This window comes from Thalassospira sp. CH_XMU1458, from assembly GCF_037027205.1.
GTDB lineage: Bacteria > Pseudomonadota > Alphaproteobacteria > Rhodospirillales > Thalassospiraceae > Thalassospira > Thalassospira tepidiphila.
Genome location: NZ_JAYMDW010000003.1, coordinates 1 through 115,343 on the forward strand (window position 1 = coordinate 1; position 115,343 = coordinate 115,343).

Annotated in this window: 103 protein-coding genes (1 of these 103 running past the window's edge); 42 read left to right on the forward strand and 61 right to left on the reverse strand. The window is 55.3% G+C overall.

Annotated features, from left to right (window positions below; genetic code table 11):
* Nucleotides 1-453 precede the first annotated feature (453 nt).
* A complete protein-coding gene (locus WBY09_RS14065; protein WP_197146529.1) occupies nucleotides 454-1,431 on the forward strand; it encodes an MBL fold metallo-hydrolase in 978 nt (325 codons plus the stop codon).
* Nucleotides 1,432-1,506: 75 nt separating this feature from the next.
* Here WBY09_RS14065 and WBY09_RS14070 read toward each other — a convergent pair whose 3' ends face one another.
* The 4 genes from WBY09_RS14070 to WBY09_RS14085 all read right to left on the reverse strand — a co-directional run bounded on the left by WBY09_RS14070 (nucleotide 1,507) and on the right by WBY09_RS14085 (nucleotide 6,761).
* Nucleotides 1,507-4,068 carry a GcvT family protein gene (locus tag WBY09_RS14070; protein ID WP_197146530.1) on the reverse strand — a complete coding sequence of 854 codons (2,562 nt, stop codon included), beginning with the start codon at nucleotides 4,066-4,068 and terminating at the stop codon, nucleotides 1,507-1,509.
* A 94-nt stretch (nucleotides 4,069-4,162) separates the two neighbouring features.
* Nucleotides 4,163-5,020 carry a formyltetrahydrofolate deformylase gene (purU, locus tag WBY09_RS14075; protein WP_008889668.1) on the reverse strand — a complete coding sequence of 286 codons (858 nt, stop codon included), beginning with the start codon at nucleotides 5,018-5,020 and terminating at the stop codon, nucleotides 4,163-4,165.
* A 35-nt stretch (nucleotides 5,021-5,055) separates the two neighbouring features.
* Nucleotides 5,056-5,991, reverse strand: a complete 936-nt coding sequence (locus WBY09_RS14080; protein WP_197146531.1) for an electron transfer flavoprotein subunit alpha/FixB family protein — start codon at nucleotides 5,989-5,991, stop codon at nucleotides 5,056-5,058.
* Nucleotides 5,992-6,011: 20 nt separating this feature from the next.
* The gene (locus tag WBY09_RS14085) at nucleotides 6,012-6,761 is read right to left on the reverse strand and encodes an electron transfer flavoprotein subunit beta/FixA family protein (protein WP_197147624.1); all 750 of its coding nucleotides are present in this window, start codon (nucleotides 6,759-6,761) and stop codon (nucleotides 6,012-6,014) included.
* A 417-nt stretch (nucleotides 6,762-7,178) separates the two neighbouring features.
* Here WBY09_RS14085 and WBY09_RS14090 point away from each other — a divergent pair, with 417 nt between their 5' ends.
* Nucleotides 7,179-8,228 carry a GlxA family transcriptional regulator gene (locus WBY09_RS14090; RefSeq protein ID WP_063089291.1) on the forward strand — a complete coding sequence of 350 codons (1,050 nt, stop codon included), beginning with the start codon at nucleotides 7,179-7,181 and terminating at the stop codon, nucleotides 8,226-8,228.
* 73 nt (nucleotides 8,229-8,301) lie between these two features.
* Here WBY09_RS14090 and WBY09_RS14095 read toward each other — a convergent pair whose 3' ends face one another.
* Together WBY09_RS14095 and WBY09_RS14100 are read right to left on the reverse strand one after the other, a co-directional pair.
* Entirely contained in the window at nucleotides 8,302-9,435 is a 1,134-nt protein-coding gene (locus WBY09_RS14095) for a hybrid-cluster NAD(P)-dependent oxidoreductase (RefSeq protein WP_197146532.1), read from the reverse strand.
* Nucleotides 9,432-10,703: an aromatic ring-hydroxylating oxygenase subunit alpha gene (locus WBY09_RS14100; protein ID WP_197146533.1), complete on the reverse strand. Its 1,272-nt coding sequence runs from the start codon at nucleotides 10,701-10,703 to the stop codon at nucleotides 9,432-9,434. Before WBY09_RS14100 ends, WBY09_RS14095 begins: the two co-directional genes overlap by 4 nt.
* 658 nt (nucleotides 10,704-11,361) lie before the next feature.
* On the opposite strand from WBY09_RS14100, the gene WBY09_RS14105 reads away from it, so the two are divergent.
* Nucleotides 11,362-12,294 carry an L-lactate dehydrogenase gene (locus WBY09_RS14105; RefSeq protein WP_197146534.1) on the forward strand — a complete coding sequence of 311 codons (933 nt, stop codon included), beginning with the start codon at nucleotides 11,362-11,364 and terminating at the stop codon, nucleotides 12,292-12,294.
* Nucleotides 12,295-12,303: 9 nt separating this feature from the next.
* On the opposite strand, the gene WBY09_RS14110 is transcribed toward WBY09_RS14105, so the two are convergent.
* Nucleotides 12,304-13,341: a GlxA family transcriptional regulator gene (locus tag WBY09_RS14110; RefSeq protein WP_197146535.1), complete on the reverse strand. Its 1,038-nt coding sequence runs from the start codon at nucleotides 13,339-13,341 to the stop codon at nucleotides 12,304-12,306.
* 13 nt (nucleotides 13,342-13,354) lie between these two features.
* Between WBY09_RS14110 and WBY09_RS14115 the strand changes: the two genes are divergently transcribed.
* The 4 genes from WBY09_RS14115 (at nucleotide 13,355) to WBY09_RS14130 (ending at nucleotide 18,863) form a co-directional block, all read left to right on the forward strand.
* Nucleotides 13,355-14,302 carry a 3-keto-5-aminohexanoate cleavage protein gene (locus WBY09_RS14115; protein ID WP_252724030.1) on the forward strand — a complete coding sequence of 316 codons (948 nt, stop codon included), beginning with the start codon at nucleotides 13,355-13,357 and terminating at the stop codon, nucleotides 14,300-14,302.
* Nucleotides 14,302-15,753, forward strand: a complete 1,452-nt coding sequence (locus WBY09_RS14120; RefSeq protein ID WP_197146536.1) for a carnitine 3-dehydrogenase — start codon at nucleotides 14,302-14,304, stop codon at nucleotides 15,751-15,753. Before WBY09_RS14115 ends, WBY09_RS14120 begins: the two co-directional genes overlap by 1 nt.
* Before the next feature lie 127 nt (nucleotides 15,754-15,880).
* Nucleotides 15,881-16,825 (forward strand): alpha/beta hydrolase, encoded by a 945-nt coding sequence (locus WBY09_RS14125; protein ID WP_336233064.1) that lies wholly within the window; start codon nucleotides 15,881-15,883, stop codon nucleotides 16,823-16,825.
* A 214-nt stretch (nucleotides 16,826-17,039) separates the two neighbouring features.
* Nucleotides 17,040-18,863: an autotransporter outer membrane beta-barrel domain-containing protein gene (locus WBY09_RS14130; protein ID WP_197146537.1), complete on the forward strand. Its 1,824-nt coding sequence runs from the start codon at nucleotides 17,040-17,042 to the stop codon at nucleotides 18,861-18,863.
* An 81-nt stretch (nucleotides 18,864-18,944) separates the two neighbouring features.
* Here the strand turns inward: WBY09_RS14130 and WBY09_RS14135 are convergent, their stop codons facing one another.
* The 5 genes from WBY09_RS14135 to WBY09_RS14155 form a co-directional block, all read right to left on the reverse strand.
* Nucleotides 18,945-20,951, reverse strand: a complete 2,007-nt coding sequence (locus WBY09_RS14135; RefSeq protein ID WP_336233065.1) for a CocE/NonD family hydrolase — start codon at nucleotides 20,949-20,951, stop codon at nucleotides 18,945-18,947.
* A 92-nt stretch (nucleotides 20,952-21,043) separates the two neighbouring features.
* Nucleotides 21,044-22,675, reverse strand: a complete 1,632-nt coding sequence (locus tag WBY09_RS14140) for an ABC transporter ATP-binding protein (protein WP_008889681.1) — start codon at nucleotides 22,673-22,675, stop codon at nucleotides 21,044-21,046.
* Complete coding sequence (locus tag WBY09_RS14145; RefSeq protein WP_008889682.1) at nucleotides 22,668-23,495, reverse strand: ABC transporter permease; 828 nt, start codon at nucleotides 23,493-23,495, stop codon at nucleotides 22,668-22,670. Before WBY09_RS14145 ends, WBY09_RS14140 begins: the two co-directional genes overlap by 8 nt.
* Nucleotides 23,492-24,499 (reverse strand): ABC transporter permease, encoded by a 1,008-nt coding sequence (locus tag WBY09_RS14150; RefSeq protein WP_008889683.1) that lies wholly within the window; start codon nucleotides 24,497-24,499, stop codon nucleotides 23,492-23,494. The genes WBY09_RS14145 and WBY09_RS14150 overlap by 4 nt, the downstream gene beginning before the upstream one ends.
* A 196-nt stretch (nucleotides 24,500-24,695) precedes the next feature.
* On the reverse strand, nucleotides 24,696-26,285 hold the full coding sequence (locus WBY09_RS14155) for an ABC transporter substrate-binding protein (protein WP_008889684.1): 1,590 nt from the start codon (nucleotides 26,283-26,285) through the stop codon (nucleotides 24,696-24,698).
* A gap of 860 nt (nucleotides 26,286-27,145) precedes the next feature.
* Here WBY09_RS14155 and WBY09_RS14160 point away from each other — a divergent pair.
* Nucleotides 27,146-27,559 (forward strand): universal stress protein, encoded by a 414-nt coding sequence (locus WBY09_RS14160; protein WP_063089282.1) that lies wholly within the window; start codon nucleotides 27,146-27,148, stop codon nucleotides 27,557-27,559.
* Between the two features lie 64 nt (nucleotides 27,560-27,623).
* Nucleotides 27,624-29,294 (forward strand): BCCT family transporter, encoded by a 1,671-nt coding sequence (locus tag WBY09_RS14165; RefSeq protein ID WP_008889687.1) that lies wholly within the window; start codon nucleotides 27,624-27,626, stop codon nucleotides 29,292-29,294.
* Between the two features lie 134 nt (nucleotides 29,295-29,428).
* Here the strand turns inward: WBY09_RS14165 and WBY09_RS14170 are convergent, their stop codons facing one another.
* Nucleotides 29,429-29,887: an META domain-containing protein gene (locus tag WBY09_RS14170; protein WP_336233066.1), complete on the reverse strand. Its 459-nt coding sequence runs from the start codon at nucleotides 29,885-29,887 to the stop codon at nucleotides 29,429-29,431.
* Nucleotides 29,888-30,120: 233 nt separating this feature from the next.
* Between WBY09_RS14170 and WBY09_RS14175 the strand changes: the two genes are divergently transcribed.
* The 6 genes from WBY09_RS14175 (at nucleotide 30,121) to WBY09_RS14200 (ending at nucleotide 35,681) form a co-directional block, all read left to right on the forward strand.
* A complete protein-coding gene (locus WBY09_RS14175; protein WP_336233067.1) occupies nucleotides 30,121-31,116 on the forward strand; it encodes an Ldh family oxidoreductase in 996 nt (331 codons plus the stop codon).
* Between the two features lie 304 nt (nucleotides 31,117-31,420).
* A complete protein-coding gene (phnC, locus tag WBY09_RS14180; protein ID WP_008889690.1) occupies nucleotides 31,421-32,266 on the forward strand; it encodes a phosphonate ABC transporter ATP-binding protein in 846 nt (281 codons plus the stop codon).
* A gap of 70 nt (nucleotides 32,267-32,336) precedes the next feature.
* Nucleotides 32,337-33,353, forward strand: coding sequence for a phosphonate ABC transporter substrate-binding protein (phnD, locus tag WBY09_RS14185; RefSeq protein WP_008889691.1), 1,017 nt, complete (start codon nucleotides 32,337-32,339; stop codon nucleotides 33,351-33,353).
* Nucleotides 33,354-33,421: 68 nt separating this feature from the next.
* Entirely contained in the window at nucleotides 33,422-34,234 is an 813-nt protein-coding gene (gene phnE, locus WBY09_RS14190) for a phosphonate ABC transporter, permease protein PhnE (RefSeq protein WP_008889692.1), read from the forward strand.
* A gap of 2 nt (nucleotides 34,235-34,236) precedes the next feature.
* Nucleotides 34,237-34,884, forward strand: a complete 648-nt coding sequence (locus tag WBY09_RS14195) for a chloramphenicol acetyltransferase (protein ID WP_286792370.1) — start codon at nucleotides 34,237-34,239, stop codon at nucleotides 34,882-34,884.
* 95 nt (nucleotides 34,885-34,979) lie between these two features.
* On the forward strand, nucleotides 34,980-35,681 hold the full coding sequence (locus tag WBY09_RS14200) for a DUF1045 domain-containing protein (protein ID WP_336233068.1): 702 nt from the start codon (nucleotides 34,980-34,982) through the stop codon (nucleotides 35,679-35,681).
* 48 nt (nucleotides 35,682-35,729) lie between these two features.
* Here WBY09_RS14200 and phnN read toward each other — a convergent pair whose 3' ends face one another.
* Genes phnN through phnG form a run of 8 tightly spaced genes read right to left on the reverse strand, consistent with a single transcriptional unit; the run spans nucleotide 35,730 to nucleotide 42,155 of the window.
* The gene (gene phnN, locus WBY09_RS14205; RefSeq protein ID WP_336233069.1) at nucleotides 35,730-36,335 is read right to left on the reverse strand and encodes a phosphonate metabolism protein/1,5-bisphosphokinase (PRPP-forming) PhnN; all 606 of its coding nucleotides are present in this window, start codon (nucleotides 36,333-36,335) and stop codon (nucleotides 35,730-35,732) included.
* Entirely contained in the window at nucleotides 36,332-37,474 is a 1,143-nt protein-coding gene (locus WBY09_RS14210; protein WP_336233070.1) for an alpha-D-ribose 1-methylphosphonate 5-triphosphate diphosphatase, read from the reverse strand. Before WBY09_RS14210 ends, phnN begins: the two co-directional genes overlap by 4 nt.
* Complete coding sequence (phnL, locus tag WBY09_RS14215) at nucleotides 37,467-38,171, reverse strand: phosphonate C-P lyase system protein PhnL (protein WP_336233071.1); 705 nt, start codon at nucleotides 38,169-38,171, stop codon at nucleotides 37,467-37,469. The genes WBY09_RS14210 and phnL overlap by 8 nt, the downstream gene beginning before the upstream one ends.
* A 14-nt stretch (nucleotides 38,172-38,185) precedes the next feature.
* Nucleotides 38,186-38,968 (reverse strand): phosphonate C-P lyase system protein PhnK, encoded by a 783-nt coding sequence (gene phnK, locus WBY09_RS14220; RefSeq protein ID WP_443082663.1) that lies wholly within the window; start codon nucleotides 38,966-38,968, stop codon nucleotides 38,186-38,188.
* The gene (locus WBY09_RS14225; protein WP_064781257.1) at nucleotides 38,968-39,894 is read right to left on the reverse strand and encodes an alpha-D-ribose 1-methylphosphonate 5-phosphate C-P-lyase PhnJ; all 927 of its coding nucleotides are present in this window, start codon (nucleotides 39,892-39,894) and stop codon (nucleotides 38,968-38,970) included. Before WBY09_RS14225 ends, phnK begins: the two co-directional genes overlap by 1 nt.
* Nucleotides 39,895-39,898: 4 nt before the next feature.
* On the reverse strand, nucleotides 39,899-41,032 hold the full coding sequence (locus WBY09_RS14230) for a carbon-phosphorus lyase complex subunit PhnI (RefSeq protein ID WP_336233072.1): 1,134 nt from the start codon (nucleotides 41,030-41,032) through the stop codon (nucleotides 39,899-39,901).
* 2 nt (nucleotides 41,033-41,034) lie between these two features.
* On the reverse strand, nucleotides 41,035-41,658 hold the full coding sequence (gene phnH / locus WBY09_RS14235; RefSeq protein WP_336233073.1) for a phosphonate C-P lyase system protein PhnH: 624 nt from the start codon (nucleotides 41,656-41,658) through the stop codon (nucleotides 41,035-41,037).
* Nucleotides 41,655-42,155, reverse strand: a complete 501-nt coding sequence (gene phnG, locus WBY09_RS14240; protein WP_336233075.1) for a phosphonate C-P lyase system protein PhnG — start codon at nucleotides 42,153-42,155, stop codon at nucleotides 41,655-41,657. Before phnG ends, phnH begins: the two co-directional genes overlap by 4 nt.
* 133 nt (nucleotides 42,156-42,288) lie before the next feature.
* Between phnG and phnF the strand changes: the two genes are divergently transcribed.
* Nucleotides 42,289-43,002, forward strand: coding sequence for a phosphonate metabolism transcriptional regulator PhnF (gene phnF / locus WBY09_RS14245; RefSeq protein WP_287444231.1), 714 nt, complete (start codon nucleotides 42,289-42,291; stop codon nucleotides 43,000-43,002).
* Nucleotides 43,003-43,026: 24 nt separating this feature from the next.
* Here the strand turns inward: phnF and WBY09_RS14250 are convergent, their stop codons facing one another.
* Complete coding sequence (locus WBY09_RS14250) at nucleotides 43,027-43,662, reverse strand: trimeric intracellular cation channel family protein (protein ID WP_336233076.1); 636 nt, start codon at nucleotides 43,660-43,662, stop codon at nucleotides 43,027-43,029.
* Entirely contained in the window at nucleotides 43,659-44,639 is a 981-nt protein-coding gene (locus tag WBY09_RS14255; RefSeq protein ID WP_336233077.1) for a LysR family transcriptional regulator, read from the reverse strand. Before WBY09_RS14255 ends, WBY09_RS14250 begins: the two co-directional genes overlap by 4 nt.
* Before the next feature lie 104 nt (nucleotides 44,640-44,743).
* Between WBY09_RS14255 and pcaH the strand changes: the two genes are divergently transcribed.
* The 4 genes from pcaH to map all read left to right on the forward strand — a co-directional run bounded on the left by pcaH (nucleotide 44,744) and on the right by map (nucleotide 48,753).
* Nucleotides 44,744-45,457, forward strand: coding sequence for a protocatechuate 3,4-dioxygenase subunit beta (pcaH, locus tag WBY09_RS14260; RefSeq protein ID WP_336233078.1), 714 nt, complete (start codon nucleotides 44,744-44,746; stop codon nucleotides 45,455-45,457).
* 3 nt (nucleotides 45,458-45,460) lie between these two features.
* Nucleotides 45,461-46,090: a protocatechuate 3,4-dioxygenase subunit alpha gene (pcaG, locus tag WBY09_RS14265; protein ID WP_336233079.1), complete on the forward strand. Its 630-nt coding sequence runs from the start codon at nucleotides 45,461-45,463 to the stop codon at nucleotides 46,088-46,090.
* Nucleotides 46,091-46,284: 194 nt separating this feature from the next.
* On the forward strand, nucleotides 46,285-47,955 hold the full coding sequence (locus tag WBY09_RS14270; RefSeq protein WP_336233080.1) for a GGDEF domain-containing protein: 1,671 nt from the start codon (nucleotides 46,285-46,287) through the stop codon (nucleotides 47,953-47,955).
* Nucleotides 47,956-48,003: 48 nt separating this feature from the next.
* Complete coding sequence (gene map / locus WBY09_RS14275) at nucleotides 48,004-48,753, forward strand: type I methionyl aminopeptidase (RefSeq protein ID WP_064781250.1); 750 nt, start codon at nucleotides 48,004-48,006, stop codon at nucleotides 48,751-48,753.
* 111 nt (nucleotides 48,754-48,864) lie between these two features.
* Here the strand turns inward: map and WBY09_RS14280 are convergent, their stop codons facing one another.
* Nucleotides 48,865-51,057 carry a malate synthase G gene (locus WBY09_RS14280; protein WP_210520737.1) on the reverse strand — a complete coding sequence of 731 codons (2,193 nt, stop codon included), beginning with the start codon at nucleotides 51,055-51,057 and terminating at the stop codon, nucleotides 48,865-48,867.
* Between the two features lie 204 nt (nucleotides 51,058-51,261).
* Complete coding sequence (locus tag WBY09_RS14285) at nucleotides 51,262-52,677, reverse strand: MFS transporter (RefSeq protein WP_197146552.1); 1,416 nt, start codon at nucleotides 52,675-52,677, stop codon at nucleotides 51,262-51,264.
* Nucleotides 52,678-53,111: 434 nt separating this feature from the next.
* Here WBY09_RS14285 and WBY09_RS14290 point away from each other — a divergent pair, with 434 nt between their 5' ends.
* Nucleotides 53,112-54,074 carry a TAXI family TRAP transporter solute-binding subunit gene (locus WBY09_RS14290; RefSeq protein WP_008889712.1) on the forward strand — a complete coding sequence of 321 codons (963 nt, stop codon included), beginning with the start codon at nucleotides 53,112-53,114 and terminating at the stop codon, nucleotides 54,072-54,074.
* Nucleotides 54,075-54,148: 74 nt separating this feature from the next.
* Entirely contained in the window at nucleotides 54,149-55,915 is a 1,767-nt protein-coding gene (locus tag WBY09_RS14295; protein ID WP_336233082.1) for a TRAP transporter permease, read from the forward strand.
* Nucleotides 55,916-55,983: 68 nt separating this feature from the next.
* Here the strand turns inward: WBY09_RS14295 and WBY09_RS14300 are convergent, their stop codons facing one another.
* The 4 genes from WBY09_RS14300 to WBY09_RS14315 form a co-directional block, all read right to left on the reverse strand.
* Entirely contained in the window at nucleotides 55,984-56,175 is a 192-nt protein-coding gene (locus WBY09_RS14300; RefSeq protein WP_008889714.1) for a PLDc N-terminal domain-containing protein, read from the reverse strand.
* A 120-nt stretch (nucleotides 56,176-56,295) separates the two neighbouring features.
* Complete coding sequence (locus WBY09_RS14305; RefSeq protein WP_286792385.1) at nucleotides 56,296-57,480, reverse strand: NAD(P)/FAD-dependent oxidoreductase; 1,185 nt, start codon at nucleotides 57,478-57,480, stop codon at nucleotides 56,296-56,298.
* A gap of 82 nt (nucleotides 57,481-57,562) precedes the next feature.
* On the reverse strand, nucleotides 57,563-58,669 hold the full coding sequence (locus WBY09_RS14310; protein WP_336233085.1) for a GGDEF domain-containing protein: 1,107 nt from the start codon (nucleotides 58,667-58,669) through the stop codon (nucleotides 57,563-57,565).
* A 153-nt stretch (nucleotides 58,670-58,822) separates the two neighbouring features.
* Nucleotides 58,823-59,839: a GGDEF domain-containing protein gene (locus tag WBY09_RS14315; RefSeq protein WP_336233086.1), complete on the reverse strand. Its 1,017-nt coding sequence runs from the start codon at nucleotides 59,837-59,839 to the stop codon at nucleotides 58,823-58,825.
* Between the two features lie 208 nt (nucleotides 59,840-60,047).
* Here WBY09_RS14315 and WBY09_RS14320 point away from each other — a divergent pair, with 208 nt between their 5' ends.
* On the forward strand, nucleotides 60,048-61,007 hold the full coding sequence (locus tag WBY09_RS14320) for a TPR end-of-group domain-containing protein (RefSeq protein ID WP_008889718.1): 960 nt from the start codon (nucleotides 60,048-60,050) through the stop codon (nucleotides 61,005-61,007).
* Nucleotides 61,008-61,089: 82 nt separating this feature from the next.
* On the opposite strand, the gene WBY09_RS14325 is transcribed toward WBY09_RS14320, so the two are convergent.
* Nucleotides 61,090-61,767 carry a D-lyxose/D-mannose family sugar isomerase gene (locus tag WBY09_RS14325; protein ID WP_336233088.1) on the reverse strand — a complete coding sequence of 226 codons (678 nt, stop codon included), beginning with the start codon at nucleotides 61,765-61,767 and terminating at the stop codon, nucleotides 61,090-61,092.
* A 236-nt stretch (nucleotides 61,768-62,003) separates the two neighbouring features.
* Here WBY09_RS14325 and WBY09_RS14330 point away from each other — a divergent pair, with 236 nt between their 5' ends.
* From WBY09_RS14330 to WBY09_RS14340, 3 genes are read left to right on the forward strand one after another with little or no spacing between them, the layout of a single operon-like run.
* Nucleotides 62,004-62,738, forward strand: a complete 735-nt coding sequence (locus tag WBY09_RS14330) for an SIMPL domain-containing protein (protein WP_336233089.1) — start codon at nucleotides 62,004-62,006, stop codon at nucleotides 62,736-62,738.
* A gap of 48 nt (nucleotides 62,739-62,786) precedes the next feature.
* Nucleotides 62,787-63,530 (forward strand): rRNA large subunit pseudouridine synthase E, encoded by a 744-nt coding sequence (locus WBY09_RS14335; RefSeq protein ID WP_336233090.1) that lies wholly within the window; start codon nucleotides 62,787-62,789, stop codon nucleotides 63,528-63,530.
* A gap of 5 nt (nucleotides 63,531-63,535) precedes the next feature.
* A complete protein-coding gene (locus tag WBY09_RS14340; RefSeq protein ID WP_336233091.1) occupies nucleotides 63,536-64,423 on the forward strand; it encodes a 23S rRNA (adenine(2030)-N(6))-methyltransferase RlmJ in 888 nt (295 codons plus the stop codon).
* A 79-nt stretch (nucleotides 64,424-64,502) separates the two neighbouring features.
* Here WBY09_RS14340 and WBY09_RS14345 read toward each other — a convergent pair whose 3' ends face one another.
* Both WBY09_RS14345 and WBY09_RS14350 read right to left on the reverse strand, forming a co-directional pair.
* Complete coding sequence (locus WBY09_RS14345; protein ID WP_063089256.1) at nucleotides 64,503-65,207, reverse strand: ChrR family anti-sigma-E factor; 705 nt, start codon at nucleotides 65,205-65,207, stop codon at nucleotides 64,503-64,505.
* Entirely contained in the window at nucleotides 65,204-65,794 is a 591-nt protein-coding gene (locus WBY09_RS14350) for a sigma-70 family RNA polymerase sigma factor (RefSeq protein ID WP_063089255.1), read from the reverse strand. The genes WBY09_RS14345 and WBY09_RS14350 overlap by 4 nt, the downstream gene beginning before the upstream one ends.
* Before the next feature lie 224 nt (nucleotides 65,795-66,018).
* Between WBY09_RS14350 and WBY09_RS14355 the strand changes: the two genes are divergently transcribed.
* The 5 genes from WBY09_RS14355 (at nucleotide 66,019) to WBY09_RS14375 (ending at nucleotide 71,381) form a co-directional block, all read left to right on the forward strand.
* Complete coding sequence (locus WBY09_RS14355) at nucleotides 66,019-67,362, forward strand: NAD(P)/FAD-dependent oxidoreductase (RefSeq protein ID WP_197146561.1); 1,344 nt, start codon at nucleotides 66,019-66,021, stop codon at nucleotides 67,360-67,362.
* The gene (locus WBY09_RS14360; RefSeq protein ID WP_197146562.1) at nucleotides 67,359-68,192 is read left to right on the forward strand and encodes a DUF1365 domain-containing protein; all 834 of its coding nucleotides are present in this window, start codon (nucleotides 67,359-67,361) and stop codon (nucleotides 68,190-68,192) included. Before WBY09_RS14355 ends, WBY09_RS14360 begins: the two co-directional genes overlap by 4 nt.
* A gap of 5 nt (nucleotides 68,193-68,197) precedes the next feature.
* Nucleotides 68,198-69,475 carry an SAM-dependent methyltransferase gene (locus WBY09_RS14365; protein WP_197146563.1) on the forward strand — a complete coding sequence of 426 codons (1,278 nt, stop codon included), beginning with the start codon at nucleotides 68,198-68,200 and terminating at the stop codon, nucleotides 69,473-69,475.
* Nucleotides 69,462-70,802 (forward strand): MFS transporter, encoded by a 1,341-nt coding sequence (locus WBY09_RS14370; RefSeq protein WP_197146564.1) that lies wholly within the window; start codon nucleotides 69,462-69,464, stop codon nucleotides 70,800-70,802. Before WBY09_RS14365 ends, WBY09_RS14370 begins: the two co-directional genes overlap by 14 nt.
* A gap of 87 nt (nucleotides 70,803-70,889) precedes the next feature.
* Complete coding sequence (locus WBY09_RS14375) at nucleotides 70,890-71,381, forward strand: DUF3833 domain-containing protein (RefSeq protein ID WP_008889729.1); 492 nt, start codon at nucleotides 70,890-70,892, stop codon at nucleotides 71,379-71,381.
* Here the strand turns inward: WBY09_RS14375 and WBY09_RS14380 are convergent.
* Genes WBY09_RS14380 through WBY09_RS14390 form a run of 3 tightly spaced genes read right to left on the reverse strand, consistent with a single transcriptional unit; the run spans nucleotide 71,344 to nucleotide 73,345 of the window.
* Complete coding sequence (locus tag WBY09_RS14380) at nucleotides 71,344-71,790, reverse strand: nuclear transport factor 2 family protein (protein WP_197146565.1); 447 nt, start codon at nucleotides 71,788-71,790, stop codon at nucleotides 71,344-71,346. The two genes, WBY09_RS14375 and WBY09_RS14380, sit on opposite strands and share 38 nt — an antisense overlap.
* Nucleotides 71,791-71,792: 2 nt before the next feature.
* A complete protein-coding gene (locus WBY09_RS14385; protein WP_063089249.1) occupies nucleotides 71,793-72,554 on the reverse strand; it encodes an SDR family NAD(P)-dependent oxidoreductase in 762 nt (253 codons plus the stop codon).
* Nucleotides 72,551-73,345: a DUF6134 family protein gene (locus WBY09_RS14390; protein ID WP_197147630.1), complete on the reverse strand. Its 795-nt coding sequence runs from the start codon at nucleotides 73,343-73,345 to the stop codon at nucleotides 72,551-72,553. The genes WBY09_RS14385 and WBY09_RS14390 overlap by 4 nt, the downstream gene beginning before the upstream one ends.
* A gap of 149 nt (nucleotides 73,346-73,494) precedes the next feature.
* Here WBY09_RS14390 and WBY09_RS14395 point away from each other — a divergent pair, with 149 nt between their 5' ends.
* Nucleotides 73,495-74,298 carry an RluA family pseudouridine synthase gene (locus WBY09_RS14395; protein ID WP_197146566.1) on the forward strand — a complete coding sequence of 268 codons (804 nt, stop codon included), beginning with the start codon at nucleotides 73,495-73,497 and terminating at the stop codon, nucleotides 74,296-74,298.
* Here WBY09_RS14395 and WBY09_RS14400 read toward each other — a convergent pair.
* From WBY09_RS14400 to WBY09_RS14445, 10 genes are all read right to left on the reverse strand, one after another.
* A complete protein-coding gene (locus WBY09_RS14400; protein ID WP_064781233.1) occupies nucleotides 74,245-75,171 on the reverse strand; it encodes an AEC family transporter in 927 nt (308 codons plus the stop codon). The two genes, WBY09_RS14395 and WBY09_RS14400, sit on opposite strands and share 54 nt — an antisense overlap.
* A 56-nt stretch (nucleotides 75,172-75,227) precedes the next feature.
* Nucleotides 75,228-75,674, reverse strand: coding sequence for a methylglyoxal synthase (locus WBY09_RS14405; protein ID WP_197146567.1), 447 nt, complete (start codon nucleotides 75,672-75,674; stop codon nucleotides 75,228-75,230).
* A gap of 189 nt (nucleotides 75,675-75,863) precedes the next feature.
* Nucleotides 75,864-77,270 carry a dihydrolipoyl dehydrogenase gene (gene lpdA / locus WBY09_RS14410; protein WP_296990034.1) on the reverse strand — a complete coding sequence of 469 codons (1,407 nt, stop codon included), beginning with the start codon at nucleotides 77,268-77,270 and terminating at the stop codon, nucleotides 75,864-75,866.
* Nucleotides 77,271-77,294: 24 nt separating this feature from the next.
* On the reverse strand, nucleotides 77,295-78,569 hold the full coding sequence (odhB, locus tag WBY09_RS14415) for a 2-oxoglutarate dehydrogenase complex dihydrolipoyllysine-residue succinyltransferase (protein ID WP_336233093.1): 1,275 nt from the start codon (nucleotides 78,567-78,569) through the stop codon (nucleotides 77,295-77,297).
* A 105-nt stretch (nucleotides 78,570-78,674) separates the two neighbouring features.
* Nucleotides 78,675-81,587 carry a 2-oxoglutarate dehydrogenase E1 component gene (locus WBY09_RS14420; protein ID WP_336233094.1) on the reverse strand — a complete coding sequence of 971 codons (2,913 nt, stop codon included), beginning with the start codon at nucleotides 81,585-81,587 and terminating at the stop codon, nucleotides 78,675-78,677.
* A gap of 70 nt (nucleotides 81,588-81,657) precedes the next feature.
* Complete coding sequence (gene sucD / locus WBY09_RS14425; RefSeq protein WP_008889739.1) at nucleotides 81,658-82,533, reverse strand: succinate--CoA ligase subunit alpha; 876 nt, start codon at nucleotides 82,531-82,533, stop codon at nucleotides 81,658-81,660.
* 2 nt (nucleotides 82,534-82,535) lie between these two features.
* Nucleotides 82,536-83,765: an ADP-forming succinate--CoA ligase subunit beta gene (sucC, locus tag WBY09_RS14430; protein ID WP_255356213.1), complete on the reverse strand. Its 1,230-nt coding sequence runs from the start codon at nucleotides 83,763-83,765 to the stop codon at nucleotides 82,536-82,538.
* A gap of 140 nt (nucleotides 83,766-83,905) precedes the next feature.
* Nucleotides 83,906-84,856 carry a malate dehydrogenase gene (gene mdh / locus WBY09_RS14435; protein ID WP_008889741.1) on the reverse strand — a complete coding sequence of 317 codons (951 nt, stop codon included), beginning with the start codon at nucleotides 84,854-84,856 and terminating at the stop codon, nucleotides 83,906-83,908.
* Nucleotides 84,857-85,487: 631 nt separating this feature from the next.
* Complete coding sequence (gene zapE, locus WBY09_RS14440; protein WP_336233095.1) at nucleotides 85,488-86,615, reverse strand: cell division protein ZapE; 1,128 nt, start codon at nucleotides 86,613-86,615, stop codon at nucleotides 85,488-85,490.
* Between the two features lie 97 nt (nucleotides 86,616-86,712).
* The gene (locus WBY09_RS14445) at nucleotides 86,713-87,702 is read right to left on the reverse strand and encodes a CorA family divalent cation transporter (RefSeq protein ID WP_336233096.1); all 990 of its coding nucleotides are present in this window, start codon (nucleotides 87,700-87,702) and stop codon (nucleotides 86,713-86,715) included.
* Nucleotides 87,703-87,921: 219 nt separating this feature from the next.
* Here WBY09_RS14445 and WBY09_RS14450 point away from each other — a divergent pair, with 219 nt between their 5' ends.
* Nucleotides 87,922-90,540, forward strand: a complete 2,619-nt coding sequence (locus tag WBY09_RS14450) for a DUF3772 domain-containing protein (RefSeq protein WP_336233097.1) — start codon at nucleotides 87,922-87,924, stop codon at nucleotides 90,538-90,540.
* Between the two features lie 37 nt (nucleotides 90,541-90,577).
* On the opposite strand, the gene WBY09_RS14455 is transcribed toward WBY09_RS14450, so the two are convergent.
* The 4 genes from WBY09_RS14455 to nadA all read right to left on the reverse strand — a co-directional run bounded on the left by WBY09_RS14455 (nucleotide 90,578) and on the right by nadA (nucleotide 93,911).
* Nucleotides 90,578-91,411: an isocitrate lyase/PEP mutase family protein gene (locus WBY09_RS14455; protein WP_336233098.1), complete on the reverse strand. Its 834-nt coding sequence runs from the start codon at nucleotides 91,409-91,411 to the stop codon at nucleotides 90,578-90,580.
* A 127-nt stretch (nucleotides 91,412-91,538) separates the two neighbouring features.
* Nucleotides 91,539-91,964 (reverse strand): NUDIX hydrolase, encoded by a 426-nt coding sequence (locus tag WBY09_RS14460; protein WP_051007597.1) that lies wholly within the window; start codon nucleotides 91,962-91,964, stop codon nucleotides 91,539-91,541.
* Nucleotides 91,965-91,970: 6 nt separating this feature from the next.
* Complete coding sequence (nadC, locus tag WBY09_RS14465; protein ID WP_286792407.1) at nucleotides 91,971-92,810, reverse strand: carboxylating nicotinate-nucleotide diphosphorylase; 840 nt, start codon at nucleotides 92,808-92,810, stop codon at nucleotides 91,971-91,973.
* A gap of 78 nt (nucleotides 92,811-92,888) precedes the next feature.
* Complete coding sequence (nadA, locus tag WBY09_RS14470) at nucleotides 92,889-93,911, reverse strand: quinolinate synthase NadA (RefSeq protein WP_008889748.1); 1,023 nt, start codon at nucleotides 93,909-93,911, stop codon at nucleotides 92,889-92,891.
* A 474-nt stretch (nucleotides 93,912-94,385) separates the two neighbouring features.
* Here nadA and WBY09_RS14475 point away from each other — a divergent pair, with 474 nt between their 5' ends.
* Both WBY09_RS14475 and WBY09_RS14480 read left to right on the forward strand, forming a co-directional pair.
* Entirely contained in the window at nucleotides 94,386-94,712 is a 327-nt protein-coding gene (locus tag WBY09_RS14475; RefSeq protein WP_008889749.1) for a hypothetical protein, read from the forward strand.
* Between the two features lie 200 nt (nucleotides 94,713-94,912).
* Nucleotides 94,913-95,137: a hypothetical protein gene (locus tag WBY09_RS14480; protein WP_210519146.1), complete on the forward strand. Its 225-nt coding sequence runs from the start codon at nucleotides 94,913-94,915 to the stop codon at nucleotides 95,135-95,137.
* Nucleotides 95,138-95,168: 31 nt separating this feature from the next.
* Here WBY09_RS14480 and WBY09_RS14485 read toward each other — a convergent pair whose 3' ends face one another.
* The 7 genes from WBY09_RS14485 to fsa all read right to left on the reverse strand — a co-directional run bounded on the left by WBY09_RS14485 (nucleotide 95,169) and on the right by fsa (nucleotide 100,702).
* Complete coding sequence (locus tag WBY09_RS14485) at nucleotides 95,169-96,557, reverse strand: glutamine synthetase family protein (RefSeq protein WP_336233099.1); 1,389 nt, start codon at nucleotides 96,555-96,557, stop codon at nucleotides 95,169-95,171.
* 69 nt (nucleotides 96,558-96,626) lie between these two features.
* Nucleotides 96,627-97,118 (reverse strand): class I SAM-dependent methyltransferase, encoded by a 492-nt coding sequence (locus WBY09_RS14490; RefSeq protein ID WP_063089237.1) that lies wholly within the window; start codon nucleotides 97,116-97,118, stop codon nucleotides 96,627-96,629.
* A gap of 96 nt (nucleotides 97,119-97,214) precedes the next feature.
* Nucleotides 97,215-97,820 (reverse strand): glutathione S-transferase family protein, encoded by a 606-nt coding sequence (locus tag WBY09_RS14495; RefSeq protein ID WP_336233100.1) that lies wholly within the window; start codon nucleotides 97,818-97,820, stop codon nucleotides 97,215-97,217.
* 86 nt (nucleotides 97,821-97,906) lie between these two features.
* Nucleotides 97,907-98,212: a YrhK family protein gene (locus WBY09_RS14500; RefSeq protein WP_336233101.1), complete on the reverse strand. Its 306-nt coding sequence runs from the start codon at nucleotides 98,210-98,212 to the stop codon at nucleotides 97,907-97,909.
* A gap of 86 nt (nucleotides 98,213-98,298) precedes the next feature.
* Nucleotides 98,299-99,249 carry a tyrosine recombinase XerC gene (locus WBY09_RS14505; protein WP_197146575.1) on the reverse strand — a complete coding sequence of 317 codons (951 nt, stop codon included), beginning with the start codon at nucleotides 99,247-99,249 and terminating at the stop codon, nucleotides 98,299-98,301.
* Nucleotides 99,228-99,917 carry a DUF484 family protein gene (locus WBY09_RS14510; protein WP_336233103.1) on the reverse strand — a complete coding sequence of 230 codons (690 nt, stop codon included), beginning with the start codon at nucleotides 99,915-99,917 and terminating at the stop codon, nucleotides 99,228-99,230. The genes WBY09_RS14505 and WBY09_RS14510 overlap by 22 nt, the downstream gene beginning before the upstream one ends.
* A gap of 128 nt (nucleotides 99,918-100,045) precedes the next feature.
* On the reverse strand, nucleotides 100,046-100,702 hold the full coding sequence (fsa, locus tag WBY09_RS14515; RefSeq protein ID WP_008889757.1) for a fructose-6-phosphate aldolase: 657 nt from the start codon (nucleotides 100,700-100,702) through the stop codon (nucleotides 100,046-100,048).
* A gap of 171 nt (nucleotides 100,703-100,873) precedes the next feature.
* On the opposite strand from fsa, the gene WBY09_RS14520 reads away from it, so the two are divergent.
* Entirely contained in the window at nucleotides 100,874-103,105 is a 2,232-nt protein-coding gene (locus WBY09_RS14520) for a primosomal protein N' (protein ID WP_336233105.1), read from the forward strand.
* Nucleotides 103,106-103,130: 25 nt separating this feature from the next.
* Here the strand turns inward: WBY09_RS14520 and WBY09_RS14525 are convergent, their stop codons facing one another.
* Nucleotides 103,131-103,958 (reverse strand): substrate-binding periplasmic protein, encoded by an 828-nt coding sequence (locus tag WBY09_RS14525; protein WP_336233106.1) that lies wholly within the window; start codon nucleotides 103,956-103,958, stop codon nucleotides 103,131-103,133.
* A 73-nt stretch (nucleotides 103,959-104,031) separates the two neighbouring features.
* On the opposite strand from WBY09_RS14525, the gene WBY09_RS14530 reads away from it, so the two are divergent.
* From WBY09_RS14530 to atpC, 6 genes are all read left to right on the forward strand, one after another.
* Entirely contained in the window at nucleotides 104,032-104,349 is a 318-nt protein-coding gene (locus WBY09_RS14530; protein WP_336233108.1) for a MazG-like family protein, read from the forward strand.
* Nucleotides 104,350-104,807: 458 nt separating this feature from the next.
* On the forward strand, nucleotides 104,808-105,365 hold the full coding sequence (locus WBY09_RS14535; protein WP_040823053.1) for a F0F1 ATP synthase subunit delta: 558 nt from the start codon (nucleotides 104,808-104,810) through the stop codon (nucleotides 105,363-105,365).
* A complete protein-coding gene (gene atpA, locus WBY09_RS14540; RefSeq protein ID WP_008889762.1) occupies nucleotides 105,365-106,897 on the forward strand; it encodes a F0F1 ATP synthase subunit alpha in 1,533 nt (510 codons plus the stop codon). Before WBY09_RS14535 ends, atpA begins: the two co-directional genes overlap by 1 nt.
* Before the next feature lie 30 nt (nucleotides 106,898-106,927).
* Nucleotides 106,928-107,818 (forward strand): F0F1 ATP synthase subunit gamma, encoded by an 891-nt coding sequence (locus tag WBY09_RS14545; protein WP_008889763.1) that lies wholly within the window; start codon nucleotides 106,928-106,930, stop codon nucleotides 107,816-107,818.
* A 52-nt stretch (nucleotides 107,819-107,870) separates the two neighbouring features.
* Nucleotides 107,871-109,289, forward strand: a complete 1,419-nt coding sequence (atpD, locus tag WBY09_RS14550; protein ID WP_008889764.1) for a F0F1 ATP synthase subunit beta — start codon at nucleotides 107,871-107,873, stop codon at nucleotides 109,287-109,289.
* Nucleotides 109,290-109,330: 41 nt separating this feature from the next.
* A complete protein-coding gene (gene atpC, locus WBY09_RS14555; protein WP_008889765.1) occupies nucleotides 109,331-109,735 on the forward strand; it encodes an ATP synthase F1 subunit epsilon in 405 nt (134 codons plus the stop codon).
* Nucleotides 109,736-109,837: 102 nt separating this feature from the next.
* Here atpC and WBY09_RS14560 read toward each other — a convergent pair whose 3' ends face one another.
* The 4 genes from WBY09_RS14560 to WBY09_RS14575 form a co-directional block, all read right to left on the reverse strand.
* Nucleotides 109,838-112,420, reverse strand: a complete 2,583-nt coding sequence (locus WBY09_RS14560; protein WP_336233110.1) for an ABC transporter permease — start codon at nucleotides 112,418-112,420, stop codon at nucleotides 109,838-109,840.
* A 21-nt stretch (nucleotides 112,421-112,441) separates the two neighbouring features.
* The gene (locus tag WBY09_RS14565) at nucleotides 112,442-112,888 is read right to left on the reverse strand and encodes a response regulator (protein WP_008889767.1); all 447 of its coding nucleotides are present in this window, start codon (nucleotides 112,886-112,888) and stop codon (nucleotides 112,442-112,444) included.
* Nucleotides 112,889-113,210: 322 nt separating this feature from the next.
* On the reverse strand, nucleotides 113,211-114,473 hold the full coding sequence (gene ccmI / locus WBY09_RS14570; RefSeq protein WP_336233111.1) for a c-type cytochrome biogenesis protein CcmI: 1,263 nt from the start codon (nucleotides 114,471-114,473) through the stop codon (nucleotides 113,211-113,213).
* 23 nt (nucleotides 114,474-114,496) lie between these two features.
* A protein-coding gene (locus WBY09_RS14575; RefSeq protein WP_197146581.1) for a heme lyase CcmF/NrfE family subunit crosses the window boundary here: on the reverse strand, nucleotides 114,497-115,343 show its final stretch. Its footprint extends 1,136 nt past the window's final position; 847 of the gene's 1,983 nt are visible here — the last part of the coding sequence; its start codon lies off the right edge, out of view — the gene reads right to left on this strand; its stop codon occupies nucleotides 114,497-114,499.

A 115,343-nucleotide genomic window follows, 5' to 3' on the forward strand; every position in this document is an offset into this window, starting at 1 on the left:
TGGAGCAGCCCGGTAGCTCGTCAGGCTCATAACCTGAAGGTCGCAGGTTCAAATCCTGCCCCCGCAACCAACATTAATAAAGCTCGCCCTTGTGGCGGGCTTTTTTAATGTTCGATTATCGGGTGCATATGGATTGGAACATCGCAAACAGGCCTATGCCTGTTTGCAGGTTCTTTGCGTAGGCCATAGGCCGGAGCTGAGCGAGCAAAGCGAGCGCTAATCCTGCCCCCGCAACCAATAAAAAAACCCTGCCCCCTTCGGCGGCAGGGTTTTTTATTGCCCGGAGAGTCAGTCTTGGGCCGCCACCGTCTTCCGCTGAACAATGCCAGGTTGCAAGGCGAATTATGTTAGGATCGTGTCGGTCGGGTGCAGGGCGCAAATCCGATGCCCTATTTGCACGTATTAAAGTCAGCGGATCAAAACTCAATGTGATGAAACAGTGGAGGACAGATCATGAAGACGCGTGGAAAATGGGGTGGATTTGCTGCGGGGTTGATTACCGCAGCATTGGTCATCGGTGCATCGGCGAAGGCCCAGACTGTTAAAGTGACCCCGCTTGGCGCGGTTGATGGCGAGTTCTGCCCGCTTGACCGGGCGATGATTTTCGAAGATCCGGATGGTACCCGTATTCTTTACGACACCGGTCGAACGGTGGCCGGGCCATACGACGCGCGATTGGGCGAGATTGATGCGGTATTGCTTAGCCATATGCATGGGGACCACCTTGGTGACCGTCATATCGAGGCGGTGAATGCAACGGAATGCGGCAAGCCATCCTTCCCGGTTGATGTCCGGTCCGTGTCGAACACGGTTCAGATTGCACATGCCAAGGATGCGCTGATCGTAACCGGTAGCGAAATGCCCGGTATTCTGGGACGTAAACTTGAAAGTATCGGGGGTGATCCGGACAAGTCCGTTCTGGTGCGTTTCGGGGCTTCGCGTATGGTCGGTGGTGTGAGCATCACCACGGTTCCGGCGGTGCACAGCAACGGTGTGTCTGGAGACTTCCTGGGTGGGCCGTTGGGCGAGATGCTTAAATCTTCCGGGGTGACGGCGTATGCGGGGCCGCCGACCGGTTATGTCCTGACGTTCTCGAACGGGTTGTCCGTCTATCTGTCAGGTGATACCGGCATCACGGCCGAACAGGATGCTGTGGTGCGCGGTCATTACGGTGCGAAGCTGGTGGTGATGAATATCGGTGATACCTACACCACCGGCCCGACAGAAGCCGCCTATGTGATCAATAACCTGATCATGCCGGCATCGGTTATTCCATCGCACGCCAATGAATGGGCAACGGATGGCGGTAATGTGCGTTCCGGCACCCGGACAGAGGCCTTTATCAACGCAGTGAGTGTTCCAGCCCATGTTCCGTTGAGTGGCAAGACCATGGAATTCGACAGCGCCGGGGTCTGTTCAGCCGGTTGTTAAGCCTTGATCGGTTCGAATATGAAAAAAGGGCGGGAATTTCCCCGCCCTTTTCTGTTCGTATGGCGCGTACGCGATTTAGCTGCGCGGCTTAAGGTTTTCCGGATCGTAGATCGGTTTGTAGCCGATGCCGTAAACTTCGACCGGATAGATCTCGTCCATATAAGACACGTTGAGTCTGCGACCTTCTTGGCAATAGTCCCATGGCAGGTAGGCAAGGGCGATGTTTTTGCCGATGCTTGGACCAAAGGCGATCGAGGTGGTGAAGGAACGACGGCCCAATTCATCAATCAGGGTTTTGCCAGTTTCCGGATCCATTACCGGCAGACGCCCGACCGGATAACGGGCAACACCACTGGCATCAACGTTATCGGTCATGATCAGCGTGCAGAGCATGGCCGGTTGATGATCGCGTTCGCGATATTCGACATGCTTTGCCTTGCCGCGGAAGTCGGCTTCCTTGACCTTGGGGCGGGCAAGGTCGGCTTCAAGCAGGTTGTACTGGGTGTGCAGGTCTGCGTTCTGCAGGCGCAGTGACTTTTCCAGACGGCGTGAGTTGGCATAGGTTTCAACACCGACGGCCAGAACGCCAATGCCGCGCAACGCATCCCAGACAGCCAGGCCGTCTTCATAACGCATGTGAAGTTCCCAGCCCTGTTCGCCGACGTAGGAAATGCGGAAGGCCGAGACGGTCTTGCCGGCAATCTTGATCTGACGGATGGCGGCAAACGGGAAGTTTTCCACATTGAGCGCCTCGGGGTCTTCGACAACCTTTTTAAGGTTTTCACGCGCGTTCGGACCCCAGATGCCGATGGTGGTGAAATCTTCGGTCACATCGGTGATCGTGACATCCCAACCCTTATCCTGGGCGGTGCGGCGCATATAGGTCAGGTCACGCGGGCCAGCATCGGCACCATTGACGAGACGGCAGCGGTCTTCCATGCGGAAAACGGTGAAGTCGGCACGCACCATGCCTTCGTCATCAAGCATGTGGGTATAGATACCCTTGCCGATATTGGCATCCCCACCGATCTTCGCAGCACAAAGCCATTCCATCAGTTCGACGTGATCGGGGCCGGAAATGTCGGTCATGTGGAAATGCGACAGGTTGATGATGCCGCAATCGTCGCTCATGGCCAGTTGTTCTGCGTTCGATACGCGCCAGAAGTGGCGGTTGTCCCATTCATGTTCACGGACCGGCACGCGATCGGCGTATTTTTCAAGCAGGTGCTCGTTGGCGGCATAGCCATGTGCACGTTCCCAGCCGCCCAGTTCCATGAAGTAACCGCCAAGTTCGACTTCGCGCTCGTAGAACGGCGAACGACGAATACCACGGGCATTGGCGAACGGCTCGCGCGGGTGGACCGGCGGGTTGTAGATCTTTTTTGCCGTTTCATAGCAACGGTCGTGGATATACTGTTCATTCAGCTGGAACTTGTTAAAGCGCGAGAAATCGACCGAGGCGTGGTCGATGTGCGTGCGGCCATGGGTCATCCAGTCGGCAATCAGTTTGCCCATGCCCGGTCCGTCTTTAATCCAGATGCCAACCGCATACCAAAGGCCACGCAGGTTCTGGCTTTCACCCATCGATGGGCCGCCGTCGGCCGAGGACTGCAACAGGCCGTTGAACGAGTGGCTTTCGTTAAAGCCAAGCTCGGTCAGGATCGGGGTCAGTTCCATGGCGCGTTCAAGCGGTTCCATGACGTCTTCAAGCTCAAGGTCGCGCTGCGACGGGGACAGACGTGCCTGATCCTTTTCAAGGATGTCGCGCGGATGGACCAGACGCGGGTTTTCCTCATAGTAGTAACCCCATTCGATCTGGCCACCCTCAGTGCTTTTGGGGTCGCCGGTGTCGCGCATATAGGCCGAGTTGCCCTGGTCACGCAGCAACGGATAACCGATTTCAACACCGGTGCCTTCGAACTGGTTGTACGGCCCGAAGAAGGTCAGCGGATGATCAACCGGCATGACGGGAAGGTCTTCGCCGGCCATTTCCGCGATCAGACGGCCCCAGAGACCCGCACAGACAACAACATAATCGGCATGGATCGTGCCGCGTTCGGTGACGACACCCTTGATGCGGCCATCTTCGGTGATCAGTTCAAGCGCCGAGGTGTTGGAGAAGATCTTGAGCTTGCCAGATGCAACGCCCTGATCGATCAGTTTGCCAGCAACGGTTTGGGAGCGCGGAATAACAAGACCGGCATCCGGGTCCCACATCGCACCCATGATCTGGTCTTCTTCGAGAAGCGGGAATTTTTCCTTGGCCTCAGCGGCCGAAATGATTTTGACGTTGGTGCCAAATGCCTTGCCGGAGTCAACGCGGCGTTTGAGTTCGCCCATGCGTTCGTGATCACCAACACGTGCGACTTCCAGACCACCGATGCGCGCGTAATGGCCCATCTTTTCATAGAAATCCATGGAATACATGGTGGTCCAGGTGGTCAGCTGATCATGGCTGGTGGCATAGCAGAAGTCGGATGCGTGTGCCGTCGAGCCGATATCTGTCGGAATGCCCGATTTGTCGATGCCGACAATATCATCCCAGCCATTTTCGATCAGGTGATGCGCCACCGAGGAACCAACAATACCCCCGAGACCGACGATGACGACTTTGGCCTTGCTTGGAAATGCGCTCATTTCTCTCAATCCTTCTTTCCGAGATGTTTGTCAGTGCTCGGCATGGCGAAAACGCGTCAGGGACCGGTCAAAGCCGGCCCCTTTGCGAAGTTTACTACAAAGTGAAGACAACCGTTCGGTGATCGTTAAGCATCACCCTGCCTTCAAGATGGTATTTGACGGCGCGGGCGAGAACCCGGGATTCGATATCGCGGCCAGCCGCGACGAAATCGTCTGCGGACATGGCGTGGTTCACACGTTCGGTTTCCTGTTCAATGATCGGGCCTTCATCAAGATCCGGCGTGACATAGTGTGCGGTCGCCCCGATCAGTTTCACCCCGCGCTCGTAAGCCTGATGATAGGGCTTTGCCCCCTTGAAGCTTGGCAGGAACGAGTGGTGAATGTTGATGATCATGCCATAGAACTGGCTGGAAAGCTCGTTGGTCAGGACCTGCATGTAGCGCGCAAGGACCACCAGTTCAGACTTGGTTTCCTTGATCAGGTCAGCAAGCTTGGCTTCCTGTTCAGCCTTGTTTTCCTTGTTCACCGGCCAGTGGTAGAAGGGAATGCCTTCCTGATCGGCGACCTTGCGGGCATCTTCGTGGTTCGAAACGATAGCCGCAACTTCGGCGTCGAGCCAGCCGACCTTGATTTGGTAAAGAAGGTGCAGCATCGCATGGTCAAATTTCGAAACCATGATGATGATTCTCGGACGGCGTGCAACTTCATCAATCTTGAGCTTCAGGTTAAAACGATCCACCGCCGGGTTCAGCGACAGGGCAACAGATTCCTTGTCGATATCTGCCGGTGTGATGATCGCAACACGCAGGAAGAACTTGTTGGTGTGGCGGTCCCAGAACTGGTTGGACTCGGCGATATTGGCACCGCGCGTGGCCAGAGCAGAGGTAACGGTCGCAACGATGCCCGGCTGATCATCACAGGCAACACGAAGGATATAAGAGGTATCATTCACTGGTTTGGTTCCGTCTTGATGTCTCGTGTTGAATGTTAAAGCTGGTTTTCCAGCTGCGGCAGGATTTCAAACAGATCACCGACAATGCCGTAATCTGCGACCTGGAAGATCGGCGCTTCTTCATCGGTATTAATGGCAACGATGATCTTGGAATCTTTCATACCCGCCAAATGCTGGATCGCACCGGAAATACCACATGCGATATATAGGTCGGGTGCAACGACTTTACCCGTCTGACCAACCTGAAGGTCATTAGGGGCATAGCCCGCATCGACAGCCGCACGCGATGCACCAACAGCAGCACCAAGTTTGTCGGCCAGTGGCGTGATGACGGATTTGAACTTGTCTTCCGAACCAAGGGCACGGCCACCGGAAACAATAATCTTGGCAGAACCCAGTTCCGGCCGATCATTTTCCGACAGAATGTTTTCAAGGAAGGAAGATTTGCCGCTATTTGCACTTCCGGCATCAACCGGCTTGATTTCGGCGGTGCTTTCGCCGGCCTCGGCCGCGCCAAAGCTTGAGGTGCGGATGGTGAGCACTTTCTTGGCGCCTGTGCTTTGCACCACTTCGATGGCGTTGCCGGCATATATCGGGCGTTTGAAAGTATCGGCGTCGACAACTTCCATGACCTCGGACACCTGCATGACATCAAGCAGGGCAGCAACGCGCGGCAGGATGTTTTTGCCGTTCGCCGTAGCCGCGGCAACGATGGTGTCATAGTCACCCGCAAGCGAGACGATCAGGTCAGCAGCATTTTCGGCAAGATGGTTTGCCAGTGCGTCGCTATCGGCAACCAGAACACTGCGAATACCAGAAAGCTTGGATGCCTGTTCGGCAACGGCACCAACGCTAGCACCCGCGACGAGAATATCAATGTCGCCGCCGATCTGGGTTGCAGCACTCAGGGCCTTTGCGGTCTGTTCGGACAAGGTGGCGTTATCGTGTTCGGCAAAAAGAAGAATAGCCATGATTTCAATCTCCGCCTGGGTCAGATGACGCCAGCTTCATTCTTGAGTTTGTCGGTGAGTTCGGCAACATCGGCAACCTTGATGCCCGCCTTGCGCGTTGCCGGTTCTTCAACCCGGATCAGGCGCAGACGCGGGGCAACGGTAACGCCAAAGTCAGCGGCGGTTTTGCTATCAAGCGGCTTTTTCTTTGCCTTCATGATATTGGGAAGCGACGCATAGCGCGGCTCGTTGAGGCGAAGGTCGGCGGTGACAATTGCCGGCAGGCTGACGCTGATGGCCTGAAGACCGCCATCCACCTCGCGGGTTACCTTGGCGTGATCAGCTGAGAGTTCCAGCTTGGAGGCGAAAGTTGCCTGTGACCAGCCAAGCAGGGCCGAAAGCATCTGCCCGGTCTGGTTGGCATCGTCGTCAATCGCCTGTTTGCCCAGAATGACAAGGCCGGGTTCCTCGGCGTTCACAACACCTTTGAGGATTTTTGCGACGTCAAGCGGCTCAACCGGACCATCAACCGTGACCAGGATCGCGCGATCAGCACCCATGGCAAGGGCGGTGCGCAGGGTTTCCTGTGCCTGTGCCGGACCAATCGAAACGGCGACGATTTCGTCAGCCTGACCGGATTCCTTAAGGCGAATGGCTTCTTCAACCGCGATCTCGTCGAAGGGGTTCATCGACATTTTGACATTGGCAAGGTCGACACCGGAACCGTCCGCCTTGACGCGGATTTTCACGTTGTAGTCGACGACCCGTTTGACCGGTACGAGAACCTTCATCATTTCCCTCTCTGACGAAATCCGGATCAAACAAGTTTTTGGTCCGGGGTGGGTGCCTATTGCAGCAACCCGATTTAAGTTTCAAAGACTGGAAGCGTTACGCGATGCGACACTACCGGAGGCGATATTGAGCGTGGTGCAATTCTGGATGCCGAGTTTCCGGGGTCGGGGCAATTTTGACAGGTTTCTGGCGATCGTTTCGGGGCGCGAATGTACTGTTTGCCGATTTTGGCATCCTGATCGCAATCCGATTGTTGATTCTGCCGTGACCCTGTGTTTCTCTTGCTTAGCCGACATACCCTTCGGTATCATGAAAAGTAATCTGGCGACTTTTTGCGCCAAAAAATAGAATGTTTGCGTCAAAGTGAGATTACCGCTACGACAAAGCCGGTAACCTTGTCTGTATCGGAGGAACCGATGCTCAAGAAGCCTGAAGCACGTGCCCAGACTGCACCGCGTTTAACCGTCGGTTTTATCCTCGCAAAACGCTTTACGTTGTGCGCCTTTGCCAACTTTGTCGATGTTTTGCGCCTTGCAGCAGACGAAGGTGATCGCAGTCGTCCGATCCTGTGTAAATGGACGGTTTTGTCGGACACGATGGACCCGATCACATCAAGTAGCGGGATCGCGGTGCAGCCCAAGGAACGCTTGGGCGATCCACGGCGGTTCAATTATATCGTGGTTGTTGGCGGGCTGATGGATGACGCCGAAAAGCTGAGCCCCGCCTATCAGAAATTCCTGCATGAGGCGGCCGAAGCCGGGGTGCCGCTTGTCGGTGTTTGCACCGGGGTCTTTATGCTGCATGAGGCCGGGCTTCTTGACGGGTATCGTTGCTGTGTAAGTTGGTTCCATCATTCCGAAGTGGTCGAGCAGTTCGAAGGGCTTGATCCGGTTACCGAGCAGATTTTTGTGGTCGACCGTGACCGGTTGACTTGTTCTGGCGGGGTTAGCTCAGCACATCTGGCGGCCTATCTGGTCGATAAGCATGTCGGGCGAGCACAGGCGAACAAAAGCCTGCATATCATGATCATTGATGATGCGCTTCAGGCGGAAAAGCCACAGCCGGGCATTCCACTGGATTTGAAAACGCAGGATCAGATCGTGCAGCGCGCACTTTTGATCATGCAGCAAAATATCGATATGCCGATTTCCGTGCAGGAAATTGCGCGTCGCATGGGCAACAGCAAACGCCAGATCGAACGGCATTTCAGGATGGCTTTGGATACATCGCCCCAGGTGGCGTTCCTTAATATCCGGCTTGATCTGGCCCAGCACCTGATCGAAAAAAGCGACAAGTCTGTCGCCCAGATAGCAGTTGATTGCGGCTTTTGTGATTCTTCGCACCTTAGCCGGATGTTCCGCCGTCGTTATGGTTGTACACCACAGGCCCTGCGTCGCCCGATCCCGGATTCACTGGCCACAAGTGCGATGGTCGAAGACGCACCGCAGCTTGAGGCCGGCGCATAAGAAACGAAAACGCCCTGCTTACTGTGATGGCAAGCAGGGCGTTTGAATTGGTGCGATTAAGATCGCAGAGATATCACATCTCGACCTCGACATCGGAAAGCGGGGTCGAGCAGCAAATCAGGATCTTGCCCTGATCAATTTCGCGCTGACGGATACCGCCACCATGGTTCATGTCGACTTCACCGGAAACCAGTTTGGATTTGCAGGTGCCGCAAATGCCACGCTGACAGGATGACATCGGCATCAGGCCGGCTTCCTTGGCGGCCGACAGAATGGTCATACCCGGGCTGCATTCAACCACGTGGCCGGTCTTGCTGAAGCTGACGCGGAAGGTTTGCTCGCTGATTTCTGGTGCGACGGAGGCGTGTTCTTCGAACGTGCCCGCAGTTTCGGCGCCGAAATCAAAGCTTTCCTCGTAGTACTTGCCCATGTCGAAGCCAGCTTCTTCGAGCATGTGACGCACACCCTCCATGAAGCGGGCAGGGCCGCAGCAAAATACCTTGCGATCCTTGAAGTCGGGCGACATCAGCGACAGCATGGGCAGGCTCAGGCGGCCGGTATACCCGGTCCACTGATGGCTGGCAGACGCGCTGTCGCACGTCAGTGCCACCTTCAGGGTCGGGTTCTGTGCAGCCAGCAGGGCAAGCTCGTCACGGAAAATCAGATCAGACGGCGTACGTGCCGCATGAACGAAATGAAGGTCGGTCGGTTCGGACAGGTCACAGGCGGTACGTGTCATCGACATCATCGGTGTGATGCCGCTGCCAGCCGAAATGAACAACAGCTTTTCTTCGCCCGTGGCATCAGTAGTGAATTCGCCGCCCGGACCGGAAACGTTGATTTCCTTGCCCGGAAGCATGTTGTCATGCAGCCAGTTCGACCCCGGGCCACCCGGAACCCGTTTGACCGTAATTTCAAGACGGTATGGACGCGCTGCCGAAGCCGAGATCGTGTAACAACGGGTAATCATGCCATCGACCGGCAGTTCGAACGTCATGAACTGGCCGGGGTAGAAACGAAACGCGCGCGGTTCACGTGCGGAAAAGACAAAGGTCTTTACGTCGTGCGTTTCCTGACGCACCTGACGGCAAACAAGGACGTCGTCATTTTCCGGGTCCCAAAGCGGGACCCGGGTAACTTCGGTCAGAATTTCTTCGACCGGGGCCTGATCGCCCTTGTTGCTGTCGGTGGTATTCTTGTCGGTCATTCTGCGGCAATCCCGGCTTTGGTCGTTGCGAAGTGATCTTCCAGACGCTTGATATACCAGTCACAGAATGCTTCGACATGCGGTTCGGTAAACTTGGAATAGGGGCCCGGTTCGTATGCAGGTTGTTCGCTGCCAATCTGGGCAAGACGCACAAGGTCTGCATCCTGCTGGTTGGTCATGTTCCACACATGGGTGAGGTTATCAAGCGTGTAATCCTCGTTCTCATGCGCGTCCTTGTGAACCAGCCAGGTGGTCCGGACCAGCGTTTTGTTCGGTGCCAGCGGCAGGACAGAGAAGGTCACGACATGATCAGCCATGAAGTGGTGCCATGAGTTCGGATGTGTCCAGAAGCTGAGCCCGCCAAGTTTGGCATCGGTGAAATTGCCAAGCAGTTTCTTGGAGGCCGATTTTGTATCAAGGGTGTGTGATTCCCCTTCACGCATCAGCGGCAGGCGCATGGTGCGGAAACCAGTCACGCTCGACAATTGATCCTGTTCGGCAGACGGCAGACCGCATGCTTCCCAGCGGGCATGATCATTGGCGATGGTCTGGGTATATTTCGCAACGTCTTCGGAGCGGCGCTGATCAAGTTCATCAGGTGAGAAACCGAAACCGAATTCTGACAGCGGCACGGTCAACTGCGGATGGTTGCCTTCGCAGTGATAGCACTCGCGGTTGTTTTCCATGGTCAGCTTCCAGTTTCCTTCCTCGATCAGTTCGGAAACGTGGGCCACCTTGCAATTGGCAATGTCATGCGGTGCAAGATAGGGTTCCATGACCTTGGCCATTTCCTCGATATCGGCAGGCGCATCCTTGGCAAGACAGATAAAGATCAGGCCTGCAATGGAACGCACATGAACCGATTTGAGACCATGACAGGATTTGTCAAAGCCCGATCCCATGTGCTCAGCAAGGATAAGGTCGCCATCCTCGTTGTAGGTCCAGCCATGATAACGGCAGACGATATTGCCAATTGTGGTTTGGCGTTCGTCGATCAGTTTCGCACCGCGGTGACGGCAAACGTTATGGAAGGCACGAATGCCCATATCATCGCCACGCAGGATCAGGATCGAGGCCCCGCCGATCTCAACCGTGATGCAATCGCCCGGCTCGGGCAGTTCCGGCTCTACGCCAACAAAGATCCAGTGCTGGCCAAAGATCGCTTCCATATCCAGATCCAGAATGTCCTGATCGCTGTAGAACGGCGCTTCAAGGCTTTTGAATGTCTGGCGGCGGGCGACGAGTTTTTGAATGTCAGAAGAATGCATGGTCGGATACCTCGGCTTCTCTCAATGGTATCTGGATGGAATCCTGTGCATGGCTAGCCGTTTGCATCAGGGCGTAAGCATATCACCGATCACATTCGTCGGTGTACAGACAATTGAAACCGGTTGTTTCCGGCCTCGGGCTTATTTCCTGGACGTCTTCAGTGGCTATCTGCGCGCGAGAAAGTTGGTATAGCCGAGGTAACTGACAGTTTTGCATCCGCACAAAATGTGATGGTGCTGAACGCAGGAAACCGTTTGCCGCAAAACCATGGTGGTTGGCACGATTGGTATTCGCACCCAAAAGCGAATACGAACATGGTTTCACGTACAATGTACGTGCCGGTTTGCGGGCCGTCAGTTGCACCCAAAGTCTCCCTCTACTCCGCCGGCAGGTAACCTGCTCTTTGGCACGCCCACGGTAAAGAGTGAGCGATCAGAAAATCTATTTCTAAATGAGGTCGCTAAGGGAGAAAGCATAAGTCAATTGGGCAGTAGTTTTGCGACGCAGTTATCTTTGTCGGGCACACGATACCGGCTAGGTGGCCTTTGTCTGGAGAAATTTCAATGTGCAACAGCAGTTTTCCTCGCTTTTTTTGACGTCAATCGACCGCAATGGCATCATCATGACAACAGACCGTGAAAATTGGGGATTCGGGTGATGAAAGTCGGCATTGTCGGGGCCGGAATGGTCGGAAGTTCGGCGGGCTATGCGCTTGCCGTCATGGGACTCGCAAGTTCGGTGGTTCTGGTTGATCAGAACCACGATCTGGCCGTCGCCCAAGCCGAAGACATTGCGCACGCAGTGCCCTTTCTATCCTCAACAATTGTCGAGGCGGCTGATTATGTCGGTCTTGCCGGGGCATCGGTGATCATCCTTGCCGCCGGGGTCAGTCAGAAACCCGGTGAAAGCAGGCTGGCTTTGCTGGAACGAAACGCCGCCGTTTTCAAGGACGTGGTCGGCAATGTTCTTGCTGTGGCGCCTGACGCAATTCTCCTGATTGCGTCGAACCCGGTTGATATCATGACCCAAATTACGCAACGGATTTCCGGGCTGCCTGCCAACCGCGTGATCGGTTCGGGGACGATCCTTGATACTGCCCGTTTCCGCAGTCTTTTGGGGCGGCATCTGGGCATTTCGCCGCAATCGGTTCATGCCTATGTCCTTGGCGAACATGGCGACAGCGAAGTTCTGGCCTGGTCGAACGCCAAGGTGGGATCGCTTTCACTGGCCGATATTGCTGCCCAAGTTGGTTCTCCGATTACAGAGCATGTGCGTGCCACCATTGATGATGGCGTGCGCAACGCGGCCTATAAAATCATCAAGGGCAAAGGGGCGACCTATTACGGGATCGGGGCCGGATTGGCGCGGATCATCAAGGCGATTGCACAGGATCAGCATGACGTTCTGACCGTATCGTGTGTGACACACGAAATTGTCGGGGTCAAGGATGTTGCCCTGTCCATTCCCCGCGTGGTCGGGGCGCAAGGGATTGAGACCGATCTGATGCCTGAGCTTGTCAGTGCAGAGCGTGACGGCCTTGAAAAAAGTGCACAGCTTTTGAAGGACAGTGTTGAGTCAATCCGGCTGTAACATGGTCTGTTATGTGCCTACGGCGGCAGCAGGTCGACGTTTGCTGCGCATCGCGCGTAATGTCGTGCCAAAGGCCTGCGCATAGGCCCGGCTGAGTGCCGCGTGGCTTTTGAACCCGGTTTGAAGCGCGATGTCGGCAAGCTTCATGTCGGTGGATCGTGCCAGATCACGGGCCCGGCCAAGACGCAGCATTTGATAATACTTCCCCGGTGCCATCTGCAAATTGTCCTGAAAGGCGCGATCCAGACTGCGCAGGGAACACCCGGCGTGGGTCGCAATGGATTTAAGCGCAACCGGCGTTTCGATATGGGCGATCATTTCGGCAACCGCACGCCGGACATGATCCGCGCCCGGACCGTGCAATCGGTCTGCGCCGCGTGCTGATATATTGGGGTCGCCGTGCCTCTGATGGCGGGCGTCATAGACAAACAGATTGCTGACATCAAAGGCAACCGCTGGCCCATATTGCCGCGCAAGGATGTGCAGCATCATTTCCATGACGGTTGAAGCACCCCCGGATGTGATCATCTTGCCGTCTTCGACAAAGCGATCAGTCAATACGGTGACATCGGGGAACTGTTCACGGAACTGATCAAGTTCCTGCCAATGGATGGTTGCCGATTTTCCCGCCAACATGTTGCACGATGCCAGCAACCAGGCGGCGGTATCGACACCAATCACCGTGCGCGCATGTTGCGCAGCATTTTGCAGGCGGGCACGGGTGCGCGACGACAAATGATGCCGCATGTCATAACCCGAAATCACCACAAGATAATCGATATGTGTCGGGTCAGGGATGGCATTGAGGGCTGCCTTCGGCGTGATGACAAGATCACTGGAACTGGTCGCCGGTGATCCATCGATCGTGCAGATATCCCAGCTGATTTGTAGCCCGTTTGGAAGACCTGCGGCCGCGCGTAACGGTTCCAGCGCACTGGCCAGAACCAGATTGGAAAAACCGTCAAACAGGACAAAGACAAATCGGTGATGCGGGTGTGGCATGATCAGAAAAGTAAATGACGGAATATGTAAAATCAATATCGGCAATCGAGATATCCTGATGGCAGAGAATGATTGCAAAAACAGTGAGGCCATCATGCCGCTTTCGATGAACAAGGAAGTCTTCATTACCGCCGCCGTGACCGGTTCAGGCGGCACGCAGGACAAATCCCCGCATGTGCCAAGATCCCCCGAACAGATCGCCAATAGCGCAATTGACGCGGCCAAGGCCGGGGCGGCCGTGGTGCATTGCCATGTGCGTGATCCCGAAACCGGGGCATCGTCACGTGATTTGAAATATTACCGCGAACTGACCGAACGGGTGCGGGCAGCCGATGTCGATGTTGTTCTGAACCTGACCGCTGGCATGGGTGGCGATATCGTCTTTGGCTCGACCGAGGCACCGCTTCCGGTCAATGAAGGCGCGACCGATATGATCGGCGCGTCCGAGCGGATGGCGCATATTGCTGATTGCCTGCCCGAGATTTGCACCCTTGATTGCGGCACCATGAACTTTGCCGAGGCCGATTATGTCATGACCAACACGCCGGGCATGCTGCGCGCCATGGGACAGATGATGACCGACCTTGGCGTCAAGCCCGAGATCGAGGCGTTTGATACCGGCCATCTGTGGTTTGCCAAACAACTGGTGTCCGAAGGCATTCTTGAAAGCCCGGCGCTGGTGCAGCTTTGCATGGGCATTCCGTGGGGTGCGCCAAATGACCTTAATACCTTTATGGCGATGGTGAATAATGTACCGTCCGACTGGAATTGGTCGGCCTTTTCCATCGGGCGCGATCAGATGCCCTATGTTGCGGCATCGGTTCTGGCCGGGGGCAATGTTCGGGTAGGTCTGGAAGACAATATCTACCTGTCGAAAGGGGTGCTTGCCACCAATGCCCAGCTGGTTGAACGCGCGGTTGGTATTGTTGAGGGCATGGGTGCCACCGTGATTGGCCCGGATGCGGTCCGCAAGAAGCTTGGCCTGACCAAGCGGGAGCCACGCTAATGTCCACGAGCTCAAACAAAAAGGCCGCCATCATTGGCGGTGGTGTCATTGGTGGCGGCTGGGTCGCGCGGTTTTTGCTAAATGGCTGGGATGTGGCGGTTTTCGATCCGGATCCGCAGGCCGAACGCAAGATCAACGAAGTTCTGGCAAACGCACGCCGAAGCTTGCCCGCACTTTATGATCGCTCCTTGCCAGACGAGGGCAAACTGACCTTCCATGACGATATGGCAAAGGCCGTGTCTGGGGCGGAATGGATTCAGGAAAGCGTGCCGGAGCAACTTGCGCTTAAGCACAAGATCCTTGCACAAATTCAGGCCCATGCCCCGTCGGATTGCCTGATCGGGTCATCGACGTCGGGCTTTAAGCCAAGCGAGTTGCAGCAAGGATCAATCAAACCCGAACAGATCGTTGTCGCGCATCCATTCAACCCGGTTTATTTGCTGCCCTTGATCGAAGTCGTGCCGTCTGCCGCGACCGACGCTGCGACGCTTGAAGCCGGCTGTGACGTGTTGCGCTCTGTCGGGCTGAAGCCACTTGTCGTGCGCAAGGAAATTGATGCGCATATTGCCGACCGTTTGCTTGAGGCTGTCTGGCGCGAAGGGCTGTGGCTTGTTCATGACGAGGTCGCGACGACCGAGGAAATTGATGACGCCATCCGGTATGGCTTTGGCCTTCGCTGGGCCCAGATGGGCTTGTTTGAAACCTATCGCATTGCGGGGGGCGAGGCCGGGATGGAACATTTCATCGGGCAGTTTGGACCGGCCCTTAAATGGCCGTGGACGAAACTGATGGATGTGCCGGAACTGACCCCGGAATTGACCGCGCGTATTGCGCAGCAATCAGATGATCAGTCCGGTCATATGAGCATCCGTGACCTTGAACGCCTGCGCGATGACAACCTTGTTGGCATGATGCGTGCGCTTAAGAAATCGGGCAGTGGTGCCGGCGGCACGATCAATGATCACGAAGCGTCGCTTCCCGAACCGATGCCGATCAACGATCTTCCGGTAACCGGTGATCGCCAGATCCCGCAAAGCTGGACGGATTATAACGGGCATATGAACGAAGCCCATTATGTTGAGGTCAGTTCACAGGCAAGCGACCGCTTCATGGAATTGGTCGGGGCGGATGCAAATTATATTGCCAGTGGGGGCAGCTATTTCACGGTTGAAACCCATGTCTGCTACCTGCACGAAATCAGTGCAGGCGACCATATCCGTGTGACCACCCAACTGATCAAGGGCGAAGGCAAGAAACTTCATCTTTTCCATCGCCTGCTCAATGATGAGGGTGCGGTTGCGGCAACGATTGAGACCATGTTGTTGCATGTGGACCTTAAAACCCGTCGCACATCCGAGCCTGGTGGCGTGGTGGCAACCAATTTGGCAGAAATGGCAAAACGTCATGCAAGCCTGCCCAAGCCAGATCAGCTTGGTCGTGCAATCGGTTAGTCTAAACGTACGATCCGTTTTGCGTGGAACCAGTTCACAATAACGCTGTGTGATGCCCCTGCAGTCTTTAACTGCGGGGGCATCCGCGTTAGGTTGATCTATCACGTCTTTGACCAAGGATCCGTTGATGGCCAATTCCGATCAGGTTTCCCCCGAAGTGACCTATGACCCGATGCCAGAGGAAGAAGGCATTCGTGCCTTTATCGCCAAATGCGACGGGTTCTATCCGCCCGACGCGGTGGCGGCATCAATCGAACAGCAACGCAGCTGGTACGATGCGCTCTGTGCTGAATTTGCCTTTCCGCATCCCGAAGGCATGCAGGTCGAAGATGACGTGATTGCCGATATACCGGTGCGCCATTACCGCCCGGCCGATTGCACATCAAACCACAAGATCGTCTATATGCATGGCGGTGGCTTTGTAGTTGGTTCGCGCGACAGCCACGATGCGATTTGTGCGGAAATATCCGAGGCGGCAAAAGCCGAACTGATCGCAATTGATTACCGTCTTGCGCCGGAACATATCTGGCCCGCCCAGCACGAAGATTGCCATCGGGTGACCCAAAGCATCCTGGCATCGGGCAAGAAGATTGTGCTGGTGGGCGACAGTGCGGGTGGCATGCTGGCCGCCGGGATCGCGGTTCGGGCCCGTGAAGAAGGCTTTGGTAACCGCGTCTTGGGGCAGGCATTGATCTATCCGGCCCTTGGCGGTGACTTGAACTGGCCAAGCTATGGCCAGATGGCCAATGCGCCGGGCTTAAGCACCGATGACGTGATTTACTATCGTGATGTGCTGAAGGCACCGATGGATGATCCGTTTGCCCATGCGCTTTCTGTTGATGATCTGCGTGGGCTTCCACCAACCTTTATCACGGCGGCCTATTTTGATCCGCTGCGCGATGATGGGCGCGAATATACCGCCCGCCTTGCCCGTGCGGGCATTTCCGTTCAATACCGTGAAGAGCCGCAAATGATCCATGGCTGGCTGCGGGCCAGGCATATGAGCCCGGGGGCGAAAGCAGCATTCGGGCATCTGTGCAAAGCCATTTCGGACATGCTGGAAACCCCCTAACAGGCCGATTACACCATCTTGGGCCGAAGATGCATACCCGATCAAAAAGAAGCGATACAGGGCGGACAGTTTGCGCGTGCGGGAACCGCGCGTCGTTCGTTATGACCGATAAGATGTTGATCCCAATAAAACTTTGAGTTTATAAGATTCTTATGCAACTCAGTTTTGTCTGCGATTAAGCAGTTTGGGTGCGTAATGGTTCGGGGGGACCTGCATGATCAAATTTGCGAAACTGCAATCATCGCTGCTTTTGGCGATGACCGTCTTTTGCAGCGTTATGATCGGTGATTGGCGTGACGGATTTGCGGCAACGACGACAATCACCTGTTCGGTGGCGGGGTTTAATCCCTCTCAGCCGAACACTCTGCAATACGATCACAGTGCGGGCACCTGCACCCTGACAGCAAATACGATTTCACCCAGCAGCGCCCAATTCGATATCGTCTTCTTCAATCAGATCGGCGGTCCAGAACAGTTCCGAATCGGTACAGGTGCAGCGCATAGTGATACGGCGCATAAAGGCTGTTCCATGGGGAGCTTTACCGCCGCAGCAGGTGCCAACTGCTCTAGCAACCGGTCAGCAGACGGCACCGAAACGGCGACGGTTTTAATTGACGGTGAAAACGGGTCGACGATCCGAATGACCCTCTCCTATACCCTCGCCGGCGGCTTTGGAAACAATTTCACCTACAATAGCGGATCGGTCACAATCACGACTACTGACGCGGCGTCCTCGGAGAGCTCGGCCGCGGCCCGGCGCGCGGTTCAGGGTTCAGTGACGCGGTCTCAATCCGTGATCATCGGACAGAATTTTGGGTCGCGCGTGGCAAATGTGGCAGCTGGCCCATCCGTTGGAACGGTGCCAGCCAATGCCCCGTCGACACAGCAATTCGGCTTTGCTTCTTCGAGCTTGTTCGATGATCCGATGGAAAAGAAAACGCGCACTAACGGAACAACCGTACGCGGACTGGCGATGCTTGCATCCTTTGATACGTCGCGCGTTCTGTCTGCAGCAGAAACATCGGATACACCGACGGATGGAATTGGACAACGCACTTTCATATCAGGCGAAAGTCCGATTACGCTTTGGGGTCACGGGTCCTTTACCGATGTCGAGAACACACGCAACAAAACAAACGAAGACAATCGGTTCGATGGCAGCGTCTGGGGATATAATCTTGGTGCAGACTACCGGTTGTCGCCCGCACTCGTAGCTGGTCTGTCTGTTGGCTATGCCCAGACAGATATTACGACGACCTTTGAAACCGGCACGTATGACGAGGATACCTGGAGCCTTTCCCCCTATGTCATCTACACGCCATCCGATAATCTAATCTTCTCTGCCATCGCGGGCTATGCGTTTGGCGATGTGACCAAGAGCCGCAATACAAGCGTGACAGGCAATACTGACAGCCAGAGCTGGTATATGCAGGTCGATGTCCGCCAAACTTTCCAGCCGATCGCAGATAGCCCGCTCCGCGTGACAGGTGGGCTTGGTGCGTTGACGTCGCGAAATACGCTTGCTGCCTACACCGAAAGTGACGGCAACCGGGTCGAGGAATCCGCAGTTAATACCGTTCAGTTAAAGCCGAATGCCGAGCTGGCTTATTCTTTCCAGATAAGCGAGACATCTCTGACCCCATATGTGAAAGCGGGCTATATTCACGATTTTACCGACCAGACCAACGGCGATGCTGGGGCCTTTGACCTTGGCGGTGGTGTGCGGTTTGCCTCGGTCGGGACAGGTCTGTCGGGGGCAGTCGAGGGCTCCCGCGTGGTCGGGCGTGATGACTACAGCGAATATACGCTGAGCGGTTTGGTTGCTTATGGCATTTCGTTTAGCGGTCGGGACGGAAGCTTTGCCGGAACGGCGTCGCCTTATGTCGGTACCAGCCTGTCTGATAGCGGGACACCTGAAATATCCGCTGGCGCAACGCTGACCGACCTTGATGAAAGATTTTCCAGCAAACTGGATTTCTCCGGCGATCCGGCCACACGCAGCGCTGATATTCTGATCACGCTTGATCTGAAGTTCTGAGTTTTGCGCGATGCTGTTCGCACCATGATCGACCAATTATAAGAAAAGGGCCGGATAACCGGCCCTTTTTCGTGCAGATGGTTACATGAAGTTTCGGGGAATGGTCTTTTCCCAAGTCTTTTCAAAAACCTGTTCACTGCCCTCATAGCCAATCACCCAGGCCGACAGATACCAATTGTCGCGGTCACATGTCAGTTCCGCGTGGCAATCAGTTCGCACCGACCAGTCATCACGTTCCAGATCACAGGTCCAGGCCGCTTCACCCTTAACCGAAGTCGGATCAAGCGGATTGATCGTCCAGGTTTCGCTGCGCACTTGTCGGGTCGACAGGCGCGAATCAGGATGTTCATGAAGACCGGTATCTTCATAGATGCGATAGCGGGTTTCGTTATGCGTCAGATTGCGTTGAACACTCCGTTCTGTCCGGCCCGGTTTGTGTTCGATATATTTCGGCAGCGGATCGGGATTGTCCGGTTCCTTGACCTCAATCTTCTCGTGCGCGCCGAGCAACGGCAGATCAAAAGCAATAGAAGATGGTGATACAGTCAGTCCCGCGTCAAAGGGTGCTGGCAGGATCATCGGCCAATAGGATGTCGACAGTGCAAGCCGCATGCGGTGACCCAGCTTGAGACGATAGCCGCAGGCATCAAGCACAAGCGTGACGGTGACTTTCTGACCGCGCGGCATCGGTTTGGGATCGTTATAATTGGCTTCAAGATCACGATGGGCAAGGTTCAGAACCCCGAACGATACGCGGGTTGCCGTACCATCAGGATGCACATCGACCAGACGTGCGCACAGGTTCGACCAGTCTGCATCGCATTCGACATCAAGACGCAAAACCGGACGGCCCAGAAGGTCAATCTCGGCCTCTAGCGGTGCGGTTTCAAAGACCAGTGATCCGGCGTCATCCGGACGCTGATCAATGGCCATTTCGGCATCGGGTTTCAGCGTGAAATATTCGCCCGATGCGGTTCCGGTATCGAGTGGTGATTTCAAATAGATGTCTGCAGCAGGGGCACTTTCGTCACCTGCCTCGAAGGCGAGCCTGCCGTCATTGACATAGACGGTCTTGGTTTCGGGCTGCGTCCATGTGTCCTTGGCGATCCAGAAGCCCGGATCAAAATCGCGGTGCGGGGCCGGTTTGGGGCCATCAAGGATATAGGCGCGCATCTGCGGCAGCTCGTCGATGCCGTTATCATCACCCCGCAGCCACTTGTTCCACCATTTGATGGCTTCGCCCGTGAAGTCGGCACGCGGCTTTGGCCAGGCGAAATGCGGGTATTTATGTACCCACGGGCCGATCAGGGCCTTCGCGCGATCGGGCATGCCTTCAATCGCGCGCATTGGCGTGTTGCGATAGCCATCAGCCCATCCGGCCAGAACCATCGACGGGATTTTGACGGCATCAAAATCCTCGCAGATCGAGGCATGCTTCCAGAATTCATCGCGGGTCTGGTGTTGAAGCCATTCTTCCAAAAAGAACGGTTCTTCCTTCAGGCGGTGCAGCCACATTGCCCGCCAGTCATCACCCACCAATGCCGGGTCAGGTGAGCGTGACTGATAGGCGAGCATTGTGCCGGCCCATGACAGTTGTGCACCCAAATGACAGCCATTTTTGTAATGAATATCGTCGTTATAGCGGTCGACCGTTGATGCGATGGAAATCACCGCCTTGAGCGCAGGCGGATTAAGAGCAGCAACCTGCAGGCAGTTAAATCCGCCCCAGGAAATCCCCATCATACCGACCGATCCGTTACACCACGGCTGATCTGCAATCCATGCAATCAGCTCACACGCATTGGCCAGTTCAAGTTCGGTATATTCTCCGTCAATCACACCGTCTGATTCACCCGATCCGCGAATATCAATCCGCACGCCGGCAATGCCGGCCTTGGCAAATTCGGGATAGGTCGACTCATCACGTGCACAGGTCCCATCGCCCTTGCGATAGGGCAGAAATTCAAACACCGCCGGAACCGGGTCGTTTTCAGCATTTTCGGGCATCCACATGCGGGCAGCCAATCGGGTGCCGTCTGCGATGGTGATAAAGGTGTTTTCAATAACGGTGAAATTTCGGTCGGACATATTGGGGCGTGGTCCTTTGGAGTGGTTATGTGGGGCTTACTCAAAAAGGCGGCCCATGATCCGGGCCGCCTTTTTTTGTTTTCGCACGGTTTTTAGTGACCGGCACTTTCCATTTTGCGCGTGGCCAGAACTTTTTCCAGCCAGCCGAGTTCCATTTCCGGCACCGACTTCAAAAGAAGGTCGGTGTAATCGTCAAATGGCGGGTTCAGGACCTCGGAGCGTGGGCCGAAATCGACCAGCTTGCCCTGCAGCATCACCGCAACAGAATCGGCAATTGCGCGCACAATTGCGATGTCATGGGTGATGAACAGATAGGACACCTGACGTTCTTTCTGCAGACGTAAAAGCAGGTCAAGAATGCCTTCGGCCACCAGCGGATCAAGGGCCGAGGTCGGCTCGTCACACAGGATCAGTTCTGGCTGTGCGGCCAGGGCACGCGCGATCGCCACACGTTGCTTTTGCCCACCGGAAAGTTCGGCCGGATAGCGGTCATAGAAGGCTTCGCCCATCTCGATTTCATCAAGAAGTTTGATGACTTCCTTTTTGCGTTCCGCACCACGCTTGCCGAAATAGAATTGCAACGGACGACCGATGATCTGCCCGACGGTCTGGCGCGGGTTCATCGCGGTATCCGCCATTTGATAGATCAACTGGATACGTCGCAAATGATCGCGTGACCGGTCCTTTTGGGCGTTGGACAGTTCCTCGTCACCGAATGTGACGCTGCCCTGGAATGGGGGCAGCAAACCGGTGATGACGCGGGCCAGTGTCGATTTACCCGAACCGGATTCCCCCACCACAGCCAGTGTCTGGCCACGCGGCACATGCAGCGATACGTCATGAAGAACCTGAACCCCGTTGCCATAGGCCGCCGAAATGTTTTCAACTTTCAGCAACGCATCGGACTGGTCACGGGCTTCGGTCTGTTTGGTCTGACGCACATTGACAAGCGCCTTGGTATATTCCTGACGCGGGTTTTCAATGATCTGCTGGACCGGGCCATATTCGACGGTTTCACCATTGCGCAGAACCATGATGTCATCGGAAATCTGGGCGACAACGGCCAGATCATGGGTGATGTAAAGGGCGGCGGTGCCGGTCATTTCAATCGCATTCTTGATCGCGGCCAGAACATCAATCTGGGTGGTCACGTCAAGGGCGGTGGTCGGTTCGTCAAAGACAATCAGTTCCGGTTTGGAACACAGTGCCATGGCGGTCATGGCACGCTGCAACTGGCCGCCCGATACCTGATGCGGGAACCGGTTGCCGAAATTCTTGGGGTCAGGAAGACCCAGAATTTCAAACAGATAGTCGGCCCGTTTGCGGGCCTCATCCCGGCTCATCAGGCCGTGTTCGACCGTGGCTTCAATCACCTGATCGCCCAGTTTGTGCGCCGGGTTAAACGATGCCGCAGCCGATTGGGCTACGTAACAGACACGGGCCCCACGGATCTTGCGGATCCCCTTTTTATCAAGCGGCAGGATGTCCTGGCCATCAAGCAGGACTTCACCGCCGGTGATGCGCACACCACCCCGGCCATAGGCCAGTGCCGCAAGGCCGATGGTGGATTTACCCGCACCGGATTCCCCGATCAGGCCAAGGACCTTGCCCTTTTGCAAATCAAAGGACACACCATGGACAATTTCGATATCCATCGGGGCTTCACCCGGCGGGAAGATGGTCGCGCCAATGCGCAGATCGCGTACCGATAAAAGATCAGACATCGCCGCGGCCTCCTTTCAGGCTGGAAGTACGTTTCAGCAACCAGTCGACAACCATGTTGACACAGACGGCAAGGGCCGCAATCGCGCCACCCGGAATAAGGGCAGCCTGAATGCCAAAGATGATGCCGTCCTTGTTGTCCTTGACCATGCCACCCCAGTCGGCGGCGGGTGGTTGAATGCCAAGACCCAGGAAGGAAAGTGTCGACAGGAAGAGGATCGAAAACGCGAAACGCAGCCCGAATTCCGCCAGAAGCGGCGAAAGTGTATTAGGCAGAATTTCACGGAAGATGATCCACATCCGGCCTTCACCCCGCAGTTTGGCGGCCTCGACAAATTCCATCACCGCAACATCAAGAGCCACCGCACGGCCCAGACGATAAACACGCGTTGAGTCGAGAATGGCCATCACGGCAATCAGGATGAAGATGTTTTGCGGCAGGACCGCCAGCACCACCAGGGCAAAAATCAGGGTCGGGATCGACATCATCAGATCGTTCAGGCGCGACAGTCCCTGATCAATCGGGCCGCCGGAAACAGCGGCCGTAAAGCTCAGGAAAATGCCGATTGAAAACGACAGGATCGATGCCGCAAGCGACACAAACAGGGTTGTCTGTGCACCGTAAATCAGCCGTGACAGAAGATCACGACCCAGGTTATCGGTGCCCAGAAGATAAAGATCACTGGCCGGTTCCCAAACACCCGCAACAATTTCGCGTTCCCCATAGGGCGCGATGAGCGGGGCAAAGACAGCACAGCCAAAAGCAAACAGAATGCCCAGAATTCCGATCCAGGCGGTCAGCGGGATTTCACGTAATCTCATCGCGGATGCCTCAGTCTCGGATTGGCGACAATAGCGACGATATCGGCCACCATATTGAGCAGGATATATACCGCCGCAAAGATAAGCCCACAGGCCTGCACAACGGGCATGTCACGTACCGTCACAGCATCAACCATATACTGGCCCATACCGGGATAGACGAAGACAACCTCGACCACGACAACACCGACCACCAGATAGGCAAGGTTAAGGGCAACAACGTTAACAATCGGGGCAATGGCATTCGGAGCCGCGTGTTTGACGATCGCCTTGAAGGCGCCAAGGCCTTTCAGCTCGGCCGTTTCCATGTAGGCCGATGACATCACACTGATAATGGCCGCACGGGTCATGCGCATCATATGTGCGAGTACCACCATCACCAGTGTTGCCGTCGGCAGGGCAATGGCGGCCAGTCGTTCTGACCAGCTCATATTGTCATAGACCGTGGACGGGAAGGTCGCGACCCCCATCTGAACGGCAAAGAACACAATCAGGATATAGCCGATGAAGAATTCCGGCAGGGAGATCGCGGCAAGCGACAGAACGTTGATCACGCGATCAGGAATACGGTTGCGATAGTGAACCGCGACCATGCCAAGCCCGACCGCAAGCGGGACCGAAATCGCCGCCGCGAAGAACGCAAGAAACAGCGAGTTGCCAAGGCGTTTGGTGATTTGTTCGGTCACCGGCGCACCGCTTGCCCAACTGTTGCCAAAGTCGCCTTGAACAACGCCGCCAAGCCATTCGAAATAGCGCGTGGTAATCGGGCGATCCAGGCCAAGGTCAGCGCGGATATTGGCAATCGCCTGCGGTGTTGCAGACTGACCAAGATAGGTTTCGGCAAAATCGCCCGGAAGGGCTTCGACTCCGGCAAAAATCAGAATTGATACAGCCCAGAGCAACAACAAACTCAAACCCAGACGTTCGGCAATCAACACCGATAACGGATGGGTTTCTTTCAGTCTGTGTCGCGTGGCTCGTACGCCGGCCAAGGGATTGGCCATGAACACATACTCCCCCTTAATGGCCTGAACGGAAATTCAAGACGGGTGGGACGGCAAAGGATCATTTGCCTCCATCTGGAAATTTCGATCAGACCATGTGTCAAACAAACAGGCGAACAACAAGACGGGGACCACGGTCAAACCAACCGTGATCCCGCAAGTCTTCAATCATCGGGATGCAATGCATCCCGGTTGATTAGCTGTTGATCCACAGACGCGTCGCAACATAACCGTTCGACATGTCGTTCCCGATGTCATCGACAAATCCGGAAACGTTGGTCGTGGTTGCGTTCACGAAGTCATTGAACATCGGCAGGATAAGACCACCGGTGTCACGGACCATCAGTGCCATGTCGTGATACATTTCCTTACGCTTGGCCTGATCAAGTTCAGCACGCGCTTCGAGAAGGATCTTGTCGAAGTCGGTGTTGAAGAAGCGGGTGTCGTTCCAGTCAGCACTCGACAGATAGGCCGTCGAATACATCTGGTCCTGGGTCGGACGACCACCCCAGTAAGAGGTTGAGAACGGCTGAACGTTCCAGACGTTTGACCAGTAACCGTCACCCGGCTCGCGCTTGATTTCGATATCGATCCCGGCTTTTTTCGCGGTTTCCTGATAGAGAACCGCCGCATCGACAGCACCCGGGAAGGCAACGTCAGACGTGCGCAGCAGAACCGAACCGTCATGGCCGGACTTCTTGAAGTGGAAGGCCGCCTTGTCCGGGTCATAGGAACGCTGTTCGATGCCTTCCGGGAACAGGGCATAGGTTTCGTTGATCGGGAAGTCGTTGCCGACCTTGCCGTAACCGCCAAGGATCTTTTCGACCATGGTTTCACGGTCCATCGCGTATTTCAGCGCCAGACGCAGGTCGTTATTGTCAAACGGTGCGGTGTTGCAATGCATGATGAAGACATAGTGGCCACGGCCCGAAGTGGTCTGAATTTCGACATTCGGTGCACGTTTCAGAAGGCCAACGGTCTTCGGATCAACGCGGTTGATGAAGTGAACCTGACCCGATGACAGGGCTGCCATACGTGCGGTGGCATCGTTCATCACGATCATTTCGACAGAATCAACAAAGCCGCGATCGGTGCGCCAGTCGTTTTCGTTTTTAACGAAGGTTGCGCGTACACCGGCTTCGAAGTTGTCGATCTTGAACGGACCGGTACCGATACCGGCATTCGGGTTGTCATAACCGCCACCCGGCTGGATCACGAGGTGATAGTCGCTCAGCAGCAGCGGAAGATCAGCGTTGCCTTCCGAAAGCGTCAGAACAAGATCGCCGCCCTTGTTTTCGATGCCTTTGATCGAGCCCAGAACACCCAGTGCGCCGGACTCGGACTTTTCGTCGGTGTGGCGGTTCAGGGTTTTGACAACATCGTCGATGGTCAGTTCGGAGCCGTCATGGAACTCGACACCCTTACGGATTTTGAACGTCCAGACCGATGCGTCGGCATTCGGTTCCCAGGATTCTGCAAGCGATGGGACGGCAAGGCCGCTGGTCGGGTGCGATTCAACCAGGGTGTCACCCCAGTTACGGTTCATGGCAAAGGTGAATTGCGAAGAGGATTTTGCCGGATCAATAACGTCGGTCGAAGCCCCGCCCTGAAGGCCAAGTTTCAGATGCCCGCCGCGCTTTGGTTCCTGTGCCATGGCGGCCTTGCCATAGAGGCTTGTGGCGGCGGCAAGGGTCAGGCCGGCGGCCATCGAACGGCCGATGAATTCACGACGGTTCATTTCAGATGCTGTGACGCGTGACGCGAAATACTTGATAGGGTCAGTCATCCCTGTTCCTTCTCTGATGCTTTTGATTTTGCTGAATTATTTTAATGGTGTGGCAGATCCTACCCGCGATTTGGTTGTGCTTGGTTGTGCAGGTTGGGGTGTCGTTCAGACACAAACGGGCATGCAGCATGAAGATGTGCTGTTGCGCCATGGCACCGTTATTGCGCAGTTGATCAACTCCCCCGTTGGCCACAATAATTTTCCCTTTCGGGTATGTGCACGGCCATGGATGCCTGCCTTTCACAAGACGGATCCAGCAAATATGTCCATTCAGAACTTATGGTGTTCTGATCTGGAGGCACATGTTGTGTGGGACAGACAGTGCACAAATCGCGCACATCGTGACACGAGTTTGGGGGCTTCATCAAGCCAAGTGCGCATGGCCGTGCGATTTTTCGGCATCCGGGGATAGAGTTTCACCATGTGAAACTCTCTGAAAAATAGAATAGAAATCCGATGGAATTTGCCAAGAAACGCCTTGCCAATTAAGGGGTTTACGGGTGGGAAAGCTGATGGCTTGGATAGGCCGATTTAGAGCGAGAAAAATTTTTTAAAATTTTCAAGTTCGAACATCGAAAATTCGCTTAAAGGCACCGGATGTTCTGTTTGGAAACCTGAAAAATAATCATTTGGCGATTCGACTTTAGGCGCAGTTTCCCAATGTGGTCAGGTCAATTTTCGACGACGAGTACTGTCAAACGGTGTGCTGGAATTTTACGGCAAATATTGCAGCATTGCTTGTGCGCACTTTCGAAAGCCCGTTTTTGATTTTGCGTACCGTCAATGTTAGGTTCTTTTCGCTGCCCTGATATTTCGTGAAACCACGGACTTCAGGGGTGGTGCACATAACGGAGGAATGAATGTATCAGAAGATGCTCGTGCCTGTCGATTTGGCCCACGTTGAAAAATTGGATAAAGCAATTAAAACGGCGGTCGATCTAGCCAAGCATTACAAGGCCGAGATAAGCCTTCTAGGTGTCGGTACCAATACGCCGTCATCTGTGGCGCATACGCCAAAGGAATTTGAACAGAAACTTCAGGCTTTCGCCGAGGATCTGGCGTCCAAGCATGGTGTAAGCACCAAGGCGGTCGCGCATATTTCGCATGATCCGGCAGTGGATCTCAGCAAGGAACTTGTCGCCAAGGCCGACGAGCTTGGTGCCGACGTCATCGTCATGGCATCGCACGTGCCCGGTATTGCCGACCACATTTTTGCGTCTCATGGCGGATATGTCGCGTCACACTCGGATCTTTCTGTATTCCTCGTGCGTTAGGGGATACGGACGAACCTTTACGGCTAGGGGTAGCTATATATTCATTTAACCTAGGGAGTTTCAAATGGGGTCTGAAGCTGACACGGGCATTGAAAGCCCGGACGGTGCAGCGAACCCGATTGATACAGAATATGAAATCGGGCAAGACAATATCCAAGCAGAGATCGGGCCATTTGGACTGGATGTCCATAACCCGGTCTTTCTGATTTCGGGTCTTGCAATTGTTGCATTCGTCTTTCTCACCCTGGCTTTTCAGGAAAGTGTCGGGCCGATGTTCAACGACCTGCGTGGTTGGCTGACATCGTCGCTTGACTGGTTCTTCCTGTCTGCTGCCAACGTATTTGTCGTGTTGTGTCTGTTTCTGATTGTCTCGCCGCTCGGCCGTGTGCGCCTTGGCGGTGCGGATGCAACACCGGATTATTCCTATGCGGGCTGGTTTGCCATGCTGTTTGCTGCCGGCATGGGCATCGGTCTTATGTTCTATGGCGTGTCAGAACCGATTTCGCACTTCACATCCTCGATGGGTGGAATTGCTGTCGGTGAAGATGGTCTTCGTACCGACTGGGCGCCGCTTGGTGCGGCCGCCGGTGATGCCGATGCTGCATTTGATCTTGGCATGGCTGCGACCATCTTCCACTGGGGTCTTCACCCATGGGCGATCTATGCCACTGTCGCACTGGCACTGGCACTGTTTTCCTTTAACAAGGGCCTGCCGCTGACCATTCGTTCGATCTTCTATCCGATCTTTGGTGAACGTGTGTGGGGCTGGACCGGTCACCTGATTGATATTCTGGCGGTGTTCGCTACCCTGTTTGGTCTTGCAACTTCGCTTGGTTTCGGGGCGGAACAGGCCAATGCCGGGCTTGATTACCTGTTTGGCATTTCGGTTTCCGATACATCGAAGGTTTTCCTGATTGTCGGGATTACCGGTGTTGCACTTATTTCGGTGCTGGCGGGTCTTGATGCCGGGGTGAAGCGTCTGTCGGAAATCAACATGATCCTTGCAGCACTTCTGTTGCTGTTTGTGGTTCTGGTTGGTCCGACAATGGAAATCATCACTGGTTTCTTCTCCAGCCTGCTGTCATATGCGCAATATCTTCCGGCACTTTCAAACCCGGTCGGTCGTGAAGACGCCAACTTCAGCCAGGGCTGGACGTCCTTCTATTGGGCGTGGTGGATTTCCTGGTCACCGTTTGTCGGCATGTTCATTGCGCGTGTTTCGCGTGGTCGTACCGTGCGTGAATTCATCACCTGCGTTCTGATTATTCCGTCGCTGGTGTGTGTTCTGTGGATGACGGCCTTTGGCGGCACCGCGGTGCATATGGTAACCGAAGGCGTGACGGCGATTGCCGAAGCAGGTCTGCCGATCAAACTGTTCACCATGCTCGATCAGCTTCCGCTGCAAGCCATCACGTCCTTTATCGGGATTGTTCTGGTGATCGTGTTCTTCGTGACCTCGTCTGACTCTGGCTCGCTTGTGATTGATACCATCACCGCAGGCGGCAAGGTCGACGCACCGGTCCCGCAGCGCGTGTTCTGGTGCACCTTCGAAGGTCTTGTTGCGATTGCATTGCTGCTTGGCGGTGGTCTTGGATCCTTGCAGGCGATGGCGGTTTCGACCGGCTTCCCGTTTGCGATTGTCCTTCTGATGGCCTGCTATTCGATCATCCAGGGTCTGCGGACCGAACCCAAGGCCGTCGGTGCCAATTCCGAGGCGACGGTCAGCAAGGACTAGAATATCGACATATGCGTATCTCGCCGTTTGGCGGTAATGATACCTGGTCAAAGAAAAGGGGCGCCAACTGGTGCCCCTTTTTCATTTCGCGCAAGCATGTTGCGTCTGGTGGTATGTGAGCAATGCCGATGTGCTTATTGCGCGGCGCCCGTCAGCTCGATAACCATGTTGTCGTCATTGTCCTTGAGAACAAGACGCCCATCAACAAAATCCCAGCTACTGACCAAGACGAATGCGCCGCTAAAGGCATTTTCGATCTGCATGGCGTTGTCGGCGATGCACATCTTTCGTGTCATGACGAGCTGCGCGACACCCAGTGACGATCCCGCCTGTTCGTAACTGCCGGAATACTGATTGCAGCCTGCATTGCCCGACACCATGCCGTCGCTGGAAAATGTCGCGGTCGCCATGACAGGCGGGGTCGGCGACAGGGTGCTGTTGCCATCAATGACCTGCACCAGTTGCCATTCCTGATCAGTTACACTTCCCCAATCCGGTGTCATGTTGCCTGTGGATGCGGTGCTGCAGGCTGCAAGTGATGCCAACGCAACCAACGCCAAAGGCAAGACGATCCTGTGTTTAACCTGACGCATATCTGAATTCCTGTAATGCTTGCGCGGCCCCCGCGCGATCCTGTCATTCGCAAATTCTGGTGATGGTATCATATTTTGAAAGTCGTTGGCGCCAAAGGCGCTTCTGGTCGCAACCAAAACAGCTTTGCGCGCAGGGATGGCTTGTGGCTATGTTACGGATCCTGCAGGCGCATTATCCTTGCGCCCGTTTCCCGGTTCCAAAGCCCCACTTTGAAAATCAAGGTTACCTGACGATGAAGATTTCCGTGAAAGATGCCCACGCACTTGTGTGCGAAACTTTGATGCGCTGCAATGTGCGGGCAGACAATGCGGCCTCGGTCGCAACTGCACTTGTGACGGCCGAGGCATCCGGACAAGGGGGACACGGTTTTCGTCGCGTGCCGGCCTATAGCGCGCAGGCAAAGGTCGGCAAGGTTGATGGCATGATCAGCCCGATCTTTGAAAAGCCGACACCTGGCGTTTTGCGCATTGATGCGCAGCATGGATTTGCCTATCCGGCACTGGATCTGATGATGGATCACTTGCCCGACATGGCCCGCACCCAGGGGATTGCGATTGCCGCAATCCACAGATCGCATCATGCGGGGGTGATGGGTCTTACGGTCGAACGTCTGGCGGAAAAGGGATTGGCGGCGATGATGTTTGCCAATGCCCCGGCGGCCATGGCGGCATGGAATGGGCGGCGCCCGATGTTTGGCACAAACCCGATTGCTTTTGGCGTACCGGTCGGGGATGCCGGTGATCCGATCATCATCGACCTTGCGCTTTCAAAGGTCGCGCGCGGCAAGATCATGGCTGCCAAGCAAAAGGGCGTCGCCATTCCCGATGACTGGGCGCTTGATGTGGATGGCAATCCGACCACCGATGCGGTCAAAGCCATTGATGGCACGATGATCCCGGCAGGTGGGGTCAAGGGGGCGGCACTTGCCATGATGGTGGAACTTCTTGCGGCTGGTCTTACCGGTGCACAGTTCGGTCACCAGTCTTCGTCACTTTTTGATGACAAAGGCGCACCGCCTGCGCTTGGACAACTGATCATTGCCATTGATCCCAAGGCAACCGGCGGTGTCGGTGTAATGGATCACCTCGCCTATATTGCCAACGAGATTGCCGCAGAAGAAGGTGTTCGTTTGCCGGGGCGTCGCGGCAAGCAGGCACGCGCACTTGCCGAAGCGGAGGGGCTTGAGATCGAAGACGACGTCATGGAGACCATCAGTCAAATTAAATAAATTTCGCGATTGGTCCGTCTATCTCGGTGTCAAAATCGTTGATGCCGAATGTTTGACTGTTCTGTAGTTTTAAAATTGGACATTCATCAGACAAATGCTTGCTGACAATTTTGAAAATGTTACAGAAATAATTTCGGAATTACCGGTGAATACTTCGATGAATTCTTGATGTATAGACAAGTTTAATTGTTGTCGGGGCAATATGCTCTGCGTAATCATCGAACTGTAACATCAGTGTCACCGTAGAGTCGCGGTTTGTGCGTAGCTTCTTCTTCCAGCGAAACACATTCAGGCGACTCTTTTGATGCTGGTTGTAGATATCTCTGGACTGAACAAAAGCTTTACCCGCGACAAGCGTGCGCTTAGCGGCGTCAAACTGCAGGTGCGGGAAGGCGAGATGGTGGCGCTGATTGGCGCATCGGGTTCGGGTAAATCCACACTGATCCGTCATATTGCCGGTTTGCTGCGCGGTGATCGCGATGGCGGCAAGATCGTGGTGTTTGGCGAAACCATTCAGGAAAATGGCAAGATTTCACGCGGTGCCCGCAAGGTGCGCTCCGAGATTGGTGTTGTCTTCCAGCAATTCAATCTGGTTAGCCGTCTTTCGGTTCTGACCAACGTCCTGATGGGGCTTTTGGGCCGTGTGCCGGCATGGCGCGGGTCGCTTGGTCTGTTTACCAAAACCGAAAAGATGCGCGCCATGAGTGCGCTTCATCGTGTTGGCATTGATGCCCATGCGTCGAAAAAGGCACGTAACCTCTCGGGTGGTCAGCAACAGCGCGCGGCGATTGCGCGCACCATTACCCAGGGTGCTCGACTTATTCTTGCTGACGAGCCGATTGCATCGCTTGATCCGGCATCGTCCCGCAAGGTGATGAACACGCTTGATCGCGTAAACCGCGAAGACAACGTCACCGTCATCGTATCGCTTCATCAGGTTGATTACGCAAAAGACTACTGCAAACGCACCATCGCCATGCGCGATGGTGAAGTTGTTTTTGACGGACCGTCAAGCGAACTGACGCCGCAATTCCTTCAGGAACTTTACGGCGAACATTCTTCCGAACTTTTTGCCGATGGTGCGGCAAAGGCCGCAGAGCCCGTTACACGGCCCATCGCAGAAAAGGACCTGGCTGTCGCAACAAGCTAGCCGGGCCAGTTGTCATGACTGCCTTACCTTCTCGAAACATGTCGAAATCTATTCTGACAGGGGACTTCTTATGAACGTTAAGACAATCGCATCCGCAGCATTTGCGGCCACGATGCTGGCATCCGTCGTTGCCAAGGCCGATGTTGAATTCAAGCCACTCGAACAGGATCCGGAAACCATCGTTTTCGGTATCATTTCGACAGAATCTACTTCCAACCTCAAAGCTCAGTGGCAGCCGCTGATCGATGACATGGAAGAAGCACTTGGCAAAGACGTCGAGGCATTCTTTGCACCGGATTATGCCGGCATCATCGAAGGCATGCGTTTTGGCAAGGTTCACGTTGGCTGGTTTGGTAACAAGTCGGCAATGGAAGCTGTTGACCGCGCCGGTGGCGAAGTCTTCGTTCAGACCTCCAAATCCGATGGTTCGAACGGTTACTACTCCCACATCATCACCCAGGCTGATAACGACAAGGTCAAAACCCTTGAAGACATGCTGAAATGTGATGGTTCGCTGAACTTCGGTATCGGTGATCCGAACTCGACCTCGGGCTTCCTGGTTCCGTCCTATTATGTCTTCGCGAAAAACGGCGTTGACCCGAAGGAATGCTTCAAGACCGTTCGTAACGCCAACCACGAAACCAACCTGATGGCGACTGCCAACAAGCAGGTTGATGTTGCTGCCAACAACTCCGAGCAGCTTGGCCGTACCAAAATGAACAAGCCGGAAATCACGGACAAGGTCAAAGTCATCTGGACCTCGCCGCTGATCCCGTCTGACCCGATGGTTTACCGTAAAGACCTGTCGCGCGAACTGAAATCCGAAATCAAGGCATTCTTTCTTGGTTACGGTCGTTTCGGTGATGTTGAAAGCGCCAAGGAAGTTCTTGCCAACAACTCCGATGGCATGGGTCTTTTCATGGAAAGCTCGAACGCGCAGCTTTACCCGATCCGTCAGCTGGCCCTGTTCAAGGACAAGCTGAAAATCCAGAACACCGAAGAGCTTTCTGCTGAAGAAAAAGCAGAACGTGTTGCCGAGATCGACAAGAAACTTGCTGAACTCGACATCCTGGTTGCCTACCAGTAACCGACTTTTCGACAGGGAGTGCATCAAAGGTGCGCTCCCTGTTTGCTTTTAATTCCGGGATTTGAACGATGAACAGCAGCATTTCTTCGACATCATCTGTCGCAACGGAGCTTCCGCCGCGTGACCTTAAGCGGTCGGCATCAAGCTTCCTGCTTTGGGCGATCATCCTTGGACTTCTGGCCATGTCGTGGGAGGGGGCAGATATGCGCCCGATGGCGCTGTTTGAAAACAGCGGCAACATGGTCGACTTCGCCGAGGGCTTCTTCCCGCCCGACTTCCTGATGTGGAAGATGTATGTCGCAGAAATGTGGATCACCATCCAGATTGCGATCTGGGGCACAGCGCTTTCAATCGTTTGCTCGATCCCGTTTGGCATTCTTTCTTCTGAAAATATCGTCCCTGTCTGGGTCTATCAGCCGGTCCGTCGCCTGATGGATTCCTTCCGCGCGATCAACGAAATGGTCTTTGCCATGTTGTTCGTTGTTGCGGTCGGGCTTGGCCCGTTTGCCGGTGTCCTGGCCCTTTGGATTCACACCACGGGCGTTCTGGCCAAACTGTTTTCCGAGGCAGTCGAAGCAATTGATCCCGAACCGGTCGAAGGCATTCGTGCAACGGGGGCCAATGCGCTTCAGGAAGTCATCTTTGGCGTGATCCCGCAGGTCTTGCCGTTGTGGATTTCCTATTCGCTCTATCGTTTCGAGAGCAATGTGCGTTCGGCGACTGTGCTGGGCATTGTCGGGGCCGGTGGTATCGGCATGGTGCTGTGGGAATATATCCGTGGCTTCTATTACGCGGAAACAGCCGCCGTCATGATCATCATCATTATTTCGGTCAGCCTGCTTGATATGGTGTCCCAGCGTCTGCGTAAACTGGTGACCTGATCATGGCTTTCAACATTACGCAGGCCAAACCGGCAATGAAGGCATTGTCGGAACAGCCCACGATTGACCAAACAGCGATTGTCGTTGATTGCGAAATGGGGATCTGGACCGAAGTCGGTGCACGTACCTCGATGCGCGAAACGAAAATGGATGACTATTCCTATGTCGTGAATGACAGCGAAATCATCTATTCCGATATCGGCAAGTTCGTGAACATCGCTGCCCATACCCGGATCAACCCGGGACAGCATCCGATGGATCGGGCGTCGATGCATCATTTCCAGTATCGCTCCGGCGCCTATGAACTGGGCGAAGATGATCCGGCGTTCTTTGACTGGCGTCGCGAAAAACGCGTGCGTCTGGAACATGATGTCTGGATCGGGCACGGCGCGATTGTGCAGGGTGGTGTAACCATCGGCATCGGTTCTGTCGTGGGATCGGGTGCGGTGGTGACCAAGGATGTCCCGCCCTACACGATTGTGACAGGTATTCCGGCAGTCCCCCTGCGCCCCCGGTTCGAGGCAGACATCGTCGATGCGCTTCTGCGTATTCGCTGGTGGGATTGGTCGCATGAAATGCTACGCGAAAGATTGCAGGATTTTCGAACGCTTCCGGTGCGTGACTTTTGCCTGAAATACGATACGGTTTAACCGATCAATATTTCCCAATGATTTGATGGATGCCGAAGGTTAAGCTACTGACCTTTGGCATTTCTTGCCGCGTCACCCGTTTCCAGAGTTCACTCATGACCGACCAATATCAACGCTACGCGCTTTATTATGCGCCAGAACCGCAAAGCGCGTTGGGGCAGTTTGGCAATGCCTGGCTGGGGCGGGATCCGGAAACCGGAAACCAGTTGGCTCGTCCAACTGTTGCGGGCTTGACGGAAGCCGAGATTGTGGCGGCAACGACGTCGCCAAGTCGCTATGGTTTTCATGGTACTCTGAAACCGCCATTTGCACTGCCACGCGGCATGGATCGTGGCGATCTGGAAACCACCGTTTCGCGACTTTGCAAAACGACTGCACCGGTAACGTGCGGACATCTGGTCTTAAAGGCGATTGGTCGTTTTCTGGCACTTGTTCCGACCGAACCGGTCGCAGATCTGGCCGCCCTTGCGGCAACACTGGTGCGCGAACTCGATGATTTTCGCCAGCCCGAAGACGAAGCGGCAATGAACAAGCGCCGTGCTAGCGGTCTGACGGATCGGCAGGAAGCCTATCTTGTGCGCTGGGGCTATCCCTATGTCATGGAAGAATTCCGCTTCCATCTGACATTGACCAACAAGCTGTCAGACGATCAGATCGATCCCCTCAAAGCGGCACTTTCAGGCTTGGTCGCACCGCTGTGTCAGAACCCATTTACTGTCCGCGAAGTCTGTCTGTTTGGTGATCCGGGGGATCAGAAGCCGTTCAAACTGGTGAAACGTTTCTCATTGGCAGGATAAAAATGCTGCGCTTTTAAGGTGCAGCATTTTTGGATGGCTGAAAGAGCCTCAGGCGCGGTTTGCAATTGGTTGTGGCATTTCAATTGCGTGGATGAAGCGCGCGATGCCGGTTTCAAGATCGGCATCGTTGTCAACATGAACAACATGATCGCCCTCAACCTGATAGGCGGATGCGCGTGCAAGCCGACGTTCGATATCAAGGGCATCTTCGCGCCCGCGGGCTTCAAGCCGTTTGCGCAATGCCTCGCTGCTGGCGCGGATGCTGATCACCCGGACGTTGTTTTGCCCGACAAGGGCACAGGCATCTGAAATGACGCTGCGCGATACATTGACGATGACGGTTTTGCCTGCCTCGACCTCGCCAAGAACATGGCGCGGGATGCCGTATCCCAGATCATGGGCCATCCAGCTCAGCAGGAACGCTCCCTGACGTGCCATTTGTCCGAAATCTTCGGGCCGGACGGGGATGTGTGTTTCTCCAACCGATCCGGCCGGGCGGGTGATGCAGCGCCGTGGAAAGCAGAATTGCTTGTCTTGGGCAAGTCTTTCGCGCGCTGCATCGAGAAGGGTGTCCTTGCCAACACCACTTGGGCCAACGACAAGGACCAGAAGTCCGTATCCTGATCTGCAATTATGTGCAGGCGCGCCGGTCATGACACCCGCACGCCTTCGCGCCAGACGCCGCGTACAATCGGATGGTGCGGGGAATGATGTACATGGATCAGATCACCACGTTTGCCAACCGCAATCTCGCCGCGATCATCGAGCCCGACCTGGGTCGCCGGATTAAGCGACACGGTGCGAATGGCGCGTGGCAGATCGTAACCTTCGAACTCGTCAAACAGCTTCATCGCGCCGTGCAAAAGGCTGTGCGGGACATAGTCGCTTGATATGATGTCGAGATAGCCGTGCTTTGCCAAATCACCGGCAGCAACATTGCCGCTATGCGATCCTCCGCGCACAAGGTTCGGGCCCCCCATCATCACACCAAGTCCACCTTCATGGGATGCCTTGGCGGCTTCAAGCGTGGTGGGGAATTCAGCCACGGTCATTTTGTCTGCAACCGCCTCGGCGACGTGCTCGGCGGTTGCGTCATCGTGGCTGGCGAGTGCAAGGCCCTTCGCATGGGCCTGTTCGACCACATGACGGCGGTGCTTTTCGGAATAAAGCTCGGCATCGCGACGGCGGGTGGCGATGAATTTGCGCATTTCCTCGTCGTTCAGGCCGTATTTGCCCTGATAGTAGGTGTAGTAGGCATCAAGGCTGACGAACTGGCGCTGACCCGGTGTGTGATCCATCACCGAAAGCATGCTGACCAGAGGCAGGTCGATCAATTGACCAAGGGCCTCGACCATGCCCGGGAAGGATGTTTCGCAGCGCAGATGGAGCTTGTGATCGGCGCGCAGCAATGCATTTTCCAGCGCGTGTTCAAGGGCATTGACCGATTCAATCAGTCTGACAATGCGTTCCGACCCTTCATTGACGTCACCGATGGATACCGCATCAAACACGGTGGTGATCCCGGCACTGGCAACCTGGTTGTCATGGGCAACAACGGCGGCTGTTGCTGGCCAGCGTGTCTTCGGGCGCGGGGTCAGGTGCTTGTCGAGGTTGTCGGTATGCAACTCGACCAGGCCCGGCATCAGGTAATCGCCACCCATGTCCTCTGCCCCTGGCAGGTTCGATGGACGATCGGAAATATCGCTGATCTTGCCGTCCTTGACCTGCACGGCGCCATCAATGACTTCGTTGGCCAGAACGAGCTTGGCATTGGTAAAAATCTGTTCAGTCATTGGCCCCAACTTTAAACGAAGTCACATCAAACGACCCGGTGCAGACGGCATCACGGGTTTCATGGTCATGGAAAATGCCGGCAATCGCCGCCCCACGGCTTTTGGCTTCTTCAATCAGCGCCAGAACTGTGGCGCGATTTTGGGCGTCAAGCGATGCGGTCGGTTCATCAAGTAGCATGATCGGATAATCGGCAATAAAGCCGCGCGCAATATTCACACGTTGTTGTTCCCCACCCGAAAAGGTCAGCGGCGAAAGCTGCCATAGACGTTCCGGTATGCGTAGACGGGTCAAAAGATCGCGTGCCTTGTCAGTGGCGGTCTTGCGATCCGTGCCAAGGGCCACCAGCGGTTCGGCAACGATATCAAGGGTCGGCACACGCGGGATCACGCGCAGGAACTGCGAAACATAGCCCAGCGTGCGCTTGCGGATTTCCAGTATCGAATGCGGGCTGGCGGTGGTGATATCAAGCCAGTCGCCATCATGGAGCACCTTGATGGACCCTTGAGAGCATGTGTAATTGGCATAAAGCATGCGCATGAATGTACTTTTCCCCGATCCGGATTCACCGGTCAGCGCGATGCATTCACCAGCCGAAAGCATGAATTCAACGCCCTCAAAAACCGGGATGGTCACGCTGCCCTGAGTATGCAGGGTAAAGCTTTTGGCGACGTTTTGAGCATGAAGCATTTCAGACATTTTCTTCGCCCCGGTCAGTTTTGCAGAATGGAAGAAACAAGCAGCTGCGTATAGGGATGCTGCGGGTCATCAAGAACCTGATCGGTCAGGCCATGTTCAATGACCTTACCTTGTTGCATCACCATCAGCCGGTGCGAAAGAAGTCGGGCGACTGCCAGATCGTGGGTGACGATAATCACCGCAAGATTAAGGTCGTGAACCAGCCCGCGCAGCAGATCGAGCAATCTGGCCTGAACAGAAACATCAAGCCCACCCGTGGGTTCGTCCATAAAGACGAGGCGCGGGCTGGTTACGAGGTTGCGGGCAATCTGCAAGCGTTGCTGCATGCCGCCCGAAAAGGTTGAGGGCAGGTCATCAAGGCGCTCTGACGCGATTTCAACCTTGCCAAGCCAGCTGTCCGCATTGCTGCGGATGTTGCCATAATGACGATCACCGATCGCCATCAGCCGTTCGCCAATATTGGCCCCGGCACTGACATTCATGCGCAATCCATCACGCGGGTTCTGATGGACAAACGCCCAGTCGGTGCGCATCAAAAGGCGACGCTGTGCTTCGGACATCTGATAGACATCGCGCACGCCATCAATGCGGGTCTGATATTCAACCGTCCCGTTGGTCGGTTCCTGCTGGGCGGAAATGCTGCGCAGCAAAGTGGACTTGCCAGATCCTGATTCACCCACAATGCCAAGCACTTCACCGGGGCGGAGTTCAAAGCTGACATCCTTGCAGCCAACCCGGTCGCCATACATCATGGTCAGGTTATCCACGCGCAGAAGCGGTTCGTTCATTTGGGTCATTATTCTGCTGCCTTTCCGCGATCTGCGCTACCTAGGGGTTGGTCATGATGTTGCGGGCCGCGATGGCCGGCTTCTTGTCGTTCCGCGCAGTAATCGGTGTCTGAGCAGACAAACATCCGGTTCCCCTGATCATCGAGGATGACTTCATCAAGGTAACTGTCGCGCGCACCGCACATGCCGCATTCATCTTCCCAGGTCTGGACTTCGAACGGATGATCCTCGAAATCGAGGCTTTTGACCTTGGTGTAGGGCGGCAGGGCATAAATGCGCTTTTCGCGACCAGCCCCGAAAAGCTGAAGGGCCGCCATATTGTTCATTTTCGGATTGTCGAACTTTGGCGTCGGGGACGGGTCCATCACATAGCGATCATCGACCATCACCGGATAGGCATAGGTCGTCGCGATATGACCATGACGTGAGATGTCTTCATAAAGCTTCACATGCATCAGCCCGTATTCTTCAAGCGCATGCATCTTGCGCGTTTCGGTTTCGCGCGGCTCAAGGAAGCGAAGCGGTTCGGGGATCGGCACCTGATAAACAAGAACCTGATCCTCGCGCAGTTCCTTTTCCGGGATGCGGTGGCGGGTCTGAATGATCGATGCCTCGGCGGTCTTTTCCGTGGTGGCCACCTGTGCTGTCTTGGCAAAGAACTGCCGGATGGAAACCGCGTTGGTGGTGTCATCCGCCCCCTGATCAATGACCTTAAGCGTATCATTCGGGCCGATTACGGCGGCTGTCACCTGAACGCCCCCTGTGCCCCAGCCATAGGGCATCGGCATTTCGCGTCCGGCAAACGGGACCTGATAGCCCGGAATCGCCACGGCCTTAAGCAGGGCGCGACGGATCATGCGTTTGGTCTGTTCGTCAAGATAGGCAAAATTATAGTCCGGTGCCCCGTCGGCCGGATTTTTGACAGTCTGTTCCATGGGATTACTCCGCGGCCTCGGGTTGGGATGTGCCATTCTCAGCTTCGGCTTTCGCCAGACGTTCCTCGACCTCGGCGCGCATGCGACGCACCAGCTCAAGTTCGCCCTGGAAATCGACATAGTGTGGCAGCTTGATATGTTCGACAAAGCCGGTGGACTGAACATTGTCGCTATGTTCCATCACGAACTCGCTGTCCTGTGCCGGGCCCATGATCTGTTCGCCCATTTCATTGGCGCGCATGGCACGATCGACCAGGGCCATCGAAATGGCTTTGCGTTCGTTCTGGCCAAACACAAGACCATAGCCACGGGTAAATTGCGGCAGCTTGGTTTTTGATCCCTTGAACTTGTTGACCGTCTCGCACTCGGTCAGTTCGATGTCACCGATATCAATCGCAAAGCCGAGTTCTTCTGGCTCGATCTCGACCGAAACGGTGCCATAGCGGATCTCACCGACAAAGGCATGGCTGTTGGCATAGCCGCGCTGTGTGGAATAACCGAGTGCCAGAACAAATCCCTCATCACCGCGTGACAGGTTCTGCAAACGCAAGTCGCGCCCGGCCGGGAATTTAACCGGCTCGCGGGTCAGATCGGCGACCGGGGCGTTTTCATCGACCGGAACCGGTTCATCCTGAATAAGACCTTCATAGTTCAGGATGTCATCCAGAACGCGCGGCATGGTCTCATCGATCGGATTTTCACCACTCGGTGCCTCGGTCGGTGCTTCGCCGTTGGCCATCAGGGTGAAATCCAGCAGGCGATGGGTGTAGTCAAAGGTCGGGCCCAGGATCTGTCCGCCGGGCAAGTCCTTGAAGGTTGCCGAAATGCGACGCGATACGTCCATTTCGGCGGTTTTGATCGGCTTGGAAAAGGCAAAACGCGGTAAAGTCGTGCGATAGGCCCGCATCAAAAAGATCGCCTCGATCAAATCACCACGGGCCTGCTTGATGGCAAGGGCGGCCAGATCGCGATCATAAAGCGACCCTTCGGCCATGACGCGGGTGACGGATAGCGACAGTTGCTGTTCGATCTGATCGGTTTCGATCTCGGCAATGGTCTTGTCGCCGCGGCGCTGCTCGGCCAGAAGCTTGTGCGCATTGTTGATGGCGCGTTCGCCACCTTTTACTGCAACATACATGATTAAATGACCTCGATCCGGGTGGTTCGCGACAGGGCGGCGATCTGGGTTTCGCTTGCGAAAATCACATCAACACCGCAGGGAAACAGGTGATGGTTTTCTGCGCGCCATGCGTGGAAGCTTTCAGGAAGCGCCTTGATGCAAAGGCTGTGCGTATCCTTGATGCCCGGCCCCTTCAGGGTCATGGACGGGCGATCTGAAATCTCATCGACCATCAGGATCAGGGTTGCCGATTGATCAGGATATTCCGCATTGCCGACGGCAAGGTCTGTGACGAAGGACAGATCATCGGAAATGCGCGCAATTGCAAAATCGGCCTGTTTGACATCCGTGCTGATCGGGCAACCACAATGGAATTTCAAATGATCGCCTGCGGCCTTGGTCGCGCAACTTGGTGACAGCCAGATGGTCGTATCCATATCGGCCATGGCAAGAAGCGTTGCGGTGGCGGCTTTGTTCAGGCCATCGGGCGCGGAAACACTGACCGGCAAATCATAAATGCGACCGGGCCGCGACATCGCATCAAGCAGGGCGCGGAAAACAGCGTTTGAATCAAATGCCGCATGGTCAAAACCGGGCAACAAGTCACTTGTCTGGGCGGGGGGGGATTGGGGTTGGGGCGTCATTCGTCTTCTCCGCGGACAAGGGTGAAGAAATCAACTTTGGTGGCGGCAACCTTGCGCGCATGATCGCGTTTGGCTGCGGCCTGTTCGGCGGCCAGGGTGTCGATGAAATCGCTTGCCGATCCGTCGCGGAGCATCACCGCATCAAACAGGGCGGCATATTGCGCCTGAATGCGATCACGTCCCTTGACGTAGGAATGCCCGACCGTGCCGTCAGACAGTGTGACGGCACAACGCGTCACCGTCATTTCGCCAAGGTTGAAACGCTGTCCGGCGCCACCAGCACGGCCGCGGACCATCACCATGCCGATTTGCGGTTCGCGCAGGTGCGTCCAACTTTCACTACCGTGGTTTTCCGACCATTCGGTTTCAAGGCGGGCGCGCGGTGTGCGGGCCAAAACCGACATCCATCTTTGGCGCGCGGCAATATGCGGATCGGTGGGGGTGTCTGCATTCCGGTTTTGATCTGTCCGGGCATTCGGGGCGGGGTGCGCCGTCATCAAATTGATCCCTTTTCAACTTATGTCGACAAATTCAAAATTTGTCTAGACGTCTATACCTATTGACGTTATAAGACGATCCAGCACCGAAGGCAAAGGTCTTGCGGTGAAAGTTTTGTGAACGGGGAATGCAATGGATTGGGAACCAGGCCTATCTATTTGGAAGCAAATAGAAAAGCAGCTTCTGGCTGATATTTCGGAGGGCGTTTTCACACCCGGCGAAAAGATGCCGACCGAGATGGAATTGGTCCGGCGCTTTGGGGTGAATCGTCATACGGTGCGCCGTGCCATGGCCGCACTTGTCGATTCCAATGTTGTCCGTGTCGAACAGGGGCGCGGCGCCTTTGTTCAGGAACAGATCCTTGACTACCCGCTTGGTTCGAAAACCCGGTTTTCGCAGATCGTATCGGGCCGCCATCGCTTGCCCGACAAACGCCTGATCTCGTCCGAGGTCCTCAAAGCCAATTCGACCATCGCGCAGTTCCTGGATGTCAAACCGGGCACGCGGGTGATTGAACTGTTTTCGGTATCCGAGGCCGATGGCGTCCCGCTTGCGGTTGCGACAAGTTATCTTCCTGCCGCGCGCTTTGACGGAATTGTCGAGATATTTGTCGAAACCAAATCGCTTACGGAGGCCTTCAAGCGCTTTGGGATTGATGACTACACACGAAAGACCACGCGCATTTCGGCAACGCTTCCGTCATCACGTGTGGCCAACCTGCTTAAACAGGCGCGCAATCGACCGGTGATTTCGACGGAAAGTGTCGATGTTGATTCAGCCGGTGCGCCAATCGAATACGGTGTCACCGCCTTTTCAAGCGACCGGGTTCAGTTGATCGTCGAGTAGGGAATGGGTAGCGGGTGTGCTGCCCTAGTATTCCCGACCCGGACGGGCCCTGTAGACCGGGAAGCTTAGCTTGAACTTGATCGCACATGCCCGCATCAGGAATGAGGCAAAGAACGCAATCACGGCAATCGGCCCGCGCGGCAAATCAAGGATCGCTGTGCCAATCACATAGATCCCTGCACCGACCAGCGCACAGGTGATATAAATCTCCGGGCGCAGGATCAGCGGGATTTCGTTACAGACCACGTCACGCACCATGCCGCCAAAGGTGGCGGTGATCATGCCCAGAACGATTGCGACCAACGGGGATACCCCCAGATTAAGGCCGATGGCCGCCCCAGTGACCCCGAACATTGCCAGTCCCAGTGCATCCAGCCACAGCAAAGCAACATAACGTCGTTCGACAAGATGGGCGGTGAAGTAGGTGATGACGGCAGCCCCGATGCAGGTCACAAGCCAGGTGGTATCGCGTATCCAGAAAACCGGTGTTGCCCCGGTAATGACATCGCGCACAGTGCCGCCGCCAATACCGGTAAAGGTCGCAATCAGGACAAATCCGACCATGTCCATCTGACGACGGGATGCCTCAAGCGCGCCGGTAATCGCAAAAACGGCGACCCCCGCCAGTTCAAGCCAATAGATGATTTCAGTAATCGTCATGATGTCCTTTGCGGGGCCTGCCCGTGATCTGTGGGTTGCGAAACGGGATGTTCTATCGGCATGCGCAATCTGGCTGCTGCAACATCTTCAAGCTGTTCACGCAGCCAGAGATGCGATGGATCGTGCTGATAGCGTTGGTGCCAACACATGAAAATAGGAAGATCAAGCGTGCCTTTCTTAAGGCCTGCGAGCGGCATCGGCGCACGGGCAAAATCACGCAGCGCATGTTTTTGCAGAAGGCTAGGCAAGGTTGCGATCATATTGCTTCCACGCAGGAATTCGGCAATGGCGGTAAAGTTCGGTACCCGCAAAACGATGTTGCGTTTAACACCCTGATTTTCAAGCATATCGTCAAACTCAAGCGTGCGATTATTGCCATAGCGCACCGTGATATGGCGTGCGGACAGATAATCGTCATCGCTTTGCGGGGCGTCGCGCATCTCCGGATCATAAAACACCATGTAATGATCGGTCAGAAGACGCTTTTGCACGATATCAACACCTTCGGGTGGCCGCGGCGAAATCAGAAGATCGCAATGATTTTCGCGCAACAAGGCCGGTCCGGGCAGAAGGGACGGCACCACCGTCATCCGGATATTGGCAAGCGCGCCTTCCAGATTGCGAAACAGCGTCGGCAACAACAGATCACGCTGCAGATCGTTGGCGGCAATGGTCAGGCTCATGGATGCGCCATCGGGTTCGAAATGCGCACCACTGGCAAAGGCCTGCATCTGATCAAGAAGAAACCGCGCCTGTTCGGCCAGGTTTTGTGCATGCGCAGTTGCCACGATCCCGCGCCCGGATTTGGTGAAAAGCGGATCGCGCATGATCCGGCGCAATTTGGTCAAGTTATGACTGACCGCCGATTGCGTCACGCCAAGCCGTTCGGCGGCAGCCGTGACCGACCCTTCTTCAAGAACGGCCAGAAACAGACGCAGCGCATGGCCGTCCAGTTCCAAATGATCAAAATTGCTCATGAATAAGATGATAAATGATGCATTTATTTTATGCAATTGGCCACGCAGGATGCGTTTAACGCGGACATTCAACAGTCCGGAGCATCATCTGCGGAGGAAAAATCATGGAATTCTATCAGCGTGACAGAACGCTGCAGCCAGCAGGCTACACCCCGATCTACAAAACATCGGTTGCGCGTTCCCCGCGCCAGTCGCTGTTGTCGCTGCAAGGATCCTTGTCGGAAATTACCGGTCCGGTCTTCGGTCAGAACGAACTGGGTCCGCTTGATAACGATTTGATCCGAAACTATGCCAAGGATGGCGATCCGATTGGCGAACGTATCATCGTGCATGGGCGGGTTCTGGATGAAAACAACCGTCCGGTGCCCAATACGCTGGTCGAATTCTGGCAGGCCAATGCCGGCGGACGCTATCGCCACAAGAAAGATACCTATCTTGCGCCGATCGATCCGAACTTTGGCGGCTGTGGCCGCGCGCTGACCGATGAAAAAGGTTACTACTTTTTCCGCACTATCAAGCCGGGTCCGTATCCGTGGCGCAACTACGTCAATAGCTGGCGTCCGGCCCACATTCATTTTTCGGTCTTCGGATCCGGCTTTGCCCAGCGCCTGATCACCCAGATGTATTTCGAAGGCGATCCATTGATCAAGGAATGTCCGATTGTGCATGTCATCCCGGACGAAGATGCGATCAACCGCCTGATTGCGCCGATTGATCTGAAGGGCTCGGTGCCGCTTGATACCATTGCCTACAAGTTCGACATCGTTCTGCGCGGCCGTCGTTCAACCCTGTTTGAAAATCGTCTGGAAGGAAACTGATCCATGGTGCAAAGCCTTGATTATCTCAAAGAAACCGCTTCCCAGACGGCGGGCCCATACGTGCATATTGGGCTCATTCCCAGTCTGGCCGGTTTTGACATTTTTGAAAACAATTTCACCAACGTACTGGCCGATGAAAACACCCGTGGGGAACGGATCATCATCGAAGGACGGGTGATTGACGGTACCGGAACGCCACTGCGTGATGCGCTGCTTGAAATCTGGCAGGCCAATGCAGACGGGCGCTACAACCACGAACTTGACCATCAGAATTCTGGCAAAATCGATGAGGATTTCCGCGGCTGGGGCCGGACGGGAACAGATTTCGATACCGCCGTCTATCGCTTTGAAACAATCAAGCCAGGCGTGGTTTCCGGTCGCAATGGCAAAGACATGGCGCCGCATATCAACTTTTGGATCGTGGCACGGGGCATCAATATCGGGCTGAATACCCGGATGTATTTCGCCGATGAACAAGATGCGAATGCGGCTGATCCTGTTCTGAACCTGATCGAACAGAAAACCCGTCGCAAGACCCTGATTGCTGATCGTGATGACAGTGGATCGATCCCGGTCTACCGGTTTGACATCGTCTTGCAGGGTGATGGCGAAACCGTGTTTTTCGATATCTAGCAGCGCGTAAAGCTATAGTGATAATGCGGTGATCGCCTTTCGCGGTTGCCGCATTTTTGTTGAAACACCTACTTAAAATGCCGTCTGCTGATTCTTATATTCACGTCCATAAAAGCGGTGTGGTAAAACAACCGCTGCTGAGGGTTTCAAAAACAACAAAAAGACCCCGGTGATAGAGAGTGAGAGGATCAGCCTTGAACAAGTTGTTGCAGGTCGGAATCCGCGTTCAAGTAGCTCTGGCAACAGCGCTGCTGCTGGTCGGACTGACTGTCCTGATGAGCTTTGTGGTCGGAAAGCGATCCGGTGCAGATCTGCAAAAGCAGATTGGTCTGGGCGTTTCTGATATTGCCCGTCAGATGGCTGATGAACTTGACCGTACCATGTGGACCCACCGTGGCGAGGTTTCGGTCCTAAGCACGCTCTCTGTCCTGCAAGAGCTCGAAGATACCCAACAGATTTCCAGTATCGTCAATCGCCTAAGCCGCGAAATTCCAATCTTCACCTGGATAGGCGTGCTTGATCGCGACGGGACGGTGGTTGCGTCGACGAATGACTTGTTGCTCGGGGCCAATATCGCGCAGCGCCCGGTTTATCAGTATGGCAAGAACGGACAGTTCATCGGCGATGTTCACGATGCGAAATTGCTGGCTGAAAAATTCCCGCTATATAACGGGGAGCCGATCCAGTTTGTCGATATTGCCGTTCCGCTATTCAATAAAAATGATCAGTTCACCGGTGTATTTGCCACCCATCTGAGTTGGGAATGGGCCGATAATGTCCGTAAAACCCTTTTTGCCGGGCAGGGGATCCATCGGGATGTGGATATATTTGTCGTATCAGCCGATGGCACCGTTCTTTTGGGGGCGGATGGCGCGATGGTCGGGTCATCGCTTGAACTTGATGCTCTGCAGCAGGCACAGCGCAACAATATCGGATGGAAGATCAGCACGTGGCCGGATGGCGCAGAATATCTGACGGGCTATGCCCCGGCCGATGGTCATCTTGATTATGCCGGTCTGAACTGGTCAATCCTGGTGCGTCAGCCCGTCGAAGAGGCGCTTGAGCCGGTTTATGTCCTGCGCCGTGACATCATGGCGTGGGGCTTGGCGTTAAGTATCATCTCCAGCGTGATTGCATGGTGGGGGGCTGGTTTCTTTGTCGGACCGATCGGCAAGATGGCCCGTTCGATCGAGGCGATGAAACGTGGCGAAATTGAACGTCTGCCCGACTTTGATGGCGCAAGAGAAATCAAGATCCTGTCAAACAGCCTCAATGCCTTGCTGGCCAAACTGACGGAAAAGGACGCGGCCCTTGGCCAGATGGAACACATTGCCCATCACGATAACCTGACCGGGCTTGGTAACCGTCTGGCACTTGATGTCTATTTCGAACATGCCCTTGCCCATGCTGATCGCCACAAGACCCAGCTTGCGGTCATGATGCTTGATCTTGATGACTTTAAACCGATCAATGACAAGTTCGGTCACTCAGCTGGCGATGATGTCCTGCGCGAGGTCGCAAAACGGTTGCGCCGTTGTGTGCGCGGTGGCGATCTGGTTGTGCGTCTGGGTGGTGATGAGATGGTGGTGGTGTGCCATGTCGGAACGAGTGGCGAGGGCGAAGCCACAATGTTGGCCGAACGGATATTGAACGACATCCAGATGCCCTTCATTACCGGCGGCAATCGCGTTTCCATTCATATGAGCATCGGCATTGCCCTTTGTCCGGTGCAAGGCAAGACCATCGATGTGCTTCTTGATCAGGCAGATGATGCCCTTTATGCCGCCAAGGCGCGCGGCAAGAACTGTTATGTGCTTGCTTCTGATGATGGTGAGCCGTCCGGCAGCAAGTCGTCGCTGGCATGAGATGCGGGTTTTCTTGACTTTGTCTCAGGGCATCGCAATAAGCATTTCATGACAATTTCATCTGAAAAAGAACTCGAACAATTGCGCAAGATCGGGCGAATCTGTGCCCGTGCGCGCGATGTCATGGGGGCGGCCATCGTCCCGGGCATCACCACCGCCGAGCTTGATGATATCGGCCGCAAGGTTCTTGAGGATGCCGGTGCGGTGTCCGCCCCGGAAAGCGAATACAAGTTCCCCGGCGCGACCTGTATCAGTGTCAATGACGCGGTCGCGCACGGTATTCCCGGTGATCTGGTTCTCGCCGATGGCGATCTGGTCAATATCGATGTTTCGGCATCGCTTGATGGCTATTTTTCCGATACCGGGGCCAGCTTCATCTGCGGCACGGCAAAGCCCGAAATCGCCAAGCTTTGCGAAGACGGCAAGAAAGCCATGTGGGCGGGCATCAAGGTGGTGCGTGACAAGGCGCCTATCCGCGAGATCGGGCTTAAGATCGAAATGTTCGCCCGCAAGGGTGGCTATACCCTGATCCGCAATCTTGCCAGCCACGGTATTGGCAAGTCGCTGCATGAACATCCCCACACCATCCCGACCTGGGATGACCCTAAGGAACGCCGTGCTCTTAAAAAGGGGCAAGTGATTACCATTGAACCGTTTCTGTCACGTGGCGCGAAATGGGCGCTTGATAGCGAAGATGGCTGGACCCTGTATGCCGATACCGGTGACGCAACCGTGCAGTACGAGCACACCCTTGTTGTCACCGAAAAGGGCTATGAAATCATGACGCTGGGGAATTGATCCCCAGTAAAAATGTTGCAGTCTATGCTGCAGCATTTATTGCAACATAAAAGCCGCCCGAATGTGTCGGGCAGCTTTTGTTTTGTGTGTGTTTGAAGTGCGGTGTTGCGGTTACGAACCGTATTTTGCCTTGGCTTCGCGACGGCGCGCATGCAGGACCGGTTCAGTGTAGCCGTTCGGCTGTTCGCGACCCTTGAACACCAGATCACAGGCCGCCGCAAAGGCGATGCTGTCATCGAAATTCGGGGCCATGTTGCGATAGGTCGGGTCACCGGCATTCTGTTTGTCGACGACGGCGGCCATGCGTTTCATGGTTTCCATTACCTGTTCTTCGCTGCACAGGCCATGATGGAGCCAGTTGGCGATATGCTGGCTTGAAATACGCAGCGTCGCTCGGTCTTCCATCAGGCCGACATCATTGATGTCTGGCACCTTGGAACAGCCGATCCCGCTATCGATCCAGCGCACAACATAACCCAGAATGCCTTGGGCATTGTTATCAAGTTCTTCCTGGATTTCGCTTGGCATCGGTTTGATGTCACCCAGACGCGGGATCGCCAGAATGTCATCAAGGCTTGCGCGTTCGCGTTTGCCAATCTCGTCCTGAACCGCACGGACATCAACCTGGTGATAGTGGATGGCGTGCAGGGTTGCCGCGGTCGGTGACGGAACCCAGGCGCATTTTGCACCGGCCTTGGGATGGCCGATCTTGGCTTCCATCATTTCGGCCATGCGGTCCGGTTTGGCCCACATGCCCTTGCCGATCTGGGCAACGCCCTTCATGCCGCATTCAAGACCGATATCAACGTTCCAGTTTTCATAGGCCGCGATCCAGTACTGGTCTTTCATCGCTTCCTTGCGGACCATGGGGCCGGCTTCCATGCTGGTATGGATTTCATCACCGGTACGGTCAAGGAAGCCGGTATTGATAAAGACCACACGGTCCTTGGCGGCACGGATGCATTCCTTGAGGTTGACCGTCGTGCGGCGTTCCTCATCCATGATGCCGACCTTAAGGGTATGTTCGGGCAGATCAATCGCCTTTTCGACAAAGGCAAACAGATCGTTGGTCAGCGTGACTTCTTCGGGGCCGTGCATTTTCGGCTTCACGATATAGACGCTGCCATGGCGGGAGTTCGAAAGTTCGTTATTGCCGATCACGTCATGCTTGGCGATCAGGCTGGTAACCATGGCGTCAAGGAAGCCTTCCGGGACTTCGTCGCCATTGGCATCAAGCACCGCATCCGTGGTCATCAGGTGACCAACATTACGGATCAGCATCAGGCTGCGGCCCGGCAGGACAACTTCAGTCCCGTCAAAGCCCTGATAGGTCCGGTCCGGGTTCAGGCGGCGGGTGATCGTTTTGCCACCTTTCTCGAATTTTTCCTCAAGCGTGCCTTTCATCAGGCCAAGCCAGTTGCGATAGGCAACGGTCTTGTCTTCGGCATCCACGGCGGCAATCGAATCTTCGCAATCCTGAATGGTGCTGACCGCGGATTCCAGGATGACATCGCACACGCCCGCGGCATGTTCCTTGCCAATCGGATGCGTCGGGTCGATATGGATTTCGATATGTAGGCTATGACGGCGCAGCAAGACATCGGTCAGCTTGCCGTCCTTTTCGTTATACCCGATGAACTGGGAGGGCAGCTCAAGTGCGGTTTCGCTGCCATCAGACAGGGTGACAACCAGCGTCCACCAGCCTGATGCGTCTTCGCGCACTTCGTATTTTGTGGCATCGGCATGTTTGCCGGTTGCAAGCGGGGCGGCTTCATCAAGGAAGTTCGCGGCATAAGCCACAACCGCAGCACCGCGTTTCGGATTGAATGACTTGGTCTTTTCCTTGCCGTCGGCTTCGTCGATGACATCGGTGCCATACAGCGCATCATACAGGCTGCCCCAGCGCGCATTGGCCGCATTAAGCGCATAACGCGCATTCATCACCGGCACGACAAGCTGCGGACCCGCCACCCGGCCAATCTCCGGATCGACATGGGTGGTGGTGATATAGAAATCATCGCCTTCTGGCAGCAGATAACCGATCTCGGTCAGGAATTCCTTGTAGGCAGCCGGGTCGCGTGGCTGGTCTTGACGCGACAGATGCCAGTGGTCGATCTTGGCCTGCAATTCATCGCGCTTTGCCAGCAGCGCCTTGTTGCGTGGTCCAAGTTCAGTGACGAGCTTTTCAAAGGATGCCCAGAACTGATCGGAACTGATCCCGGTTCCCGGAATGACTTCGTTGGCCACCAGATCGTGCAGCACTTTTGCAATCTGAAGTCCGCCTTCTTGGATGCGTTGGGTCATGTTTTCTCTCACCAGACTTGGAACTGTTTCGGGCGATTAATATGGCTTTGCCGACGAACACATAAAGCGCGGCAAAGGCAACTCGCCTATCGTTGGTTCACAACATATGGGTTGAAGCAGGCCCGGGTCCACAGCCGGTTTCAAAATTGCGGGATGTTTTCCGCATTATGGAAGCCTGATCATTCTGCCCCAATCGACAGACATTCACATCTTCTTGTCTGCATTCGGATCTGTCGTGCCGTCGCTGTCTGCTGGTGGCACCTGTCCAATGTCGTCGGGATGTGCCGTGCCATCCGGGGTCAGCACATCTTGCAGATCATGGGGGTCCATTGGTTTTGTTTCATTATCTGGCTCTTTGCTGTCGTCTTCGTCATTGAGACTGATGTCGTCCGTAATCGGTGACAGCTCAAACGCCATTGGCGTGGTGCGGGGCACGGCAACGAACTGACCCTGTTCCTCGATCGAGATACGACGGCCAAAGCCAGCGCGGTACGTTGCAAAGCTCGCAACGCAAATGCCAACGATTGAAAACAGGACCGGCAAGGCCCATGGGCCGAAATAACCGATTGCACTGGATCCCAGAATTGGACCAAACGCAGCAGACCCGCCATAAATGATCAGAAGACCACCAGACGCAGGAACAATATCCTCCGGCTCAAGATAGTCATTCACATAAGCCACAGCCAGGCCGTAAACCGGCATGATGAACACGCCCGTGATCCCGCCCCAGACTGTCAGATTGTCGCGGACAAGATCCGGCGCAACCAGCGGGAAAAATCCACAGATCGCAAGCCCGGTCAGAACGAAAATCATCACATATTGGCGCGGCACCATGTCCGAAATCTTGCCGATCGGAAATTGCATGATCATGCCGCCCAGAATGACGAAGAACATGAAATAGGCGATCTCATTGGTCGCAAGTCCGAGGTCAGCCGCGAAAACCGGCCCGACACCATAAACCGCCCCCGAAAGCACACCTGCACCCGATGCGGCAACGAAGCCCAGCGGCGAAATCTTGTAAAGACGGCGGAATGTCATGCGTTCACCGCTGACCGCAGACGGCGGTGGCTGACGGGTCAGGGCAAGCGGAACAAGCGACAGCGACAGCAGGACAGAAGCCACCGTAAACAGCTCGAAACTGCTAACTGGGGCACCATTGAGCAACAGCTGACCAATCGCCAGCCCGCCAAGCGAAACCGTCATGTAAATCGCAATCGTCCCACCGCGCGATGTATTGTCCGCCTGCGCGTTCAGCCAGCTTTCAATCACCAGATACAGGCCCGAAACGCACAAGCCGGTCATGATGCGAAACAGCGACCAGGTAATCGGATCAACCAGAACGGCATGTAAAAGTGTGATGGCCGACGCGGCCGATGCCAGTGCGGCAAACGTCCGGATGTGGCCGACCCGGTTGACAAGGCTCGCCCCCCAGATGATGCCGGCAACGAACCCGATATAATAGGATGCCATGATGATACCGGTATAGACCGGCGCAAATCCCTCGGCGGATGCACGCAGTGCAAGCAGCGATGATTGCAGAGATGCCCCACTATTCAGCGCAAACGCGGCGAACAGCGTTGCAGACAGTGCAATAATAAGGGCGACCGGCGAACGCGGCATGGCATCCTCGTTTGAGTTTCAATCAGGCAGGCACCCTGCGGCAAGGGGATCGACCGTGTCAATCCTTACAAGCCCTTGGTACACAAGGGGAATAGTGCATTTTGTGTTTAACACCACGGCGCACAAGAAGTTCCGCAAAAATTATGAACCTTCTTTAATCCCGCTTGGCCCACGCGCATAGTGCCGGTTTCGCGCAACTGATATGTGTAAAGCGGCTTTACTTGGCGCCTAAGCAGGCTTTGTTCGGTGAAAATCGCACAAGCAGCTTGACCTTGGGGGTGTTGATGCTTTCTATGGACCGAAATCAGACGCAATTTGCCAAAATTCCCGCGATCCGGGGTTGGATTTTGCGTTTCGCCACCAGACTTCAGGTTCATTGATGATAATCGGCATTCAAGCCAACTGATGAACCGACCATACAAGGGGAGGAAACCTTGAAAATTTTGCGCACACTCGGTGTGATTGCCGCCGGTATGATGGCCTTGTCCGTGGCGAATGCCGCGCAGGCTGAAACCCGCGTCACCCTGAAATCGGCCAAGGCCGCGTCATCCTATTACCAGATGGCCGCCCAGTTTGCCGAGGCAATGAAAACCGGCACCGATGGTGATATCATCGTCACCGTAGAGGAAAGCCAGGGTTCGGTTCAGAACGTCATGGAAGCCATGGTGCGTCCGGGCAATTATGTCTTCACCTCCCCGCCCGGTCTCGTAAGCCTGGCACAGAACGGCAAAGGCCCGTTTGACGGACGTCCGACCGAAAAGTTTGCCGAAGTCCGCGCCCTGTTCCCGATCCCGTCGCTGACCATGCATTTCGTGATGCGTGCTGATTCCGGTGCGACCAGCTTTGCCGATCTCGAGGGCAAGACCATCCTGCTTGGCAAGGGATCCTTTGGCGCGCGCGAAGGTGAAAAATATCTTCAGCTGTTTGGTCTTGAAGGCAAGGTCGATCTGGCGGATGCCGAACTTTCCAATGCGGTTGCCGCCCTTAAAAACGGTCAGATCGATGGTTTCGTGACCGCGGGCTCCTGGCCAGCGCCGAACGTGATCGAGGCCGCGGCAGGAACCGATGTCATTGTTCTGTCGCTGTCCGAAGACCAGCTTGCCGAGACCAAGCGTGACAAAACCGTCATTCCGGCCGGGACCTATAACGGTCAGGAAGAAGACATCACCACCGCATCGCTTTCGGTTGTTGCCTTTGCCACCACCCAGATGGATGCCGATACGGCCTATGCGCTGACCAAAACCTTCTGGGAGCAGAAGGCGAAAATGGGTGAAAGCTCTTCTTGGTGGAATGGTGTCAGCCCGGAAATGCTTGCCAACATCACGGGCAAAATGCATCCCGGTGCACTGCGTTACTATGACGAAGTCGGGTTCTCCATCCGCGACGATCAGCGCTAAGTGCTGATCAGATAACATGTTCAAGGCCCGGCAGTTTTGCCGGGTCGTTTCTTGTCAAACAAGCCATTTAGATTATGTCAGCCACCACTCGTCCCTTCTGGATCGCCCTTGGCGCCGTTTCAATTGCCTTTCACCTGTGGCTGATTTTTTCAGGATTGGTTCCCAATCTTGTTAGCCGCCCGATCCATATGGCGCTTGCCCTGCCTTGGGCGTTGATTTTTGTTGCCAAAACCCGCGCACAGAAAATCTCTGGCATCATCCTGACGCTGATTGGTCTGATCGGGTGTGGTTGGATCGTTGCCAATCATCAGACGCTTGGCGACCAATACGGTTTCCTGATGGGAAATAGCCAGATCGTGCTGGCAGCGGCGTTATTGCTGATTGTGCTTGAAATGGCACGTCGGGCAATTGGCTGGCCGTTGCCGACGGTGGCGGCAATTGCACTGCTTTATGCGCTGTTTGGCCAATATATTCCGGGCGAGTTTGGCCATGCCGGGTTGCCAGTTGAAAGCATGCTGGGCACCCTGACCATCGCAGAGGGCGGCCTTTGGGGCAGCCTGACGGGCGTGTCGGTCAATATCGTGGCGATCTTCGTTATTTTCGGGGCGGTTCTGAATGGCGGCGAAGCCGGTCAGGGATTTATGAATGTCGCAGGTGCGGCCGCCGGTCGGCTTAAGGGCGGGGCGGCGAAGGTTTCAGTCGTGTCGTCCGCGCTGTTTGGCTCGATATCGGGGTCTGCATCTGCGAACGTGGCCTCGACCGGGGCAATCACCCTGCCTGCCATGACCAAGCTTGGTTACCCCAAACGTCTGGCGGCTGCGGTTGAGGCCGTGGCATCCAGTGGTGGGCAGATCATGCCACCACTGATGGGGGCAGGGGCGTTTGTCATGGTGGAACTTACCGGCAAGCCTTATGTCGATATCATGGTTGCCGCCATCTTGCCGGCCGTCCTTTACTTCCTTGCCGTCTGGGTTGGCATCAATGCCTTTGCCATGCGTTATGACCTTCCCGGTGTGCCAAAGGAAGATCGCCCGAACCTGCGTTCGGTTGTAATCACATCGGCCTTCTTCCTGGTGCCATTTACCATTTTGCTTTGGGGCATGTTTGGCGGTGGTTACACACCACAATATGCCGCCTGTCTGGCGCTTTTGGCGGGGGCAGCATTGCTGTTGCTTGATGCGGATCTGACGGTTGATTTACCGCGCAGCAAACAACGATTTGCCGATGTCTGCCTTAATGCCGGACGTCAGGTGGCAATGATCGGTTCGATCATCTTGTGCGCGTCGATCGTTATCGGCGTTCTCGGCCTGACCGGACTTGGTGTGAAGATCACCTCGCTACTGATTTCCGGATCGGGTGGCATGTTGTGGCCAGCGCTTTTGCTGACCGCACTCGCCTGTCTGATCCTTGGTATGGAAGTTCCGACCACGGCGGCCTATGTGATTTGTGTTTCGGTTGCCGGGCCCGCGTTGATAGAGCTCGGGCTTGAACCGCTTCAGGCGCATCTGTTTGTGTTCTGGTTTGCGCTTTTATCGACAATTACGCCGCCGGTTTGCGGGGCGGTGTTCATTGCCGCAGGCATGGTCGAGGAAAACTGGCTCAAGGTCGCCGGAACGGCAATGGCGCTTGGTATCGGGCTTTATATCGTGCCACTGGCGATGATTGCCAACAGCACGCTGATTGAACTTGGCAGCGATCCGGTTTGGGCGATCATCGCCGGGATTAAGGTCGCGGTGGGTTTGACGGCCATTTCATATGGCCTGATCGCCCCCAGACCTGTTTGGCAACGGATCGGGATGGTTGCACTTGGGGGTGCGGTGATTTTTGCTGCGGGTGTTTAGAACCACGAAAAAAGCCGACAGTTTCCTGTCGGCCTTTTTCGTCATTGAGGGAAATGATTTAACCGGTTTTAAGCGGTCGCGCGTCCGCTGCGCGGGCCAGCAAAGAACCAGATAATCAGGCCAAGGACCGGCAGGACAACAACAAGTACTGTCCACAATACTTTTGCACCGGTGCTTGCACCGCTGCCCATGATATTCACGATTGCCCAGATATCGGCAATCAGGACGAGAAGTCCGATAATTCCACCATATTCAAGCATGTTCCAACCTCACATTTGTTGCTGCGGTATCTGCACCGCGCTTACAACTCAAACGATTGGTTTTCTTGTTTGTTCCCGCACTGAATTCAATCAGTGCATCAGGCGGGTTCGGAAGGGAGTTTAAACCACCTGTCCGGCAGACCAGCCCGATGACCATGCCCACTGGAAATTGAAGCCGCCAAGATGGCCCGTGACATCAACCACTTCGCCAATGAAATAAAGGCCGGGCACATCACGGGCTTCCATGGTTTTCGATGACAGGGCATTGGTGTCGACCCCACCAACCGTGACCTCGGCCGTTCGATACCCCTCGGTGCCGCTTGGTGTCAGGGCCCATTGATTGACATCCATCGCCAATTTGCGCAGTGCCTTGTCACCGGTTTCTCCAATCGGGCGATCAAGGCCATGGGTGGACGCAATCATCTGGGCAAGGCGGTTTGGCAAGATGCGTGACAGAACCGTGTGAACCGCCTGTTTCGGGTTTTCACCCTTGGCGGTTTTCAAAAGATCGAACGCATCTTCTTCCGGGTTGAGGTTCACCGTAATGCTGTCGCCCTCGTTCCAATAGGATGAAATCTGCAGGATCGACGGGCCGGAAAGGCCACGGTGGGTGAACAGCAATCCTTCGCGGAATTGCTTTTTGTTACATTGAACGATGGCATCAACGGATATGCCCGAAAGTTCGCCAGTACGTGCACGCAGATCCGGATCAAAAACAAACGGCACAAGTGCGGCACGGGTCGGAATGACATTAATGCCGAACTGACGTGCGATCTGATAGCCAAAGCCGGTAGCACCGATTTTCGGGATCGACAGGCCGCCACATGCGACAACCAGCGATGAGCAGGTCCATTGCGCGCCGGTGCGCGTGGTGACGTCAAAGCCATCATCATCGCGTTTGATGATGTTGGAAATCTCGGTATTTAGCTTGATCGTCACATCGGCGGCATCGCATTCATCAAGCAACATATCGATGATCTGAAAGGACGATTCATCGCAGAAAAGCTGGCCGAGTGTCTTTTCATGCCAGGCGATATTGTGCCGGTTCACCAGATCAATGAAATCTTGCTGGGTATAGCGTTTAAGCGCTGAAACACAGAACCGCTTGTTTTCGGAAATGAAGTTTTCCGGGCTGGTATGGATATTGGTAAAGTTGCAGCGCCCACCACCGGAAATACGAATTTTTTCCGCCGGTTTGGTCGAATGATCAACCACCACGACGGTTCTTCCGCGTTTTCCTGCTTCAATCGCGCACATCAGGCCGGCCGCACCCGCCCCGATGACAAGAACATCAATATTTTTCAAGCCCGTCAGACCCATTCATGTGAATTTCGGACCTGCTTATACGTGGAAAACGTGGCCTTGTCAGTGCCAGTGGCGCAAATACCTATTCGGCGGCAATGCCTCTGGAACTCGGGGGTTTTAAGTCCCCGCGTTTGTTGGTGGTTTTGGATTGTTCAATCTGTTGTTCGCTTGCAACCTGATTGCGGCCGTTTTCCTTGGCGAAGTAAAGCGCCCTGTCGGCCCGCTCGATCAGTTTGGCGGCCGGTTCGCCGGGCCGGAATTCAGCCACCCCGATTGACGCCGTCGCCTTGCTGATGATCGTCTTGCCGCTTTTGGTCACGACCTTGTGGCTTTCGATATATTGACGCAGCTTGTTGCCAAACAACACGGCATTGCCAAGCGATGTGCTTGGCAGGATGATTGCGAATTCCTCGCCGCCATAGCGCGCGGCAGTATCCTGGCCTTTGATATTGCGTTTCAGCGATTCTGCCATCAACCGGATCACCTGATCACCGACCTGATGTCCATAGGTGTCGTTGAACTTTTTGAAGTGATCAATATCAAGAAGCAAAAGGCAAAGCGGTTGACCGTCTTCCATGGCATGCATCATGCCATCGCGCAGTTGCATATCGAATGCCTTGCGATTGGCAATGCCGGTCAGCCCGTCGGTCATGGCTTCGCGTTTCAGATTTTCCATATCTTCGCGCAGACGGTTGATTTCCGACGAACTGTTCGTCAACCGGCTTTCAAGGCTGCGGTTGACGCCCTCCATCTCGCGGGTGGCACCCAGAAGGGTATGAAGTGCCTGTTCAAGATTACTGAGGTTGCGGTTCTTGTCCCCGACATAGGAGCAAAAGTGATCAAGCGCCTTTTTGTATTTCCGGGTGTCGACGCCGACCTTGTTCACGGTATCAAGGATGCTGCCCAACTGTGCGCGCAAGTCGTTTGAAATGCGTTCGATGATTTCGTTTTCGCGCTTGTCGCTGAAGAAACGGGTATGGAGCTCTTCGCACTGTGCTTCGTCAAATTCACGATGGTTGCTGCGCAGAATGTCGATCGTGCGGCAAAGATCGAAGTTCGTATGCGCGACATAGGTAAAAAACAGCTGGAAATTGTCCGGATGCGAAACCACACCCAACTCTTCCATCAGTTTGTGGGCAGCGTTGCTGTGCTGTTGAGCTGTTCTGTGATTAAACCCGTACGCGCTCATCAATTGCCTGCAGTAGAATTATGTCGCCATAAGTTTCGGCAACATCCTATGCAAACGCATATGCGAAAGGTTTGATTTAAATCATCAAATCCCCCGTGATCCAGGCGATTTTTGATTTCACATGATAAAACAGGTCAATTGTGATGGGGGCGCTTATGCGCTTTCTGCGCGATTGATCGGCTGGGTCAGAAGGTCATTCTGGTTCATCACACAGTTTCGACCATTCGCCTTGGCAAGATAAAGCGCCTGGTCGGCACGATCTATCACGCGGGTCAGGGGTTCACCAAGCCGATACGTCGCAACCCCGACAGATGCCGTGATTCGGCCCAGATCTTCGTTGCGGTTGAAACTTCTCACATGAAGAGACTCGATTGATGCGCGAATGTTTTCCGCGACCCGCATGGCGTCCGCAAGCGTCGTGGCCGGAAGAACGACGGCAAACTCCTCACCGCCATAGCGCGCGGTGGTGTCGCGTCCTTTGACATTCTGCTGCAGGGTCTTGGCCAATGTCCTGATGACTTGGTCGCCAGCTTGATGACCATGTTTGTCGTTGACCCGTTTGAAATGATCAATGTCGATCAAAAGGATGCTCAGGGGCTCACCCCGTTCCATCGTTGTCATTGCTGCGTCGCGGAGGCTTTCGTCAAAGGCCTTGCGGTTGGCAATCCCCGTGAGCCCGTCTGTGTGGGCTTCGCGTTTCATTTCCTCAAGATCAAGAAGCAACTGGGTAACCTCGACCGGCGCCGGATCGGCATCGTTCTCGCCTTTAGCACTTTGTTGCGCGTTGGCACGGTTTTCCATCCCCAAAAGATCGTGGGCGGCATTCCTGAGTTCGGCAGTGCTGATGACGTCCTTGCCTTTTGCCAGTCGATCAATCAGATCGGAAACCTGCCGGTGCATATCATGGGACATGGTTTCACGCAGAAGCTCTGCCCGACTGGGCTCGATAAACCGCTGATAAAGCTCGTGGCATTTGACATCATCCAACGCACGCTTGTTGCCGCGCAGAATATCAATCAGCGCAACAAGGTCATCGTTTGATTTTTCGACATAGGCAAAGAACACAGCATAATTGATCGGGTTTGCACTCAAACCCAATTCATTGATCAATTCCAGCGCTTCGCGCGACAGCGCGTATGACCGCTGCCGGTATTGTTCTTGCTGAGGCATTCCTGGGAACCTGAAGGAGTGATATCGTCGGATGTAAAGGCACTTCTTTAAGTCTGGGCTGCGCATTTCGCACACGCAGTATATCAGCTTTCCCACATGCGCGTACAGAGCGCAGCAGTTGTAGTTTTATTGGTTTGTTCACGTCTGCGCCCTAGTCTGCCTTTGTCAGGAAACGGCTTCGATCCGGAAAAGAAAACGGGATAACAAGATGCAGAAACTATCGGCTTTGATGGCTGCTGTCGTGGTGGCGTTGGGCTTTGTTTTGTCAGGTGACGTTGCAAACGCCCAGACCAGCGGTTCAACGGACCAGACGACGGTCAATGGTCAGGTCACCGACAGTACGACCGATGTTCCGTCGATCGATTACCGTCCCCTGTCGGCCGAGGAACGGTCCAACATGCCGCCTCTGATGGAACGCTATGTGCTTGATGAGTTGAAAAACCTGCGTACGGAAATGCAGGGCATGCGTGCCGAATTGCTGCGCGAGGTCGTTAACCGGCAGCTTGAGGCCATCGACAAGGCGATTTCCTATTCATCGAACACCGTGACCTATTTCTTCTATTTCGTGGCGGCCGTCGGTGCACTTCTGACCATGCTGGGATGGCAGTCTCTGCGCGAATTGAAATCAAGCGTGCGCAATCTGGCCAATACCGAACTGCAACGCCTTTCCCAGGAATTCGAAGGGCGTCTCACCTCGCTTGAAAACGAACTGCTGTTGAAATCCAAACTGATCAACGAACATCAGCACGAGATCGAACGCACCCAGACCATTCATGCCCTGTGGCTGCAAGCCAACCAGCTCAGCAATCCGCGGGCAAAGATCGAAACCTATGACAAGATCCTCGAACTTGCACCGGGTGATCCGGAAGTCATGGCCTACAAGGCCGATGCTGCCTTGCAACTCGGGGATCGTGACTGGGCACTTAGCCTGTGCAATCGGCTCTTGGCCGAGGCCCCCGAAAACGCCAACGGTTATTATCAGCGTGCCTGTGCCAATGCTGGCCTTGGTTTCAAGGAAGCAGCCCTTGCTGACCTGCAACGTGCTGTTGAATTGTCCGATACCATGCGCCAGCCCGCCTGGGTCGAGGAAGAATTCGAACCGCTCCGCGACATGCCGGAATTCACCCAGATTCTCGGCAAAAAGGAAGACCTGCCGCCAGCCGAGTAACCCGGAAAATTCAAGTCACATACGAAAAAGCCCTGCAGGATTGCTGCAGGGCCTTTTTTGATATCCGGGTTTTTGCAGTCGCTTAGCTGCTTGGCAGTTCGTTCCACAGCGGGTGGATCGGTGCGACGTCTTCTTCGATCTTGGTAAAGCGCGCATCACAATCAAAGAAGTAGTTGTCGGTCAGATCATCATTGACCTGCGAAACTTCACCGACGATCACCGGACCCTTGCCCTCTTCGCCATAGAAGCGGTGGATCAGCGTGCGCGGCAGGGTCACACTTTGACCCGGTTCCAGAACAACCTTGCCACCAGCGGGCAGGATATTGAGTTTGCCGTCGGTGCGGACACGGACTTCATTTTTGCGGTCCATCTGGCCATCTTCGGTCAGGTTGCACAGCTCGATCACCAGATTGCCGCCGCCACGTACAATGATGTCTTCCATTTTGACCTTGTGGTAATGCCACGGGCATTCCTGATTCTCACCAACGATCATGATTTTCTCGGCATAGGGCACTTCGCCCGGCTGGCGCAGGATGCCGTTGCGCAGGCAAAACAGGATCAGGCCGCGCTTTTCAAAATTGCCTTCGCCGTAATCGGTGACATCCCAGCCCATCTGATGGTCGCGGCACCATTTTGCCAGATCAGGTTCGGCTTCCCATTGCGCCGGGCTGTAATGGGCCCATTCCGGCAGTTTGAATGCGATGGATGCATAAAGTTCCTTGGCATGCTCGATACAGGCATTGATTTTAGAACGCAGCATGGTTGACCTCTTGTGGCATTTGGCATGATTGATTGGGCCGGGTTTTACCACGCCCGAATGGTGAATGCGATAGTTTTTGAATGCATTCAAAGCATTTCGATTTCAGAGTGCCGGTGTTGGCAGTTCGCATCACAAGCTGCCCCGCAATCGCCGTTTTTCAGCGCAATACAGTGAAAATCATACAGTGTGATATCATGTTTGCGATATCGCCCGAAACCGGACAGGGGAACTGCATCATGTCGCAATCATCGGGATTTGCCAAAGTTGTCGCGGCAATCGTTGTCGCCGTAGGACTGGCCGCATCGGGCTGGCTGGTCGGGACCGGCATTGAAAATATGCGTGCCCTTGATCGCTATGTCACGGTCAAGGGACTGGCCGAACGCGATGTAAAGGCCGACAAGGCCGTCTGGCCGATTACCTATGTTGCGACTGATGATGTGCTGCAAAATGCACAGGCCAAGATTGATGCCGATACCAACACATTGTTTGAATTTCTTGCCAGCCACGGCATAGGACGCGAAGCGACCGAGCTGCAAAACCTTCAGGTAACCGATCAGCTTGCCCAGTCCTATCGGTCCGGGCCGATTGAAAGTCGCTATATCGTCAATCAGACCATTCAGGTCCGCACCGATGATGTTGATGCGGTGGTTGCCGCATCTCAGGATATCGGCAAATTGTTGCAGGGCGGTGTTGTTCTGGGCGGGCAGGGCTATAACCCGGGGCCGAGTTATCTGTTCACCGGTCTTAATGACATCAAGCCGGAAATGATCGCGGCGGCCACCGCCAATGCCCGCGAAGCAGCCCAGCAATTTGCCGCGGATTCCGGTGGTGAACTGGGCGGTATTCGCCGCGCGACACAGGGCCTGTTTCAGATACTGGCCGCCGATGGCGCACCCAACATGATGGAAGCCAACCAGATCAACAAGACCGTGCGCGTGGTCACCACCATGGAATATCTCATCCGCGATTAGGGGCTGAACTGAGTTGACAGCCTCGTCAAAGCTGGTTTTATGCGCGCCATGGCGCAACTGATTCTGTTTAACAAACCCTATGGCGTTTTGACGCAGTTCACCGACCGTGAAAACGGTCGGGAGACCTTGGCCGACTATATCGATCTGCCCGGCGTTTATGCCGCCGGCAGGCTTGATCGCGATAGCGAGGGTTTGTTGCTTCTGACCGATAACGGGCCGCTGAACGCACAGATCGCCCATCCGAAATTCAAGAAACCCAAAACCTATCTGGTGCAGGTTGACGGTGAACCCACTGACGCCGCACTTGATGCCCTGCGCCGCGGAGTAGAGCTTAAAGACGGCATGACCTTGCCCGCCAAGGTCCGGCGGATCGATGAACCGGCCGGGCTTTGGGAACGTGATCCGCCGGTCCGCTATCGCAAGGCGATCCCGACAAGCTGGATCGAACTGACCATTACCGAGGGCAAAAATCGCCAGGTACGTCGCATGACCGCCGCCGTCGGGTTTCCGACTTTGCGATTGATCCGGCATGCCATCGGGGATTGGACGCTCGACGGTCTCGCACCGGGCGAATGGAAGGTGATCGAGGTCGATGCATCGCCTGCGACCCATCGAAGGCTATCCCCCGGATCGGCCAAACCGCCGCGCCGCAATCAGTTGCCCGATGGTACCAACGCGCCCAATACCGACGACAAAGCCAGTATCGCGCGTGAAGGCGCAAAGGCGGGCAAAGGTCAGCGCAAGGGCGGGTATAAACCTGCACGTCACCGTTCGCGCCCGAAGAAAGGATAGCCGCCATGCTAAGTTACCTGCACGGCTTTCATGCCGGGAATTTTGCCGACATGCACAAGCATGCGGCCCTTTGGCTGGTGCTTGAACATTTGCGCAAAAAGAAGAAACCGTTCTGTGTGGTTGATACCCATGCCGGGTCGGGCTGGTATGACCTTGGCAGTGAACAGGCCGCCAAAACCGGCGAGTGGAAAGACGGTTATGCGCGCGCCAAGGACGGTGCCAATGCACCCGAAATGCTGCAGCATTTCTTAAACTATGTCGCCGCGTTTGATCCGGTCGCCAAGGGTCGCGATTATGGGGTACGCGAAGGCGATGATTACCAAGGTCCGTTTTACCCGGGATCACCGTTTATTATCCGCGATATGCTGCGCGACGATGATGAACTGGTCCTTATGGAACTTCATCCGCGTGAACATGAAATGCTTCATCACAGGGTCAAGCGTGATGCACGCATTCATCTGCACAAACGCGATGGCTATGAGGGTGTTGTCGCCATGATGCCGCCCGCCATCCGCCGCGGACTGGTTCTGATGGATCCAAGCTATGATGTGAAGCAGGATTATCAAAAGGCCGCCAAGGCAATCCGCGAAGCCTGGGAAAAATGGCCAACCGCGACTTTCATGCTGTGGTACCCGATCCTGTTGGACGGGTTTGATGACGACCTTCGCAAATCGTTTTCCGCGATCAAGGCATCGGGTGGCGTTCTATGTGCCGAACTTGCTACTGATCAGGGTGGTGCCAAGGGTCGCATGCGTGGTACCGGCCTTCTGGTCATCAATCCACCGTGGCAGTTTGATCAGCAACTTGGCGATATCGGAAACTGGCTTGCGAAAACCTGCAAACTGCCTGGGCCCGCAAACCATCAGATGCGCTGGCTGATGCCCGCCGCATAGACCCGCTGCAAAGAAAAGAGGCCCCGAAGGCGTGTTGCCAGCGGGGCCTCGATGCGTTGGGACGCATTGGTAACGGGTATCAGATGCCAAAGAATGGCTGCAGCAATTTTGGCAGCAGACGGTTGAACTTCATTGGCGCATCGGTTGCGATCAAGCAGATGCATTCCTCGGCGGTATCAGCAATCGGTTGATGATCAACGTCATCATCAAGGTCTGCCACGTCACCGGCCCGGAACCGCCCGATCTCGTCGATATAGGATCCTTTGATCAACAGGGTCATTTCATGACCATGGTGCCCGTGATCGGGGATCGAAACACCCGGCGCGATCTTCATCAGGCGCACGGTGCCCTTGCTTTCGATGGATTTCAGCTGGAAATGCTTCACGCCCGGTGCAAGTGATTTCCAAGGAATATCATCAAGCGACATCACATCGTCAGGCAGCAAATCGGCAAGCGGTCTTGGCAGGGCGCTCATGGCGCTGCCGGTAATGCTTTCACCGACCGCAACGCGACGCAATGACGGCAATTCTTGCGCAACGATGTTTTCGTTCGCTGTTTCACGTTCAAGCATCGCCATGACGTGATCAAGCGAATGATCCGCCATCGACATGCTGTTCGTGGTTTCAAGCGCGGCACCGCCCATGGTTTCGTACCCACTGACCTTGTCCCGGCAATGCGGGCACACGGTCATGTGGGTTGCGACCAGAAGCTCCATCGCTTGCGACAGCGAACCACTGGCATATTCCATCAATGTCTGATCGGTTGGATGATGCTTAATGTTCATGCGACACCTTCCAGTCCGCCACGCAACTTGCCAAGCGCAAGCCGCAAACGGGACTTCACAGTTCCCAGCGGGATATCAAGACGCTCGGCAATTTCACTGTGTGAGCAATCTTCGAAAAACGACAATTCAACAACTACCTTTTGGTCGGCGGGTAATTCTTCCATTGCAGCTTTGACAAGGACGGCCTCCTGGTCGCGATTGACTACGTCATCTGCCAGCGGATCTTCGTCGACAATCAAAGTCGGGTCGGAATCATCTACCTCGATATGTTTGCGTTGCCGGAACCGGTCAATCCGAAGGTTCCTGGCGATGGTAAAAATCCACGTACTGGCGGCTGCCTTCGCAGGATCAAACAGGTGCGCTTTGCGCCAGACCTGCATCATTGCTTCCTGTGCCATTTCCTCGGCGGTCTCGGGATTACCGCCAAACCGGAACATGTAAGCTTTAACGCGCGGGGCAAAATGCGCAAACAATCGCGCAAATGCTTCCCGGTCGCGTGTCGCTGCGACGGAAACAATCCAATCGGCACATCTTTTCGCTTCGACCGGATCGGCTGGCCCGGTGCGTCGTGGTGTGGTGCCGCTCATTTTTGTTTCAGGTCCCTGTTGGGGCCGCGCCAGAATTGTGTTCATCATGCAATTCCTACGTCGGCCACGTTCATTCGGATCAAATAAAAATGTATGTTTCCTACCAGACACTTACAATCTGTTCAGGCAAACAAATCCAAAATAATCCGAGTGATCCGCGAATTACAGATCCGCGTACTCATATAAATAATGTCACACACTAACAGTAAGCGGGCCGCGCCGATATGAACATTGTCACCCCGGGAAAACTCAATATCGCCGTTGTCGGGTCTGGAATATCTGGCTTGTCTGCTGCCTGGCTGCTGAGCCAGTCACACAACGTGACGCTTTATGAAAAGGATGATCGCGCAGGCGGTCATTCCAACACGGTCGATGCCGGGCAAACCCCGGTCGATACCGGTTTCATTGTCTATAACACCCGATGCTACCCCAACCTTTGTGCGCTGTTTGATCATTTGGGCGTTGAAACAACCCCGACAGACATGTCCTTTGCGGCTTCAATGGATGAGGGCGGTCTGGAATACGGTGGTGGCGATCTTTCCGCTCTGTTTGCCCAAAAACGCAACCTGTTCCGTCCGCGCTTCTGGAAAATGGTGCGCGATATCCTGCGCTTCTATCGCGAAGCCCCAGCGGCCCTTGAAGATCGCACGGCTGAGCATATCAGCCTTGGCGATTACCTGCGCGACAATGGCTATTCCAAATCCTTTATCAATGACCATCTGCTGCCGATGGGCGCGGCTATTTGGTCGACGCCGGTCGATACCATGATGGCCTATCCACTGGCGGCGTTCGTTCGGTTTTGCCAGAACCACGGCCTGTTGCAGATCAAGGATCGCCCGCAATGGCGCACCGTGGTTGGTGGATCACGTGAATATGTGAAACGCATGACAGCACAGATTTCCGGCGGTGTGGTTCTTGACCGTGCCATTGCCAAGGTCGGCAAGACCGCATCCGGTGGCGCGTTTGTCGAGGACCGCTATGGCAAGCGTGAAGAATATGATCACGTCGTTCTGGCCTGCCATGGTGATCAGGCGCTGGCGTTGCAGGAAACACCCGACCCGCGCACTGCCGAACTGCTTTCGGCGTTCAAATACGAGCGCAATCTGGCGATCCTGCACAATGACGCCAGCCTGATGCCAAAAACCGAGAAGGTCTGGTCAAGCTGGAACTATTTGGCCGAAGATCATGACGGCGAACAGAAAGTCTGTGTGACCTACTGGATGAACCGCCTGCAGCATCTTGATCCGGGGCAGCCGCTTTTCGTGACCTTGAACCCGCCACGCCATCCGGCAGAGGGCAGTGTGATCAGATCCTTCCTGTATGATCATCCGCTGTTTGATGCGGGCGCAATGGCCGCACAAAAGGAACTCTGGTCGATCCAGGGAGTGGATAACCTTTGGTATTGCGGCAGTTACTTTGGCTATGGCTTCCATGAAGATGGCATTCAATCGGGCCTTGCGGTGGCCGAGGCCCTTGGCAATGTGCGACGCCCGTGGAATGTCGAAAATGAAAGCGGCCGTATCCATGTTGGCGAAACCGCCCGTTCGCAATCAAGCGAGGCTGCATGACACGTCCTGTTGCGACAAAACCGGCATCGGCCCTGTTTGAAGGGGTGGTCACGCATCATCGTTTGCGTCCGAAAAAGCACAAACTGCGCTATCGGGTGTTTTCCTTCCTGCTTGATCTCGACGAGATTGATGGTCTTGCCGCCAAATTGAAACTGTTCAGTCGCAATCGCTTTAACCTGTTTTCATTCCATGACCGCGATCACGCCGATGGGGGTGCCACCGATTTGCGCACCCGGTTGGAGGCAATTCTGAGTGATCACGGGCTTGGTGATTGCGCGGACAAAATACGGCTGTTGTGCTATCCGCGCTTGCTAGGTTTTGTGTTCAATCCGCTCTCGGTTTATTTCTGCCATCGTGCTGACGGATCGGTGGGCGCGGTTCTGTATGAGGTCTCGAACACCTTCGGGGATCGGCACAGTTACCTGATCCCGGTCAGCGAAGGCGCACTTGATGACAAGAACGTGCTGCGCCAGTCCTGTGCGAAGGGTTTTTACGTCTCACCCTTCATCGATATGGTCGCGGACTATCATTTCCGCATTCGCATGCCAGATGAAAATGTCGCGGTTGCCATTCGCGAAACCGACGCAAAAGGTCTGTTTTTGAATGCTGCCTTTGTTGGTGATCGAACCGAACTTTCCGACCGTAAACTTTTAGGAGCCTTCATTCGATACCCGCTGATGACCCTAAAGGTCGTGGCTGGTATCCACTGGGAGGCGCTCCATCTTTGGCGCAAGGGTATGACATTCCATAAACGACCAGCACCGCCAGAGCAGCCTGTAACCTATGTGCTGGAAGCCGGGACAGCAGCGGCCCAATCAGGGAAGAGATAAAAACAATGCCAAACCGCAATCGTAATGCATCCGTTTCCGCCTTTTCACTGCGTGACCGCATTCTGCCGATGCTGGGCAGCATGACCGGCAGCCGCAGCCTTCTAAAGGCGATGCTCAAGCGCGTTCTGGCGCATCTACATTACGGTCGTTTGACCATTGTTTTGCCCGATGACGACACCCTGCATTTTTCTGGCGAACACGAAACCAATCTGCGCGCGGCCATCCATATCCATGACTGGCAGGCGATCCGCAAACTGGCCACGGGCGGGGATGTTGCCTTTGCCGAGGCCTATATGGATGGCAGTTGGAGCAGCCCGGATCTGACGCATCTGATGCACTTTGCCATGCACAATGAAACGATCGTGCGGGCCCGTCTGGCGGCAGGATTTCTGGCACGCACGGTGGCGCGGATCGGACATCTGCGCAACGCCAATACGCTTGAAGGATCAAAGCGCAACATTGCCTATCACTATGACCTCGGCAATGATTTCTATCGTGCCTGGCTTGATCCCAGCATGACCTATTCGTCGGGCCTGTATACCGCGCCCGACATGTCCCTGGATGCGGCGCAATCTGCGAAATATGAACGTATTTGCGAACTTGCCGAACTGAAATCAGGCGAAGATGTGCTGGAAGTCGGATGCGGCTGGGGCGGCTTTGCCGAACTTGCAGCCGGCAAGTATCGTTGCAATGTCACCGGTCTGACCCTGTCGAATGAACAACACGCCTTTGCGCGCGAACGCCTTTTGATGCAGGGACTTATCGACCGAACCGAAATCGTTCTACGCGATTACCGCCATGAAGAAGGCCAGTACGACAAGATTGTCTCGATCGAAATGTTCGAGGCGGTCGGTGAAGAACATTGGCCAACCTATTTCGAGATGATCCGCAAACGCCTGAAGCCGGGCGGCAAGGCAGTATTGCAAATCATCACGATTGATGATGACCGGTTTGAAACCTATCGCCGCGGGGCGGATTTCATTCAACGCTACATCTTCCCGGGCGGCATGTTACCATCGCCAACTGCGCTTTCTGCGGCGGTTAATACCGCCGGGCTTGAACTGCGTCATTCGGAATTTTTCGGCAAATCCTATGCCCGCACACTCGCCGAATGGCAGCGCAGCTTCCAGCATGCATGGGATGGCATTGCCAAGCAGGGATTTGATCTGCGTTTCAAACGCATGTGGGAATACTACCTTGCCTACTGCGAAACCGGATTTGATCAGGGTTCCATCGATGTCGGGCTGTTCGTGATCGAACATCGCGAAAATGCGACAGGCTGAATACCCCACCCGTATTTCGGTTCTTTACGCGCTACCGGCGATGGCAGCAGCCGTACCGACCATTCCGGCCTATGTGTTGTTGCCAAGCTATTATGGCGATGACCTTGGCCTTGGGTTGGCGATCACGGGTGTTGTTTTGTTGCTGGTCCGCATGATCGATATGCTGACCGACCCCGTGGTTGGTTGGCTTTCCGACAAGACCGGCAATCGCAAAATCTGGACTGGTGCCGGGGCGGTGATTGCCGGTATCGGGCTTTGGTATCTGTTCAGCCCGCCATCCCAACCGAGCGCGTTATATCTCCTCATCTGGGCAAGTGTGCTGTTTCTCGGCTGGACGATGTTTCAGGTGCCCTATCTTGCTTGGGGGGCGGATCTTTCGGGCGATTATAAAAAACGCACAACGCTTACCGCCCTTCGTGAAGGGGCGGGCTTGATCGGGATTGTATTGGCCGGGGCCATTCCGGTGCTGATCAATGCGCCGGATCGCGCAGCCGAAATTCAAACCCTTGCCACCGTGACACTGACACTGGGGGCTGTATTTGTTGCCCTTCTGGTCTGGAAGGTACCCGATCCGGTTGCGCAACATAAACGCACAAGCCGATCCAGCTTTGGCAGAAGAAACCTTTGGGCAACTTTACGCCTTGGCGCCCGAAGCCTGCGTGACAATGGTCTTTTCATGCGCTTGCTTGCGGCATGGATGATCAATGGTCTGGCAGCCGGATTTCCGGCCGTGTGTTTTCCGTTGTTTGTGCGCTATTACCTCGAACTTGATCAGGACAGCGAAAATATTCTGATCCTGCTTTATTTTGCCGCGGCGATCATTGCCATTCCGCTTTGGGTTGTGATGGCCGGCCGCATTGGCAAGCACCGCGTCTGGTGTTTTGCCATGGTGATGGCGATTGTCGCCTTTGCCTTTGTGCCGATCCTTGATGCCGGGGATTTCGGTGCCTTTGCGGTCATATGCCTTGTTACCGGGGCGGCACTGGGCGCGGATCTGGCTTTGCCACCCGCCATTCAGGCCGATGTCGATGACTGGGATCGTTACCGGTTTGGGGTGCGCCGCACCGGGCTTTTATTTGCCCTTTGGAACATGACCAACAAGCTTGCCATGGCGCTAGCCGCCGGGATTGCCTTTCCGATATTAGGGGCATTTGGCCTGACCGACGGAGGAGGGGAAAAAACTGGCGCATTGGTTGTGCTGGTTTTGATCTATGCGGTGATCCCCATCGTATTGAAGGCAGGAGCAATCGGGATGATGTGGCGCTTTCCGTTGGACAGCACGCATCAGGTTGCCATTCGTCGGCGCCTTTCACGCCGCAATGATTGATCTTGGGATTGTCAGGACAGGAGAAAATCGATGCTGCGGAACTTCATGGCGCTGTGTGTTTTGGTACTATTAGCCGGATGTGGGTCGATGAAACCGCAGGATTTTGCGCAAAAAGAACCCCGCTTCGACGTGTTTGACTATTTCGAAGGCGACAGCCGGGCTTGGGGAATTTTCGAAGATCGTTTCGGAACCCTGCGTCGTCAGTTCACCGTCGAAATAACGGGAACCGTTGAAGATGGTGTTCTGACACTTGAAGAAGACTTTATCTATGACGACGGCGAAACAGACCGCCGTGTCTGGAAAATCAGCAAAACCGACGAACACAGCTATGAAGGGCTTGCGGACGATATCGTTGGCAAGGCGATTGGCAGTCAGTACGGCAATGCCCTGAACTGGTCTTATGACATGGATCTTAAGGTCGGTGATGGTGCCTGGCGGGTGACGTTCGACGACTGGATGTTCCTGCAACCCGATGGGGTTCTGGTCAACCGGGCACGGGTCAAGAAATGGGGCTTTGAGATCGGCGAAGTAACGCTGTTTTTCACAAAGACCCAACGCGTCGCGCAAGCCGCTGAATAAACCAGCGCAGTACCGGGATTTTGGCATAAAAGTTCTGGCCGGAATCCCAGTGGTCAAAATGCGATGCCAGGCGCGTGCCATCGTCGTTAAACGTCACCTCTGACATGCCGGTAAATTCCCAGTTGCCGATCACCTTTACCCGCGCACTAAAGCGCCAGCGTAAAAATCCGCGATCCCGATCGATCGCACGGTGGGTAACGATAAAGCGCGGATGCTCCGCATCGGTAAACGCCTTGGCAAGATAGGGACAAACGGCGTCTGGACCCCTAACGGTCGTGAACGGGTCGCAAAAGACGAAATCGTCTGTCACCAGTTCCTTTAACTGATCAACCGTCTCAAGCGACAGTTTCTCGTAATAGTCTGCGTAAGTCGCCAGCAACTGGCGCTTGGCGTCGGTGATGTTGTTCATGATCAGAGCAGCTTACGCATCAGTTTGAAGAAAATCGGATACGGCAGAATTTGCGTCAGCTTCAATTGCCGCACAAATGGGGGCGGGAAGGCAATCTCGAATTTGTCACTGCCGCAAAGCCCGCGATAGATGTAATCAGCGGCCTGTTCCGGTTCGAGCAGATAGGGCATTTCAAAATCGTTCTTGTCAGTCAGCCGCGTTTTTACAAATCCCGGATTGATCACACGCAGCAAAACGCCACTGCCGCTCAGTTCGGTATGCAGCGATTCACACAGATTGATCAGGGCAGCCTTTGTCGGGCCATAGGCCGCGGCATTGGGCAGGCCGCGATATCCTGCCACCGATGCCATAACGGCAATCTCGCCTGATTTGCGCGCGCGCATCTTGTTCAAAAGCGGCTCCAGGCAATTGACGATGCCCATGTAATTGGTATCGACGTGACTGCGGATGGTGGCGGCTGAAAACGCACTCAGCTTCATCGGGGAATAGATACCAGCTGCCAAAACAACCAGGTCAGGCAGGCCAAACTGCTTTTCAACCTTGGCAATTGCACCATTCACCGCATTTGTATCGGTAATATCGACCGGAACCGGGGTTAAACCTGGCATTTCAGCGGCAAGTTCATCGAGTTTGTCGGAATTTCGCGCCGAAATGATGATTTTTTGCGCGGGCGATGTCGGGTTTTCATGGAGTTTGCGTGCCAATGCGGCACCAATCCCTGAAGACGCCCCGATAATCCAGATGGTCTGGAAGTGCTTTTTCATTCCTCATCCTTTTGCGCGGTTTGCGTCGCGCAATTCATGCAACGATATGTGATCTGCGATCCGTCGCGTGCCGAGAAGGCAAGACCGACCCAGCGGCCGTCGGCATCATACCATGCGGTGGTTTCAAGTTCGCCGTCATAGGTGAAACGGGTGGCGCGCAACGTGCCGTTGGTTGTTTGCAGCGTTTCCGGCTCGTTTGCGCTGATTTCGACCGCGTTTGACTTGCCGGTAATGGTATTAAGAACCGCTTTGCTGCCCAAGACACCGCAATGCCAGTGATCGGTCGGGAAAATCCCGTTTGGCAATGCCTGATCCCCCTCTGGGCCACTGACAACGAGTGTGCCCTGCGCATCAGGTTTGGCGACCACCTCTGTCTTGTCACCATCATCATCTACCCGCACCGAAAGGGCGGCCAGGCGGTCACCCTGCCACAGGCTTTCGGATCGATAGTCAAAGCTGTAGGCATTAAACCCCAAGAAGCTGATATCGATATTGCTTTGGGCAACCACCTGCAGGCCATCACGTCCCTGATTGAACCGCACAACATGGCTCCCAACCGGGGAGTCATTGCGCCTGATCTGAAAGCGAAGCTCATTGCCATATCGCCGGATCGCATCAAATTCGCGGCACGTTTCCGGGCCATCGAACGCCTCGGAAAGGCGCGCTTGCTCGACGGGTGTGGCGTCGGGCTGCGTTGATGATTGTGGATCGGCTGCAAAGGCATTGGAAGACAGCGCGATACCGCCCGCGACGGCGCAGGCGCCAAACAGCGATTTGACCGGATATGCCATGGATGTCTTCATGATTGATACCAAAGCCAGGTTGAAAAACTAATACTCCCTTCTTGTTACGCACTGGCGTGATCTGCGGATCAAACGTCATGATCATTGCCCGCAAAGGTCTGATGGGGTAAGCAGGGGCTCACGGGCCAGGACCCGAAATGAAAGGCCACGCCATGCCCCATCCGATTGCAGACGACCTGATCGCGCATGTTCTGCACCGCGATTCAAACATCATTGTTCTGAACAAGCCACCCGGGCTGGCCTCGCATGGTGGGCCGAAAACCTATTTTCATGTTGATGCCTATCTGCCGGATCTGAAATTCGGCATTCAGCCTGAACCGACACTTGCACACCGTCTGGACCGGGACACCGCCGGCTGTCTGTTGCTGTGCCGTCATCCGAAATCGTCAAAAAAGATCACCCGCCTGTTCACCGAAAAGAAAATCGGCAAGTCCTATTGGGCGGTGGTCCGCGGTGCGATGGAAGATGATCATGGCTTTATTGATGCGCCGATTGGCAAGATCAATGATGAAAGCGGCTGGACCATGCTGGTGCATGAAGATGGTCAGCCGTCAAAAACTGAATATACCGTGCTGGGCCGTGGCAAGGATGCGGACGGCAAGGACATCACCTGGCTGGAGCTTGTCCCGCATACCGGGCGGACCCATCAGTTGCGTGTGCATCTTGATCATGTCGGGCACCCGGTGATTGGCGATCCGTTTTATGGCCGTGGCGATGAACCGCCGGTCTTTGGTGCGCCGCCGACCCTGATGTTGCTATCGCGCCAGATCATCGTTCCGTTCCATGCCGACCGCGATCCGGTGATTGTCGATGCCCCGCCGCCCGAACTGATGCGCCCGGGGCTCGAAGCGTGCGGTTACGTCGGCGAATACGCCGCGCATGCAAGCTCAATTGATGCTCAATACACCGGCGATGACAGCGACGCTGAAGGCGGAGAGTAACGTCTCCAGCGTGATGATCGATGCCATTGCTTCCGGGTCGCCATTGAGTTGGCGCGCCAGGATATAGGCATTGCCCGCACATGGCATGCCGGCATAAAGAACCCCCATCGCCAGAACCATGCCATCGACACCGGCAAGATACAGGCAGACGCCGGTGATAACCGGTAAAACCGCAAGCTTGATGGTGGTGGCAAGGGCAATCGCGCCCACGGCCTTTTTATCCATCACAAAGCGCAAACCCGCACCGACCGAAAGCAGGCTGAGCGGCAGGGCGGCTGTCTTGAACAGGGCGGCGGTATTTTCAATTGGCAACGGAACGTGAATATTACTCACATTCAGGATGGCGCCAGCCCCGGCGGCAATAATGATCGGGTTTTTCAGAACGCCTGCAATGATCCGCTTAAGGTTGCTTTTGCCACTGCTAAAGGCGCTTAGAACCACAACGCCCAGCATGTTGGTGGCAATCACCATCACCGCAACAAAGATGATGGCAAGCGCCAATCCCTCGGCCCCGTAAAGCGCATCGGCAACCGCCAGCAGGACATAACTGTTGTAACGTACCGAGCCCTGAAAGATGGATGTGAACAGCGGCGTGTCCCGCGTGATCACCGGACGCAGCAAAAGCAGGGCCGCTGAAAGCCCCAGTGTCGCAGCAAGTGTGACACCAACGGCGGTGCCTGCATGGCCGCTGGAAAAATCGGCGCGATAAATCTCGACGATCAGAAGCGATGGCAGCAAAAGATAATAGGTCAGCCGATCAATCCCGGCCCAGATATCGGCGGTTTTAATCAGGAAATGCTTTAAGGCCGCGCCAACCAGAATGGCGGCAAAGATCGGAAAGATCGCGGCGATGACATCATAGGCGAGCTGCATGGCGTGTGGGGCGCTCCGGCGCAGAAAACGTCTTGTTGGGCCGTTTGGGGTGGCGGCTAAACCTTACGGTTGCTGTAATCGGCAAAGACCTGTTCGGGGGAATGGTCGCGATATTGTTCGCAGATTTCCTCGAACTTCGGATTGCTGATTAAAAGGTCCGCCGTGCTTTGATTGCACGCAATCGGCACTTCATACATGTTGGCCAGCCGGATCAGGGCGCGGACATCGACATCGTGGGGTTGGGGTGTCATTGGGTCGGTAAAAAAGAACATGGCTTGTAATTCGCCGTGCGCAATCATCGAACCCAATTGCTGATCGCCGCCAAACGGGCCGCTTTTAAGCGGATGGACATCCAGTTCAGTAAACCGTTCCTGCAATACGCGACCGGTGGTGCCGGTGGCAAAGATGCGCATGTTGGCGAATACATCCTTGTGTTTTTCCAGCCAGTCAGCCATTTCGCGTTTGCGACGGTCGTGGGCAACAACGCCAACAGACAGCACCATTTTCATTCTCCGGGCCAGTAAACAGGTTTTGTCATACTAATCCCCAAAGACCCCCAGCGTCACCTGCCAAAAGTCTGACAATTCCACAAACTTCATAAAATGTAGGCACTTAGGCGTTTCTGGTGGCCAAAACAAAACGGCCGCCCCAAGTGAATGGGACGGCCGTTTGCAGATCAGAGAACTGATCAATTACATGTGGATTGCACGTTTGTCCGCGTCCAGCGCTGCTTCCTTGACGGACTCGCCAAGGGCAGGGTGGGCGTGGCAGGTGCGCGCGATGTCTTCGGCAGAAGCGCCGTATTCCATCGCCAGAACCACTTCGGCAATCAAATCGCCCGCCGCCGGGCCGACAATATGCGCGCCGACAACACGGTGCGTTTTCTTGTCTTCGATGATTTTGACAAAGCCCTCGGTGCTTTCCATTGCCTTGGCGCGACCGTTTGCGGTGAAGGGGAATTTGCCGACTTTGTAGTCTGCGCCTTCTTCCTTCAGCTGCTCTTCGGTTTTGCCAACAGCGGCAACTTCCGGCCAGGTGTAAACAACACCCGGGACCTTGCCGTAATCGACATGGCCTTCTTCGCCCGCCAACATTTCTGCCAGGGCAACGCCGTCTTCCTCAGCCTTGTGGGCCAGCATCGGACCGACGATGGTATCGCCAATCGCAAAGATGCCGCCAACATTGGTCTGGAAATGCTCGTCGGTTTTGACACGACCACGATCGTCGAGTTCAACACCGACAGCGTCCAGGCCAAGGCCTTTGGTGTACGGACGACGACCAATCGCCACCAGAACCACATCGGCTTTAAGCTCTTCTGCATCGCCGCCCTTGGACGGTTCAACAGTCAGGGTCACGCCAGACTTGGTGGTCTTGGCACCGGTAACCTTGTGGCCGAGTTTGAAGTCAAGACCCTGCTTTGCAAAGATGCGCTGGGTCTGTTTGACCAGTTCGCCATCCATGCCCGGCAGAATGCGGTCAAGATATTCAACAACGGTAACTTCGGCACCCAGACGACGCCAGACGGAACCTAGTTCCAGACCGATCACGCCTGCACCGATGACAACCATCTTTTTCGGCACTTTCGGAAGAACCAGTGCGCCGGTCGAGGAGACGATTTTTTCTTCGTCAATTTCGACACCCGGCAGCGGGGTGACTTCCGAACCCGTCGCGATGACGATGTTCTTGGCATTCAGGGTTTCTTCGCCGCCATCAAGAAGGGCAACCTTGACCGAGGTCGGCGAGGTGATTTCGCCGGCACCTTTGACATAGGTAACCTTGTTCTTCTTGAACAGGAACTCGATGCCTTTGACATTGCTGTCAACGACCTTGTCCTTGCGGGCCATCATCTTTTCGATGTTGACCTTCGGCTTGGAGACTTCGATGCCGTGGGTATCGAAATGCTCGGTCGCTTCTTCGAACAGGTGCGAGGAATGCAGCAGGGCCTTGGACGGAATGCAGCCTACATTGAGGCAGGTACCGCCAAGTGCGCCGCGTTTTTCAACGCAGGCGACTTTAAGGCCAAGCTGTGCGGCGCGGATGGCGCAAACATAACCGCCAGGACCGCCACCGATCACGACAACGTCGTAGTTCTCACTCATGAGTTCTTTGATCCTTTTGTCTGATCAGATATCGAGCAGGATGCGTTCCGGGTTCTCGATGCATTCCTTGACGCGTACCAGGAAGGAAACGGCTTCGCGGCCGTCAATGATACGGTGGTCATAGGAAAGGGCGAGATACATCATCGGACGAATTTCGACTTTGCCGTCGATTGCGACCGGACGCATCTGGGTCTTGTGCATGCCAAGAATACCGGACTGCGGCGCGTTCAGGATGGGCGATGACAGAAGGGATCCAAAGACACCACCGTTGGAGATGGTGAACGATCCGCCGGTCATTTCATCCATGCCCAGTTTGCCGTCACGGGCACGCTTGCCGAAATCGACAATGGTGCTTTCCAGATCCGCAAAGGTTTTTTCCTCTGCCGAACGGATGACTGGAACAACCAGACCCTGCGGGGTACCAACGGCAACGCCGATGTCGCAGTAGTTTTTATAGATGAAGCTGTTGCCATCGATCTCGGCATTGACAGCCGGCCATTCTTTGAGCGCCGTGGTGCAGGCCTTGATGAAGAAGGACATGAAGCCAAGCTTCACACCATGTTTCTTCTCGAAACCGTCTTTGTACTTGTTACGGCAAGCCAGAAGGTTGGTCATATCCACTTCGTTATAAGTGGTCAGCATGGCCGCAGTGTTTTGGGCTTCTTTCAAACGGCGCGCAATGGTCTGGCGCAGCTTGGACATTTTGACACGCTCTTCACCGTCACGCAGTTCACGTTCCGGTTTCGGAGCTGCCGGGGCGCTCGGAGCCGCGGCAGCAGCGCGCGAAGCAGATCCGCCGCCTTCGAGGAAGTTCAGAACGTCGCCCTTGGTCAGGCGGCCGTCTTTGCCCGTTGCCGGGATTTTGGACGGATCAAGGTTCTTGTCTTCGACCAGTTTGCGAACAGCCGGTGCCAGCGGATGATCGCTGTTTGACGCGGTCGTTTCTGCCGGGGCAGCAGCCGGGGCTGCTTTCGGCTCTTCTTTCTTGGCCGGAGCTTCTTCTTTTTTCGCGGCCGGGGCTTCTTCCTTGGCCGGTTCATCAGAAGCAGCGGCGCCTTCGGCACCTTCGTTGATGTGCGCGATCAGCGCGCCAACTTCAACTTCGTCGCCTTCACCAACGACCAGCTCGGCAATTGCGCCAGCAACCGGGGAGTTGACTTCGACGGTGACCTTGTCGGTCTCAAGTTCGACAATTGGTTCATCGGCTGCAACAGCGTCACCGACTTTTTTGTACCATTTTGCCACCGTGGCTTCAGATACAGACTCGCCCAGTGCGGGAACTTTAACTTCAGTCGCCATTTTTTCCTCGACCGTTTTTTCAATCAGGCAGTGTGGGTCTGCCAGCATACGAATGAAATCTAAATGAACGTGGCGGACGGGCGATTTCTCGCCCGTCCAGTAAAGTTATTTTACGCTAAGTGCCGCGTCGACCAGCTCAGCCTGCTCGCGCAGGTGGGCTTTCAGAAGGCCCGTTGCCGGCGAAGCAGATGCTGCGCGACCGACATAAACCGGACGACCTGCCTTGTGCTTGATGCTGGCAAGCGTTGCCTCGATCCGGCGATCAACAAAGAACCAGGAACCCATGTTTTCCGATTCTTCCTGACACCAGACGACATCAGCATTCGGGTATTTGGCCAGTTCCGTTGCCAGTTCTTTTTCCGGCCACGGATAAAGCTGTTCGACACGCACAAGCGCAACATCTTCGATGCCACGGTTTTCGCGCTCGGCAAGCAGATCGTAATAGACCTTGCCCGACGACAGAACGACGCGTTTGACCTTCTTGTCGTCAACCAGCTTAGCGGTTTCGCTGATCACAGGCAGGAATGTCGTTCCCGTCGCAAAGTCGGACAGGTTCGACACACACTGTTTGTGACGCAGAAGCGATTTCGGCGTCATCAGGATCAGCGGCTTACGGAACGAGCGACGGATCTGACGGCGCAGGATGTGGTAATAGTTAGCCGGCGTCGTGCAGTTTGCCACCTGCATGTTATTTTCACCACAAAGCTGCAAGTAACGTTCCAGACGTGCGGAACTGTGTTCCGGACCCTGGCCTTCGTAACCGTGCGGCAGCAGCATTACCAGACCCGACATACGCAGCCATTTGGCTTCGCCCGAGCTGATGAACTGGTCAATGATGACCTGTGCACCGTTGGCAAAATCACCGAACTGGGCTTCCCAGAGAACCAGCGAATGCGGTTCTGCAAGGGTGATGCCGTATTCAAAGCCAAGAACACCTGCTTCGGACAGGGGCGAGTTGAGAACTTCAAGCTCGGCCTGACCGGTACGGATGTTGTTGAGCGGGGTGTATTTTGCTTCGGTGGTCTGATCGATCAGTTTTGCATGACGCTGCGAGAACGTACCACGCTGGCAATCCTGACCCGACAGACGAACCGGCGTGCCTTCGCACATCAGGGTCCCGAATGCCAGGGCCTCGGCGGTTGCCCAATCAATACCTTCGCCGGTTTCGAACATCTTCGCTTTGGCCTTCAACTGCCGAAGGATTTTGCGGTTGATGTCAAAGTCACTCGGCGGGGTCGAAAGCGCGCGACCGACTTCCTGCAACAGGTCGTTTTCAACGCCGGTTTTACCGATCCAGTCAGCATCGTCACCATGAGAGGACGCAAGACCCGACCATTTGCCTTCAAGCCAGTCAGCTTTGTTCGGACGGTAGTTTTCCGATGCCTTGAACTCTTCATCAAGGTAGTCCTGGAACGACTTGTCCAGTTCCTTGATGCGTTCTTCGCTCAGAAGACCTTCCTTGACCAGCTGCTGGGCATAGATGTCCTTGGTGGTCGGGTGTTTGCCGATCACGTCATACATCTTTGGCTGGGTGAATGCCGGCTCGTCGCTTTCGTTGTGGCCAAAGCGGCGATAGCAGAACATGTCGATAACGACGTCCTGCTTGAATTCCTGACGGAATTCGGTCGCGATGCGGGCCGCATGAACCACAGCTTCGGGATCGTCGCCATTGACGTGCAGGATCGGAGCCTGAACGACCTTGGCAATGTCCGAGCAATAAGGCGAAGAACGGGAATCGGTCGGTTTGGTCGTGAAACCGATCTGGTTGTTGACCACAAAGTGGATCGTACCACCGGTACGGTAGCCTTTGAGGTGCGACAGATCGAAGGTTTCCGCCACAAGACCCTGACCGGCAAAGGCCGCATCACCGTGCAGGAGGATACCCATAACCTGCTCGCGATTGGTGTCTTTGCGCTGGGCCTGCTTGGCGCGGACCTTACCAAGAACAACCGTGTTCACCGCTTCAAGGTGCGACGGGTTTGCCGTCAGCGACAGGTGAACAACGTTGCCGTCAAATTCGCGGTCGGCGGAAGTACCAAGGTGATATTTAACGTCACCCGAGCCCATCACGTCGTCCGGCTTGGACGGGTTGCCCATGAATTCCGAGAAGATCGCCTGGAACGGCTTGCTCATGACGTTGGCAAGAACGTTAAGACGACCACGGTGCGGCATGCCGAACACAACCTCGCGGATGCCAAGCTGGCTACCACGTTTGAGGATCTGTTCAAGTGCCGGCATCAGGGCTTCGCCACCATCAATACCGAAACGCTTGGTGCCGACATATTTGGTGTGAAGATAGTTTTCGAAACCTTCGGCTTCAATCAGGCGCTCAAGGATGGCTTCCTTGCCACGGGTGGTGAACTGCGTCTGGTTGCCGATGCTTTCGATACGCTGCTGAATCCAGGATTTCTGTTCAGGTTCCTGGATATGCATGAATTCGATACCGATCGACCCGCAATAGGTTTTGCGTGCCAGCGAGACGATCTGACGGATGGTCGCGGTTTCAAGGCCAAGAACATTGGCGATGAAGATCGGACGATCCATGTCGGCTTCGGTAAAGCCATAAGTCTTCGGATCAAGTTCCGGATGCGGTTCACGCGGTGCAAGGCCCAGCGGATCCAGGTTCGCTTCAAGATGGCCGCGTACCCGGAAGGAGCGGATCAGCATCAGAGCGCGAATGGAATCATTGGCGGCAGCGCGGATGGCATCAGAATCTACCTGACCAGCCGTGGGTGCTGCATGAGGTGCCGGTGCATAGCCCATCTGGGCCGGGCGTTCGGCGTGCCCCTGTGAGACGTCGTATCCCTCCATGCCGCCAACAACCTTGGTTTCCCGTGGCTGCCAGCTCGGCCCGCGCATTTCTGCGAGGATTTCGGAGGCGTCGTCCTGCAACCCGTCAAAAAACTCAGCCCAGCTCTGGTCAACCGCAGACGGGCTTTCCAGATACCGGGCATAAAGTTCAGCGATGTAGGTTGCGTTCGACTCGTTCAGAATCGTGTCGAGATCTTGAGGTTTCATTTGTGGTCTTGGAAGGCATGGTCCCCAAGAAGGACCACGCCCCCCCTTGCCTTTCCTCTGACTACCCAGATTAGCCCTTCAAAGCCTTCAGCATGGTCGAGCCGAGGCTTGCCGGGGAATCGGCAACAAGAACGCCAGCACTGCGCATGGCTTCCATTTTCGCATCGGCCGTACCTTTGCCGCCGGAAATGATCGCACCGGCATGGCCCATGCGTTTACCCGGAGGTGCGGTAACACCGGCGATGAAGCCGGCAACCGGTTTCTTGACTTTGGAAGCCTGCAGGAATTCACATGCTTCTTCCTCGGCCGAGCCGCCGATTTCACCGATCATGATGATGCCTTCGGTTTCCGGATCCTTCAGGAACAGGTCGAGGCAGTCGATGAAGTTGGTGCCGTTGACTGGGTCACCACCAATACCGATACAGGTCGACTGACCAAGGCCAGCGGCCGTGGTCTGTGCAACTGCTTCGTAGGTGAGCGTACCGGAACGCGAAACGATACCGATTTTACCGCGGCGGTGAATGTGACCCGGCATGATGCCGATCTTGCATTCGTCCGGGGTAATGATACCCGGGCAGTTCGGGCCGATCAGGCGGGTCGACGAACCGTCGAGCGCGCGCTTGACGCGGACCATGTCAGCAACCGGAATACCTTCGGTGATGCAGACAGCCAGTTCGACTTTGGCGTCGATGGCTTCAAGAATTGCGTCTGCTGCGAAGGGCGGCGGAACATAGATAACCGAGGCATTTGCGCCGGTGACATGTACCGCTTCTTCAACAGTGTTGAAAACCGGCAGGTCAAGGTGCTTGGTGCCGCCTTTACCCGGGGTAACACCGCCAACCATTTTGGTGCCGTATGCCAGTGCCTGTTCGCTGTGGAAAGTACCCTGCGAACCAGTGAAACCCTGGCAGATAACTTTGGTGTTTTTATCGACGAGAACAGCCATAGTTACGCGGCCTCCTTCACAGCTTTGACCACCTTCTCGGCGGCATCGGCAAGGTTGTCAGCCGAAACAATCGGCAGACCCGATTCTTCGAGGATCTTCTTGCCAAGTTCGACATTGGTACCTTCAAGGCGAACGACCAGCGGGACGTTCAGGCTGACTTCGCGGGCTGCTGCCACAACGCCGTCTGCAATCACGTCACAACGCATGATGCCACCAAAGATGTTGACCAGGATGCCTTCGACATTCGGATCCGACAGGATCAGCTTGAAGGCGGTGGTCACGCGTTCTTTGGTTGCGCCGCCACCAACGTCAAGGAAGTTAGCCGGTGCGCCACCATAAAGCTTGATGATATCCATGGTTGCCATGGCAAGGCCAGCGCCGTTGACCATGCAGCCGATGGTGCCATCGAGCTTGATGTAGTTGAGGCTGTGTTTTGCAGCTTCGAGTTCGGCCGGGTTTTCTTCGTCTTCGTCACGCAGCTCTTCGATGTCCGGATGACGGAACAGCGCGTTGTCGTCGAAGTTCATTTTGCAATCAAGCGCAATGATGTCGCCGTCACCGGTAACAACCAGCGGGTTGATTTCAACCATGGCAGCATCGGTATCGAGGAAGCACTGGTACATCGCGGTCATGAATTTGACAGCTTTGGAAACCTGCTTGCCTTCGAGGCCGAGTGCAAACGCCAGTTTGCGACCGTGGAAGCCAGAGAAGCCAGCCGCCGGATCGATCTCGACAGTGACGATCTTTTCCGGGGTTGCTTCTGCAACTTCTTCAATGTCCATGCCGCCTTCGGTCGATGCCATGAAGATCACGCGCGAGCAAGCGCGGTCGACGAGAACCGAAAGATACAGTTCGCGTGCGATATCGCAGCCTTCTTCGATGTAAACGCGTTTGACTTCTTTGCCATCCGGGCCGGTCTGGTGGGTAACCAGCGTGGAGCCGAGCATCTGTTCGGCATTGGTGCCGACTTCTTCCGGGCTCTTGACGACGCGAACGCCGCCTTTGTCACCTGCCTTGGCTTCCTTGAAGGTGCCTTTACCGCGGCCACCTGCATGGATCTGGGATTTTACCACGTAAACCGGGCCAGCCTGGGACTGGGCAGCTTCGATGGCTTCCTGAGCGGTATATGCAACCTTGCCGTTCGGCACGGTCACACCGTATTTGCGAAGAATTTCTTTCGCCTGGTACTCATGAATATTCATGTTCGGTCGCTTTCTTGCCTTCCGTACGATTTCCGGTGGGTCAGAAATCTGGATTTCAATGTCCCTGTAACGAGCGGGAGGGACTTTGTTAAGAGGCCGCGATCATTGAAGTTTGAATAACAACAATGATTGAAAAACGGGCCGGTCACTGACCAGCCCGTTTCGCGTTCTTAGAGCATGCCCTTTGCAGCTTCGACGAGGCCGCGAACAGCGTTCACGGAATTGTCGAAGTTTGCTTTTTCGGACTCATCAAGATTGATCTCGACGATGCGTTCTACACCGTTGGCACCCAGAACAACCGGGACACCAACATAAAGACCGTCAACACCGTATTCGCCGCTCAGATAAGCAGCAACCGGCATGACGCGCTTCTGGTCTTTGAGGTAGCTTTCCGCCATCGCGATTGCCGAAGCAGCCGGGGCGTAGAAAGCAGAACCGGTTTTGAGCAGGGCAACGATCTCGGCGCCACCGTCACGGGTGCGCTGCACGATCTCGTCGATTTTTTCCTGCGTGGTCCAGCCCATTTTGATCAGATCCGGAACCGGGATACCGGCAACGGTCGAATAACGGATCGACGGGACCATGGTATCGCCGTGGCCGCCAAGGACAAAGGCGGTAACGTCTTTGACCGAGACGTTGAATTCTTCTGCGAGGAAGTAACGGAAGCGTGCAGAGTCCAGAACGCCAGCCATGCCGACAACTTTCTTCGGATCGAAGCCGGTTGCCTGCTGCATCACCCAAACCATCGCATCAAGCGGGTTGGTAATGACGATGACAAATGCGTTCGGAGCGTGTTCCTTGATGCCCTGACCAACCTGGGTCATGACTTTGGTGTTGATACCAATCAGGTCATCGCGGCTCATGCCCGGCTTGCGAGCAACACCGGCGGTGACGATGACGACATCAGCGCCTGCGATGTCTTTGTAGTCACTGGTACCCTTGAGGTCGGCATCAAACATGTCGACGGGGGAGGATTCAGCAATGTCAAGCGACTTGCCCTGTGGCATGCCATCAACGATGTCGAAAAGGACGACGTCGCCAAGCTCTTTGAGACCGACGAGGTGAGCAAGCGTGCCACCAATATTGCCGGCACCGACGAGCGCGATCTTGTTGCGGGCCATTCCGTTACCTTCTTCCCTATTGCGCTTCCTGGGGGTCGAAACTCAACTTGGGAGCGCGATTGAAAATTTAAACCTGCGAACGCGAAATAATCGTTCGTAAACACCGAGTGTCGTAAACTGAATCGCCACGAATGACAAGGGGAAACCCCACTGTTTTTACGAGGAAAACCGCCGCTTCGCGGTTTATTGCAACTATGGTCTAAACGCTTAAAAACCATTCACGTTGCAGATGCGAACATGGGCTAATGCGCAGCAAAACCAAAGCTGGTTTACGATTGCGGCCTGCCTAAATGAAAGGCAGTGCGCCCCTTTGCTGCGAATTCGTGCGTATGAACAGGATTACACTGGCGCAGCATTGCAGGAAACGGCCATCAGCCATGCGGTCGGGACGGGGGCGTCAAATCCAATATATGACGATTTTTGCGTGAAGCGTCGTTTCCCCTGCGTCAAACGCAAGAATCGCGCGATGATAAGCGCTCATATGGCGAATAATTGCGACGATTTTAAAGTGACCCGGATGGAGTCGTTTTCCACAGGCTGCGCTATTGCTGGCAGCGCGTCCGAAAAAGGCATGTCACAGGTGGGATCACAACGACCGTTTTGATCAGCCGTCCCGCCGTTCTGAAAGCCGTCAGGTCAGGTGCGCCATATCGAGATATTCCTGACTGCGCATTTCGGTCATGCGCGACACTGTGCGCTGGAATTCGAACGAATAGTCGCCATCGGTGTAGATCTCGGTCGGGTCACACTCAATCGCACAGATCAGCTTGGTTTTGTGTTCGTACATCGCATCAATAAGGGTACCGAACCGTTTGGCCCAATCGCGGCGCGAGTCCGGCAGTTTCGGGATAAAGTCGATGACGATGGTGTGGAAATGCGTCGCCAGCGCGATGTAATCCCCCGGACCCAGCGGACGGGTGCACAGTTCTTCAAAGCTGAACTTGGCAACCCCGGCACCGGCAGCACTGATTTCGATCTTGCGACCCTTGACGGTCAGGCTGTCGGGCGCGACGCGGGCGCCTTCGGTCAGGGTGGCAAACATCTCGTCAATCCGCTTGGATGCCTGTTCGCGCGATATCGGATACAGGAATACCTCGGCGGCTGTCAGATTGCGCATGCGGTAATCGGTCGGGCTCGCCAGTTCCAGCACATCAAGCTTCTGCTTGATCATGTCGATGAAGGGCAGGAAGTTCTGGCGTTGCAGGCCATCCTTATACAGATCATCCGGCACGCGGTTCGATGTGGTGACAATCACGACCCCATGATCAAACAACTGTTCAAACAGACGGCCGAGGATCATGGCATCGGTGATGTCGGTTACCTGCATCTCGTCAAAGCACAGCAACCACGCATCGTTTGCAAGGTCCTTGGCAATCGGCGGGATCGGATCGGCATCATCTTTTTTCTTCGTCTGGCGATAACGGTGCATGCGTTCATGCACATCCTGCATGAAGTCATGGAAATGAACGCGACGCTTTTTTTCAATGTCGATGGTTTCATAGAACAGATCCATCAACATGGATTTGCCACGACCAACCTCGCCGTAAATGTAAAGTCCTGATGGCGGGGTCGGTTCATCGCGCCGACGGGTCAGGCCAAACCGTTCGCGCCAGCCACCTGTGCCGGTCGACGGCTCATAGTTGATCAGCGCGTTTTTCAGGCTTTGGAGTTTTTCCGCACAGAGTTCCTGCATCGGATCGTGGGACAGCTCACCAGCGGTGATTTTCGCGCGATAACGTGAAAGCGGGCCGTCGGTCATCAACAAATCTCGAATGCAGTGAAAGGAATGAGGACTGTGAGATTGTCATAGCTCCAAGTTGCATCGCATTGCAACAAGACGGTTTGCATTGCTGCCATCAGATCAGGCGCATCTTTTTAAACAGCCAGATTTCAAAGGCGGTAATCACCGCCAGAATGATCGACACCCCAAGGAACCCGTACGGGCTGTCAGTTGCCGGAACACCGCCGACATTGATCCCCAGAAGGCCGGTGACGAAACTGATCGGCAGGAACAGACCGGCAATCACGGTAAGCCAGTACATCGTGCGGTTCATCTGTTCGCTTTCGAGCGCCATCAGGTTTTCATTCACGATCTGAATGCGTTCACGCAGGGAATCAAATTCCTCGACCAGACGGACGGTTTTATCGGTCAGTGCGCGGGCGCGGCGTTTGAACCGCTTGTCAGACCAGACCGGTTTTTGTTCGACATAATGCGCCAGTGCATCGCGTTGCGGTCCCAGATGCCGGCGCAGGCGCGACAGCCGATGACGGATGTCCGATCCGCGTTTGCGCAGCGCAAGGGTTTTGCCCTCGGCCACGGTTTCCTGATCGTCCTCGATCGCCTCGACATCTTCTTCCATGCCGCGCACAACATTTTCGACCCGAAAGGCAAGCCGTTCGGCCACGGTCAGGACGAAATCATCAACGCTGTTGGGGGCCTTGTGGTCGGCAATGGCGGCCCGCACGTCATCAAACGCCTTGAGCGGCTGGTTGCGCAGCGTGATCACCATGTTGTTTGTGACCCAGAAACGCACTGAAATCATATCGGCCGGATCATTTTCCGCGTTCAGGTTCACCCCGCGCAGATTAAGCGAATAGCCCGGATCATAGAAAAACACCGCTGGACGCGTGCCGCGGGTCGAAAGCGTATCGGTGATGGTCGCATCAATGCCGGCAACCGTGATCAGCCAGTCGCGTACCCCGTCGCCCATCCAGTCCAGATGCACCCAAAGATAATTTCCCTCGGCAATCGGCGGCAGGCCCGATTGCAGGGCGTCCCATCCAACCGGTTGTGCGGTGCCATCCGGGGCAATTTCAAAGGCATTGATCAGCGCGGTTTTGCTCATCGCAGGGCTCCTTGGCTGACTGCGGTCATGCAGGTCAGGGGCGGGGTCATTATCACGTCACAATGACAACGGAACGAAACGTTAGATGATTCGTTACTGTTCTCAGTGTAGGGTTCGGTTCTGTGACCAAGTATCAGGCCAACCTGTTTACAAAACGCGAAAAACACTCAAGAAACGGAAGCCGGGCAGCGCTTCGGGCATCAATATGGATCATCAGGCATGACATCAGTTCGTCAGGTAATCGCAAGTCTTGCAATCTGTCTGTTTGCAATGACGGTTTCTTTCGGTTTGGCAGCACAGCCTAACGAACCGCGCCCTGACTCTGTTCAGAAGATCGAACTGGAAAATGCCCAGAACCGCATTGCGGACTGGGAAGCGACGCTTGATACGATTGAAGAATCGATTTCCGGCGAAGAAATTTCCGGGCGCGTGATCGCCGATGGCCGCGACCGGATCGAAACCATCCAGCTTGCGATTAACGAGCTGCGCGGTCGGGCCGATGAACGTTTGCAGCGGTTTGAAGCTGCCCTTGGCAAACTTGGCGAGCCCCCGGCAGAGGGCGAGGAAGAAGTCCCCGAGGTCGCCCGTGAACGCGATCGTATTGGACAGGACATCGCGCGTGTTGGCGGTGTGCTCAAACAGCTTGAACTGGTCAATTTCCGCGCAAGCGAGCTGTCTGATCAGTTGTCAGGTCTGGCGCGTGAACGCTTTACCCGGCGTGTTCTGGGCCGGGTAGATGTGCCGTTTGATCCGGTTGTCTGGTTTGAAGCCTGGCGTGAAATCGTCCAGCTGCCCAGCATGGTTCAGGCGCGCTATTCCAACCTTGAACTTGAAGGGGACGTCGCCGATCAGCTGTCCGAGGTGGCCCCGGGGCTGGTTTTCCTGACCTTCATCGTGATCGCCGCACTGATTGGCGGCGAGGTGGTCGTGCTGCGCTATATGCCCGCGCGTTGGAACACTGTGCCGGATGAAGATCGCGTGTCACTGATATCGGGAACGCGGTTCCTGTTTACCGCCTTGGTGCCGGGCATTGCTCTGTTGATCGCTTATGGAATACTTGAATCGCGCGATGCGCTTCTGAGCGGTGCGATGGGTGATTTTGTTCTGCAATGCTTCGCGGCTGCCTTGTTCCTGTTGTTTGTCGGGGCCGCGGTGCGCAGTGTGCATTCACCGTTTGCGCCGTCTTTGCGGCGTTCCGGCACAACGCCAAGGGGGGCGCGGGTTGTCGGGTTCTGTTCGCTGGCTGTGGCGGTGATTTTTGCCTTTGACATGGTGCTGTTGCAAGGTGCTACGACGCTCGGAACGTCGCTTGATATCGCGCTTGTACAAAGCATTTCGAACGTACTGGTGATTTCGGTTTTGCTGTTTGTCTGTTCACTTGGTGTGTTCTGGCAGCACGACGAACGCGACCGTCACGAAATCTGGTCAAAGATCGAACGCCGGTCGCGCCGTGGCCTGAAAGTCATCGCGATCATGATGCCGGTGCTGATGCTGCTGGGTTATGTCGCCCTGGCACGCTTCATCCTTGAAAACCTGATGATGGCGCTGGCGTTTCTGACCTGTTACTGGCTGCTGCGCGGTTATTGCCGGGCTTTGATGCATACCTATCTGGTGCGCCCGGAAAGCAGTGAAGACAGCAATGTCAGCGATGCAGTGCATGGCACGCTTTATTTCTGGCTGCGGGTTCTGATTGATGTGGTGATGTTTTCCATCGCCGTGCCGGTCGCGGTGATGATCTTTACCGACATTGCCTGGGCTGATCTTATTCTGGCCGTTCAGCAGGCCTTTATCGGCATTCAGGTTGGCGGCATTCATTTCTCGCTGCGCTCCATCATGCTGGCGGCCTTGATGTTTGTCATCGTGCTGGCGGTGATGCGCTTCTTCCAGCGCATGCTGAGCACGCGGGTACTGCCCAACACCAAGCTTGATCAGGGGCTGCAACATTCGGTTTCGGCGATCTTTGGTTATGCCGGGATCTGTCTTGCCATCTTGCTTGCGGTTTCGGCCGCCGGGCTTGATTTGTCCAACCTTGCCATCATCGCCGGTGCCATTTCGGTCGGTATCGGTTTTGGCATGCAAAGCATTGTGAACAACTTTGTGTCGGGCCTGATCCTTTTGGTCGAACGACCGATCAAGGTCGGTGACTGGATCGTCGTTGGCGCCGATCAGGGGTTTGTAAAGGACATCCGGGTGCGTGCGACCGAGATCGAAACCTTTGATCGGTCTTCGGTCGTCATCCCGAACTCCGAACTGATTTCCAACCGGGTTCTGAACTGGACGCTTAAGGAGCGTTCGGGCCGCGGCATCATCAAGATAGGTGTGTCTTACGGATCGGATGTCGACAAGGTTCGCGAGATCCTTTTGGAAATGGCCGACAAGCGCCGCGAGATTTTGACCTATCCGGCACCGCAGGTGGTGTTCATGGATTTCGGGGCTAGTTCGCTTGATTTCGAACTGCGCTATTTCCTGCGCGATATTGGCGATGTGATTGCGGTGGCAAGCTCGATCCGCTTTGAAGTTGTCCAGCGCTTCCGCGATGAAGGCATCGAAATTCCGTTCCCGCAGCGTGATCTGAACCTGCGAGATATCGATAAGCTGACCGATGCCATCCGCGACGCTGGCAAGGGGGCTCCGAAAAAGATCGAGAAGTCCGAGCCTGAGGAACCTGAAACGTCAGAAGACAAAGCAGAAGATACATCCCCGAACACCGACGATGGCGGGGCAGATCAAAAAGCCGCCCCACCGTCTGCGACCAAGGATGTTTCGCGCGATCGCGATGCGCCTGGCCGTGAAATTCCCGATGCGGGCGGCAGTCCCGACGGGGATGCACCGCGCTAGGGCGTGTGCTCCATCTGATGTTTCAATCTGCCTGTTGCTATTGGGTTTTGTGGGGTTGTTTGGTGAAAAATTCTTCAAGCTCTGCAAAGCCCATGGCCTGGTCGGAAAATCCGAATGTGCCGGTATTGATCATTTCACGTGATGCTTTGACAAAGGCGCCATAGGCAAGGCGGGCAAGTGCTGATCCGACGCTGATCCTTTTTGCGCCCGCGTCCGCCAGTTCAGTCAGACTGAACGTGTTTCCGGGCATGCCCATAACGACATTCACCGGTTTGCTCAGCGATGCGCAAACCGTGCGGATCGTCTCAAGATCATACAAGCCCGGCGCATAAAGAACATCCGCCCCCGCCTTTTCAAAGGCCTGAAGGCGCTTGATCGTGTCGTCAAGGTCTGGGCGTCCCCACAGGAAGTTCTCGCACCGTGCGGTCAGGACAAAATCATGGGGCAAGGCTGATCGGGCTTCGACAGCAGCCTGAATGCGTTCAACAGCAAGCGAAAAATCATAGATCGGGTTTGCCCGATCCCCCGTGTGATCTTCAAGCGAACAGCCCGCCAGGCCGACTGACGCTGCGACCGCAATCGTTTCTGCCGCGCTTTCCGGGCTATCGCCCATCCCTTTTTCAAGATCGGCAGTGACGGGAAGTGGTGTGGCCGAAACCAGTGCCTGGCAATGCTTGAACGTATTTTCGGGTGATGTCTTGCCCTCTGCAACGCCCAGGGAAAATGCCATGCCCGCACTTGTCGTTGCCAAGGCGCGAAAGCCGAGTGCGGCAAGAATTCTGGCTGTTCCGATATCCCATGGATTGGGAATGATGAATGCACCAGGTTCTTCGTGAAGCGCCCGAAACAATGCCCCTTTGTTCTGCGTCATGTTCTGATCCCTTCGTGCAAAATCGCAAATCCTGTTTAACATAAAGAAACAGAACATAACAAGAACATGTGGCGCAGGTTGCAACCGCAAGGTATCGCGCACTGAAGATATAGCGTTGATCGGGGGATCAAATATCGAAAAGGGCCGCGGTGATCTTTTGCCCCATCGGGGCCATCAGGTGGCGTTCACGCGGCGATAGCCACCTGAGTTCGGCGATCTCGCGTTCAGGTGCAAGGGTTCCGCAATAATATCCGGTAAAACAGGTCATGCGCACAATCGACCCTTCGGGCAGGTTGTGGCCCTGTCCGGCAAACGTGCCCAACTGGCGGAGCGTGCCGGGGATCAGATCGACGCCGAGTTCTTCCTTGATTTCGCGTTTGATGGCTTCGCGTGCGGTTTCGCCGGGATCAATCTTGCCACCGGGCAAATAGAACCGGTCGCGGCCGTGGCTGCGGACGGACAAAATGTTTTCGCCGTCGCGCAAGATCCAGTTGGCGGTTTCGATCACCTTGATCAAGGCTGGGTCTGTGGTGCTATGACTGCTTGCGCGCATGTGGCCTCACAGGATTGCGACATCAAGTCCAATATCAACGGCCGGTGCGGATTGGGTAATCCGCCCGACGGAAACATAATCGACCCCGGTTGCGGCAATCGCACCGATGGTCTGAAGGTTTACACCCCCGGATGCCTCAGTCTTGCAGCGACCAGCGACAATGGCAACCGCTTCGCGCAACATATCCGGGCCCATGTTATCGAGCAGGATGATGTCTGCGCCAGCGTCCGTGGCTTCTTTAACCTGATCAAGTGTGTCACATTCAACCTCGATCTTGGGCAGGTTGGCAGCCCGGGCGGCCTCGACGCATTTGGTGATCGATCCGACAACGCCAATGTGGTTGTCCTTGATCATCACCCCGTCATAAAGGCCCATGCGGTGGTTCTGAGCCCCGCCCATGCGGGTTGCGTATTTTTCCAGTTTGCGCCAACCCGGCAGGGTCTTGCGGGTATCAAGCAGTTTGGCGTTTGTTTCACCCATCGCCGCGACATAGCTGCGCGTTGTGGTGGCAATGCCGGACAAATGTTGAAGCGTGTTAAGTGCTGTGCGTTCAGCCGTCAGGATGCCGCGCGCATTGCCTTCGACCACGGCCAGAACGTCTTTGGCCGCAATAGCATCCCCATCTTCGCAATGCTTTTCGATTTTCGCATCCGGGACCAGCTTGCGAAAACATTCAAGGGCGATATCAAGCCCGGCCACCACGATATCCTCGCGGGTTTCGAGCGCAACGCGCAGGCGGGCATCGGCGGGGATGACATTGTCCGATGTGATGTCACCGGTGCCGATATCCTCGGCAAAGGAACGATCAATGAATTCCGCGATTTCGGCTTGGGTCAGGACGGTCATGATGGCGGGCTGCTTTGAATTCTGATGGGGAATGGCAAACAGCCCCGCAAAATTTGCGGGGCTGTGAGGTTGGCTGGCTTACGCCGCGTCGTCCTTTTTGACCGGAATGTTCTTTGACATTTCCAGCATGCGTTCAAGCGGCTTGACCGCTGCGACGCGCAGGTCTTCGGGCATGACGATCTGCGGGCCGTTATTGACCAGACACAGATACAGCTTTTCAAGCGTATTGAGTTCCATGAACGGGCAGTTGTTGCACGCACACGACCCGTCCGCACCCGGCACCGGAATGAATTCCTTGTGCGGGGCTGCTTTTTCCATTTGGTGGATGATGTGCGGTTCGGTCGCGATCAGGTATTTCTGATCCGGGCCGTTAATCACATATTCCAGAATCGCACGGGTCGAGCCGATGTGATCGGCATGCTTGAGAATACCGTCATGGCATTCCGGGTGGGCTGCGATCTTGGCATCCGGGTTTTGGGTTTTCAGGCGGATCAGTTCACGTTCGGAAAACTGTTCATGCACGATGCACGAGCCGTTCCAAAGCGTCATGTCGCGACCGGTCTTCTTGGCAAGATAGGAACCAAGATGGCGGTCAGGCGCCCAAAGGATCGGCTTATCGAGCGGGATCTGATCAATGATCTCGGCCGCATTCGACGAGGTCACAATAATATCAGACGCAGCCTTCACCTCGGCCGAGCAGTTGATATAGGTGATCGATACGTGATCCGGGTGCTGTTCGCGGAATTTGCGGAACGGTTCGGGCTGACACGAATCTTCGAGCGAGCAACCCGCCTTTGAATCCGGCAGCAAAACAGTCTTGTTCGGGCTGAGGATTTTGGCAACCTCAGCCATGAAGCGCACGCCACAGAACACGATGACATCGGCATCGGTTTCGGCCGCCTTGCGCGACAGGTCCAGACTATCGCCAACGAAGTCGGCAAGGTCCTGAATTTCCCCATCCTGATAGTAATGGGCCAGAATGATCGCGTTCTTTTCCTTTTTCAGGCGCTGAATCTCAGCTTCCAGATCAAGGGTGGGATCAATCTGCATTTCCGACATTGCGTCAGCAGAAGCCTCGGCAATGGTGATCATTTCATTCATGGCGTCGTCTCATCTCGCCTGTTTGCAAGCCGGAGATAAGTCGCGGGGCCCGGCATTGCAAGTTAATGACAGTTTGAAACCTGAATATCGCCATTGCGACGGGATGGCAAGGAATAGGCGGCATACGTCCGATATTGATTGGGGCTGACGGCTGCTGAGCCAGAAAATGGAACGGAATTATCTGAATTAATAAATAAATCCGGTGTCTTTGATTGCCGAATTAAATTTCACCATTTTATTTGAACGTATAAATAAAAAATAATTACGTTGTAAATTAACCAAAAATATTCATATGCTTGACGCTGCAAATATTTTTTGATTCTCAAATTTCCAATATTTTATTGGCCTGGGCACTTTTGTCCGTTGTTAATCCGAAAACTTTGATCTGTCTGTAACCTGAGTCAGTGTCCGACGGCGGGAATGGTCCCGATCGTTTGGCCTGTCCAACGCGCATTCCGGCGCAAGGAGCCTTTTTTGACCAATCGTACCACTTCGAGAATTCTGAATTTCACACGTCCGTTCAGCATGCGTGGCCTTGCAGAAGTCCTTCCGGCCGGATCCTATAAGGTGATTACCGAAGAAACCCAGGATGAAAAGCTGACATACCCGACATGGCAGTGGGTTTCGACGCAGATTCACCTTAATACGAATTCGGACCGCCCGGATACTTCACGGGTTCTCAGTGTTGAGCCCCGCGACCTTGAAGTCGCTTATCTGCGCGATCAGAAAACCATGGATGCCCGCCCGCAAGTGGCCTTCTCGGCGCGCAAATCAAACAACCGTGCCAAACGCGCTTCCTAACGCTGCGCGCTGCCGATAGTCCTGGTCAGAGCAATCTGACCAGACGGCACTTTTCTCAGAAAATCCCAGATATTCCCGTGCAGTGGCCGATCTTCCAAATGCCAACCGCTGTTTCATGACAGGGTTGCAGAATGGGAAGTTTGCCTTGGCCCCAGATGCGCCCATAACATCCATAACTGCTGCAAATGAAAGTCTTTGTTATGGATTGGGTTCCGATCACCTTTGGTACGTTCAAGGTTGTCGCACTGCTGACCGCGATGTTTTTCGCCATCAAGTGGCATTACGACCAAGGTCAAAAGTACGGAAGACAAGCGGTCCTGCGCGCCAGCGCCAAAATCACCGGCGTCTTCGTGCTCGCACTTCTGGTCGTCGGTGGCATCACTCTGGCACTCAGCAACTTCCTTGGTTTGGATCTAAGTTACTGATCGCTGCGGCACCGCCCCCGCAGATAGGGGTTCAGACGGAAAATCCGTAATATTCCCACTCTGCCGCCGAAACCTTGAGCGCCATCTGTTCGTATTCGGCCTGTTTGATTTTGGTAAACGCGGTGTGGAAGCGATCGCCGAGCGTGCGTTTATTGAAATCAGATGCGGCAAACTGATCAATCGCCTCAAGCCAATGACGCGGCAGATTGTTTGGTGCCTTTGCTTCGCCGATTTCATCTTCGCACGGTTTGCCCGGATCAATTTTGCCCTCGATCCCGTCAAGGGCAGCACCCAGTGTCACAGCCGCGACCAGATAGGGGTTGGCATCAACCCCGGCGATACGGTGTTCGAAGTGGCGCGTTTTGCCCGGAGTGCCTGGCACACGCAATGCAACCGTGCGGTTTTCGACACCCCAGTCATCAGACGCCGGTGAATACATCGCCGATGCAAAGCGTCGCCAGGAATTCATGAATGGGGCCAGCAACAGCATGGTTTCGCCAATCGTTCCGCGAATGCCGCCAATCGCATTGAGCATCAAGGGGCTTAACGATCCATCCGCCTGATCGGCAAACAGGTTATTGCCGTCTTGGCCTGCAAGCGACAGATGCAAATGCATGCCCGATCCGGCTTCATTGCCGAACGGTTTGGGCATAAAGACGGCTTCCTTGCCAAAACGCCGCGCCACGGTGCGGATCAGGCGTTTGGCAATGATCACGTCATCAGCCGCGCGCATCAGATCGCGATAGCGGATAGTCATTTCATACTGGCCCGGACCATATTCCGAAATCAGGGTTTCCAGCGTCAGGTCGAGGTGCTTGGCACCCTCATAAACCGCATCAAAAAGCGGTGACATCTCGTCAATTTCATCGACCGACATAGTATTGCGCAATTTGCTGCGCCGTTTGGTGATGGCGTAGGATGCCGGGTGATACAGGCCCTGGGCATCCGGCGTCTGATCGACCAGATAGAATTCAAGTTCGAACGCGCCCATCGGATAGAAGCCAAGGTTTTCAGCCCGTTTGACCTGTGCGCCAAAAACATTGCGCGGATCAACGTCATGCGGCGCGCCGTCTTCTTCATACATGGCAATCAAAAGCTGCCCGCGGCCGGTATGGGGCAAATAGCCAAGTGTGCCCGGCACTGGCCAGCACCGGCAATCGCCGCCGCCGCCAGTTTGCACAAGGCCGCAATCATCAACATCCTCGCCACTGACATCCTGCCCGAACAAGGAGCTCGGCAAGCCGCGCCCGGATTTATAGATACCCTCAAGTTCGTGACGGCGGATCGTCTTGCCCCGGCCAATGCCGTGAAAGTCGGTCAGGATGATGTCGATGGCCTCGACATCGCGATATTTGGCCAGAAAGTCCTGTGCTTCGGACAATTGACTTCCACTGGGCGATGGGGCGTTTGCGGTGGCCACGGCACGATTTCCTAAGATGCTGACTGGGGCCCTGCGGGTGCAGAACCAATTCCAAAACTGGGCGCGATATTAGCCCTGATAACGACGGAAGAAATAGCGATCTTTTGGAACGCCTTCGGGCAGTGGTTCGGCAATCGTGCCCGGCACATCGATTTTCTGATCCGATGCCACAATTGCACCCTTGATCAATGCCGGGGGCAGGGTCGATCCGATAAAGGACGCGATCTTGGCATTTAGGGCCTCGTCCCCGGTGCCGACATCGGAATGGACCAGTGCGACCTTGCCTTTGAAACGTTCGACTGCCTTCGGCAGGGTTTCAAAGATATCGCCAAGGAACAAATGGTCATCATCGGGGATGCATTTCGGGTGGGCGGCGATTTGCCGGTCAAAGACGAAAATCTCGCGATCCGGCATGATTTCGCGCAGGTGATCAAACGTACGCCCGTTACCAAGCCCGACTTCAAGCACGATGCCGTCCTGATCCTTGATCATTTCTGCTGCCGCATTCAGGCAATCGCGTTGGGCTTGAAGGCGGCGGATAACGCTGTTCAGACGGGACATTGTGCAAAAGGCTCCGGTTTGTTTTTTAGTGACTAAGCACTTGATTTAAAATCTTTGCCTTTGGCGCAAGCAGCATCGCGCCAAGGGGCATCAGTCTCAGGCGACAAACTTGGTGGCCTCAAAGGCCGGGACGCGTGCGTCAAAGGTTTCAAGCCATGTGACCAGCGTCGGATAGCTTTCACGCCATTTGCCCTCAAAGCGCAGATCAAGATATCCCAGCGCACAGGCAATCGCGACATGGCCAATCGTCAGGTCACCTTCCAGTGACGGGGCATTGGCACTCAGATGATCAAGGGATCGTTTGACCTTGTCCGCCTGATAGGACAGCCAATCGCCATGGCGTTTTTCTTCCGGGCGCATGCGGCTTTCATAGACCTGCAGGATGGATGCATCGACAATGCCGTCGCCCAGCGCCTGAAGGGTAAGGGCCTCCCACCGTGCGTCGCTTTCGGTGGGATGCAGGCTGGTGCCAACGACCTGCGCATCAAGATATTCACAGATCACGCGGCTATCAAAAATCTTGCGTCCGTCCTCAAGGATCAGGATCGGAATTTTACCCAGCGGGTTTTGCTGGCGCAGGGTATCTGCCGGGTCGTTGGTGTTTGAATCTTCAACCGTCAGCTGGTCATAAATGCCAAGCATCTTGGCAACGATTTTGACTTTCCGGCCAAACGGCGACGGACCACTCGAACGCAATATCATGGTTTTCCTCCGGGCATATCAGGTGTTTGCCCGCAGTCTAATGGCGAAAGGTGATCGCTAGGAACCGAAATTTTGCGAAAAGATTTTCAAGACCCGGCGCGGTTGCTGGCAGAACCCGTCTCAGTCGTGTCGTGTTGCCCCTCGTCACCCAGTCCGGCCAGATGCAATTCACGGGCAAGCCGCACGGCAGGCCGACCGGCAAAGAACACCGATCCGATGATAAACAGCCATGTCCCGGCCTTGACCGTTGCATCATCAAGAAACAACACACTGCCGACGATAAACAGGACGGCCGCCAGAAGGTCGATGACCGAATAGGCAATTTCATAGGCGCTGTAAATCTGGCGATGGCGCGGGCTGGCGTCAAAGCGGCGGGATCGAAATAGCTTCATCACTGGATCTCTTTCGCGGAGCTGTGTCTGGGCATCCAACGCCTGAGCGCGCAAAACGGTTCCGATGAGCGTTCTAGCGGTGGGGTCTAACGCCGGGCGCGCGGATGGGTACCGTTATAGACCGCCATCAATTGTTCGGTATCCACGGCCGTATACCGCTGGGTCGTTGAAAGCGATGCATGGCCGAGCAAGTCCTGAATGGTGCGCAAATCACCACCGCCGGCCAAAAGGTGCGTCGCAAACGAATGGCGCAGCGCATGCGGGGTGGCGGTATCGGGCAGGTTCAGAAGTTCGCGGACCTTGCGCATTTCACGCTGGGCGACTTGTGCCACAAGCCGATTGCCGCGTGCGCCCAGAAACAGGGGATCATCACCATCGGGCGCAAACGGGCAGATGCGGACATAATCCTCGATCGCGTCGCGCACGATAGGCAGAACCGGCACGAGGCGCTGCTTGTTGCCTTTACCGGTGATCACCATCGAATCCCCGGTCGGGCGTTGATTGGCATTAAGATCAAGCGCCTCTGAGATACGGAGACCGCAACCATACAGCAGGGTAAAAAGGGCGAGGTTGCGTTTGCCAAGCCACGGCTCATCCTGCCAGGCATCGGCATTTTCGAGCACTGCCATGGCATCATCTGGCGCCAGCGGTTTGGGCGTTGATTGCGGCAGGCGGGGGTTGCGGATCGACTGCACGGCGGCGTTTTGACCGCGCCCGGACCGTTCAAGGAACCGGTAGAAATTGCGTAACGAGGATAGCGCACGCGCGGTTGACGTCTTGGCCATGCCATCCATGCTGCGGCGTGCCAGCCAGCTTCGAAAATCGCGCGGATTCAGGCGCAAAAGGTCCTTAAGCGTCGGTGTGTCACCCAGATGATCCTTGATGAAGCCCAGAAAGGCATAAAGATCGGCCAGATAGTTGTCGGTTGTGTGGTTGGACGCGCGACGCTCATTGGCAAGCCAGCCACGCCAGTCGGCAATGGCGTCGCGCACATCCTGTGGCAGGGTGATGGCGGTCAGACCGTTTGGGTCAGCCATCGACGCACACCAAATTCGATAACGGATGCCAGGAACATGATCAGATCATTGGCCTGTGACGGGCTGAAATAATCCGGCTCCTTGACGCCAAAGGCAACAAGCCCGACCGGATCGCCATAAAACGGTGCCAGGCGCACAATCGCAGCAGACCGGATTTCAGATGCCTTCGGGCCAAAGATCGCCTCGTCACCGGCATCATCTGGCAACAGCCACACATCGTGCTCGTCCCCCAGAACCTGATCAACTGCCCCAACAACAAGACGACGGACCCGGCCATCACAACTTGGTACCGGGGCCTCTTTGCATTCTTCAAAGCACAGCGCAATGGCATCAAGATCAAGAAGTTCTGGCACAAGGTCCTGAAGCGCTTCGACAAAGGTTTCAAACCCGCGCGCATTCAAAAGTGCCAGAACCGCACGGTGAATGCGGCTTTGGGTTTCGAGGTTGGATTTGGAAATATTGATCAGTTCGCTGGTCGCGCCGCGCAGCTTTTCACGTTCATCGCGCAGGCGGGCAACGACATATTGCTGCATGTCGGCAACGCCATTGCCCAATTCGCGCATCGGCAAATCAAGACTTTCAAGCAAGTCCGGGCGCGTAGTGAAGAATTCAGGATGTTCGGCAAGATAGTCCGCCACATCGTCGGAGCGCAAAGCTGTCTTTTCCATCGGTTCCGGCTTGAAAAATGAGAAACAAAAAACCCGGCTGCCACAATGCGGGCTGCCGGGTTAAATGCATGTTAAAAACCACGCGCGATGCGGGTTTTTATAAATCTGTCGCGATCAGCGATCCAAAATCAGAGGATCGACTGGCCGGTTTTTTCCCAATCGGCGAGGAAGGCTTCAAGGCCTTTGTCGGTCAGCGGGTGTTTGGTCAACTGACCCAGAACCTGCGGCGGGATGGTGACAACGTCAGCACCCAGACGGGCCGAGTCGACAACATGCTGCGGGCCACGTGCCGAAGCAACAAGCACTTCGGTGGTCCAGTTCGGGTAGTTGCCATAGACGTCAACGATGTCAGCAATCAGCTGCATACCATCCGAGGAAATGTCATCCAGGCGGCCAACGAACGGCGAAACATAGGTCGCACCTGCTTTGGCAGCCAGAATGGCCTGACCAACCGAGAAGCAAAGCGTTACGTTGGTCTGAATGCCTTCGTCGGTGAAGGTACGGCAAGCCTTGAGGCCATCAGCAGTCAGCGGCAGCTTGACGACGACATTGTCGGCGATTTTGGCAAGCTTGCGGCCTTCGGCAACCATGGTTTCGTAGTCGGTCGCAGCAACTTCTGCGCTGACCGGACCGTCAACAACTTCACAAATTTCCTTGATCAGTTCGAGAAACGGTCGGCCAGACTTTGCTACCAGCGAGGGGTTGGTGGTGACACCGTCTACGAGGCCGGACATGGCCAGTTCGCGGATTGCGTCGATGTCAGCGGTATCGATGAAAAACTTCATTGGAATTCCTGTTTAGGACCTGTTGTTCAATGATGCGGTTAGCTGCTAGGTTCTGGATCATCTGATGACGGAACCAGATCCTTGCTGTGGGACCGTTTGTTTCTGTGCCCATATGTCTGGCGTTCTTGAAACGGCTCGGTCTGATGGGCAACCTCACGGGGTTTATAATATATGCGTGCCGCAAAGGCCACCTCTGGAAATTTGTTTGCGAATGATCCGGCCTTTGAGGTAACCGCCCAGACCGTGAGCGTCCTGCCGCCGCTGCCTTTGGCAGGTCCTTATGACTATCTGGTACCCGAAGGCATCTCTGTTGCACCCGGTGATTTCGTTGAAATTCCCCTCGGCCGTCAAACCCAGCGTGGTGTCGTCTGGGGCGATGCCAAGCGCGATGTCGATCCCGCCAAGCTGCGTGAAATTTTCGGTGTTTTGCCAACCCCGCCGATGGCAGATGTCACCCGCAAATTCATTGATTGGGTATCGGCCTATACCATGGCGCCGCAAGGGGCGGTGTTGCGCATGGCGATGAGCGTGCCCGACGCGCTTGAGGCCCCCAAACCGATCTTTCGATTTACCCTAAATCCTGAATTTGACGCGATATCTCTGCGCATGACGCCGCCGCGCAAACGCGTTCTGGCGTTCCTGGGTGATCATCCGCCGATGGAGCAGGGCGATATCCTGCGCGAAACCGGTGCCGGGGCGAGTGTGATCAAGGGGCTGGTCGAAGCTGGCGCTGTGCAGCGCCTGATGGTCACCCCGCCATCGCCGTTTGAGGCACCTGATCTTGATATTCCGCGACCGGATTTGTCACCCGAGCAGAACGAGGCCGCAGACGCGCTCTGCGCGCGCCTTGATGACGGTGGTTTTTCCTGCACGCTTCTGGATGGTGTGACCGGGTCGGGCAAGACAGAAGTTTATTTTGAGCCGGTCCGTGCTGCACTGGCACAGGGCAAGCAGGTTGTGGTTCTGTTGCCGGAAATCGCACTTTCCGCCCAGTGGCTGCAACGTTTCCGCGACCGGTTCGGTGTTGAACCCGCCCTTTGGCATTCCGAAGTCGGGCAGGCCAGGCGTCGTGATACCTGGCGGGCGGTGGCCGATGGATCGGCCAAGCTTGTCGTTGGTGCGCGATCAGCCCTTTTCCTGCCCTATCATAATCTCGGCCTGATCGTGGTTGACGAGGAACACGAACACGCCTTCAAGCAGGAAGACGGCGTGATGTATCATGCCCGCGACATGGCGGTAACACGTGCGCATCTCGGCAACATTCCCATCGTGCTGGCGTCTGCGACCCCATCGCTTGAAACCCTGGCCAATGTTGAAGCCGGGCGCTATCAGCATGTTCAACTTGGCAGTCGTCATGGTGTCGCGGTGTTGCCATCTGTCGAGATCATCGATATCCGTCAGGACAAACCCCAACGCAATCGCTGGATCACGCCGACGCTCAAAAAACGGCTGGCAGAAACCTTTGCCAATGGCGAACAGGCGATGCTGTTCCTGAACCGTCGGGGTTATGCGCCGCTTACCCTATGTCGCGCCTGTGGTCATCGGTTCCAGTGCCCGAACTGCACCGCCTGGTTGGTTGAGCACCGGGCGTGGGGCAAGTTGCAATGCCATCATTGCGGTTATCAGGCCAAGGCCCCGGATGCCTGCCCGTCCTGCGGGGCGGAGGGCAAACTGGCCCCCTGCGGTCCGGGGGTGGAACGCCTTTATGAAGAGGCGGTCGAGACTTTCCCCGATATCCGGGTCGAGGTCGCGACATCCGATAACATCATGGGGCCCAAGGCCGCGGCACAGCTGATTGATCGCGTGCATAATCACGAAGTCGATCTTCTGATTGGCACCCAGATTTTGGCCAAGGGCTATCACTTCCCGATGCTGACGCTTGTGGGGGTGGTTGACGCCGATCTGGGTTTGGCTGGCGGCGATTTACGTGCGGCTGAACGCAGCTATCAATTGCTAACCCAGGTGGCGGGCCGTGCGGGCCGTGGTGATCGCCCCGGTACGGTGATGCTGCAAACCGCCGATCCGGCCAACCGCGTGATCAAGGCCATTGCCGCTGGTGATCGTGATGCCTTTAACGAGGTAGAGCTATCGCAACGCATGACCCATGGCATGCCACCACACGGTCGGCTGGCCGCCCTTATTATAAGTGGCAAAAAGGAAAGCGAGGTCGATGAGGCCGCCTGGCGGATTGCCCGGGTTGCGCCGCGCGGTGATGGGCTGATGGTGCTGGGCCCGGCACCCGCACCTTTGTCGCTTTTGCGCGGGCGTTATCGTCGTCGCTTCATGATCCGGGCCGACAAGTCGGTCAAGATGCAGGCGCTGATCCATGACTGGCTGTCAAAGGTCAAAACGCCGGGCAGTGTGCGCGTGCAGGTCGATATCGACCCCTACAGCTTTATGTAGTTGGGATTGCTTCGCGTCGTGTCGCTCATTGCGAATATTGCGACTGCCACCAGTCATACCCGTCCGGTCCAAGGTATCGTTCAAAAATACGAAGCAACCGGCCATCTTCGCGCATTTCGCGGATGATTTCGTCATACCGGCTCAGGAACGCTTCCTTGTCGGGATAATCAGACGCCTTGGAGAATACATTATAATAGGGCGCACGACGCAGTGGCGGATACAGAAAGGCGATCTTGTTGCGATAGCGATTCTGCAGACTGTCGTAAATGGTGTTGAGGTAATTGACCGGTACCGCATCAAACCGGTTTTGCAGCAACATCGGGATCAGAAGGTCACTGCGGGCCACTGTCTGGATATCAAGATCGGAATTCCAGAAGGCGCTGGTATAGGAATAGTCGGCTGCGGCCCCGATCCGTATCCGTGCGAGATCGGAAAATTCCTCAAAGCGGATTTTTTCTTTGTCCTTGGCCCGGATTGCAAATCGCCAATCCAGCAACAGATGCGCCTCATTGGGATATAGAAGGAATTCGGCGCGCTCGTCATTCATCGAAAGCGTTAGGACGATGTCCGAGTTGCCGTTGCGGGCGTTATGCAGCAAACGGCTGCCATTATCGACAAAACGGAACACATAATCCCGGATTCCCATGGTGCGTAGCACCTCGGTCATGATGTCGATATCAATGCCCATTGGGTCTTCATGGCCAACCCATTTCAGCGGGGCTTCTTCAAGCCCCTCGATCACAAGGGTGCGGGCCGAAGGGCTTTTCCACGATAACAGGATCAGGCACACTGCTGCACAAAGGCAAATTCCCTGTTCAAGGAAGCTTTGTTTTCGTGCCGTTGGCGTCTTCATTGTCGTTCCTGTTGTCCTGAAAACGGCGCAGGTGCATCTGCTGTCATATTATATTTAAGGAGTTAATTTGATAATGCTTTGTGAAAGTAATAACGAATCATCTGAAAATCAGCGCAGCATGTGCGATTGGGCAGAGCAGACATTTGGCCCGGTCAGTGATCCGGCGTCACTCGTGGAACGAGCCCTTCTGGAAATGCAGGAACTTGGCGAAGCGGTTCAGGATCGCGACGTCAGCGAGATCGGCAAAGAAGCCGCCGATGTTCTGATTTTGCTGTATCGGCTGGCAGATCAGTTCGAACTCGATCTTGATCAGGAAGTTCAGGCCAAGATGGCGATCAATCGATCAAGAACCTGGGTATCAAAGGGCGATGGCACAGGATCACACGTCTGAAAACATCGATGTCACTTGATTTAATGTGATGATACCTCTCGATGATCCGGGAACCAGATGGCTCTACTGGGCCACCTCAAGTCTCGATCAGGTGTGAAGTTGGTTACAGTTTTGATCGGTTTATCCCGATAATCGCAGCCAGGATAAAAACCAACTCTGTGCAATTCGGGGATTCGTCGCGTGAATCAGGATTTCATTAACCTTGCGAGCTCATCCCCAACCAGAGGCATCTTATTAAATAGTTGTAAGCCTGCCTTAAAAATGGGCGATTTCGGGGTGTTTTGGCCGAACTTTGCCAAAGAATGGAAAAGAGGGCGCAATTGCGCTTGCGCGGGGGTTGCCCACTCAAAGGACATGTGATACCAAACGCTCGCTTCCCGGAAGGAAACCCTTTCGGGGGATCATTTTTTTATACGTATCCGAGTCGTTCTCATAACCAGAATTGAGGGCTTTCACCGGTGTCCCAAAATACTGCCGCGACCGGGCTCCAAGGGCGCTACGCCACAGCACTATTTGACTTGGCCAACTCGGCCAACCAGCTTGATGCTGTCAAAAGCGATCTTGAATTGCTCGACCAGGCCATCGCAACCAGCGATGACCTCCGGAATGTACTCCGCAGTCCCGTGATTTCCCGGGACGTGCAGGCCAAGGCGATGGCGGCTCTTCTGGACAAGCTTGGCGTTTCCGAGTTGACCAAGAAGACCGTAGGGCTTCTGTCTCAGAAGCGTCGTCTGTTTGCCCTGCCGGATGTCATTGATTCCTACCTTTCCATGCTCTCGGCTCACAAGGGCGAAGTTACCGCACAGGTGACCTCGGCTTCCGAGCTGAAAAAAGAGCAAATCGAAGCCGTTACCGGCGCTCTCAAAGAAGTTGTCGGCGCCACTGTAAAAGTGGACCTTAAAGTTGATCCGGCTGTTCTTGGCGGTCTTGTCGTCAAGGTCGGTTCCCGGGTTTTTGATGCCTCGCTTCGTACTAAACTGCAGAAGCTCGAGCTCGCTATGAAAGGGGTTGCGTGATGGAAATCCGCGCCGCGGAAATCTCCGCTATTCTTAAGGATCAGATTGCCAATTTTGGTGCTGAAGCCGAAGTTGCCGAAGTCGGTCAGGTTCTGTCTGTCGGTGACGGTATTGCCCGTGTTTACGGTCTGGACAACGTCCAGGCTGGTGAACTCGTTGACTTCCCGGGTGGCATTAAGGGCATGGCCCTTAACCTCGAAGAAGACAACGTTGGTGTCGTGATCTTCGGTTCTGACCGTTCGATCAAGGAAGGTGACCAGGTTAAACGTACTGGCGCCATCGTTGACGTTCCGGTTGGTAAAGAACTTCTTGGTCGCGTTGTTGACGGTCTGGGTAACCCGATCGACGGCAAAGGCGAACTGGGTGCAAAAGAACGTCGCCTTGCTGACGTCAAGGCACCGGGCATCATCCCGCGTAAATCGGTTCACGAGCCGGTACAGACCGGTATCAAGTCGATTGACTCGCTGATCCCGATTGGTCGTGGCCAGCGCGAGCTGATCATTGGTGACCGTCAGACCGGTAAAACCGCCATCATCGTTGACACCATTCTGAACCAGAAGCCGGTGAACGATGCAGCGAAATCCGACAGCGACAAGATGTTCTCCATCTATGTTGCCGTTGGTCAGAAACGTTCGACCGTTGCACAGGTTGTTAAGGTCCTTGAAGAGCGCGGCGCGATGGAAAACACCATCATTGTTGCTGCGACCGCATCCGACCCGGCGCCGATGCAGTTCATCGCACCGTTCGTTGCTTGCGCAATGGGTGAGTACTTCCGTGACAACGGCATGCACGCAACCATCTTCTATGATGATCTGTCCAAGCAGGCTGTTGCTTATCGTCAGATGTCGCTGCTGCTTCGCCGCCCGCCGGGACGTGAAGCATTCCCGGGTGACGTCTTCTATCTGCACTCCCGTCTGCTGGAACGTGCGGCAAAGATGAATGACGAAAACGGCGCTGGCTCGCTGACCGCACTTCCGGTCATTGAAACCCAGGGTAACGACGTTTCGGCGTTTATTCCGACCAACGTGATCTCGATCACCGACGGTCAGATCTTCCTTGAAACCGACCTGTTCTACAAAGGCGTACGCCCGGCTGTGAACGTTGGTCTGTCGGTTTCGCGTGTTGGTTCGTCCGCACAGATCAAAGCGATGAAGCAGGTTGCTGGCTCGATCAAGCTGGAACTCGCTCAGTATCGTGAGATGGAAGCATTCGCACAGTTCGCATCGGATCTTGATCCGGCAACCCAGAAACTTCTGGCCCGTGGCGCACGTCTGACCGAGCTGCTCAAGCAGCCGCAGTACTCGCCGCTCAAGGTCGAAGAGCAGGTTGTTGTGATCTACGCTGGTGTTAAAGGCTATCTCGACAGCATTCCGGTGAACAAGGTTCGCGCCTTCGAAGAACAGTACCTGTCCGAAATTCGTTCGGCTGGCGCTGATATCCTCGATGCGATCCGCACTGAGAAAGTTCTGTCCGATGACAGCGAAGCCAAGCTTAAAGCGTTCCTCGACAAGTTCGCGAAAACCTTCGCGTAAGACTGAAACTTAGGCGAAGGAGGAAACGCAATGGCTAGTTTGAAGGATCTGCGCTCGCGCATTGCCAGCGTCAAATCGACGAGGAAGATTACCTCGGCGATGAAGATGGTGGCAGCCTCCAAGCTCCGTCGTGCACAGGATGCAGCGGAAGCAGCCCGTCCCTATGCTGAACGCATGGGGACGATGCTGGGCCGTCTTGCAACTGCCGTCGGCAGCAATGAAGGGGCGCCAAAGCTTCTGGCCGGTACCGGTAAGGATGATGTGCATCTGCTCGTCGTCTTCACCGCGGACCGTGGCCTTTGCGGTGGTTTTAACGCATCGATCGTCAAAGCAACCCGTCTGAAAGCCAAAGCCCTGCAGGCTGAAGGCAAGACGGTGAAGCTGATCTGTGTTGGCCGCAAGGGTGCAGATGCGCTCAAGCGTGAATTTGGTGACAATATTGTCGCCCGGTATACTGGCATCGAGGGCAAGAAGGGGATTGATTTCTCTTCGGCAACCGAGGTGGCAGACAAGGTTCTGGCGCTTTACGACGAAGGCGAATTCGACGTCTGCACGATCTTCTACAACAAGTTCGTGTCCGCGATTTCGCAGGTGGCAACCGCTCAGCAGCTGATCCCGTTCACGGGTGAAGAAGCAGACGAGCAGGAAGAAGCAACTGGTTCTTCTGCGGTTTACGAATACGAACCGTCCGAAGAAGCCATTCTGGCTGATTTGCTGCCGCGTAACGTTGGCGTCCAGATTTTCGGTGCAATGCTTGAAAGCAGCGCATCTGAACACGGTGCGCGTATGTCCGCGATGGATAACGCAACCCGCAATGCCGGCGATATGATCGACCGACTGAGCATCCAGTACAACCGCTCACGTCAGGCTCAGATCACCAATGAACTGATTGAAATCATTTCCGGCGCCGAGGCTTTGTAAGCGGGTCGCAGGAAGTTAACGGATAGCTTTGTCCGAGCAGGAGACAATAACTATGGCGAACAAGAAGGCGGGGAAAATTTCCCAGGTAATGGGCGCCGTCGTCGACGTTAAATTCGACGGCGATCTGCCTCCCATTCTGAATGCGCTGCATGTTGACAACAACGGTCAGCGTCTGGTTCTTGAAGTTGCACAGCACCTTGGTGAAAATGCGGTCCGTACGATCGCAATGGACACCACCGAAGGTCTGCAGCGCGGTCAGGAAGTCACCGACACCGGTGACGCGATCTCGGTTCCGGTTGGTCCGGAAACCCTTGGTCGTATTCTGAACGTTATCGGTGAGCCGGTTGACGAACGTGGTCCGGTTAATGCAGCCAAGACCTCTCCGATCCACCGTGAAGCACCTGACTTCATCGACCAGTCCACCGAAACCGAAATCCTTGTGACCGGCATTAAGGTTATCGACCTTATCGCGCCGTACACCAAGGGTGGTAAAATTGGTCTGTTCGGTGGTGCGGGCGTTGGTAAAACCGTCCTTATCATGGAACTGATCAACAACGTGGCAAAAGGCCACGGTGGTTACTCGGTCTTTGCTGGTGTTGGTGAACGTACCCGTGAAGGTAACGACCTCTATCACGAAATGATGGAATCGGGCGTTATCAACCCGGAAGGCGAATCCAAAGCTGCACTGGTCTATGGCCAGATGAACGAACCCCCGGGAGCACGTGCACGTGTTGCTCTGACCGGTCTGACCCTTGCGGAATACTTCCGTGATGAAGAAGGCCAGGACGTTCTGTTCTTCGTCGATAACATCTTCCGCTTTACCCAGGCTGGTTCGGAAGTGTCGGCACTTCTCGGTCGTATCCCGTCTGCTGTGGGTTATCAGCCGACGCTGGCAACCGACATGGGTGCGCTGCAGGAACGTATTACCTCGACCAAAAAAGGTTCCATTACCTCGGTTCAGGCAATTTACGTCCCGGCCGATGACTTGACTGACCCGGCACCGGCAACCTCGTTTGCCCACCTTGACGCAACCACCACGCTGAACCGTCAGATTGCCGAGCTCGGCATCTACCCGGCAGTTGACCCGCTCGACTCCACTTCGCGTGCTCTGGATCCGGGCGTCATTGGTCAGGAACACTACGAGACCGCGCGTGAAGTTCAGCGTGTTCTTCAGACCTACAAAGGTCTGCAGGACATCATCGCCATCCTCGGCATGGACGAGCTTTCGGAAGAAGACAAACTGGTTGTGGCACGTGCCCGTAAGATCCAGCGTTTCCTTTCGCAGCCGTTCCACGTTGCAGAAGTCTTCACCGGTACTCCGGGCGTGTTCGTTCAGCTCGAAGACACCATCAAGGCTTTCAAAGCGATCTGCGCTGGTGAATATGACCACATGCCGGAACAGGCATTCTACATGGTCGGCACCATCGAAGAAGCCATCGAAAAAGCCAAGAAGATGGCCGAAGCTGCCTAAGGCAGCTTTGGTCCCCCTCCGGCTAAGGAGCGAGGATTGTCATGACTGATACGACTGTACTGGAACTTGTTTCACCGTCTGCCCTGCTCAAATCCGAGCCGGTCGAGATGGTCGTTGTTCCGGGCACGGACGGGAATTTTGGTGTTCTGCCCAAGCATGCGCCGATGATCTCGACCATTCGTCCGGGTGTCATCGACATCTATGCAGGTGGTAAGGTTTCCGAACGTATCTTCGTTGCTGGCGGTGTTGCCGAGGTTAATCCCGAGCGTTGCACCATTCTGGCAGAAGAAGCGGTTCCGGTTTCCGATTTGAAAGCTGACGAAGCACAGGCCCGTCTTGAAGAGGCTCAGGCCGCTCTCAAGTCTGCCGAGACTGCACACGACAAAGCCAATGCCGAGCGCGCGCTCGACATTGCCCGTGCACAGATCCAGGCCCTGAGCAACTAAGCCTGCTTTCAGAAAATCATTTAAAAAAGGCCGTCCTGATGGGGCGGCCTTTTTTGTTGTCTGATCTGACTTTGGGTCGTTTTGGGGCTTTCGGCATTCGGCCTAACCGCGCCAACCTGTCTGCGCGCGCAAACTTGCGGCCTGCAAAATCCAGCCACCACCAAACCCAAGCACCACGATCATACCAAATGCTGTTGCGATCATAGGTCCGGCGAGTGCCGCGACCTGTGCGAGATCAATCGTGCCGATGGCCTGTGCGGCGATAATTGCAATGCCGCTGCCTGCCATCAGCCCGACCAGTCCACTGATTGTAACCATCAGTCCGGTTTCAAGCGCCCCCGTTTGGGTGATTTGACGCGGCCGAATACCAAGGGCGCGCAGCATGGCTAGTGTCTCTGTCTGGCGCTGGCGCAGCGCAATCAGCCCGCAAATAATCACCAGAACCGCGCCAAGGGTGGCAAGGGTGGTGATCGCGAGCAGCCCTGCCGCCACGCCGTCAAACAAGCGGGTCAGTTTTGCCAGAACGTCGTTAACGAAAATCACCGGGATATCGCGATGGGTCTCAAGGATCGGGGCCATTGATGCCCTTGCATCCATCGTATCGTTAAGCTGCACAGCACTGATCACCCCATGGTCAAAGGCCGGCGACATTGGCGACAGCACAATCGGGAAATCAAGGTCAAGCCGTGTCCAGTCAATCTGACGCAGATTGGCAATGCGGACGTTATGGGGCTTTCCCATGATATTGACCGTCAGGCTGTCCGCCACCGCCGCACCGATTGCCTGTGCGACACCGGCGTCAAGGGATGCGAGCCCTTCGTTAACGCTCTCTGGGGACCACCACTGGCCATCTGTAAGCGTGCTTTGGCTCATGTTTGCTGTCGGACGATCCGTCCATGACATGCCCCGGTCGCCGCGCAGGAACCAATGATAGCGCCGTAGTACTTGGGCCTGCGTCAATGGCACGCCGTTCAGATGCGTGACCCGACCATGCAGAAACGGCATCTGGGTGATGCTTTGAACACCATCAGCGCGCAGGACATCTGCCTGAAAGGCGTCTTGTGCGGTTGGCGGGATATCGAAAAACACCACATTCGGGGTCTGGGACGGCAACACCGATTTCAAATGCTGACCCGCCAAGCTGCCAAACAGAATAACAGCGGTCAGACATGCCATCGCCAGACCAAAGGACGCGGTGATGGTCACGGTCGGCGCGGAAGGCCGGGCGATATTGCGCAATGCCAGACGAAGGGTGGGGGACAGGCGATGTGGTGTTGATAACCTTCCGGCGATGGCCCGGATTATCCGCCCGAGACCGACAAAAAGAACCTGGCACCCGACAAGAACCGCCAACAAGACAAGCGAAAACCAGCCAAGGTCAATCAGGGCACTGGCAATGCCAAGCAAGCAGCCTGCAATGAGGGCCTTTATGATTATGAGCTTGGTCCAACGGCGTTTTAAGGGGCTTTGCGTTTCACGTTGATCCTGATGGCGAAACAGGCAGGCCGGCGAAGCTTCACTGGCGTCGCGGATAGGGTTGATAGAAACAAGGGCAACAAAGCCGAAAACAAAGCCCGCAATCATGGGGATATTCTCGAAAGTTGGCCGTACGTCAAAGCCAAGCATTTCGGCGAACAACGGACCAAGCACCGCGCCCGCGATTACAGTCAAAACAACCGCGATCAGGATGGCGAAGCCAGTAATAAGTCCCATTTGCCAGATAATGCTGGCGGCAACTTCCTGTGGCCGGGCGCCCAGACTGCGCAGGGTCGCAAAGCGCGGACGTCGCGTGGCAAGGTCGGCTGTCAGGGCATTTCGGATGGCACTTGTCGCGATGGCAAAGATCGCAATTCCCATCAGGCTGACGAAGGCAGATGCGAAATCCCCGATGCGTTCGAGCCCGGGGACGCCGTCCGCGGCACTGACAATCCGCCATCCGCTATCTGGAAATCGGCCTTCGATGGCAGCAATAATCTGATCCGGCGATCGCGTGTTATTCGGTGGCAGTTTGATCCGCAAATACCAATAAACCTGCTTGCCCGGTGCCAAAAGTGGGCTGTTGCGATACGCGTTGAGCCCGACAATCACGCGGGGACCAAGCGAGAATAGCCTGAATTTGCGTTCGGGCTCAGCGGCGATGCGCGCGCGGATCTGATAAGGCTGACCCCCAAGATAAAGAGTATCGCCAACTCTGTACCCGCCCTCTTCAACCAGTTCGGGGCCAACAACAATGCCGGGAGTGCCATCGCTGGTGCCAAGGGCTTCCGAAAGGGGAATGTCTGGCGACAGTGCCAGATGACCAAAAAGCGGATAGGCGGCATCAACCGCCTTCAGTTCGGAAAGTACGGCCGTTTGATTATTGGATGGCTGGACCATCACCCTTTGTTCGATTGTCAGGCTGAGTGTGCCAAGCGTTTCAAGGAAAGCAATTTCATCAATCCTCGGTGCCCGGTGAAACAGGCGCAGCGAGATATCCCCGCCGATGGTCTGTTGTGCCGACTGGCGCAACCCATCGCGAACCGACTGGGTCAGACTGACGGTCAGGACCAGAATGGTCGCGGCAAAGACAAGGGTGGCAAACAGGGTGGCAATGCCGATACCGGGCTTGCGCAATTCACGCAGCGCAATCCTAAGGCTCGTCGGGATGGACTGGGATGCTAAAAGCAGAGATGTCGGGCGGCGCACGGCAGTCTCTCTGGCAGGGGGTTACGGCGTGGGGGTCAACGCCAGTCCCAGCCAGAAGGATTCGATCATTTTCATCAGTTCGATGAATTCTGTCACATCAACCGGTTTGCGCAAATAACAGTTTGCCCCGGCGGCATAGCACAGATCAACGTCGTGCTCGGCACCGGATGTTGTCAGAACGATTACCGGAATGGATGCGCAATTGGGATCATTGCGGATATCGCGCAACATTTCGCGGCCATCCTTGCGCGGCATATTGAGATCCAGAAGAATCAGGCGTGGGCGCGGTGAATTGCGATACGGACCATCTTGCTGCAAAAACTGCAGTGCGGTCATCGCATCCTTTACGTGATGCAATTCAACCGGTTGTTTGAATTCCCGAAGTGCTTCGCGCACCAGGCGCGCATCACCAGGATTATCTTCAATCAACAACAGGTTGTTTATTGAACCGTTCTTTTGATCCGGCATGCTGATCCGCTATCCTTAGGGATGAGCTTTTGGTGCGCATGGTCATCCCTGATCTTTTGTTTTGTGAGCCTGTCAATATATTGATCCTAAAGAAAAAGATGGCCCCCACCATCGAAAGGTATTCTTTGGAATCACATATATGATGTATTTCTTATCTATCCTTAAGTCTTAATTTCATACCTCAGCACGAAGTTCAATTCAATAAGACTTCAGTAAAGTTGCAGATATTATCCGACTGTATGGGATATAATGGTTCAAAAGTGCAGGGAAAAGAGTTTCTGCAAAACAATTTTTATCGGCAATATTACCGATAAATGCCTGCTCAGTTCGCCGAGATGCCGATTTCTTGTACCAGCGAGTCGAATCGGGCAATCAGCTCCGGCTGGTCGGCAAACACCGTGCTGGCCTTCTCGAACGCCGCCTTGGCATCGTCTTCCCGGCCCAGCACCATATAGGCCTGCATCAGGCGGGCCCACCCGTCGGGATTGTTCGGCTCAGCCTCCAGCCGTTCGGCCAATCCATTGACCATCGACATGATCATTTGCTGCTGCTCTTCAGGTGTCATTTCCTGCGCGGCGGCGATGTCTTCCTGACTTGGGCCGGGGGAGTTGTTTTCGGCAATGTTCAGGCGTCCTTCAATGTCGATCCCCTGGGCAAGGGCGGCTTCATTGATCCGGCCAACCACCATCGGCAACCACGGGGCATCGCCCGGGGCACCATTGGCAAGCGCGATCCAGCGATCAACCGCCGCACCGACATTGCCTTCCTGTGCATCGGCAAGGCCAAGATAAAACTGGATGCGCGGATCGGTACTGTCGGTTTTTTCGGCTTCGCGCAGCACGCCACGGGCTGCTGTGTTGATTTGGCCATTATTGCTGCGGATCAGGCTTTCGGCATACATGGCCAGATAGTCACCGTCGCGTCCCGACCGTTTGACGGTTTCAAGAAACGCGGTTTGCGCTTCTTCCGGGCGGCCAAGCGCCATCAGGCTGGCACCCAGCAATTCCCAAGCCCGCAGATCATCTGGATTTTCCAGAAGCCTTTGCGACAGATCGCTAACGGCACGATTAAGCACCGACTGGCGGTCTTCATCCGCGGTCTGGGCCATGCGCACGGCATTGATTTCATCGGTGCGGCTGGTGATCGGGCGGTCTGGCATGGTCGGATTGCCAAGATCAAGATAAAGCCCGAACCCGCCTGCAATGAACAGCACAATAAAACCGCCGGCAATGGCCCGGACGGGTTTGTTTGCCGATGTCTGCGCGATGGTGTCAGTGGGCTGTTGCTTTTTGATGCGCTGATCGGCCGCCAGAATACGACGCTGAACTTCGGTGCGCGTCGCATCGGCCTGCTCGGCGCTTAGAACCCCGCGTTCAATATCACGGTCAATCTCGGAAAGCTGATCACGATAAACCGCAAGGTCGCGCGAAAGCTCGTTTTCCGGGCTGCCATCTTCAAGCTCCGATGCGGACGGCGCATCGCTTGCCTCATCCGACGCCGCTTTACGACTGCCGCCAAAAATCGGCCACAGAATGAACCCCGCAAGCAGCAGGGTAATCGCGCCAAGAACAATCCAGATGGTCATTATTTAGGTATCCTGTCCTTGGCTTATTCTGCGGGCACTGCTTTGGCGGCAGTTTTGTGGGAACGGGTTGGTGCCCCGATGCGATAACGACGATCCGAAAGCGACATCAAACCGCCAAACACCATGACAAGCCCGCCAAACCACATCCATGGGATCAGCGGTTTGACGTAAAACCGCGTGATCCATTTGCCACTTTCATCCTGATCGCCGATGACGGCATAGATATCGCCGGTGAAGCTTGATTGAATGCCGGCCTCGGTGGTTGGCATGCCTTCGACCGTATAGACGCGTTTTTCCGGTGTCAGGACAACGGTGCGTTCGCCCGGTGTGGTGATGGTGATTTCCGCTTCGCGGGCGGCATAGTTCGGCCCCTGATATTCGCGGATGCCAGACAGGATAAAGGTATGCCCGGCAAGTTCGGTGCTTTCGCCGACGGCAAGTGACTGAACGGCTTCCTCGGTCCAGGCCTGTGATCCGGTGATACCGGCCACCACGATTGCCACACCGGCATGGGCCAGCATCGTGCCGTGGGCCGAGCGCGGCAGATTGCGCATGCGGCGCAGGCTGGTGCCAATTGGCTCGCGGAACAATTTGATCCGGCCCGACCATTCAAGGATCGATCCGACAAACAGCCAGGCTGCAAGCCCCATCCCGAACAGGGCAAAGGCCGGGCCACCCGAAAGCCAAAGTGTCACCAGCACGACAACGGCGGCAACCGCAAGGGCGATCTTGAGCTTGTTAAACACGCCCAGAAGGTCGGCACGTTTCCACGGCATCAATGGCCCAAAAGCCATCGCGACAATCACCGGCGTGATGATCGGAACGAAGGTCGCATTAAAGAACGGTGCCCCGACCGAGATTTTCTCGCCA

Bases quoted from the DNA above. Each gene is read 5' to 3' on its own strand.
- WBY09_RS14065 (WP_197146529.1), top strand. From the start codon at position 454: ATGAAGACGCGTGGAAAATGGGGTGGATTTGCTGCGGGGTTGATTACC.
- WBY09_RS14070 (WP_197146530.1), bottom strand. From the start codon at position 4,068: ATGAGCGCATTTCCAAGCAAGGCCAAAGTCGTCATCGTCGGTCTCGGG.
- WBY09_RS14080 (WP_197146531.1), bottom strand. From the start codon at position 5,991: ATGGCTATTCTTCTTTTTGCCGAACACGATAACGCCACCTTGTCCGAA.
- WBY09_RS14085 (WP_197147624.1), bottom strand. From the start codon at position 6,761: ATGAAGGTTCTCGTACCGGTCAAACGGGTCGTCGACTACAACGTGAAA.
- WBY09_RS14090 (WP_063089291.1), top strand. From the start codon at position 7,179: ATGCTCAAGAAGCCTGAAGCACGTGCCCAGACTGCACCGCGTTTAACC.
- WBY09_RS14095 (WP_197146532.1), bottom strand. From the start codon at position 9,435: ATGACCGACAAGAATACCACCGACAGCAACAAGGGCGATCAGGCCCCG.
- WBY09_RS14100 (WP_197146533.1), bottom strand. From the start codon at position 10,703: ATGCATTCTTCTGACATTCAAAAACTCGTCGCCCGCCGCCAGACATTC.
- WBY09_RS14105 (WP_197146534.1), top strand. From the start codon at position 11,362: ATGAAAGTCGGCATTGTCGGGGCCGGAATGGTCGGAAGTTCGGCGGGC.
- WBY09_RS14115 (WP_252724030.1), top strand. From the start codon at position 13,355: ATGGCAGAGAATGATTGCAAAAACAGTGAGGCCATCATGCCGCTTTCG.
- WBY09_RS14120 (WP_197146536.1), top strand. From the start codon at position 14,302: ATGTCCACGAGCTCAAACAAAAAGGCCGCCATCATTGGCGGTGGTGTC.
- WBY09_RS14125 (WP_336233064.1), top strand. From the start codon at position 15,881: ATGGCCAATTCCGATCAGGTTTCCCCCGAAGTGACCTATGACCCGATG.
- WBY09_RS14130 (WP_197146537.1), top strand. From the start codon at position 17,040: ATGATCAAATTTGCGAAACTGCAATCATCGCTGCTTTTGGCGATGACC.
- WBY09_RS14135 (WP_336233065.1), bottom strand. From the start codon at position 20,951: ATGTCCGACCGAAATTTCACCGTTATTGAAAACACCTTTATCACCATC.
- WBY09_RS14140 (WP_008889681.1), bottom strand. From the start codon at position 22,675: ATGTCTGATCTTTTATCGGTACGCGATCTGCGCATTGGCGCGACCATC.
- WBY09_RS14145 (WP_008889682.1), bottom strand. From the start codon at position 23,495: ATGAGATTACGTGAAATCCCGCTGACCGCCTGGATCGGAATTCTGGGC.
- WBY09_RS14150 (WP_008889683.1), bottom strand. From the start codon at position 24,499: ATGGCCAATCCCTTGGCCGGCGTACGAGCCACGCGACACAGACTGAAA.
- WBY09_RS14155 (WP_008889684.1), bottom strand. From the start codon at position 26,285: ATGACTGACCCTATCAAGTATTTCGCGTCACGCGTCACAGCATCTGAA.
- WBY09_RS14160 (WP_063089282.1), top strand. From the start codon at position 27,146: ATGTATCAGAAGATGCTCGTGCCTGTCGATTTGGCCCACGTTGAAAAA.
- WBY09_RS14165 (WP_008889687.1), top strand. From the start codon at position 27,624: ATGGGGTCTGAAGCTGACACGGGCATTGAAAGCCCGGACGGTGCAGCG.
- WBY09_RS14170 (WP_336233066.1), bottom strand. From the start codon at position 29,887: ATGCGTCAGGTTAAACACAGGATCGTCTTGCCTTTGGCGTTGGTTGCG.
- WBY09_RS14175 (WP_336233067.1), top strand. From the start codon at position 30,121: ATGAAGATTTCCGTGAAAGATGCCCACGCACTTGTGTGCGAAACTTTG.
- phnC (WP_008889690.1), top strand. From the start codon at position 31,421: ATGCTGGTTGTAGATATCTCTGGACTGAACAAAAGCTTTACCCGCGAC.
- phnD (WP_008889691.1), top strand. From the start codon at position 32,337: ATGAACGTTAAGACAATCGCATCCGCAGCATTTGCGGCCACGATGCTG.
- phnE (WP_008889692.1), top strand. From the start codon at position 33,422: ATGAACAGCAGCATTTCTTCGACATCATCTGTCGCAACGGAGCTTCCG.
- WBY09_RS14195 (WP_286792370.1), top strand. From the start codon at position 34,237: ATGGCTTTCAACATTACGCAGGCCAAACCGGCAATGAAGGCATTGTCG.
- WBY09_RS14200 (WP_336233068.1), top strand. From the start codon at position 34,980: ATGACCGACCAATATCAACGCTACGCGCTTTATTATGCGCCAGAACCG.
- phnN (WP_336233069.1), bottom strand. From the start codon at position 36,335: ATGACCGGCGCGCCTGCACATAATTGCAGATCAGGATACGGACTTCTG.
- WBY09_RS14210 (WP_336233070.1), bottom strand. From the start codon at position 37,474: ATGACTGAACAGATTTTTACCAATGCCAAGCTCGTTCTGGCCAACGAA.
- phnL (WP_336233071.1), bottom strand. From the start codon at position 38,171: ATGTCTGAAATGCTTCATGCTCAAAACGTCGCCAAAAGCTTTACCCTG.
- phnK (WP_443082663.1), bottom strand. From the start codon at position 38,968: ATGACCCAAATGAACGAACCGCTTCTGCGCGTGGATAACCTGACCATG.
- WBY09_RS14225 (WP_064781257.1), bottom strand. From the start codon at position 39,894: ATGGAACAGACTGTCAAAAATCCGGCCGACGGGGCACCGGACTATAAT.
- WBY09_RS14230 (WP_336233072.1), bottom strand. From the start codon at position 41,032: ATGTATGTTGCAGTAAAAGGTGGCGAACGCGCCATCAACAATGCGCAC.
- phnH (WP_336233073.1), bottom strand. From the start codon at position 41,658: ATGACGCCCCAACCCCAATCCCCCCCCGCCCAGACAAGTGACTTGTTG.
- phnG (WP_336233075.1), bottom strand. From the start codon at position 42,155: ATGACGGCGCACCCCGCCCCGAATGCCCGGACAGATCAAAACCGGAAT.
- phnF (WP_287444231.1), top strand. From the start codon at position 42,289: ATGGATTGGGAACCAGGCCTATCTATTTGGAAGCAAATAGAAAAGCAG.
- WBY09_RS14250 (WP_336233076.1), bottom strand. From the start codon at position 43,662: ATGACGATTACTGAAATCATCTATTGGCTTGAACTGGCGGGGGTCGCC.
- WBY09_RS14255 (WP_336233077.1), bottom strand. From the start codon at position 44,639: ATGAGCAATTTTGATCATTTGGAACTGGACGGCCATGCGCTGCGTCTG.
- pcaH (WP_336233078.1), top strand. From the start codon at position 44,744: ATGGAATTCTATCAGCGTGACAGAACGCTGCAGCCAGCAGGCTACACC.
- pcaG (WP_336233079.1), top strand. From the start codon at position 45,461: ATGGTGCAAAGCCTTGATTATCTCAAAGAAACCGCTTCCCAGACGGCG.
- map (WP_064781250.1), top strand. From the start codon at position 48,004: ATGACAATTTCATCTGAAAAAGAACTCGAACAATTGCGCAAGATCGGG.
- WBY09_RS14280 (WP_210520737.1), bottom strand. From the start codon at position 51,057: ATGACCCAACGCATCCAAGAAGGCGGACTTCAGATTGCAAAAGTGCTG.
- WBY09_RS14285 (WP_197146552.1), bottom strand. From the start codon at position 52,677: ATGCCGCGTTCGCCGGTCGCCCTTATTATTGCACTGTCTGCAACGCTG.
- WBY09_RS14295 (WP_336233082.1), top strand. From the start codon at position 54,149: ATGTCAGCCACCACTCGTCCCTTCTGGATCGCCCTTGGCGCCGTTTCA.
- WBY09_RS14300 (WP_008889714.1), bottom strand. From the start codon at position 56,175: ATGCTTGAATATGGTGGAATTATCGGACTTCTCGTCCTGATTGCCGAT.
- WBY09_RS14310 (WP_336233085.1), bottom strand. From the start codon at position 58,669: ATGAGCGCGTACGGGTTTAATCACAGAACAGCTCAACAGCACAGCAAC.
- WBY09_RS14315 (WP_336233086.1), bottom strand. From the start codon at position 59,839: ATGCCTCAGCAAGAACAATACCGGCAGCGGTCATACGCGCTGTCGCGC.
- WBY09_RS14320 (WP_008889718.1), top strand. From the start codon at position 60,048: ATGCAGAAACTATCGGCTTTGATGGCTGCTGTCGTGGTGGCGTTGGGC.
- WBY09_RS14325 (WP_336233088.1), bottom strand. From the start codon at position 61,767: ATGCTGCGTTCTAAAATCAATGCCTGTATCGAGCATGCCAAGGAACTT.
- WBY09_RS14330 (WP_336233089.1), top strand. From the start codon at position 62,004: ATGTCGCAATCATCGGGATTTGCCAAAGTTGTCGCGGCAATCGTTGTC.
- WBY09_RS14335 (WP_336233090.1), top strand. From the start codon at position 62,787: ATGGCGCAACTGATTCTGTTTAACAAACCCTATGGCGTTTTGACGCAG.
- WBY09_RS14340 (WP_336233091.1), top strand. From the start codon at position 63,536: ATGCTAAGTTACCTGCACGGCTTTCATGCCGGGAATTTTGCCGACATG.
- WBY09_RS14345 (WP_063089256.1), bottom strand. From the start codon at position 65,207: ATGAACATTAAGCATCATCCAACCGATCAGACATTGATGGAATATGCC.
- WBY09_RS14350 (WP_063089255.1), bottom strand. From the start codon at position 65,794: ATGAGCGGCACCACACCACGACGCACCGGGCCAGCCGATCCGGTCGAA.
- WBY09_RS14355 (WP_197146561.1), top strand. From the start codon at position 66,019: ATGAACATTGTCACCCCGGGAAAACTCAATATCGCCGTTGTCGGGTCT.
- WBY09_RS14360 (WP_197146562.1), top strand. From the start codon at position 67,359: ATGACACGTCCTGTTGCGACAAAACCGGCATCGGCCCTGTTTGAAGGG.
- WBY09_RS14365 (WP_197146563.1), top strand. From the start codon at position 68,198: ATGCCAAACCGCAATCGTAATGCATCCGTTTCCGCCTTTTCACTGCGT.
- WBY09_RS14370 (WP_197146564.1), top strand. From the start codon at position 69,462: ATGCGACAGGCTGAATACCCCACCCGTATTTCGGTTCTTTACGCGCTA.
- WBY09_RS14375 (WP_008889729.1), top strand. From the start codon at position 70,890: ATGAAACCGCAGGATTTTGCGCAAAAAGAACCCCGCTTCGACGTGTTT.
- WBY09_RS14380 (WP_197146565.1), bottom strand. From the start codon at position 71,790: ATGAACAACATCACCGACGCCAAGCGCCAGTTGCTGGCGACTTACGCA.
- WBY09_RS14385 (WP_063089249.1), bottom strand. From the start codon at position 72,554: ATGAAAAAGCACTTCCAGACCATCTGGATTATCGGGGCGTCTTCAGGG.
- WBY09_RS14390 (WP_197147630.1), bottom strand. From the start codon at position 73,345: ATGGCATATCCGGTCAAATCGCTGTTTGGCGCCTGCGCCGTCGCGGGC.
- WBY09_RS14395 (WP_197146566.1), top strand. From the start codon at position 73,495: ATGAAAGGCCACGCCATGCCCCATCCGATTGCAGACGACCTGATCGCG.
- WBY09_RS14400 (WP_064781233.1), bottom strand. From the start codon at position 75,171: ATGCAGCTCGCCTATGATGTCATCGCCGCGATCTTTCCGATCTTTGCC.
- WBY09_RS14405 (WP_197146567.1), bottom strand. From the start codon at position 75,674: ATGGTGCTGTCTGTTGGCGTTGTTGCCCACGACCGTCGCAAACGCGAA.
- lpdA (WP_296990034.1), bottom strand. From the start codon at position 77,270: ATGAGTGAGAACTACGACGTTGTCGTGATCGGTGGCGGTCCTGGCGGT.
- odhB (WP_336233093.1), bottom strand. From the start codon at position 78,569: ATGGCGACTGAAGTTAAAGTTCCCGCACTGGGCGAGTCTGTATCTGAA.
- WBY09_RS14420 (WP_336233094.1), bottom strand. From the start codon at position 81,587: ATGAAACCTCAAGATCTCGACACGATTCTGAACGAGTCGAACGCAACC.
- sucD (WP_008889739.1), bottom strand. From the start codon at position 82,533: ATGGCTGTTCTCGTCGATAAAAACACCAAAGTTATCTGCCAGGGTTTC.
- mdh (WP_008889741.1), bottom strand. From the start codon at position 84,856: ATGGCCCGCAACAAGATCGCGCTCGTCGGTGCCGGCAATATTGGTGGC.
- zapE (WP_336233095.1), bottom strand. From the start codon at position 86,615: ATGACCGACGGCCCGCTTTCACGTTATCGCGCGAAAATCACCGCTGGT.
- WBY09_RS14445 (WP_336233096.1), bottom strand. From the start codon at position 87,702: ATGAGCAAAACCGCGCTGATCAATGCCTTTGAAATTGCCCCGGATGGC.
- WBY09_RS14450 (WP_336233097.1), top strand. From the start codon at position 87,922: ATGACATCAGTTCGTCAGGTAATCGCAAGTCTTGCAATCTGTCTGTTT.
- WBY09_RS14455 (WP_336233098.1), bottom strand. From the start codon at position 91,411: ATGACGCAGAACAAAGGGGCATTGTTTCGGGCGCTTCACGAAGAACCT.
- WBY09_RS14460 (WP_051007597.1), bottom strand. From the start codon at position 91,964: ATGCGCGCAAGCAGTCATAGCACCACAGACCCAGCCTTGATCAAGGTG.
- nadC (WP_286792407.1), bottom strand. From the start codon at position 92,810: ATGACCGTCCTGACCCAAGCCGAAATCGCGGAATTCATTGATCGTTCC.
- nadA (WP_008889748.1), bottom strand. From the start codon at position 93,911: ATGAATGAAATGATCACCATTGCCGAGGCTTCTGCTGACGCAATGTCG.
- WBY09_RS14480 (WP_210519146.1), top strand. From the start codon at position 94,913: ATGGATTGGGTTCCGATCACCTTTGGTACGTTCAAGGTTGTCGCACTG.
- WBY09_RS14490 (WP_063089237.1), bottom strand. From the start codon at position 97,118: ATGTCCCGTCTGAACAGCGTTATCCGCCGCCTTCAAGCCCAACGCGAT.
- WBY09_RS14495 (WP_336233100.1), bottom strand. From the start codon at position 97,820: ATGATATTGCGTTCGAGTGGTCCGTCGCCGTTTGGCCGGAAAGTCAAA.
- WBY09_RS14500 (WP_336233101.1), bottom strand. From the start codon at position 98,212: ATGAAGCTATTTCGATCCCGCCGCTTTGACGCCAGCCCGCGCCATCGC.
- WBY09_RS14505 (WP_197146575.1), bottom strand. From the start codon at position 99,249: ATGGCTGACCCAAACGGTCTGACCGCCATCACCCTGCCACAGGATGTG.
- WBY09_RS14510 (WP_336233103.1), bottom strand. From the start codon at position 99,917: ATGGAAAAGACAGCTTTGCGCTCCGACGATGTGGCGGACTATCTTGCC.
- fsa (WP_008889757.1), bottom strand. From the start codon at position 100,702: ATGAAGTTTTTCATCGATACCGCTGACATCGACGCAATCCGCGAACTG.
- WBY09_RS14520 (WP_336233105.1), top strand. From the start codon at position 100,874: ATGCGTGCCGCAAAGGCCACCTCTGGAAATTTGTTTGCGAATGATCCG.
- WBY09_RS14525 (WP_336233106.1), bottom strand. From the start codon at position 103,958: ATGAAGACGCCAACGGCACGAAAACAAAGCTTCCTTGAACAGGGAATT.
- WBY09_RS14530 (WP_336233108.1), top strand. From the start codon at position 104,032: ATGCTTTGTGAAAGTAATAACGAATCATCTGAAAATCAGCGCAGCATG.
- atpA (WP_008889762.1), top strand. From the start codon at position 105,365: ATGGAAATCCGCGCCGCGGAAATCTCCGCTATTCTTAAGGATCAGATT.
- WBY09_RS14545 (WP_008889763.1), top strand. From the start codon at position 106,928: ATGGCTAGTTTGAAGGATCTGCGCTCGCGCATTGCCAGCGTCAAATCG.
- atpD (WP_008889764.1), top strand. From the start codon at position 107,871: ATGGCGAACAAGAAGGCGGGGAAAATTTCCCAGGTAATGGGCGCCGTC.
- atpC (WP_008889765.1), top strand. From the start codon at position 109,331: ATGACTGATACGACTGTACTGGAACTTGTTTCACCGTCTGCCCTGCTC.
- WBY09_RS14565 (WP_008889767.1), bottom strand. From the start codon at position 112,888: ATGCCGGATCAAAAGAACGGTTCAATAAACAACCTGTTGTTGATTGAA.
- ccmI (WP_336233111.1), bottom strand. From the start codon at position 114,473: ATGACCATCTGGATTGTTCTTGGCGCGATTACCCTGCTGCTTGCGGGG.